103 protein-coding genes, 1 pseudogene, 2 riboswitches and 1 other annotated feature are annotated in these 115,343 nt (G+C 42.1%); of the genes and pseudogenes, 91 read left to right on the top strand and 13 right to left on the bottom strand.

The window, feature by feature from the left end; translation table 11 throughout:
* Positions 1-188 precede the first annotated feature (188 nt).
* The 16 genes and pseudogenes from DW159_RS06690 to DW159_RS13860 all read left to right on the top strand — a co-directional run bounded on the left by DW159_RS06690 (position 189) and on the right by DW159_RS13860 (position 19,433).
* On the top strand, positions 189-1,088 hold the full coding sequence (locus tag DW159_RS06690; protein ID WP_117549598.1) for a hypothetical protein: 900 nt from the start codon (positions 189-191) through the stop codon (positions 1,086-1,088).
* Positions 1,078-1,722, top strand: a complete 645-nt coding sequence (locus tag DW159_RS06685; RefSeq protein ID WP_117549596.1) for a hypothetical protein — start codon at positions 1,078-1,080, stop codon at positions 1,720-1,722. The genes DW159_RS06690 and DW159_RS06685 overlap by 11 nt, the downstream gene beginning before the upstream one ends.
* Before the next feature lie 38 nt (positions 1,723-1,760).
* On the top strand, positions 1,761-1,961 hold the full coding sequence (locus DW159_RS06680; RefSeq protein ID WP_117549594.1) for a helix-turn-helix domain-containing protein: 201 nt from the start codon (positions 1,761-1,763) through the stop codon (positions 1,959-1,961).
* 15 nt (positions 1,962-1,976) lie between these two features.
* On the top strand, positions 1,977-4,265 hold the full coding sequence (locus tag DW159_RS06675) for an AAA family ATPase (protein WP_117549592.1): 2,289 nt from the start codon (positions 1,977-1,979) through the stop codon (positions 4,263-4,265).
* The gene (locus DW159_RS06670) at positions 4,258-4,866 is read left to right on the top strand and encodes a hypothetical protein (RefSeq protein ID WP_117549590.1); all 609 of its coding nucleotides are present in this window, start codon (positions 4,258-4,260) and stop codon (positions 4,864-4,866) included. Before DW159_RS06675 ends, DW159_RS06670 begins: the two co-directional genes overlap by 8 nt.
* A gap of 80 nt (positions 4,867-4,946) precedes the next feature.
* Positions 4,947-7,049, top strand: a complete 2,103-nt coding sequence (locus tag DW159_RS06665) for a type I restriction-modification system subunit M (RefSeq protein ID WP_117549588.1) — start codon at positions 4,947-4,949, stop codon at positions 7,047-7,049.
* Positions 7,050-7,061: 12 nt separating this feature from the next.
* The gene (locus DW159_RS06660; RefSeq protein ID WP_117549586.1) at positions 7,062-8,357 is read left to right on the top strand and encodes a restriction endonuclease subunit S; all 1,296 of its coding nucleotides are present in this window, start codon (positions 7,062-7,064) and stop codon (positions 8,355-8,357) included.
* Positions 8,350-11,418, top strand: coding sequence for a type I restriction endonuclease subunit R (locus tag DW159_RS06655; protein ID WP_199412494.1), 3,069 nt, complete (start codon positions 8,350-8,352; stop codon positions 11,416-11,418). The genes DW159_RS06660 and DW159_RS06655 overlap by 8 nt, the downstream gene beginning before the upstream one ends.
* A gap of 14 nt (positions 11,419-11,432) precedes the next feature.
* Positions 11,433-14,267, top strand: a complete 2,835-nt coding sequence (locus DW159_RS06650) for an AAA family ATPase (RefSeq protein ID WP_117549583.1) — start codon at positions 11,433-11,435, stop codon at positions 14,265-14,267.
* Positions 14,264-15,328 carry a 5-methylcytosine-specific restriction endonuclease system specificity protein McrC gene (gene mcrC / locus DW159_RS06645; RefSeq protein ID WP_117549581.1) on the top strand — a complete coding sequence of 355 codons (1,065 nt, stop codon included), beginning with the start codon at positions 14,264-14,266 and terminating at the stop codon, positions 15,326-15,328. The genes DW159_RS06650 and mcrC overlap by 4 nt, the downstream gene beginning before the upstream one ends.
* A gap of 4 nt (positions 15,329-15,332) precedes the next feature.
* Positions 15,333-15,551 carry a methionyl-tRNA formyltransferase gene (locus tag DW159_RS06640; RefSeq protein WP_117549579.1) on the top strand — a complete coding sequence of 73 codons (219 nt, stop codon included), beginning with the start codon at positions 15,333-15,335 and terminating at the stop codon, positions 15,549-15,551.
* 348 nt (positions 15,552-15,899) lie between these two features.
* Positions 15,900-16,211, top strand: a pseudogene (locus tag DW159_RS06635) (23S rRNA (uracil(1939)-C(5))-methyltransferase RlmD); the annotation flags it as partial.
* Positions 16,212-16,242: 31 nt separating this feature from the next.
* Positions 16,243-16,614, top strand: a complete 372-nt coding sequence (locus DW159_RS06630) for a TnpV protein (RefSeq protein WP_117549577.1) — start codon at positions 16,243-16,245, stop codon at positions 16,612-16,614.
* Between the two features lie 297 nt (positions 16,615-16,911).
* A complete protein-coding gene (locus DW159_RS14195; protein WP_334294121.1) occupies positions 16,912-17,046 on the top strand; it encodes a response regulator in 135 nt (44 codons plus the stop codon).
* Positions 17,047-17,142: 96 nt separating this feature from the next.
* Complete coding sequence (locus tag DW159_RS06620; RefSeq protein ID WP_117549575.1) at positions 17,143-18,243, top strand: YaaC family protein; 1,101 nt, start codon at positions 17,143-17,145, stop codon at positions 18,241-18,243.
* Positions 18,244-18,248: 5 nt separating this feature from the next.
* Entirely contained in the window at positions 18,249-19,433 is a 1,185-nt protein-coding gene (locus DW159_RS13860; protein ID WP_242992634.1) for an SEC-C metal-binding domain-containing protein, read from the top strand.
* A gap of 110 nt (positions 19,434-19,543) precedes the next feature.
* Here the strand turns inward: DW159_RS13860 and mobQ are convergent, their stop codons facing one another.
* The 5 genes from mobQ to DW159_RS06590 all read right to left on the bottom strand — a co-directional run bounded on the left by mobQ (position 19,544) and on the right by DW159_RS06590 (position 23,761).
* Positions 19,544-21,253 carry a MobQ family relaxase gene (gene mobQ, locus DW159_RS06610; protein ID WP_117549573.1) on the bottom strand — a complete coding sequence of 570 codons (1,710 nt, stop codon included), beginning with the start codon at positions 21,251-21,253 and terminating at the stop codon, positions 19,544-19,546.
* A gap of 137 nt (positions 21,254-21,390) precedes the next feature.
* Positions 21,391-21,612, bottom strand: a complete 222-nt coding sequence (locus tag DW159_RS06605) for a DUF3847 domain-containing protein (RefSeq protein WP_005362330.1) — start codon at positions 21,610-21,612, stop codon at positions 21,391-21,393.
* Positions 21,613-21,782: 170 nt separating this feature from the next.
* Entirely contained in the window at positions 21,783-22,640 is an 858-nt protein-coding gene (locus tag DW159_RS06600; RefSeq protein WP_117549571.1) for an ATP-binding protein, read from the bottom strand.
* A complete protein-coding gene (locus DW159_RS06595) occupies positions 22,637-23,353 on the bottom strand; it encodes a replication initiator protein A (RefSeq protein WP_117549569.1) in 717 nt (238 codons plus the stop codon). Before DW159_RS06595 ends, DW159_RS06600 begins: the two co-directional genes overlap by 4 nt.
* 24 nt (positions 23,354-23,377) lie before the next feature.
* Complete coding sequence (locus tag DW159_RS06590; RefSeq protein WP_117549567.1) at positions 23,378-23,761, bottom strand: adenylate cyclase; 384 nt, start codon at positions 23,759-23,761, stop codon at positions 23,378-23,380.
* Positions 23,762-24,004: 243 nt separating this feature from the next.
* Between DW159_RS06590 and DW159_RS06580 the strand changes: the two genes are divergently transcribed.
* From DW159_RS06580 to DW159_RS06560, 5 genes are all read left to right on the top strand, one after another.
* The gene (locus DW159_RS06580; protein ID WP_226911820.1) at positions 24,005-24,730 is read left to right on the top strand and encodes a M15 family metallopeptidase; all 726 of its coding nucleotides are present in this window, start codon (positions 24,005-24,007) and stop codon (positions 24,728-24,730) included.
* Positions 24,731-24,807: 77 nt separating this feature from the next.
* On the top strand, positions 24,808-25,347 hold the full coding sequence (locus DW159_RS06575; protein WP_005348545.1) for an RNA polymerase sigma factor: 540 nt from the start codon (positions 24,808-24,810) through the stop codon (positions 25,345-25,347).
* On the top strand, positions 25,334-26,113 hold the full coding sequence (locus tag DW159_RS06570; protein WP_117549565.1) for a hypothetical protein: 780 nt from the start codon (positions 25,334-25,336) through the stop codon (positions 26,111-26,113). The genes DW159_RS06575 and DW159_RS06570 overlap by 14 nt, the downstream gene beginning before the upstream one ends.
* Positions 26,097-26,981 carry an ABC transporter ATP-binding protein gene (locus tag DW159_RS06565; protein ID WP_117549563.1) on the top strand — a complete coding sequence of 295 codons (885 nt, stop codon included), beginning with the start codon at positions 26,097-26,099 and terminating at the stop codon, positions 26,979-26,981. The genes DW159_RS06570 and DW159_RS06565 overlap by 17 nt, the downstream gene beginning before the upstream one ends.
* A complete protein-coding gene (locus DW159_RS06560; RefSeq protein WP_117549561.1) occupies positions 26,974-28,164 on the top strand; it encodes an ABC transporter permease in 1,191 nt (396 codons plus the stop codon). Before DW159_RS06565 ends, DW159_RS06560 begins: the two co-directional genes overlap by 8 nt.
* Positions 28,165-28,264: 100 nt before the next feature.
* Here the strand turns inward: DW159_RS06560 and DW159_RS06555 are convergent, their stop codons facing one another.
* Entirely contained in the window at positions 28,265-30,511 is a 2,247-nt protein-coding gene (locus DW159_RS06555; protein ID WP_117550532.1) for a tetratricopeptide repeat protein, read from the bottom strand.
* 249 nt (positions 30,512-30,760) lie between these two features.
* Here DW159_RS06555 and DW159_RS14025 point away from each other — a divergent pair, with 249 nt between their 5' ends.
* Complete coding sequence (locus DW159_RS14025; RefSeq protein WP_278320892.1) at positions 30,761-30,895, top strand: hypothetical protein; 135 nt, start codon at positions 30,761-30,763, stop codon at positions 30,893-30,895.
* Positions 30,896-30,942: 47 nt separating this feature from the next.
* Here the strand turns inward: DW159_RS14025 and DW159_RS06550 are convergent, their stop codons facing one another.
* On the bottom strand, positions 30,943-31,551 hold the full coding sequence (locus DW159_RS06550; RefSeq protein WP_005348504.1) for a hypothetical protein: 609 nt from the start codon (positions 31,549-31,551) through the stop codon (positions 30,943-30,945).
* Positions 31,544-31,729, bottom strand: coding sequence for a hypothetical protein (locus DW159_RS13855; RefSeq protein ID WP_014080774.1), 186 nt, complete (start codon positions 31,727-31,729; stop codon positions 31,544-31,546). Before DW159_RS13855 ends, DW159_RS06550 begins: the two co-directional genes overlap by 8 nt.
* Before the next feature lie 337 nt (positions 31,730-32,066).
* Between DW159_RS13855 and DW159_RS06540 the strand changes: the two genes are divergently transcribed.
* The 16 genes from DW159_RS06540 to DW159_RS06465 all read left to right on the top strand — a co-directional run bounded on the left by DW159_RS06540 (position 32,067) and on the right by DW159_RS06465 (position 50,856).
* A complete protein-coding gene (locus DW159_RS06540; RefSeq protein ID WP_117549558.1) occupies positions 32,067-33,752 on the top strand; it encodes a recombinase family protein in 1,686 nt (561 codons plus the stop codon).
* A gap of 190 nt (positions 33,753-33,942) precedes the next feature.
* A complete protein-coding gene (locus tag DW159_RS06535; RefSeq protein WP_242992633.1) occupies positions 33,943-34,536 on the top strand; it encodes a DUF6037 family protein in 594 nt (197 codons plus the stop codon).
* 158 nt (positions 34,537-34,694) lie between these two features.
* Entirely contained in the window at positions 34,695-35,288 is a 594-nt protein-coding gene (locus DW159_RS06530; RefSeq protein ID WP_117549556.1) for a hypothetical protein, read from the top strand.
* 109 nt (positions 35,289-35,397) lie between these two features.
* Entirely contained in the window at positions 35,398-35,832 is a 435-nt protein-coding gene (locus DW159_RS06520) for a DUF6572 domain-containing protein (RefSeq protein ID WP_117549554.1), read from the top strand.
* Positions 35,833-35,893: 61 nt separating this feature from the next.
* A complete protein-coding gene (locus DW159_RS06515; protein ID WP_242992632.1) occupies positions 35,894-36,412 on the top strand; it encodes a type IV toxin-antitoxin system AbiEi family antitoxin domain-containing protein in 519 nt (172 codons plus the stop codon).
* Positions 36,409-36,558, top strand: coding sequence for a hypothetical protein (locus DW159_RS13610; protein ID WP_158547590.1), 150 nt, complete (start codon positions 36,409-36,411; stop codon positions 36,556-36,558). The genes DW159_RS06515 and DW159_RS13610 overlap by 4 nt, the downstream gene beginning before the upstream one ends.
* Before the next feature lie 62 nt (positions 36,559-36,620).
* Complete coding sequence (locus tag DW159_RS06510; protein WP_055271922.1) at positions 36,621-37,298, top strand: GDSL-type esterase/lipase family protein; 678 nt, start codon at positions 36,621-36,623, stop codon at positions 37,296-37,298.
* Between the two features lie 25 nt (positions 37,299-37,323).
* Positions 37,324-38,052, top strand: coding sequence for an XRE family transcriptional regulator (locus DW159_RS06505; protein WP_117549549.1), 729 nt, complete (start codon positions 37,324-37,326; stop codon positions 38,050-38,052).
* Positions 38,039-39,160 carry a hypothetical protein gene (locus DW159_RS06500; RefSeq protein ID WP_117549546.1) on the top strand — a complete coding sequence of 374 codons (1,122 nt, stop codon included), beginning with the start codon at positions 38,039-38,041 and terminating at the stop codon, positions 39,158-39,160. The genes DW159_RS06505 and DW159_RS06500 overlap by 14 nt, the downstream gene beginning before the upstream one ends.
* 145 nt (positions 39,161-39,305) lie before the next feature.
* Positions 39,306-40,130, top strand: a complete 825-nt coding sequence (locus tag DW159_RS06495; protein ID WP_117549543.1) for a hypothetical protein — start codon at positions 39,306-39,308, stop codon at positions 40,128-40,130.
* A gap of 273 nt (positions 40,131-40,403) precedes the next feature.
* Positions 40,404-40,547, top strand: a riboswitch (cobalamin riboswitch).
* Between the two features lie 162 nt (positions 40,548-40,709).
* A complete protein-coding gene (locus DW159_RS06490) occupies positions 40,710-46,952 on the top strand; it encodes a DUF4430 domain-containing protein (protein ID WP_242992631.1) in 6,243 nt (2,080 codons plus the stop codon).
* Positions 46,953-46,996: 44 nt separating this feature from the next.
* Positions 46,997-47,278: a homing endonuclease associated repeat-containing protein gene (locus DW159_RS06485; protein WP_055271920.1), complete on the top strand. Its 282-nt coding sequence runs from the start codon at positions 46,997-46,999 to the stop codon at positions 47,276-47,278.
* Between the two features lie 174 nt (positions 47,279-47,452).
* Complete coding sequence (locus DW159_RS06480) at positions 47,453-47,845, top strand: helix-turn-helix domain-containing protein (RefSeq protein ID WP_242992630.1); 393 nt, start codon at positions 47,453-47,455, stop codon at positions 47,843-47,845.
* 41 nt (positions 47,846-47,886) lie between these two features.
* Positions 47,887-49,788, top strand: a complete 1,902-nt coding sequence (locus DW159_RS06475; RefSeq protein WP_117549540.1) for an HD domain-containing phosphohydrolase — start codon at positions 47,887-47,889, stop codon at positions 49,786-49,788.
* Positions 49,789-49,809: 21 nt separating this feature from the next.
* Positions 49,810-50,217, top strand: coding sequence for an Hpt domain-containing protein (locus DW159_RS06470; protein ID WP_158547589.1), 408 nt, complete (start codon positions 49,810-49,812; stop codon positions 50,215-50,217).
* Positions 50,218-50,430: 213 nt separating this feature from the next.
* Positions 50,431-50,856, top strand: coding sequence for a hypothetical protein (locus tag DW159_RS06465; RefSeq protein WP_117549536.1), 426 nt, complete (start codon positions 50,431-50,433; stop codon positions 50,854-50,856).
* Between the two features lie 138 nt (positions 50,857-50,994).
* Here DW159_RS06465 and DW159_RS06460 read toward each other — a convergent pair whose 3' ends face one another.
* Positions 50,995-52,290, bottom strand: coding sequence for a serpin family protein (locus DW159_RS06460; protein WP_117549534.1), 1,296 nt, complete (start codon positions 52,288-52,290; stop codon positions 50,995-50,997).
* Between the two features lie 269 nt (positions 52,291-52,559).
* Here DW159_RS06460 and DW159_RS06455 point away from each other — a divergent pair, with 269 nt between their 5' ends.
* The 18 genes from DW159_RS06455 to DW159_RS06365 all read left to right on the top strand — a co-directional run bounded on the left by DW159_RS06455 (position 52,560) and on the right by DW159_RS06365 (position 71,388).
* The gene (locus DW159_RS06455; RefSeq protein ID WP_117550526.1) at positions 52,560-52,985 is read left to right on the top strand and encodes a DUF4186 domain-containing protein; all 426 of its coding nucleotides are present in this window, start codon (positions 52,560-52,562) and stop codon (positions 52,983-52,985) included.
* A gap of 517 nt (positions 52,986-53,502) precedes the next feature.
* Complete coding sequence (locus DW159_RS06450) at positions 53,503-53,757, top strand: helix-turn-helix domain-containing protein (protein ID WP_117549532.1); 255 nt, start codon at positions 53,503-53,505, stop codon at positions 53,755-53,757.
* A gap of 266 nt (positions 53,758-54,023) precedes the next feature.
* A complete protein-coding gene (locus DW159_RS06445) occupies positions 54,024-54,428 on the top strand; it encodes a MerR family transcriptional regulator (protein ID WP_117549530.1) in 405 nt (134 codons plus the stop codon).
* A gap of 21 nt (positions 54,429-54,449) precedes the next feature.
* Positions 54,450-56,201 (top strand): 1-deoxy-D-xylulose-5-phosphate synthase, encoded by a 1,752-nt coding sequence (locus DW159_RS06440; RefSeq protein WP_117549528.1) that lies wholly within the window; start codon positions 54,450-54,452, stop codon positions 56,199-56,201.
* Positions 56,202-56,526: 325 nt separating this feature from the next.
* The gene (locus DW159_RS06435) at positions 56,527-57,864 is read left to right on the top strand and encodes a TrkH family potassium uptake protein (RefSeq protein ID WP_117549526.1); all 1,338 of its coding nucleotides are present in this window, start codon (positions 56,527-56,529) and stop codon (positions 57,862-57,864) included.
* A gap of 15 nt (positions 57,865-57,879) precedes the next feature.
* Positions 57,880-58,527 (top strand): potassium channel family protein, encoded by a 648-nt coding sequence (locus DW159_RS06430; RefSeq protein WP_015534220.1) that lies wholly within the window; start codon positions 57,880-57,882, stop codon positions 58,525-58,527.
* 15 nt (positions 58,528-58,542) lie between these two features.
* Positions 58,543-58,797 (top strand): hypothetical protein, encoded by a 255-nt coding sequence (locus DW159_RS06425; RefSeq protein WP_015534219.1) that lies wholly within the window; start codon positions 58,543-58,545, stop codon positions 58,795-58,797.
* A 63-nt stretch (positions 58,798-58,860) separates the two neighbouring features.
* Positions 58,861-60,837: a DUF4118 domain-containing protein gene (locus tag DW159_RS06420; protein ID WP_022216740.1), complete on the top strand. Its 1,977-nt coding sequence runs from the start codon at positions 58,861-58,863 to the stop codon at positions 60,835-60,837.
* Positions 60,830-61,531, top strand: coding sequence for a response regulator (locus DW159_RS06415; protein ID WP_022216741.1), 702 nt, complete (start codon positions 60,830-60,832; stop codon positions 61,529-61,531). Before DW159_RS06420 ends, DW159_RS06415 begins: the two co-directional genes overlap by 8 nt.
* Positions 61,532-61,970: 439 nt before the next feature.
* Positions 61,971-62,912 (top strand): EamA family transporter, encoded by a 942-nt coding sequence (locus tag DW159_RS06405; RefSeq protein WP_117549524.1) that lies wholly within the window; start codon positions 61,971-61,973, stop codon positions 62,910-62,912.
* A 162-nt stretch (positions 62,913-63,074) separates the two neighbouring features.
* Positions 63,075-63,272: a zinc dependent phospholipase C family protein gene (locus tag DW159_RS13850; RefSeq protein WP_242992629.1), complete on the top strand. Its 198-nt coding sequence runs from the start codon at positions 63,075-63,077 to the stop codon at positions 63,270-63,272.
* Between the two features lie 262 nt (positions 63,273-63,534).
* On the top strand, positions 63,535-64,779 hold the full coding sequence (locus DW159_RS06395) for an ammonium transporter (RefSeq protein WP_117549522.1): 1,245 nt from the start codon (positions 63,535-63,537) through the stop codon (positions 64,777-64,779).
* Positions 64,780-64,837: 58 nt separating this feature from the next.
* Positions 64,838-65,185, top strand: coding sequence for a P-II family nitrogen regulator (locus tag DW159_RS06390; RefSeq protein WP_004850656.1), 348 nt, complete (start codon positions 64,838-64,840; stop codon positions 65,183-65,185).
* A 327-nt stretch (positions 65,186-65,512) separates the two neighbouring features.
* Positions 65,513-68,179 carry a cation-translocating P-type ATPase gene (locus DW159_RS06385; protein WP_117550524.1) on the top strand — a complete coding sequence of 889 codons (2,667 nt, stop codon included), beginning with the start codon at positions 65,513-65,515 and terminating at the stop codon, positions 68,177-68,179.
* Positions 68,180-68,181: 2 nt separating this feature from the next.
* The gene (locus DW159_RS06380) at positions 68,182-69,243 is read left to right on the top strand and encodes an inorganic phosphate transporter (protein ID WP_117549520.1); all 1,062 of its coding nucleotides are present in this window, start codon (positions 68,182-68,184) and stop codon (positions 69,241-69,243) included.
* 152 nt (positions 69,244-69,395) lie between these two features.
* Positions 69,396-70,016, top strand: a complete 621-nt coding sequence (locus DW159_RS06375; RefSeq protein ID WP_158547588.1) for a DUF47 domain-containing protein — start codon at positions 69,396-69,398, stop codon at positions 70,014-70,016.
* A gap of 318 nt (positions 70,017-70,334) precedes the next feature.
* A complete protein-coding gene (locus DW159_RS06370) occupies positions 70,335-70,703 on the top strand; it encodes a CidA/LrgA family protein (RefSeq protein WP_117549516.1) in 369 nt (122 codons plus the stop codon).
* Positions 70,696-71,388 carry an LrgB family protein gene (locus DW159_RS06365; RefSeq protein WP_015534210.1) on the top strand — a complete coding sequence of 231 codons (693 nt, stop codon included), beginning with the start codon at positions 70,696-70,698 and terminating at the stop codon, positions 71,386-71,388. The genes DW159_RS06370 and DW159_RS06365 overlap by 8 nt, the downstream gene beginning before the upstream one ends.
* Before the next feature lie 19 nt (positions 71,389-71,407).
* Here DW159_RS06365 and DW159_RS06360 read toward each other — a convergent pair whose 3' ends face one another.
* Positions 71,408-72,547 (bottom strand): PucR family transcriptional regulator, encoded by a 1,140-nt coding sequence (locus DW159_RS06360; RefSeq protein WP_158547587.1) that lies wholly within the window; start codon positions 72,545-72,547, stop codon positions 71,408-71,410.
* 271 nt (positions 72,548-72,818) lie between these two features.
* On the opposite strand from DW159_RS06360, the gene DW159_RS06355 reads away from it, so the two are divergent.
* The 5 genes from DW159_RS06355 to DW159_RS06335 all read left to right on the top strand — a co-directional run bounded on the left by DW159_RS06355 (position 72,819) and on the right by DW159_RS06335 (position 79,858).
* Entirely contained in the window at positions 72,819-74,174 is a 1,356-nt protein-coding gene (locus tag DW159_RS06355; protein WP_117549513.1) for an aspartate aminotransferase family protein, read from the top strand.
* A gap of 98 nt (positions 74,175-74,272) precedes the next feature.
* Complete coding sequence (locus tag DW159_RS06350; protein ID WP_022058947.1) at positions 74,273-74,827, top strand: XRE family transcriptional regulator; 555 nt, start codon at positions 74,273-74,275, stop codon at positions 74,825-74,827.
* Positions 74,828-75,186: 359 nt separating this feature from the next.
* Positions 75,187-76,404 carry an aspartate aminotransferase family protein gene (locus DW159_RS06345; protein ID WP_022058946.1) on the top strand — a complete coding sequence of 406 codons (1,218 nt, stop codon included), beginning with the start codon at positions 75,187-75,189 and terminating at the stop codon, positions 76,402-76,404.
* Between the two features lie 34 nt (positions 76,405-76,438).
* Positions 76,439-77,032: a cytidylate kinase-like family protein gene (locus DW159_RS06340; protein WP_022058945.1), complete on the top strand. Its 594-nt coding sequence runs from the start codon at positions 76,439-76,441 to the stop codon at positions 77,030-77,032.
* Between the two features lie 171 nt (positions 77,033-77,203).
* Positions 77,204-79,858: a bifunctional amino acid transporter/iron-containing alcohol dehydrogenase gene (locus DW159_RS06335; protein ID WP_117549511.1), complete on the top strand. Its 2,655-nt coding sequence runs from the start codon at positions 77,204-77,206 to the stop codon at positions 79,856-79,858.
* A 60-nt stretch (positions 79,859-79,918) separates the two neighbouring features.
* Here DW159_RS06335 and DW159_RS06330 read toward each other — a convergent pair whose 3' ends face one another.
* Complete coding sequence (locus tag DW159_RS06330; protein WP_117549509.1) at positions 79,919-80,437, bottom strand: type III toxin-antitoxin system ToxN/AbiQ family toxin; 519 nt, start codon at positions 80,435-80,437, stop codon at positions 79,919-79,921.
* Between the two features lie 356 nt (positions 80,438-80,793).
* On the opposite strand from DW159_RS06330, the gene DW159_RS06325 reads away from it, so the two are divergent.
* Entirely contained in the window at positions 80,794-81,465 is a 672-nt protein-coding gene (locus tag DW159_RS06325; RefSeq protein WP_055224431.1) for a YoaK family protein, read from the top strand.
* Between the two features lie 147 nt (positions 81,466-81,612).
* Here the strand turns inward: DW159_RS06325 and DW159_RS06320 are convergent, their stop codons facing one another.
* A complete protein-coding gene (locus DW159_RS06320; protein ID WP_015534206.1) occupies positions 81,613-83,085 on the bottom strand; it encodes a DUF1846 domain-containing protein in 1,473 nt (490 codons plus the stop codon).
* Between the two features lie 287 nt (positions 83,086-83,372).
* On the opposite strand from DW159_RS06320, the gene DW159_RS06315 reads away from it, so the two are divergent.
* The 7 genes from DW159_RS06315 (at position 83,373) to DW159_RS06290 (ending at position 87,403) form a co-directional block, all read left to right on the top strand.
* The gene (locus tag DW159_RS06315; protein WP_055147786.1) at positions 83,373-83,849 is read left to right on the top strand and encodes a methylglyoxal synthase; all 477 of its coding nucleotides are present in this window, start codon (positions 83,373-83,375) and stop codon (positions 83,847-83,849) included.
* A gap of 190 nt (positions 83,850-84,039) precedes the next feature.
* On the top strand, positions 84,040-84,177 hold the full coding sequence (locus tag DW159_RS13605; RefSeq protein WP_158547586.1) for a hypothetical protein: 138 nt from the start codon (positions 84,040-84,042) through the stop codon (positions 84,175-84,177).
* 132 nt (positions 84,178-84,309) lie between these two features.
* Positions 84,310-85,245 carry a DUF4097 family beta strand repeat-containing protein gene (locus DW159_RS06310; protein ID WP_158547585.1) on the top strand — a complete coding sequence of 312 codons (936 nt, stop codon included), beginning with the start codon at positions 84,310-84,312 and terminating at the stop codon, positions 85,243-85,245.
* Positions 85,246-85,271: 26 nt separating this feature from the next.
* Positions 85,272-85,802, top strand: coding sequence for a GNAT family N-acetyltransferase (locus tag DW159_RS06305; RefSeq protein ID WP_117549505.1), 531 nt, complete (start codon positions 85,272-85,274; stop codon positions 85,800-85,802).
* Positions 85,803-86,091: 289 nt separating this feature from the next.
* A complete protein-coding gene (locus DW159_RS06300) occupies positions 86,092-86,628 on the top strand; it encodes a TIGR01440 family protein (protein ID WP_117550523.1) in 537 nt (178 codons plus the stop codon).
* A 28-nt stretch (positions 86,629-86,656) separates the two neighbouring features.
* On the top strand, positions 86,657-87,178 hold the full coding sequence (locus DW159_RS06295) for an HAD family hydrolase (RefSeq protein ID WP_158547584.1): 522 nt from the start codon (positions 86,657-86,659) through the stop codon (positions 87,176-87,178).
* 3 nt (positions 87,179-87,181) lie between these two features.
* Positions 87,182-87,403, top strand: coding sequence for an HAD hydrolase-like protein (locus tag DW159_RS06290; RefSeq protein ID WP_330410622.1), 222 nt, complete (start codon positions 87,182-87,184; stop codon positions 87,401-87,403).
* Positions 87,404-87,481: 78 nt separating this feature from the next.
* Here the strand turns inward: DW159_RS06290 and panD are convergent, their stop codons facing one another.
* Positions 87,482-87,868, bottom strand: a complete 387-nt coding sequence (gene panD, locus DW159_RS06285; RefSeq protein WP_015534201.1) for an aspartate 1-decarboxylase — start codon at positions 87,866-87,868, stop codon at positions 87,482-87,484.
* 163 nt (positions 87,869-88,031) lie between these two features.
* Between panD and DW159_RS06280 the strand changes: the two genes are divergently transcribed.
* The 22 genes from DW159_RS06280 to DW159_RS06180 all read left to right on the top strand — a co-directional run bounded on the left by DW159_RS06280 (position 88,032) and on the right by DW159_RS06180 (position 114,931).
* Positions 88,032-89,780 carry an alpha/beta hydrolase fold domain-containing protein gene (locus tag DW159_RS06280; RefSeq protein ID WP_022216758.1) on the top strand — a complete coding sequence of 583 codons (1,749 nt, stop codon included), beginning with the start codon at positions 88,032-88,034 and terminating at the stop codon, positions 89,778-89,780.
* Between the two features lie 55 nt (positions 89,781-89,835).
* Positions 89,836-90,801 (top strand): glycoside hydrolase family 25 protein, encoded by a 966-nt coding sequence (locus DW159_RS06275; protein ID WP_022216759.1) that lies wholly within the window; start codon positions 89,836-89,838, stop codon positions 90,799-90,801.
* A gap of 82 nt (positions 90,802-90,883) precedes the next feature.
* Positions 90,884-91,417, top strand: a complete 534-nt coding sequence (locus DW159_RS06270) for an N-acetylmuramoyl-L-alanine amidase family protein (RefSeq protein ID WP_117549498.1) — start codon at positions 90,884-90,886, stop codon at positions 91,415-91,417.
* Between the two features lie 80 nt (positions 91,418-91,497).
* Positions 91,498-91,635 (top strand) — a sequence feature (ribosomal protein L10 leader region).
* 36 nt (positions 91,636-91,671) lie between these two features.
* A complete protein-coding gene (rplJ, locus tag DW159_RS06265) occupies positions 91,672-92,160 on the top strand; it encodes a 50S ribosomal protein L10 (protein ID WP_015534197.1) in 489 nt (162 codons plus the stop codon).
* 166 nt (positions 92,161-92,326) lie between these two features.
* Positions 92,327-92,695 carry a 50S ribosomal protein L7/L12 gene (rplL, locus tag DW159_RS06260; protein ID WP_015534196.1) on the top strand — a complete coding sequence of 123 codons (369 nt, stop codon included), beginning with the start codon at positions 92,327-92,329 and terminating at the stop codon, positions 92,693-92,695.
* Between the two features lie 287 nt (positions 92,696-92,982).
* Positions 92,983-96,885, top strand: a complete 3,903-nt coding sequence (gene rpoB, locus DW159_RS06255; protein WP_117549496.1) for a DNA-directed RNA polymerase subunit beta — start codon at positions 92,983-92,985, stop codon at positions 96,883-96,885.
* Between the two features lie 17 nt (positions 96,886-96,902).
* On the top strand, positions 96,903-100,625 hold the full coding sequence (gene rpoC, locus DW159_RS06250; RefSeq protein WP_015534192.1) for a DNA-directed RNA polymerase subunit beta': 3,723 nt from the start codon (positions 96,903-96,905) through the stop codon (positions 100,623-100,625).
* A gap of 179 nt (positions 100,626-100,804) precedes the next feature.
* The gene (locus DW159_RS06245; RefSeq protein WP_015534191.1) at positions 100,805-101,347 is read left to right on the top strand and encodes a hypothetical protein; all 543 of its coding nucleotides are present in this window, start codon (positions 100,805-100,807) and stop codon (positions 101,345-101,347) included.
* Positions 101,348-101,440: 93 nt separating this feature from the next.
* Positions 101,441-101,860: a 30S ribosomal protein S12 gene (rpsL, locus tag DW159_RS06240; protein ID WP_004850608.1), complete on the top strand. Its 420-nt coding sequence runs from the start codon at positions 101,441-101,443 to the stop codon at positions 101,858-101,860.
* Positions 101,861-102,026: 166 nt separating this feature from the next.
* Positions 102,027-102,497, top strand: a complete 471-nt coding sequence (gene rpsG, locus DW159_RS06235) for a 30S ribosomal protein S7 (protein WP_004850607.1) — start codon at positions 102,027-102,029, stop codon at positions 102,495-102,497.
* Between the two features lie 92 nt (positions 102,498-102,589).
* Positions 102,590-104,707, top strand: a complete 2,118-nt coding sequence (gene fusA / locus DW159_RS06230) for an elongation factor G (protein ID WP_071849530.1) — start codon at positions 102,590-102,592, stop codon at positions 104,705-104,707.
* Positions 104,708-104,909: 202 nt separating this feature from the next.
* The gene (gene tuf / locus DW159_RS06225; protein ID WP_004850603.1) at positions 104,910-106,097 is read left to right on the top strand and encodes an elongation factor Tu; all 1,188 of its coding nucleotides are present in this window, start codon (positions 104,910-104,912) and stop codon (positions 106,095-106,097) included.
* A gap of 224 nt (positions 106,098-106,321) precedes the next feature.
* On the top strand, positions 106,322-106,654 hold the full coding sequence (locus DW159_RS06220; protein ID WP_117549494.1) for a TnpV protein: 333 nt from the start codon (positions 106,322-106,324) through the stop codon (positions 106,652-106,654).
* A gap of 51 nt (positions 106,655-106,705) precedes the next feature.
* Positions 106,706-106,843, top strand: coding sequence for a transposon-transfer assisting family protein (locus DW159_RS06215; protein ID WP_117549492.1), 138 nt, complete (start codon positions 106,706-106,708; stop codon positions 106,841-106,843).
* Between the two features lie 156 nt (positions 106,844-106,999).
* Positions 107,000-108,319, top strand: a complete 1,320-nt coding sequence (locus DW159_RS06210) for an AAA family ATPase (RefSeq protein WP_117549490.1) — start codon at positions 107,000-107,002, stop codon at positions 108,317-108,319.
* Complete coding sequence (locus DW159_RS06205) at positions 108,312-108,908, top strand: hypothetical protein (RefSeq protein ID WP_117549487.1); 597 nt, start codon at positions 108,312-108,314, stop codon at positions 108,906-108,908. Before DW159_RS06210 ends, DW159_RS06205 begins: the two co-directional genes overlap by 8 nt.
* A gap of 160 nt (positions 108,909-109,068) precedes the next feature.
* Positions 109,069-109,194: a hypothetical protein gene (locus DW159_RS14020; protein ID WP_278320891.1), complete on the top strand. Its 126-nt coding sequence runs from the start codon at positions 109,069-109,071 to the stop codon at positions 109,192-109,194.
* A gap of 95 nt (positions 109,195-109,289) precedes the next feature.
* Complete coding sequence (locus tag DW159_RS06200; RefSeq protein ID WP_117549485.1) at positions 109,290-110,192, top strand: hypothetical protein; 903 nt, start codon at positions 109,290-109,292, stop codon at positions 110,190-110,192.
* Between the two features lie 457 nt (positions 110,193-110,649).
* Entirely contained in the window at positions 110,650-111,219 is a 570-nt protein-coding gene (locus DW159_RS06195) for a helix-turn-helix domain-containing protein (protein WP_117549484.1), read from the top strand.
* Between the two features lie 157 nt (positions 111,220-111,376).
* Positions 111,377-111,475: riboswitch (purine riboswitch) on the top strand.
* A 91-nt stretch (positions 111,476-111,566) separates the two neighbouring features.
* Positions 111,567-112,940 (top strand): NAD(P)/FAD-dependent oxidoreductase, encoded by a 1,374-nt coding sequence (locus tag DW159_RS06190; RefSeq protein ID WP_117549482.1) that lies wholly within the window; start codon positions 111,567-111,569, stop codon positions 112,938-112,940.
* A 338-nt stretch (positions 112,941-113,278) separates the two neighbouring features.
* Positions 113,279-113,896 (top strand): MurR/RpiR family transcriptional regulator, encoded by a 618-nt coding sequence (locus tag DW159_RS06185; RefSeq protein ID WP_242992627.1) that lies wholly within the window; start codon positions 113,279-113,281, stop codon positions 113,894-113,896.
* Positions 113,897-113,959: 63 nt separating this feature from the next.
* Positions 113,960-114,931, top strand: coding sequence for a Gfo/Idh/MocA family protein (locus tag DW159_RS06180; RefSeq protein WP_117549480.1), 972 nt, complete (start codon positions 113,960-113,962; stop codon positions 114,929-114,931).
* The last annotated feature ends 412 nt before the right edge of the window (positions 114,932-115,343 follow it).

Here is a 115,343-nt window from a genome sequence, read left to right as displayed (position 1 = left end):
CTGTGTGTTATAATGGTTTAGTGGGGTTTGTTAGGAGTTAATCTGATTTATAAAATCGATTTTTCTAACAAACAAAACTAAAAAAGTCCCTATGAGTAGCTCATAGAGACATCCAATAGTTAGCTAAGTTGGCCTGCCATAGTTGGTACAGTTAGTAGAGTTGGTATTTTATAAACGAGGGACAATCAATGACAAATAATGAGAATATAAGGCTCTGCGGCGGTACTTTTTTTACACTGCTGTTGGAGGCCAGAAAACCAAGATACGGTGTGCGAGAACACTATATGGGAGATACTGATGGTTTATCCGAGCCAGAATCGTTGATAGGATTATCAAAGGTAATTGTTCCGGATTTTCAGGAACCGTTAGAATCTATGATGAAAACAATTAAGGGAAATACATTTGATTACAAAAGTTGCAAAAACAAAGGTGGTACATATTTCCCTTTCAGTGATAGAACAGCATTAAAGGCGTTCAATCAGAGAATTAGTGATAATTACAGTGAAGCTTTAAATGCTATGATTGCTTTCTGTGCAGAGTATCTTCATATGAAAGACACCACAAAAAAAGACGAGACACTTGTTAAAGCGCTCGTCGAATTAATTGATAAAGATGAAACTATTCTTCCTGAACAGCCTTTTTATGTTTGTGAGAACGGAGATACACTTAGTAAGGAACAGATAATAAGGAAAACAGATTTTTGCTTTCAGGCATTTCTTCTTGGTGTATTTCATTTCACTGTGATGCGTAAGGAGGCAGCTACAATCGGAAGAGATACATATGATACTTGGTGCCCTCCTAAAGGCGGTGCGCCGAGGGTGTATGAAGGTGATATGGGTGAAGGAATAAATCATCAGATACTATTGTCTTATGCGTTTGTTGCAGAGAGCATAGAACCAGAGGAAGTAGATGACGAGACTGTAGTTATTGAACCTGTTGAGTCGGAACAAAAAGATGGTGATGAGCCATCAAAGAAGAATGCACCACAGATGACTTTCAACTTTAATGTCACTGGTAACAATAATAGCTTTTATAACCATGTCGACACAGTGAATAATTTCTACGGAGGAAAGAAGAATGGAGAATAAACTTCAGTCTGTTGGACCTACTGTGTTACAGCAAAATGACACTCCCACAGAAATCAATCTTCCGGGAGATGGCAATACACTTATTGCTCATGCAGATAACGTCAAGAACGAATACAAAACCATGATATTGGTTAGCTCTTTGCCAAATGGAATGTATCAGAACACGCCGATGCAGGTGACATTGAATTTGGACTATTACAATTTGATTGTTGTTGCAGGTGATGAACTTGATGGGACAGGCCATGTAATGGTGGATAAAGACAGAGCTATTACAGAAAGTACATCAGATGATTTGAAAAAGAAGTATGCGGCATTAACACCGGAGGCTATAGCTGAAATAAAAATGTTTCCTACAATCATAGCTACAGAAAACCATAGTTATGGCAAAACCGATGATAATCACTACGCACATTATGGGATTATTACCGATGTGAAGGTGCAGGATAATGGAATCAAAGTGTATTATCAGCTACTTAATGCGATTCCACAGCAAAAACTGAATGAACTCATATATGAATTGGGGCTTCAAGGTAATACGAATTTTAACGAACTCAATCGTATGCATTGGGCTATAAAGAGAATAAATATGGTGGAGGTCTTAGGTGAAAACGGTATTCCACTATTTAGAATGTAACATTAACACTCATTGAAAATATTCATGGAGGTAAGAAGATGAGCGAAGAATATGAAAGCATGCAGGTAGAAAAATGGGTCAATCTTGAGGATGTCGCAGAGCATTTGAGTTTGAGTCAGGATACTGTAAGAACATGGATTAAGGAAGGAAAACTTCCTGTTTATAAGGCAGGTAAAAGATATAAGTTCAAAATCTCTGAAGTAGATGAATGGGTTAGAGAAGGAAAAATTAAAGAATAAGGAGGAGGTTTTATTATGAAGCCAAAGATGCAATCAGCTATTGAAAAAATAACACTAAATGACGCCACATTTACAGGTGAAGTAATAGAGCCGACATTCGTTAATTTTTTCTATGGTAAAAATGGTGCTGGTAAGTCTACCATAGCGAGAACAATAAAGTCAAATTCAGAGGTTGAATGGCAGAACGGAAAGTCTGTGTCAGATTATGATGTCTTGGTTTATGATACTGATTTTGTAAATGCTAACTTTGCAAACTATGATAATTTAGCAGGTGTATTTACAGTATGCGAAACCAATATTGAAGTACAAAAGAAATTAGAAGAATTAGCTGAGCAGAAAAAACAAAAGGGCGAAGAATACAAACAAGCCAAGGAAACCGCTGACAAGAAGCAAGGCGAAAAAGATACTGCGCTGATAGAATATCAAGAAGAGTGTTGGAAACAGACAGAAAGGATGCGAGTAGTATTTGATGCTGTTATCACCGGTAAAAAGAAGAAGGCATTATTCGCTGAAGAGATATTGGCCATAACCCCAGTTGACCATGATTTTTCTGAACTGGAATCAACGGTAAATACAATATTTCACGGTGATGATAAAAAATATGCAGTTTATGCGAAGGCTGGTAAGGCGACCTACGCGTCTCTTCCGGGATATGAGCTTATGGGTAAGGCAATTGCAAGCAGTAGTGAAACCCCATTTGCAAGTTTCATTAAAGCGTTAAATGCAACTGACTGGGTAAGACAAGGTCATTCACATTACGCTGGACAGACGAATGGCAAGTGTCCATACTGCCAGCAGAAGTTGCCAGAGGATTTTGACCAAGATATAGCAGCTTGTTTTGATGCACAGTATCAGTCGGACATAACGGAAATAACAAAATTCCAGTCTGTATATAAATCCGAGATGGATTCAATATTGAAAACCCTTCAGGGTAATCTCGGCGAGATTATGCCGGGATTAAACATTGAGCCGTATCAAACCAAATTAAAGATGTTGCAAGATGCAATCACTATTAACAATCAGCGCATTGCTGCCAAGGTTAAGGAGCCTACGACGATTGCATCGCTTGAGGATATAGATACACTTCTTCTGGATATAGGTGCAATTATCGATAAGCTGAATGCTCAAATTAGTGCCAGAAATAATATTGTTAGCGATATTAAGAACCAAAAAATCAAGTGTAAGAAAGAAGTGTGGGAGTACCTTGCTTATGTGCTAAAGGATGTTGTTAAGACATATCGAGACACCATCACGAAGATTTCTGTTGATGTTTCAGCTCTGAATACACAGATGAAAACATTGATTGCTGAGGGTAAGCAGCTTAACAATGATATTGCAGAACTAAACAAGCAGGTCGTAAACACAGAAGCAGCAATAGAAGGTATCAATAGAATAATTCACACATCCGGTTTTCAGGGATTCAGCTTAAAAGCCAAGGAAGGCGTTCAGAACACATATGAAGTAATTCGTCCGGACGGAAGCATTGCTGAAAAGCTGTCTGAAGGCGAAAGAAACTTTATTGCATTCCTGTATTTTTATCATTTGGTAAAGGGTAGCTATAGTAGTGATGAGGTGAAAGAAAAAATCGTTGTTATTGATGACCCTGTATCAAGTATGGATAGCGGAGCATTGTTCATAGTCAGTGCTCTTGTAAGAGAAATGATTGAAGTTTGCTATAACAATACTGACTATAGAAGTCAGAAGGTCGATGGTGATTACATTAAGCAGATTTTTATTCTGACGCATAATGTTTATTTCCACAAGGAAATTACGCATCATCAAGTGAAACGTTATCGTAGTGTTTCGTTCTATTTGATTCGTAAAACAGATAATGTTTCAGGAATTATTTTGTGCGTGAGAAAGAGTCAAACGGTGCCGACAGAAATAGAAAATTATAATCCAATTCAAAACTCATATGCAGCTCTATGGGATGAGTATAGAGAACTTAAGACAGTTAACACTCTGACAAATGTCATTCGCCGTATATTAGAGTATTACTTTATTCAACTTTGCGGTTATGATGGAAATGACTTAGTAAAGATTGTTCTTGAAGATAACAAAGAAAAGTTCATAGATTACGAAGAAGGTAAAAAACCTAACTATGACAGATACCATTTAGCGTCTGCATTGCTTTCTTATATCAACGAAAGTCCTGCAATTATTAGTGATGGATTAAACTTTGTTGAGGATGGAACTGATGTTGAACAGTATAAGACTGTATTCAAATTAATATTCGAAGCAATGCAGCAGGAACAGCATTATAAGATGATGATGAATATTGAAGAAGAGGTGGAACATGAGTGATGATAAGTCTCAATCAAAGGAAATAAATATTCCGGGAGATGGACATACATTCATAGGCAATGCTAATGAGGTGAACATTAGTGGACCGGCCAATGTTTATCTCGCTGGAGAGGCAGTAAAAAGTGAAGTGGTTCCTTTTGGAAAAATCACAATTAGCTTAGAGGATTCAAAGCTGCTGGAAGAATTCAAAAAAGACTACGACGAGCTTGTGATTAAATGCATCAAAACGGATTTTACAGTTCCCGGAGTTGATATCAATCTTTACGACGAGATTGATATAAGCTATCGCGAAAAATGGGACGTGAAAATGTTGAAGTTCAAGAATAAGGAGCTTCGCAGAATTATTTTTGATACGATTGGTGCACTTAATGATTTGACACAGTATCTCACAGATGAATATATGCGTGCTTTAGAAACGCCACGTGGATATGTGCTAATTGCAAGAAATGAGTCTTGGGAGCAAGGCTGTAAACTAAGAGAGGTATTAAGACCTCAAACTACAAAATTAAGATATAAGCTGAGAGATTTATATAGGGAGCTTCATCCGGAGGAATACGAAGGAATGCCACCTTTTGATGATTATCCAGAGGATGAAGACTAAGTCCGTATTTTGGGACACCTAAGAATTAAGAATAGAACTATGCTGGGAATGGTATATTCCCGTGATTGGAGGATAAAGCAATGGCTAACAAACAAGTAATTGATGCAATGTGGGATGATTCCCCAGTCGATGTATCTACAGAAGTGAATTTTATCTGGTCTATCGCAAACAAGCTGCGTGGTACCTACCAGAGTGATAAGTACAAAGATGTTATTATTCCGATGGTTATTATACGTCGTTTTGAGTGTGCGCTGGCACCTACAAAGCAGAAGGTAGTTGAGCAGTTCAAGGCAAATCCGAACTATCCTGTTAAAGCTATGTATCGTATTTCTGGATTCCAGTTCTACAATACCAGTGAATTTGACCTCGCAGAGCTTGTTAATGACGCAGACCATCTTGCTGCAAATTTCAAAGCATATCTGCAGAGCTTTTCACCTAATGTTCAGGAGATTATCGTATCTGCTGAAAAGGGTCTGGATTTCTATAAGCAGATTGACAAGATGGATAAGAACAACCGTCTTCTTAGTGTTGTTAAGGCTTTCTCTGAGTTAGACCTTAATCCGCGTACAATTGATAATGTAAAGATGGGATACATTTTCGAGGATTTAATTCGTAGATTTTCTGAAAATGCTGAAGCTGGTGACCACTACACAGGCCGTGACATCATCAAGCTTATGGTAAATATCCTTCTTGCTGAAGGCTGCGATGATATTTTTGATGACGGAAAAGTTATAACTGTATTAGACCAAGCTTGTGGTACTGGTGGTATGCTTTCTACAAGCTATAACTTCATCAAAAGATATAATCCTACAGCTGATGTGCGCCTTTTTGGTCAGGAAATCAATCCGGAGTCTTATGCAATCTGTCTTGCAGAGATGATGATTAAAGGACAGAATGCAGAAAATATCTGCTATCAGGATACTATGAAGGCAGACTGCTTCAAAGATACCAAGATGCGTTTTGTAATTGAAAATCCTCCATTTGGTACTCCTTGGGGAGGTAAGGACGCTGCAGAAGGTGTTGAAGATGCAGTAAACGACGAGTATAAAAAAGGATTTGATGGTCGCTGGGGCGCAGGTCTTCCGGGTTCTGGTGATATGCAGATGCTTTTCCTTCAGTCAGCTATTGATAAGATGGATGATAATGTTGGACGAGCTGCAATTATTGAGAATGGTAGTCCGTTATTTAATGGAGGGACAGCTTCAGGTGAGAGCCAAATTAGAAGATGGGTTCTTGAAAATGATTTAGTAGAGGCGATAATAGCACTCCCAACTGAATTATTTTATAATACAGAAATTGCAACATATATATGGGTTCTGTCTAAAAATAAAAGAGCTGAAAGAAAAGGAAAAATTCAACTTATTGATGCATCAAATATATATCACAAGCTTCGTAAAGCTCTCGGTAAAAAGAAAAATGAAATTTCTCCTGATGATAGGTCTAAAATTACGAAGTTGTATTTTGATTTTATTGAAAGTGAAGAAAGTAGAATATTTAAGAATGAGGACTTTATTTACAGAGAATATGCAATTATGCAACCTTTGCAAAGAAGTTATGCAATTACAGAAGAACGGGTTCAGTATATGCTTCAATCCGGTGCTTTAAGTACATTATATGATGAAGCAAAAGTCAATGAGTTGGAGAATGCAGAGGAACTTACTGGAAAAGAACAGAAAAAACTTGAAGGCTATTTAGAAAATAAACCTGTCTACGATGCAATAATCGAAGCTTTAGAAAACTCTTTATCAGACAAAAAATATATGTCTGAAAAAGAATTTTTACCAGTATTAACTGATGTTTTAAAGAATGCAACAGCTGACAAGAAGATTATTTCAAAGATAGCATATGGTTTATCTGAAATGGATAAAAGTGCAGAAATCCAGAAAGATAAAAAAGGAAATATTATTTACGATAAGGATTCAAAGGATATAGAACTTGTTGCTTATGAAGAGGATATTCAGGATTATATGGATAGAGAGGTCATTCCGTATGTACCTGATGCAAAAGCCTTTTTTGAGGAGAATTTAGGAGCAAAAAAACCGGTTATAAAAACTGGAGCAGAGATTCCGTTTACAAGAACTTTTTATAAGTATCAGGCTCCACAGTCAAGTGTAGAACTGGCTGATAAATTTGTTGAACTTGAAAGAATGGTATCAGAAAGTATAGAAAAGTTATTTGGTTAAGGGGGGATAGGAATGAGTGAAATGAAAGACACAGGCATTCAATGGCTTGGCGAGATTCCATCCTCGTGGGAGTTAAAAAAGATAAAATATGTTTTACGAGAACGAATAGAAAAGAATAATCCTATAAGAACTTCCTTTATTTTGTCACTGACAGCTAAACAAGGCGTTATTCCATATAGCGAAAAGGAAGGTGGAGGAAATAAACCGAAGGAAGATGTGTCTGCTTATAGATTAGCGTATCCGGGAGATATTGTTATGAATAGCATGAATATCCTTTCAGGTTCAGTGGGGCTCTCTAATTATTTTGGCTGTGTTAGTCCAGTGTATTATATGCTTAGGCCCAAAGAAACCGAAGACGATGTGCGATTTTATAATTATATTTTTCAAACTACATTATTTCAGAGAAGTCTATTTGGGCTTGGCAATGGTATTCTTATAAAGGAGTCTGGTAACGGAAAACTGAATACTATTAGAATGAGAATACCTATGGATAAATTTGGTGGACTATACATCCCGGTAGCTCCTGTGAATATACAGCAACAAATTGCAGATTTTCTTGATGAAAAGTGTAAAGAAATTGATACATTGCTTGCAAATATACAATGCGAAATTGATGTATTAGAAAGTTATAAGTGTTCTGTAATTTCAGAAGCTGTAACTAAGGGATTAGATTTTAATTCTAATACTAAAGAAAGTGGCGTATTCTACGTTGGACCAATTAATGAAAGTTGGAGTATGTCAAAAATTGGGTATATTTGTACGAAACTTTCAAGAACATTTGAGGCTGAGGATACGGCATTGGTTTGTTCTAATAAGGGGAAGGTGTTAGTACGAGATGAAAACGCTGTTGGAAAAATGGTAAGTGAAGATAATGCTATGCAAGGAATCCGAAAAGGAGATATTGCAATTCATGGTATGGATACGTGGCATGGCGCGATTGCATTATCAGATTTCGATGGGAAAATTACAAGAGTTGTTCACGTATGTGATAGTACTGAGGATAAGAGATTTGTTGTTTATTATATGCAATATCTTGCTTATCAAGGTGTATACAAATTGATTTCAAATGGTGTACGTGGTAATACAAGTGATTTCCGTAGTTGGGATAAAGTGAAAGATATCTATATTCCATTGCCAAAATCAAAAGAAGAGCAACATAAGATTTGCGATTATTTAGATAAAGTATGTGCAGAAGTAGAGAATGCAATAGAGAAGAAAAAAGAACAATTAGGTATACTTGAAGAGTATAAAAAAACTTTTATTTATGAATATGTAACCGGAAAGAAGGAGGTGCCAATCAATGGATGAGAAGATGACTCAGACAATTGATTTTGAAGAAACTCAAAATGCAGCGAATACTGCAAAAAGAGTAGCAGCCTACGCTGATAGGATTATTCATCATGCATCCATTGTATCTGAAAAAGAGTATCAGAAGTTCCTTCTTGAAAGACTGGAAAAGGATAATGGATACATCATACGTAAGGCCAGTAACTTTGACCGTTATTTCGCTGTTGACCGCGAGATGCTATTTAAGTTCTTGAGTGATACACAGCCAGAAGCAATGGAATATCTCAGAAAGATTTATAAGGCTGATTTGGAAGAGACCATAGTTAGCTTTATTAACGCTGAGACGACTAAAGCTCGTGGTAGCCTGATTGAAGTATTGAAGCATGGTATTGAGCTTTCAAATCAGAAGCTTGAACTGATGTATACCAAGCCAGCTACGACTTTTAATCTGGAATTAACAAGAAAGTATGGACAGAACATCTTCTCTGTTATGGAGGAGGTGTGGGCCAGTGATAAAGAACGAGTTGATGTTGTTATTTTCCTGAATGGCCTTGCTATTATGTCATTTGAGTTAAAGTGCAATGCTGCAGGTCAGTCATATCAGGATGCAATTTATCAGTTCCGTACAGACAGAAATCCAAAAACAAGATTATTCATGTTTAAGGCGGGAACACTTGTAAACTTTGCGATGGACTTAGAGGAAGTATACATGACCACCAAACTCGATGGAGATGCTACATTCTTCCTTCCATTTAATATGGGTAACGGTGAAGGTGTGACTGCTGGCGCCGGTAATCCTATATTTGAGGACAAATATAGTGTGTCATACATGTGGGAAGATATTCTTACCAAGGACACGGTACTCGACTTGATTAGCAAGTTTATCTTTATTGAAGTAAAAGAGAAAGTTGATGAGCAGACCGGAAAAGTTAAGCGTTCAGAAAACCTTATTTTCCCTCGATATCATCAGCTGGATGTAATCAGAAAAACATTAGCAGATGTAAGAGAGAATGGAACAGCACAGAATTATTTAATTCAGCATAGTGCCGGTTCCGGAAAAACAAATTCTATAGCTTGGCTTGCTCATAGACTCACTTCTCTTCATGATGCAAATAACAAAATAATTTTTAATAACGTTATCATCGTGACCGATAGAGTAGTTGTTGACCGCCAGCTCCAGAAGGCCATCATGGGTATGGAACATAAAGCTGGTCTCATCAGAGTAATGGATGATAAATGCAACTCTGCTGATTTAGCGATTGCATTGAACGGAAATACTAAAATCATAGCTACAACAATTCAGAAGTTCCCATATATCGTGGATAGTGTGGCCGGATTAAAAGAAAAGCGATTTGCTGTTATTATCGATGAGGCTCATTCCTCTACAGCAGGTAAAGATATGGCTGCGGTTACTATGGCTTTGGGGTCTGGTGAAGAAGTGGATGCTGATGTTGAAGATATGATTTCAAGTGAAATTAAGCGAAATGGTAAGCAGGCAAATGTATCAATGTTTGCATTTACAGCAACACCAAAGCCTACAACAATTCAGCTTTTTGGAAGACTGAATACAAAGGGACAGAGAGAGGCATTTCATGTTTACTCAATGAAGCAGGCTATCGAAGAAGGATTTATTCTTGATGTGCTTCAGAATTATACAGAGTATTCTACTTTCTATCAGATTAACAAAGAAATCGAGGATGACCCACGATGCAAGACCAATGAAGCAAAGAGACAAATTGCTCGATTTATAGAACTTCATGATACCAATATTGCGCAGAGAGTAGAGGTTATTGTTGAGCATTTCAGAACTTCTGTTATGCAGGAACTTGGTGGTCAGGCGAAAGCAATGGTTATCACTGCTTCTCGTCAGGGAGCAGTCAAATATCGTCAGGCTTTCGAAGACTATATTGCTAAGAAGGGCTATGATGGAATTCATGCTCTTGTTGCATTCTCGGGGAAGGTAAAACTTCCAGATGATGAATGTGAATATACAGAAGCTTCAATGAATGGATTTCCTGAAGACCGCTTAACAAAAGAATTTGATACAGATGCCTATCAAGTGCTTTTGGTTGCAAATAAATATCAGACTGGATTTGACCAGCCGAAGCTTTGTGCTATGTATGTGCTTAAGAAGCTGAAAGGCGTAAATGCAGTTCAGACTTTATCACGTTTGAACCGTATCTGTGCACCATATGACAAGAAAACATTTGTATTGGACTTTGTGAATACATATGAAGATATAAAGGCTGCGTTTGCACCTTACTACACAACGACATTGCTTTCTAATTCAGTTACGCCAAGTGCGGTATATGATTTGGAAGCTAAGATTGATGCATATGCAATTCTTGACCCAGTTGATATCGAAGCAGCAAATGATATTCTGTATTCGCAGAAAGTTACTGGTAAGCAGAAGCAGAGATTGACATTCTTCCTTCAAAAGAGCAAGAAGTTATTGGAACGTTTTGAATATGAAGAACAGCGTAATTGTATCGCGATTATGAGAAGCTTTGTACGATTCTATGAGTTTCTTCTTCAGGTTTCAAGCTTTGAGGATACTGACCTTCATAAGAAGTACAACTATATCGCCTATTTGCTTGCGTATATTAATATCAAACATCCCGGTGGTGGATTTAACCTTGACGGAAAGATTAAAGCTACAAACTTTGTGCAGAAGAAGGGTGAAGAGCACACAAAGCCTAACCTTGTTGCAAGTCCGGTTATGAAACTCCCTACAGCAGAACATTTCGGTTTGACTGAGGATAAAGAAAAACGACTGTCCGAAATCATTGATGAAATCAACAGTCGCACTGGCAAGAACTATGATAACGATGTCGTTGTAAAGGCTATGCTTCAGATTAGAGATATTCTGATGAAGTCAGATAAGCTTAAGACTAGTGCAAAGAATAATACACAGAAAGATTTTGAATTCTCTTATTTTGACGATATTGATGATGCCTTGATTGAAGGATTATCCCAGAATCAGGACTTCTTCTCACTCTTATTGTCAAATGATGAAATGAAGCATCAGGTGCTTGGTATTTTCTCTGATGAAATATACAAGAGCCTGCGTGATGCGAAGTAAGGCGGTGAATTATTATGTTTGATAAATTTCGATTAAAGGCTGCACTTGTTGAATATAAGAAGCGATTTGTTCAGACGCAGTGGCCAGATGAAAAATATAAATGGGAAGCAGTAAAGTGTTTTCAGGTCAATTGGGATGTGAATTCCGATGATTTTGCTGGAATGCTGACAAAGGCTTTATCGCAGACTGGAAACCTTCTGGCATCAGTAAATAACTTCCCGGCAAAAATGATAACTAAGTTTGCAGAGATTGCTCAGGAAGAAGTTAGAGCTATGTTCATCGAGCTTTTTGATGAGAGCAAGGATGTGTATGAGCGTATCGATAGCTTCAAGCAGAAGTCTAACAGCCTTCTTGAAAGATACGGTAATGGAGCGGGTCAGCACTATCAGTATGAAAATGCTATTTGCACATATCTCTGGTTACGCTATCCGGACAAGTATTATATTTACAAATTAAGTGAAATCAAGGCAGTATCCAGTGAGTTGGAGAGTGACTATATTTTCAAGAAAGGCGCCTACGCAGATAATATTCGCAATTTTTTTGCTTTTTACAATGAAATCTGTGCTGAGTTAAAGCAGGACGAAGAACTGAAGAATATGCTCGCTTCTCAGATAACAGGAACCTGCTACCCTGACCCAGAGCTTAGAACTCTTACAATTGATGTAGGCTTCTTTATTAGCAGATACTTGAATAAGGATGCATCTGCACCATCAACCGATGAGTGGTGGCCAGTAGATTATACACCTGCATTAACAGTCGATGACTGGGAGGCATTGCTTAACGATAGTGAAGTGTTCACAGACAGTAGCTTGGAAATCATGAAGCGTATGATTGATTATGGTGGAAAAGCTACATGTACCCAGTTAGCAATTAAATACGGTGAAAGTAAAAACTTCTACAATTCAGGTTCGTCTGCACTGGCAAGAAGGGTTGTTCAGAAAACAGGATGCCCAGTAATGTCTCGTGATGACGAGAACAGTAAGTGGTGGCCTGTTTTGTATGTTGGTAAAACTGCTAAAAAAGATGAAGAAGGCTCTTATGTTTGGAAGCTCAGAGGTGAACTTGCAGAAGCATTGGAGAGAATTGATTTGTCAAAAGTAAATCTTTACGCAAATCTGGCACCTCATTTCTGGAAAATTAGTCATGGAAATGATTGTATTTCAGAAATGGAAGCTGCATCTTTTGAGAAAAGAAGAGTTGTAGTTGTTCATAAAGATACAGCGGCAAAAGGTAAATCAAAAGTACCTCAGGGCGAAGACTTCATGGCTACAATGAAAAAGGGTGACTTTTTCTATTTGTGCCGTGGAAATAGTATCAGATTGTTGGGACGAATTGATTCCGATGAAGTTGATGAGAATCCTGAGAAGCAGGATGGCTGGTGTGAGAGAAGTTATACCATTATAGCTGAGTCACGTGATACAAGCGCATATACTGGCGATAAGAAATGGTGGACACCAAACGATAACTCTACCTGTATTTCTGTTCCAGAAAGTGAAATGCAGTTGTTTGAGGATTATATCCTGAGACCTTATTTCGATGTTACGAAAGAGGAACTCTTGAAAAATGATGCGTCAGGTCTTCGTTATTGGTTCTTAAACGCTAATCCCAAAATGTGGAGTATGGCGAGCATGCCTGTTGGCGAGGTTCAGGACTATACTCTGTATAACGACAATGGAAACAAGAGACGTATATTCCAGAATTTCTTAGATGCTAAAGCCGGTGATATGGTTATAGGTTACGAATCTACACCAGTAAAGCAGGTTGTTGCATTAATGCGAATTAGCGCTGAGCAGGATGGAGAGAAGATTTATTTTGAAAAGCTGGAAGGCTTATCTTCCCCGATTGATTTTGCAACCCTGAAGGAATGCTCTGAGCTTGAAAAAATGGAGTATTTCATAAATCCACAGGGTAGCTTGTTCAAACTTACTAAGGGCGAATATGAATTTATTCTGGATATGATTCGTGATGAGAATCCGGCACCTTCAACTAAGGGTAAGGATGAGTATAAAAAAGCTGACTTCTTAAAAGATGTGTACATGACTGAAGCTAAATACGACAGACTGGCAGCAGTATTGAAAAAGAAAAAGAACATCATCCTTCAGGGTGCACCGGGTGTTGGTAAAACATTTGCTGCAAAGAGACTGGCTTACTCTATTATGGAAGAAGTAGATGACGACCGTATCGAGTTTGTTCAGTTCCATCAGAATTATTCGTATGAAGATTTCATGATGGGGTATAAACCGGTTGATGAAGGCTTTGAACTTAAGTATGGAATTTTCTATAGGTTCTGTCAGAAAGCAGCTAACCATCCGGATAAAGATTACTTCTTCATAATTGATGAAATCAACCGTGGTAATATGAGTAAAATTTTCGGAGAACTGCTAATGTTGATAGAAGCAGACTACCGTGATAAGAAAGCAACACTTGCCTATAACGGACTGAGTTTTTCTGTTCCGAAGAGACTTCACATCATTGGTATGATGAATACTGCGGATAGAAGTTTGGCTATGATTGACTATGCGCTAAGACGCCGTTTTAGCTTTTTTGACATGGAACCCGGATTTGATTCAGAAGGTTTTATCAATTACCAGAAAGGATTTGCAAACGATACATTCAACACTCTGATTGAGCGCATCAAAGAACTTAACAAAGAAATAATGCAGGACAAATCGCTTGGTAAAGGTTTCTGTATTGGTCACAGCTATTTCTGTAACGCGGATGATTGCTCAGAAGAATGGATGAAGGATGTTGTCGACTTTGATATTTTACCTATGCTCAGTGAGTACTGGTTCGATGAGAGTGCGAAGCTACAGCGCTGGGAGAATATTCTGCACGGTGTATTTCAATGACAAAGGATAAAAGCATATTAATAAAAAACATATACCATATGCTGTCTTATGCATTTCAGACATTGAATCAGGAGAACTATGAGGATGTGGCGGTCGAATCATTTGATGAGATGTACGACCTTTTGGCTGCTATACTTGCAAAAGGAATCGGCATTCAGCTAAAGCAGGGTTTATATAGAGAGTATATAAATCGACAGGAAGTACTTCCTGTAATGCGTGGAAAAATAAATATGCCCGGCACCATAAAAAACCGTTTGGCTCATGAACGAGTTCTGACCTGTGATTTTGATGAGCTGTCTGAGAATAATCTCTTTAACCAGATTATTAAAACAACGGTTACATTGCTGTTGAGAAATGCGAAGGTAAAATCTAAATACAAAGATGACCTAAAAAAGAAGATGCTGTTTTTTTCCAACGTTGATACTTTGGAGCCGACATCAATCAGATGGTCATCTATAAGATTTCAACGTAATAATCAGACCTACAGGATGCTGATTAGTATTTGCCAGTTAATTATTGAAGGAATGCTTATTACGACGGACGCTGGTGATTATAGGTTGGCCTCGTTTGTTGATGAGCAACGTATGTGTAGATTGTATGAAAAGTTTATTCTGGAATATTACAGTCGACATTACCCGGAATTGACGGTAAGTGCATCCCAGATTCCTTGGTCTGTAGATGATGGCATCAGGACAATGTTGCCGGTTATGCAGAGTGACATTCATCTTCAAATGGGAAATATTGTGCTTATCATAGATGCAAAATATTACAGTCGCACAACGCAAACGCAGTATGATAAACACACTCTTCACTCTAACAACATGTATCAAATTTTTACCTATGTTAAGAATCGTGATTATGATTTTGGTGATGAAGAGCACAAGGTTTCGGGCATGTTATTGTATGCTAAAACGGAAGAAGAAATACAGCCAGACAATGTATATCAGATGCATGGAAATCAGATAACAGTAAGAACATTGGATTTAAACTTGCCCTTTGTCGAGATAGCAGAGCAGTTGAATACAATTGTGGAATCACACTTTAATATAGAACGGGGATGAATTAATGTTTGTAGATAAATGGGAAAAGGAAAACAGAAACTTCAGAAAACAAGATGTCAGAGAAACGACATATTCATCAACGGTAGTTGGTGGTGAGAAGTTATTTCAGATTCAGACTTATGGAGCTGAAGGAAGCACGGGAAGTGCAAAGCAGACAATACAGTTTGATAAGCAGCGAGCTTTAGAACTGATAGACATTCTGAAAAAAGAGTTCAATTTGTAAGGTCGAGACGGTGAAATCCAGCAACTCAACACTGTGGAGTGTATTGGCCCATCAGCAGTCAGTGCAGCTTCTCTATGAGGAAATAAGTCAGCTTTTACTGTCTTAACTGTCGAGACAGTGACAAAAACACAGAAATGCCAAAATGCCTGCATTATTATAGTATCCAAGGGAATTACTCGACTGTTTCCCATAAACGCAGACAGTAAAGACCTTGATATAGATGTTGAAATTTACACAATTTTCAGATGTGAATCGGGATTTTTGGCAAGCGTGGACTTGTTTCCTTTTTGACATGATATGTTTCCGCGAACAGGCGGTTACTCTGACATCAATCAGGAGGTATCGTTCCATGTAGAGACGGTTGTTCTTTTGTCCCAACAAAAACCAGATGACACGATAGAGATCGACTTAGACCTGGACGAGCTGGATGCCACCAGTGCCGAGTTGAAAGCGACCTATCAGGAAATCAAAGATTATGTGTTGAAAGAATCTGGCTTGAAGGTTTCAAGTTTATATATTTCTCAGGTAAAACGCAAATGTGGAATTGAAGTGGGAGAAAACTATAATCTTCCAAAATCAGAAAATGCAAGAGTTCCACAATGTCCGAAAGAGAAAGAAGATGCTATCAAGGCTGCCCTGAAATATTATGCGATGATCTAAGGACATCGCTGATTTCAAGGAGGAATAACACATGAAAAGCACATTTGAAAAAATGGGTGGAACCAACACACTTGGCGCAGACGGAATTTACTATCCGAATCTTGTCAGTACAGATGAAGAACCGCATTATGGGAAATATGGAATGATGCGGAAAACATATCTGAAAGAGCATCGTCCGGTAATGTATTCACTGTATATGTTGGAAGACAGATTGACAGAACATCTGAATTCTGTGGACGATGAAGCACAGGAGAGAATGAATATTCTGGTGCGTCAGATGATGGAGAGGCAAGGCATTACGGAAGAAATGAAAGCTCGTGACCAGATGGAATGGGTCAGGGCGGTAAATAATATCCGAAATGCTGCAGAAGAGATTGTGTTGAAAGAATTAGTGTATATTTAAAGCGTGGAAAGCTCCTTCGGGAGCTTTTTGCTGCTTATAAGATAATTTCCGTTGGAGATTGTGATTTAACGGTTTGATTTATAAAACTGGCAATGATACAATTAATATAATTTGAAAGAAAGCAGAGTGAATTGATTGTTGAAGATGACAAAAATTAAATGATGGAATATGTCTGGTTTTAAAGAAAGATGCTTATTTCTTTTATCAGTGCAGAATTTTGCATGAGGCTAGAGAAATCTTGAAAAGGGAAGATATCATATTCATTTTATTGGATGTGGACTTGCTGGATGGAAATGAATTGATTTTGTAAGAGAAATCAGGAAAAATAGTCAGGTAGCGATTATTCTGCTTACTGTAAATAACATGGAAGTAGGCATTGTGACAGGATTAGAAGCTGGGGTGAATGACTATATTACGAAGCCATTTAGTTAATGGTTCTTCGTGCAAGAGTGTCTGTGCAGTTTAGAGATAAAAAACATACTATCAAATTATCCTAAAAACATCTAATAGGGAGGGTAAAGGCTAACCATGATAAATAGAGAAATATTTACAGAAAGTCCAGAAGATGATTTGTGGCGAGAACTACTACAATACTCATATCGAGCGAACGTTTCAAGATATTTAAAGGAACATTCCTTGGATGGGGATGAAGATACAATAAACACAATTATTGGGTCTTTCCTGCAGGCAAATGAATATTTTAAAGCAAGTAAGAGTGCAAATCTTCAGATATCGCCGCTACTTTTGTATTATGGAGCAACTAATCTGCTATTAGGATTGACTTCATTGATGACAGGTAAGAGACCTGAAATAAAAAATCATGGCATGACAGCAATAGATTCTACAATAAGTACATATATTGCAGAGGCTAATGTTGTTTTTGGAGATCCTAATACTGGAGGTATACATCAATTTGCGAGAATATTAGGGCTCGAAAAGGATTTGACAAAGTGTGGTGAATGGAAGATGATGGATTTCTTATCATCTATTGTTGAAATCGATCAGGATTATAGAAAATGTTATGCACAAGAAAATGGCAATACGCTTCTTCTTGATCTTTTTAATACACCAACAGGAACAATCGAACGATTATATTTAAACAAAGATAAGGTTGAAGCTATTGGTGCAGTTCTAAATAATGTTGAGGGGTTTGAGAAAAATTATCTTCCACCGCAAGTAGGACATGAACGTGAATCAGACAGGGATTATCTTATCTTAAGGAAAAAGATGTCAGGAAAAGATATTAAAATGATTTCCTTTTCCGGACAGCCTTACTTACAAGCTGGTATTATAAAGAATGGACAGTTGATTACATTGCCGCCTTTGTTTAATATGTATGCAGCACTTTTTATTATGGGATCGCTTTGCCGTTATCATCCAGAAAAATGGGGACCATTTGTACTAAATGACGAAACTGGCGAACGACTTCTGTTTGAGAAATTCTTGTATCTATCAAGGAGAATTATACCGAATATCGTTCTTAATCTATTAAATAACGATAATGTGGTTTATGTTACTCAAAAATACTCAATTAATGAAACTGTTAAGCATGTGGGTGAACATGAGATAAAAGAACTTATACAGAAAGAATTATATGCGGCAGAAGAAAAACGTAGATTAAAGAGATAATTAAGGTGGTGATAGCAGTGGATTTTAGATCTGAAGTATTCAAATTATGCAAGATAATACAGAAAAGAGCAGAAACAAATATTGTCAACGATACATATCTAAGGCTTTTTACTAGCAAATCTGAAGAATGTGTGATACCCCAATATTCAATGTTTCATGAGGCGGCAAAACACGGAAATAACCAGTTTTATGGGTATCTTTATGCTAATGAACATACGGATGATTATAAGACGGTATTACAAGGGATTACACCATTACCTGATAAGGACATACAGATATTTGCAAGAGCACATGCCACTATTTACGCTCTTATAAAAGAATGTGTTAAGGAGTTAGAGATTTCAAATCCTAAGATTGCGAAGGCATTGGACCCATATAGTAAATATAGACCTATAACTGCACCTGCAGGAGTCCCTTTCTTAGCTGAAAAGGAATATGAAAAAGCTGCGGAAGCGTTTCGAGAATCCAAACTATACAAAAAACTGATTAATTCATCGATTAATGCTTTGGTTGAAGAACTTAAACCTGATGACATACATACTATGTTTATGGTTTTGGAGAAGGAGATAGTAGCGTGTCCTTTAGATGTAGTGCCAGAAAGTATTAAACCACTAGAAAAATGTTTGGTAAAAAAATTTGAAAAAATAGAAGAAATATTACTGGCTGAAACTTTGATGATTTTCGCTCTTCAAAAATCATTGGAAAATGCTTGTAGTCTGTTGTATACAGCTTTAATTGGAGATGATTTACACGTATTTAACAATGACAACATATTTAACATTGATAAAAATTATAGTAATTCTCTGAGAAAGATTATACAATTATCTGCCATTGGAATTTTTTTGACTGGAAAATCAAATACGGTGGGAGATATTATGTTGGTTGACTGTGATCCTTCTCCTGAATATCATATGCATGAATTTGGGGTGATACAGTCGTATTCAGCAAGTTTTAATGGTGAAATAGGAAATACAAGCAAAGTTACAATGATGGTTGTTGATGATTTACTTAATCCATATCATCTTCTAACAAATAGAATTATTGATATGGCTTTTCCACCGTTGGTTAGAGAAGAGCTAAAAGATAGTAAAGATAAAAATATATCTGTAAAAAAGAAAATATCTCGAAACGAGAAATGCCCATGTGGAAGTGGATTAAAGTATAAATTTTGTTGTGGAAAGAATAAATAATAGAAATTGGGCTATAGGTATGAGACTGTAACAGCCGTTGCAGACAAGTTTCTCATTGGAATATAGAAAGGCGTATGGGTTTGAAGCAAATTCATACGCCTTTAAAGATACTACAATTCCATATCATGTGACTTTTTCTTAGATTGAACAGGCTGATTTCGTCGCATCTCCTGTTTCCTCTGATATTCAAGTTCCCAGGCACGATGGGAAAAAACATCAGGATCTTCCACATTGAGATAATCTACCTCATTGGCGGCAATATCACGGCGGTGATAGTCATAATACTTACCAAAAGTACCTTTGAGCTGCTCAATCAGCTTATCCCGGAAATCAGGACGTATCTGGATTCTGGTGTCCAGCAATTCTGTATACTGTTCAGGTTCAGGACGAAATTTTTCTTCCCGGAAAGCGGCGGCATCTTTTTCAAGCTGTTTTTTGAGCGAGATGTCCTGAGAATCCAGGATATCAAGATTGTTATTCATCTGGCCGTATTTCTTGGATAGATTCGTCATATCTTTATCGGTAGAGCATTCTGCCTGGAAGATTAGCTGCTCTTTCCTTGATTTCAGTTCTTCGATTTCTTCGGTAATAGTGGTAAGCTGCTGATTTAATTTTATATGCTGGATGGGATTCAAAATACTGGTTTTATCCTTTTGCACATTCAGTTCTTTCCGTTCCGTAACTTTAGCTTTGAGTTTCTTTTTAACTGTGTTGTATTTATTCAGTATTGGATTAAAATGATTCATCCAGTCATGGATCACTTCTTTTTGCATCTCATTGTGGAGCAAATGATATTGTGTAAAAATCATGTGATTGCGGATTGCTTCCAATGTTTCTGCTATTATTGGAATAGATTTTTCTACAGCCTGTGCCAGTTTTGCTACCTGGGCTTTTAATTCCCGGAGCATTTTGTTATCCGCACGAATCTGACGGTTGATTTCACAGCGGTCTGCTATCATGCCTTTCTTTTCCATATTCTGGGCAATGTAGCCTTCATGGATGGTTGGCTGTTCGGTGATTCCCTGATCTGCAAAGCTGCGGTGATCAATGGTAGCATTTATCTGATTACGTGCAAGCATTTCATTTACGGCATCTGCCCAGTTTGCCCGCCAGATACAAAGTTGTTCATCACTGTTCCATTGTTCGGAAATAGGATTCTGTCTGCCATATCGGCTGCTCTTGGGGTGTTTATCAATCCGTTCATATCCTTTTTCCTGTGCAACAGAGGAAGTCAGATATTCTTTCTTTTTCCCAACTTTATAGCGATATTGCTTTTCCCATCCCTGTTTCTGAGCAGTTTTAAATTCAGAAGCAGTAAATCCTCTTTCTTCCCCATTTTTTATACAGAGATATTCTTTTTCTGTTTTATACTGCCATGTTCCGTTTTCATTCAGTGGACGGACGGTAAGCAGAATGTGTGCATGAGGATTGTGTCCATCTGTATTGTGAATAGCAAAGTCAGCACACATGCCCATATCCACAAAATTCTTTTGAATAAAATTTTGAAGAAGAGAAATATTGCTGTCTTTATCCAACTCAACGGGGAGTGCGACAACAAATTCTCTTGCAAGTCGGCTGTCTTTGGTCTTTTCGTTTTCTTCCACAGCATTCCAGAGTTGTTCCCGGTCATTCCATTCCAATGGAGCCATTGAAGGAAGCATCACCTCCTGATAGATCAGCCCCTGCTTTCTGGTATAGTCATGCTGGATGCCGTCATAATCATTGTACATGCGGCTACAGCTCATATAAGCAGAAGCAGCAACAGCAGACCGACCGGAACCACGGCTGACGACTTTGGCTTGCATATGATAAATTGCCATATCTGGCACCTCCTTTCGATGTTGCCTGCAACAGCGGATAAAGCCCTCGGCAGAGCGCACGAGCCCCGAAGGGGATACCACTGCCTGATTTATCAGGTGGTGAGTAAGTGCGCCCTTCGGGAGTAGAACTTGTGCGTTTACATTCCCCGTAGCCGGATCATCAGCTCCCGTTTCAGGGAATCTAAATCCATTTCTTTAATATGGGGAACAATACTTTCCAGAATGGCTCCTTCCTGGACTAATCGGTGTGTTCTGGCATCACGTTCTTTTTTGCGATTTCTTGCTTCGGCTTCTTCCTGGCGGTGTCTGGCCTGTAAAAGTGCTTTTTCTTCCGGTGTCATGATTCTTTTATCTGCCATATCTGGCACCTCCTTTTTATGCCCGTATCCGGGCAGTTTTGGTTTTAAAATCTTTTGGTTTGGTACTATGGTTTTAGATAACTGACAGTGGCATATTTCTGGTAATAAATGAGGAAAGAAAGTAGTACCACTGTCAGTGAAAAGTAATCATTGTGTTATACTTCTTCGAGTCAATTCTGGTTCGGAGCATGATTGTTCAACAGGATTTTTTTCGCCTGTTTTAAATTAGCTGTTGCATTGTCCTGACGAATATTCCGGTTATTGATACGGACAGGAATACATCTCTCCAGAATACGGTCATAAATTCGTTTGTGTGCGATATCAGCGGCGTTATTCAGCTCGGATAAAGTGAGATTGGTCGTTATGATCAGAGGCTTTTTACTGCGGTAACGACTGTCGATCACATTGAATACCTGTTCCAGTGCAAAGTCAGAGTTCCGCTCAATTCCGAGATCATCAATAATCAGAAGACTGTAGCGGTTTAAGCTGTTGATGAACTGGTTTCTGTCTTCAAAATGCATTCCGGTAAGGGTATTCAGAATCCGGGAAAAGTTGGTCATCAATACAGGAACGCCTTTTTCCAGAAGGGCATTGGCAATGCAGCCTGCAAAAAAAGATTTTCCAGTACCGACATCACCCCAGATGAGAAGTCCGGAAGCGTTTGCTTTCATCTCTTCCCAGTTGCTTACATAATTGTGTGCCAGTTTTATTTCCGGATTGATGCCGTTATCCCTGGCAAAAGTGTAGTCATAGAGTGCTTTGTCCTGTAAGCCGCTGGTTTTAAGATGCTCTATTTCCATTTGTTTTTCATGAAGTTTTCTCTGGGCCTCTTCCTGCTCAAAGATTTCCTGCTGGCATTTACAGCGGATGGAAGGAATAAGAACCTTTCCCTGTAATTCATGCCGGCATTGTCTTGGCGTATTGCATTTGGAACAGTAGATCAGGTGGTCTGTTTCGTTAAAATATTCATCAGGCTGAAGTTCTCTGTTTGGTGTTATAGCATTTTCTTTTTCTGTAAATCTTGTCATAGTGTTTCGTATTCCTCACTTTCGTAATTCCTTTGCCGGGAAGCAGGATGATCCTGTCTTGCCCAACTGATGATGGTAGCTGCATGGTTCTGATATTGCTTTCCGGTAGAAGCCATATAACCGGATAAGCGTTCAATATAATCCTGCCAGTCAGGGATTGTATGCCGGATATTTTCCAGCTCTTTTTCTGACAGAAAAACATTTTGAAATTTTCCATAGGGTGAGAGAGGATCCTTACTCCCTCTTTTTTCTAAATTGTTCTTTTTTATCTCTTTCTTATTACCAGACAGTTTTCTGTCTGTATCAGGGAAAGAATCCTGTCTGTCAATAGGACAGTTTTCTGTCTGTCTTAGGGAAAGAAATCTGTCTGTATAGTGGATGGTTTCTTTTGGGAGTTTTACATAAATCCGATTAGGCTGTCCGGGTCCCTGCCGTTTTCGGAAGATAAGCTCCTGTTTTTCCAGTACTGCCAGAGCAGTTTTAACAGTCATCTGGCTTTTGTGGAGAACTTCTGCCAGTGCTTCAATCGTAAAGTAAATGAACACATGACCATCTGTATCTGACCAGCCCTCATTTTTCTGGGAAAGCCTTGCCCGGTCGAGCAGGATAATATAAAGCATTTTGGCAGTTTCGTTTATTTCCATGTCCAGAAGGAAACGGGGAAACATCATATAAGATGGCAGGTTGGTGTCTGCTGTCAGAAAGTCAGTCATGTGTTCACCTCCAATCAAAAGGGTTTATTCTCCAAGAAAATCCCAGTCTACATCACTATCTGGCTGTGAATTTTCAGGTGCTGGAAAGGACGCCCTGATTTGGGGCTCCCTTTGCACCATGCCTGCAGTCAGTCCAGAAAGAAAAAGTGGCAATGCCTGTTTCAGACTGTTTTCCACTGCATCTACAATCTGTTTCACAAAAAGTTCTTCCCGTTCTCTTGTTTCCAGATAAGGATCAGCCTGTGTGCGATAGTAGCGGTCAAAATAATCTACCAGTGCAAGAGAGATTACCTGACTGTAAGATTTAAAATCCTGCCTGTCCATCGTCTGTAAATATTCCCAGGCTCTCCGCTGCTGTTCTTTGTCCAGATTAAAGCGCAGGTTTGTGTTGCGGATATTGTTCTGCATGGTTTATCCCCTTCTTTTTTCGTATTGATTGATTCAGCAGGTCGTACCGGTGTGGTACTGCTCTGCTGTGGGATAAGCATACGAAAATCGGAGGAAAAAGGCATTGAGGGGAAATTGAGCTGGAATTGAGAAAAAATAAACTTTTTATTGATAAATAAGTTTAGATACTAACTCTTTTGTCGTTTTGGTTGTTAATTATATTAAAAGTAGAAATATTTTGATAATGAAAGTGTGGGAGAGAAAATGAACAAAAGAAGATACAGCAATCGTAGAAGAAAGAATATTTTACGAGTATTCATTCTTTTAATGACTATCATAATAACCGTTGTAATGTGGAGAACAATAAAAATCGATGTGCAGGTTGGAGAATTAACATTACCGAAAATTTTGCAGTCAGAAAAGTCCTTTGCAGACACTTCGGGTGAATGGAATCTTATTTTGGTCGATCGAAATCATTATATTCCAAATAATTATCAAGTAGAATTGACAGAATTATCGAATGGTAAAAAAGTAGATTCACGGATTTATCCAGAATTACAACAAATGTTTAATGATGCAAGAGCTGAGGGGCTGGCACTGTTTGTTAGAGAAGGATATCGAACAACAGAAGAACAACAAAAAATTATGGACGAGAAAATCAATGAATATGAAAAACAAGGATATTCTGCGAAAGAAGCAAAAAAAAGAGCCGAGAAATATGTTGCAATTCCCGATACAAGCGAACACCAATTAGGACTGAGTGTTGATATTAATGCGGATACCGACAAATGTTCTTCTGAAAAAGTATATCAATGGTTAGACGAAAATGCATATAAATATGGGTTTGTAAAACGTTACCCGGAAGATAAAACGGATATAACAGGAATTAGTAATGAACCATGGCATTACCGTTATGTTGGAACGACTGTCGCTAAAATAATGAAAGAAGAAAATTTATGTTTGGAAGAATATTTAGAAAAATATAAATAAAAACAAAAGAAAATCCTAACTTTTTTTATAGTAGGATTGTTATATTATTTAGAAAACAGAGGGAGGCAAATTTGCGAATGGAATACAAAACTGATTCTTTGTTAGTACATCTAGCAAGAGCAGGAGATGAAGATGCGTGTGAAAAACTGGTCAAAAAATATTACTCAAGTATATATCAATATTGTTTGCTACATATCAATGATCCCTATGAGGCAGAGGATTTGACACAAGAAGTGTTTACACGTTTCTTTTCCAATTTATATAGATATAAAGAATATGGAAAAGTTAAGAATTATCTTTATACAATTGCCGGAAATACCGTTAAAAATTATTACAAAAAGAAAAAAGATATTCCATCAGAGGAACTGCTAAAATCAGAGGACTGTAGTAAAAATCATGTAGAAGAGCTAGGAGTCCGATTAACTATTGAACAGGCAGTGAGAAAGTTACCGGAAGAAATTAGAGAAACGGCAGTTTTATATTTTTTTCAGGAATTGAAGCAAAGAGAAATTGCAGAATTACTTCATATCAAACTTTCTCTTGTAAAATATCGAATCGGAAGAGCAAAAGAACTTTTAATGAAAGAGTTGGAGGTGAAAAAAGATGAAGAATTATAAGCAACAAATAAAGGAATATAAAGAGGAGATTGAAGAAAAGTATGTAAGGGCTGAAGCAGAGAACAAAACAGTAAAAGCATGTCAGAATATTTTGTCAGAGTCGGTTTTATCGAAACAATCGCATAGAACATCTTATTTTGAATTTTTGTATGAGCAGACAAAATTCATAAAAAAAAGATGGTGGATTTTACAAGGTTGTGTTCTTATGTGTCTATGGATATGGTTGAGTAATTATACGTCAGACATAAAAGATATGATGAGGATTATGGGAATATCTGCCACAATATTTGTGGTTCTGATTATCCCGGAAATTTGGAAAAACAGAAGAAATGGTGCGATTGAGATTGAGCAGGCGTCTTATTACACACTGCGTCAGATTTGTACAGCAAGAATGTTAATGTTTGGAGTAGTGGATCTGGTGATCGTTATGGTGTTTTTGGCGATTACATATCAAACAACAATACTCTCGTTAAGTGATTTGGTGGTTAATTTTTTGCTTCCGGTAAATGTTTCATGTTGTATATGTTTTCGTGTATTGTACAGCAGATGGGAAAAATCAGAATATATGGCAGTGCTTTCTTGTCTGGTATGGGTTGGTTTATGGATGATGATTGTTGCAAATGATGTTATTTATCAGAAAATTGTAACTCCGGTATGGGTGGTTATGCTGATATTGACTTTTGTATATTTTATTTTTTGTGTTCAGAAGTCATTGCTATTTGATGAAAAAATTTTGGAGGATTACACGTATGAAATTAGAATTTAAAAATGTAACAAAACAATACGGAGAAGTAAATGCTGTTAATAAAGTGAATTGTGTTATGGAAAAAGGAATTTATGGACTGCTTGGAGTAAATGGAGCAGGAAAGACCACATTAATGCGTATGCTTTGTACGATTGTTCAACCATCAGAAGGACAAATATTATGGAATGGTAAAGATATATGGAAACTAGGAGGTGAATACCGAGAAGTTCTGGGATATTTACCACAGGATTTTGGATATTATCCAGATTTGACCGTATATGATTACATGATGTACATTTCTTCTATAAAAGGGTTAAAAATACCGTTTGCCAGAAAAAAAGTGAAGCAATTATTAAATCAAGTAGGAATGGAAAAATTCAGTAAAAGAAAAATGAAGAATTTGTCTGGAGGAATGGTTAGACGTGTAGGAATAGCACAGGCGATGTTAAACGATCCGCAAATTCTTGTCCTGGACGAACCTACCGCTGGATTAGACCCGAATGAAAGAATACGTTTTCGTAATTTAATTAGTGAATTGTCGGAAGAACGTTTGGTGCTCTTGTCTACACATATTGTATCGGATATTGAGTACATTGCGAATAATATTATGTTAATGAAAGATGGAGAACTTTTTTATGCAGGTACCGCGGAAGAATTAGTATCTTCTATGAAAGAAAAGGTATGGCAATGTAATGTTTCGAGAAGTATGATAGACAAATATATGAGTGAATATTTGGTTGGAAATATAAAAACAACAAAAACCGGAGCAGAGCTTAGAATTATTTCAATAGAAAAGCCAACAGAAGATGCTGTGGCTGTAGAAAAAAATCTGGAAGATGCATTTCTATTTTATTTTGGAGAAAAATCGGAGGAAAAACAAGATGCTTAAATTAGAATTAAAACGAATTTTTTCAAAGAAAATTAATGTATTTGCAATCGGATTGGCATTGATACTTGCTGTCATTTTTAGCGGATTTGCAGTTACAAGTAATCGCTATGTGGATGAGAATGGAAATGCTAGTACTGGAATTATGGCAACAAGAAAACTTACAGATAACAGACGAGCATGGAAAGGTACATTGACAGAAGATGAACTTGGAAAAGTTATAGAACAAAATAAAAATGCGATGACACAATCCTCAGAAGAAAATGCGATTTACGGAACGACATTACAACCGATAGATGATATTAGGGGTTTTATAATATCGGTATTAACACCGGATGCAGAATATGATGAAAGTGTTCTGAATCAAATTACAGAAGAAAATGTGCAAGAGTTCTATGACACTTATCATAAAAATATGGAAAAGATGGCAGAAGAATATGGAAAGACTTCTGTACAGAAAAAATACTTGGAAAAGAAATATAATGAAATAAAATTACCAGTAGAATACGAATCTTATAGTTCATGGGATACTATGATTATGTATGTAGAAACGTATTCTATTATTCTGGCAATCATAGTTGGTTTTATTTGTGCTGGAATATTTGCAGATGATTTTCAGACAAAAGCAGATGCAGTATTTTTCTCTACAAAGTATGGACGTACAAAAGCTGTTAAAACAAAAATACTGGCAGGAATAGCTACGACAGTTATGATTTATTGTATGGGAATTATATTACTTAGTGTGATTTGTTTTGGAATTATGGGAACCAGTGGTATGAATACACCTTATCAAATGTATCAGGCGTATAGTATTTACATTATGTCATATGGACAATACTATTTGTTGACAGTTGTATGTGGATTTATAGCCAGTATGCTGGCGGCTGTAGTGTCTATGTTAGTAGCAGCTAAAATGCATACAATTAGTGTCGCTGTTTGCATTCCGTTCTTTTTATATTGCTTATTGCCATTTATAGGACGGGCACTTTCTGGGTATACAACGCTTTTCAATTTGATACCAACAATTTTGACAAATGTACAGGCAAGTGTAAAAGTCCCACTTATTTATCAGATTGGGAATTGTGTATTTCGACAAATTTCGCTTGTAATGGTAATGTATACAGTGATGGCAATAGCCTTACTGCCTTTTATTTATAAGAGTTTTCGCAGATACGGAAATAAGTAAAAATTGTATTCATACTCATAAAAAACAAAGTAAGTAAAATATTTTCTGGAAAAATCAAAGCATAATTTACGGCGGGCAAGTTGCCCGCCGTAAATTATGCTTATTTTGTTAAAAGACCGGATAGATTTTTTCCAATGCAAAATCCAATCTGTGGATATAACTCCTGAATTTCCTGATATTTTGCTTCAATCATTTCTGGTTCATCAGCCCAGATCTTTTCATATATTTTGAAAGCTCTTTTAAAATGTGTTTTGGCTTGCGGAAGATTGGCAGTCATCAGATAAATGGTTCCAAGGGTTTCCTGTACTTTGGCATAATCCAGACAGTCATCGGAATGGTATTCCTTGATGATGCCGGATAATTTTTGCAATTCAGAGATGCCTCTTTCGGGTTCCCGCTGTTCTGTCAGGAACATTGCATAATTGGCAATCTGAGGTATGCTGTCATTTATATGAAGCAGGTTAAATTGGTCAAGCAGTGAGATACTTTTTTCAATGTGTTCTCTTGCAAGATCGGGATGACCGTTCATGCGGTAAAGTCCACCGAGATTGGCATGAAGGTTGGAAACAAGGCGAGCATTGTCAGCAGTGATATTTTCTATCTGGGCAAGTGCATCCTTTTCTAGTTTTATTGCTTTTTCAGGTTTGGTTTCAAGAGTTGCCTGAAAATCTAGTAATAATGCCCGGTCAGAGTCGGTTCCAATGTTTTTTGTCTTTAACAGCACCTTCAGTTCCTGAATGATTCCCTTCATACCTTTGTGATAGTTATAGTTATCCATGTATGGAAATGCATTTTCCAGAAAAAGCAGATACTTTGGCATATCATCTTTTTCAATCAATTCTATGATATTTCCGATTGTTTGAAATAGCTTTTTATAATAATCTACTTCCATTCCATGCATTAAACATATGTGCTGTAAAGAATCCAGCAACGTGTGACAACTACTTACAGATGGTTTTGTCTCTGAAATGGTGATTTCCTGAATCATCGGATGCAGAGAGATAGTGCGACGTTTTGTTGTTTGGACAAAACCAGTCTCAATTAAATCGTTGATCTCATCTAGTGTGGGCAATTCCAGCCATTTGGCAAATATACGGGCAGAAATACCGGTGGAAGGAAGAAAGCACATATTACACATGATATCCTGCTGTTTAAGAGATAAAGTGTATAACGAAAACAGCGTATGGATATGACTGTAATAGGTGGCTTTGCTGCTTTGTCCATCTTTGATTATTTTAATTTTATCTTCGTTATGGAAAGATGCTTTTTCCACCTGAAGTCTTGTTAATAACTGGTCTGGAGTTGAGATTCCATTTTCCAGAAGTTTTGCTGCCAGTTCCACGGCAAAAGTATGAGAGTGAACAGTTTCGATGATCTTTTCAACTGTTGGCCGGTACGTGTCTGCCTCTGAATAAAATACTGATGCCAGCTGGAAGAGAGCGTTCATATCCTCTATTTCTTTTAATGGCAGAGTACAGTATTCATCCAGTTTGCTTCTGGTTGTAAACAAAATCTGACAGCGATATTTTAATACTACTGACAGAAAGCTGTCCTGTGTGGCAGTGACATTAAAATTATCTATGATAAGCAGAGTATCAGATTTCAGGGAACGCAGAAAACGGTTATGTCTTTGAAACTGTTCCTGGTCAGTGCTTTCCGGCGGATCGTCAATAAAATCCATGTCAGTAATATCCTGATGAAGATTGCCGGTATATTCTACATAAAGGATATTGGTGTATTGCTTTATGTACCGCTTTGCGTAGGCTTTGGCAAGTTCACTTTTTCCGATTCCAGCAATTCCGCAAAGAAAAACATGACGGTTTTCCTCAAGCATGGTATATAATTCTTCCAGTTCTTTATCTCTTCCGATAAAATGACGGCATGGTTTCGGAACCTCACTGTCCATAATATAATCCAGCACAATGGGGGATAAAGCTCCTCCGGCGAGTAGCTTCTGATTTTTGGTATTACGTTTGATGAATTGGCGTTCCATGCCAAAAGAAATCAGTTTTGCAAGAAACAGCAGTCTTGAACTGGCTGGTTTATATAAGGGAGTCAGATTTTTCTTTTTCGCATCTGAGATGCTGTCATCCTGAATGAATAAAGTGTAAATATCTTGTATAGCCATATTACAGTCAGACATCAGTGGAAGAAGATTCTGGTGGATGGTATGGGCTAACTTTTCCTGATTGGATGGCTTGGAATAGTAAGCGGATATTTTAGGACTGATTTTAGCCTGACCAGTCATCCAGCGGCAAACCAGACCGTTATCCATTGAAAAATCCTGATTTGCCGGATCATCCATAAAATCTTCAAATAATTCGTATAAAAAATCAGGCTGACTCATTTGATTACTTTCGCTGATATGATTTTTTAAGCAAGTGCTAATAGAAGAAAAATCGCATCGATTCAATAGAAATTCCCCTTTCGTAGTTAAGATTGAGTATATCTATCATAGCACGAACATACATTCGATTCAAGAAAATGCGGATATTTTTAAAGTGATTGTGTCAATTTACAATCAATTTCTATTCAATGTGGTTTTCAGGCAGGTTCTGTAAAATAAGCTCAGAACAAACAATAACGGGAGGAGCTTATGCAACAGAATATTGAATTTGAGCGGTGCATTGATTTTCTGGTACGGATGATTGATAAGTACGGCGAAGAAGTCCTCCGGGAGTTGGAGGAAGAAAAACAGAATAAGGAAGAAAAAGAAGCGGCAGTTTTCTGAAATACAAAATGTAAATCAGACTGTCGCTTTTTTCATGCATTTTTAAATCAAATAAATTTTAAAAGCTGATGCAGAGTGTGTGGCTCATTATTCTGAGAAGCGGTAATACGCGTATCAAATGGCTTGAAATGATTTTGCGTATAAAAGCTCAGAAGAAATTCATTATCTTCGCATTCAAGAAATTCCATAACGCCACCTACGGAATATTTGAGACTGGATATGGTTTCCAGTGCAAATCCCAGTAGAATATTTCCAGGAATTCGTTTTTCCTTTGGAAGAGAATAGTTCTTTCCCAACTGGGCAATCAGGTAAGCTGCGGTAGTATAGGATTGTGTTTCTTCATCCAAAATACTGACACGGGACAGTTTTTTTGCCATTGTCTTGCTGATATTTGAAGCACGGACAGAGATTGGTTTTATTGTAAGTGAAAAATAACCAACCAGTGAAGCATCTTCAGCATCAAATACCAGATAAGTGATAGATTGATCTTTTTTGGTAAACTCAATCGCATTATGTAATAAAAAGTATTCCACATCGGGATTTTTGGGACAAGAAAAATCGGAGAGTAAGTCGTAAAGACTTTCCTCTCCGATATATGTCGGTTCGTCTTTATCCAAATATGCCCGAATATTAACGGTAAAATATTTATCAGACATGTTTTTTCTTCCTTTTTGACATTAAAGCTAAGATTTCCTGTGGGTTCGTTAACTGACGTCCGGGAAGTGTCTGCTTTGGTGTGCGGTCACGGTCGGCTTCGTCAATTGCTGCGACAAAACGCTTTACGCTATTTGGATTGGATACGACAAAATTATGAGTAATACTTGAAGTAGCCATACTAACACCTCCTCTTTTTTGGCTTTTTTGTGTATTTATAGTATATGCAATGTGTGATAAAAACACAATATCAAAAACAGAAATTATTTCTAAATAATTTTCAAGCCGGACATTTATTAGACGCTTCCGGTAAGCGAACAATATTTTCGAGCCAATCATTTATAAGTCGCCAATGGTGGGCGGGCAATATTTTGATAACAGAAATGCTCTGTATCTAACTTAATTATACGATTGGCGAAGAAATGCGTCAATACGGAAAATAAGTATTGAAAATAGTTGGAACAAGTACTAAAATAAGGTTGGGACAATAAGACAGAGTTATACTGCGAGGAAGATTATGAAGAATAAAAAGATTAAATGCGATATATATACCAGAGTATCCACAACCATGCAGGTAGATGGCTACAGTCTGGATGCTCAGAAAGAAAAACTCAAGAGATATGCGGAATTTCAGAACATGGAAATCGTAAATGAGTATTCCGATGAAGGTAAATCTGGAAAGAGCGTAGAGGGCAGACCGGAATTTCAGAGAATGTTGGATAATATTGAGAATGGCACAGATGAGGTGCAGTTTGTACTGGTGTTCAAGCTTTCCAGATTTGGTCGTAATGCGGCAGATGTTTTAAATTCTTTGCAGCGGATGCAGGATTTTGGAGTGAATCTGATCTGTGTTGAAGATGGAATTGACAGCTCAAAAGATAGTGGAAAGCTGATGATTTCTGTTCTGTCTGCGGTGGCAGAGATTGAACGAGAGAATATCCTTGTTCAGACAATGGAGGGACGTAAGCAGAAAGCCAGGGAAGGAAAATGGAACGGTGGATTTGCTCCATATGGCTATGAATTGGTAAATGGAGAATTGCAGATCGCAGAGGACGAAGCAGAGATTATTCGTCTGATCTATGATAAATTTATTCATACCAATATGGGAATCTCTGCGATTGCTGCATGGCTGAACCAGCATGGATATAAAAAGAAAAAACGACAGAATAATACACTGGACGCATTTGCCGCATCATTTATAAAAGGCGTTCTGGATAATCCGGTATACTGTGGAAAGCTGGCTTATGGACGAAGGAAAAACGAGAAAGTTTCTGGTACAAGAAATGAATATCGCATTGTAAAGCAGGAAAATTATATGCTGCACGATGGTATCCATGAAGGGATTATTTCGGAAACAGACTGGGAGCTGGCTCATCAAAAACGGAAAAAAACAGGTGTGAAATATGAAAAGACACATAGTCTCGATCATGAGCATATCTTATCTGGAATATTGAGATGCCCGTTATGTGGAAGCGGTATGTATGGGAACGTGAATCGAAAGAAAAAGAAAGACGGAACCTTATATAAGGATTATTTCTATTATGCGTGCAAACACCGTCGCCTGGTAGATGGTCATAAATGTGGATATCGTAAACAATGGAGTGAGGAGAAGATTAACAATGCAGTGGAAGAAGTTATTCGGAAGCTGGTGAAGAATCCGAAATTTGAAGAAGCAATTCTGAATAAAATCGGTTCAAGAATAGATACAGAAGAAATAGAAAAAGAGATTGAAGGACTGGAAAAACAGCACAGACAACTGACCGGAGCAAAAGCAAGGCTTGGACAGCAGATGGATAGCCTGGACATCATGGATAAATTTTATGAAAAGAAATATCAGGATATGGAGACACGCTTATATCGTCTGTATGATGAAATTGAAGGCGTGGAGAACAGTATAGAAGAAGTCAAGAATCGCCTGCTGAATATCCAGCAACAGAAAATATCAGAAGAAAACGTCTATCAATTTCTTTTATATTTTGATAAACTATATGATAAGTTCACCGACCTGGAGAAGAAAGAATTTCTTAACAGCTTTGTGGAACAGGTGGACATTTACGAGCAGGAGCAGCCAGATGGCAGATTCCTGAAGCACATAAAGTTCCGTTTTCCGGTGTATTTTGGAGACAGAGAGACACAGGAACTTTGTTGGGACAATGAAAGTACCGTTGAAACAGTCTGCCTTCTGTCGAGAAAAGCTCAATAAATCAAAGGATTTTGCCATTTGGGGAATAAAATAGATGTGCGTTTCTGTTTCCGTAGAGTGATGATATAAGTGGAGGTTTACCCCAGGGGATAGGCTTGGGGGAACAGGAGATATACATTTTGGCGAAAGGATACTTTTCGCCAAAGTGATATAATGAAATTGATATTGGTATAAGAACGAAGGTGATTGGATGAAAATGTTTGAATTTACTGGATTAAGAACCCTGCATAAAGACATGATGAAAAAGGGAGAAGAGAGAGCAACATTTCCATTTGGGTTTAATGGAAAAATTTTTAGTTGTATTTTCTTGACGGATATAATTCCATACCGCTTGTATTTGACAACTTTAGGATTATATCCGGTGGTATTTGAATTGGAAATAGAGAAAGGGTATAAGGCCAAATGTTTTATTGATGATTATAAAAAATTGGTAGATTATCTTGAAATAAAATATGATCCAACGCATAAATTTGTTCCGCTAGACTTTTTTGAAGCGTTAAATAAAAGAATTCCTAAAGAATTTATGATGCGCCCAGATTATAAAGAGACATTAAAAATTGCTTCTAAAAAAAGAAAAATTGAAGAAGAAGCTAAGGTATATTTTTGTGGTTGGAGAAGGAACGCAGCGGGGCAGAATGTACGAGAGAAAAATCTTGAAAAAACGAGAAGCGCATTTGGAGATGCAAAGGCAGAAATGTGTAAAAGAAAAAATATTAGTTCCTGTTGGACAGATTGTGCCTATGAAGAAGAATTGAAAAAATTGAATGATATAATTACAATGTGATTTAGAAAAGATATACTTTTTTGTGGTTTTGGAGGCAATAAGATGACTACAGAGTTAGAGCACAAGCCGCTACTTGACGGGAATGAACCAAATGGGCCCCATTGAAAGATACGAGGAAGCAGTTAGGCAGAGATATTAGTTTAAGCGGAGGATGGATCATGAGCTTTTTAAAGTTATTACATGGTACGAAAAAAAAGAAAGATTTATTTGATATTGCCTGTGATTATGATGGCTATGACATTGTTTATGAAGAAGAGACAACTGACATAAATTTGTATAAGTTTTTTAATGAGATTATCACTAATTCAAGATATGACATCACAGTTCTGCCTGAGTATCGATTATTAATGGAAAATAATACAGAAGATGCATTTAATGAGTTCTATGATGCATGGGTTGATGCATTAATTGATCGGGGGTTCCTGTTTCATTTGGATGGTGAGGTGTCTATGGAGCAGTTTACGAAGGGGATTAATCGTATATTATCCAATATTGGATGTGAGAAACAGTTAGATTTGACTTTATTGGATCGGATGTATCAGGAAGAATTACAAAACTACTGTTTAAATGGGAAGGAGATTCATGAAGAAATCAATTATGATATTTTACAAAGCAATGTGATTGCTCGTGAATTGAGGTTGATAGGTTACGAACTAATAAGTTTGTTCAATGGATTTGATAATTACGATAAAGCTGTTATTCCTATTATAAAAATAGATGATTTAAAAGGAATTGAATCTATATTTAAGTAAAAATGATGAAAGCTATTTTGATATAGTTCTGAATTCGGAAAGGAGAATGGTACTATAGCAAAGAGAAAGACGCTGCCGAAGGATTTTGAGCAATTGGTAGAGGCTGGAAATGAGCAGGAAATCAAAAGTGTATTCGAAAAATGCGACATCAATGCATACGGAGGATACAATAAAGGAAATAGGTGATGATATGGAGTTAGAGAATAACGATGATAAGTTTAATATTGAAAAAACAGATACCATTGATGGCTTGGCATATGAACAAGACACCTCCAGCTTGTTACTTCTTCTTACAGACGGAATGGACTGGTCAGATATGAATCGACATTTATTGCTGTTGCAAGATAAACTCAATACCTATATCTGGTACATAGATTCAGGACAATATAAAGAAAAGTACCCAAATGTTAAAAGCGTAGAACTGCGTGTTAGTTTTTTGTTTGAGGAACCAGAGATATGCCGTAAGCTTTTAGAAAGAGCAAAGCAGGTGTTTGTCGATGTATTTGAGAATGTTGAGATGATTGTGGAGCATGGAACAAAATAGATAAACGGTGCTAAATCAGAAAAACATATGAAGGAAAATGTTGCTGTCATATCAGGAGTGTTTGGAAAAATATGGAACGGATTATAAAATTAAAAAATGTGTTCAAGAAGGGGAACTGTATGTAAAAGAAAAAGGCATCTATTCTGATAAGAGATGTGTGCCGGAGCTGGAGATTATTTCTAAGAAATATCCCAATGCAATTATAACTCTGAATAGTGCCTTTTATTACTATGGATTGACGGATACCATACCAAATTTTTATTATGTTGCGACACCGAAAAATACAAGAAAAATCAGCGATGAAAGAGTGAAGCATTTTTATGAAAACAGCGAAGCATTTGATATGGGCAAAACTACAATGAATTATGATGGTGTGGATATTGTAATTTATGATAAAGAGCGTCTTCTTGTGGAACTGATACGGAATAAAAGAAAATTTTCTTTTGATTTGTACAAAGAATTAATTGCAAGTTATAGAAAGATTGTTCATGAACTGGATATGACTTTAGTTGCAGAATATGCGTATGAATTACCAAAGTCAAACATGGTAATGGAGACACTTAGATTGGAGGTTTTATGATGATAAATATACAGAAGCTTATTGAAGAAGCAAATGAAAATGGTTATCAGGGAGATAAGGCGTCAGCGAAAGTGTGTCAGGATATTGTGTTAAAAGCGTTATCGATTGGCCCATTGAGTAGAAATGTTACGATTAGGGCCGATTAGGTTAAGAATAGACTAGAACGTCGAGAAACTTTGAAGAAGAGAGGAAAGTAGAGGGGACTTCAATGAAAAATAAAGTAAAATTTGTATCTATTTTGGGTGATTCTATAAGTACATATTCAGGATATAATCCGATTGGATATAAGGTGTTTTATGATGAGTACAACTCTTTAAGAAATGACATGACATCGGTATATGATACATGGTGGGCAAAGGTAAACCAGTTCATTAACGCCTACATTTGTGTTAATAATTCTTATTCTGGAAGTAAGGTTACAGGTGAAAAATTCCCTAGTGGAAATTGTGATCAGCGTACATCAAATTTGCATACAGAGCAGTACACACCTGATATGATTCTAATATATTTAGGGTTTAATGATTTTGGAAACGGTGTTCATATTACAAATGATAAGTTGGGAAGCCCCTCATTTTTCTCGTCCTATTATAATATGTTGCAAAAGATAAAGATGAATTATCCGAAAAGCAGAATTATATGTGGGACATTGATGGAAAGTTATATGAAAGGCGATAATAGTTGGAAATTTCCACATAAATGGGCTGGTGTATCGATATATGAATACAATGCGGCAATAAAAATTGCTGCAGAAATTGCGGGAATTGAAGTTGCAGATCTGGCATCACAGAATTTACGTTATGAAACATTAGACGGATCACACCCTACAAAAGAGGGGCATATAACTTTGGCAAAAGCATGGATTAATTGTTTGAAAAAAACAGTATAACAGATGGAGATAAGGAGGAAAACAAATGCTGCTTATAGGATCCAGGATTCAGGAGTACCGGAAGAAAGCCGGGCTGAATCAGGAGGAATTTGCGGAAAAGATGGGAGTCAGCAGACAGGCTGTGTCCAAGTGGGAGAGGGATAAGGCGTATCCTGATTTGGACAGGCTTGTGTGTATATGTGAGATTCTGGATGTACAGGTTGGAGAACTTATATATGGAAAGGGTGATGAGCCGGAGGCGCCGGAAGAGGTGTCCGGGGATGGGACTTCAGCGAATAATGCTGTCCATCTGAAGAATCTCAGGGGAAAAGGCAGGCTTGCCAGATTGAAAATATTATTTTGCGTGATGGCAGCCATATGCGTTTTCTGTGTAATTGTGGTGGCGGTGCTGTTTGTGAGGAACGAGTGGATCAGCCATTCAGATAAGAACGGAAATGTGCGCGTGGAGAAGGTGTATCAGCAGTATACAAAAGCTGATCTGGCATATTTGGATGACAATGGCCGAAAGATCATGGATACTGTGTGGCTTGATGTACCGGGGGTACGGGATGGAGATTACATACAGTTGTACACAGGGGTGGACGGTGATGGTCTGTTTCTGAATTACAAGACATCAACCATAATTGCCGCAGCATTTGTCATGCTGGTGTTTATTATTCTTCTGATCCTCATTGGGCTTGAGATAAGAAGGATGAAGAAAGAAGATACACTTCAGATCATACTTGAGGATAAGACAGCCGATGAAAAAATGTAAAAAAATTGTCTGCGCGATCGTTATAGCATGCATACTGGCGGGAGCTGCATTTGTCGCTCTTGAGTTTATGGGCGTTATTGATCTGAACAGTGCGCGGAAGACGGAAGAAAAAAGTGAAACTGAACAGGATGGAAATAAAATAGCTGACGATGAGACAGAGCCTTGGCATATAGTGTTCAAGGGATATGCCTTCTCTGTGAATCCGGTAGGACAGGCAATCATACATGAGAGTGGCTGCCTTAATATAAGAAGCTGTGATGATTATCTGATACAGATCGATGTGGAGGATAAGACGATGGCGGATTTCTGGGACAACAGAGAGCAGCGCAAGAAAAATATTGAGGACGCAGGTTATGTGATGGAGCTGGAGCCTGAGAAGTTCGAGATACAGGGGAAGGAATATATCAGATACATAGCGAGTCTTGCAAATGAACGAGGTGCGAAGTTCGACAGATCATATTTTTATCAGCTTATATGTGATGCCGGGGAAGGGCAGCGTTTCTTTACTTCGATAAGATTTGATGAGATAGATATAGATGCGCTGAGCGGGTCGGAGAGAGCTGAGGTATATGAGAAGGCTGCCGATGAAGCTGTGGCCATTGTTGCGGGGGCCGTTCCCACAGATGAGACAAATGATATGACAGGCTCATACTGGCAGGAGGACGAAGCTATGGAGACGGGAGTAGTGGACAGTGTCGTGAATGGAGATACTACCGTGTCATATGAAATCCCTGAAAATTACAGCCTTCAGAATGAGGATTTGTCAGGTAAGACATACTATTCAGACGGTGATAAGATCACGGTTGTGACTTCGATCGTACCGTATAGTTGGATGACAGCATCTGATATGGCAGACAGAAAGACCGGGGCCGGAATATCAAAGGTAACAGAGGAAGGTCAGTGTGAGGTAAATGGTGTGACATTTTATTACTACACATATTCGACCTTATATATAAAGGACGGCAAGAGAAATATCACATACTATTTTAATGCATATGCTGATCTGAAGGATGGGAACATATATACAGTCAGCGGATTTGCCGATGATAATTCGGATGCCATGGACAGAGACACTTATTATAGTTTCATGAACATTACGGAGAAATAAGCACTATAGATTGCAAAAAAGTGACGAGAACACCTATGGTTTCGGTTTGCTACCCATAGTTGCCCCGTTGCAACCGATTACGGCTTGATAAAATATAGTGACATTCTTAATAATAAAGCCACTAGGTTTTAAGGAGGATTATTATATGAGGAACAAGAAAATGCTGATTGCAGGACTTATCACGGTGGTGATGGGAATTTCTATAGTTGGATGTGGAAATGATGGCAAATCCACCAGAGAGACGGAGTCAACAGAGCAGGTAACCGAAACGGAAATGGCAACGGAGGAGGAATCTGAGGCTGAGGATACAGGTGATACTGAATCTGATGATTCATATGCAGATGAAACCGATTACAGTGAGGAATCCACAGAATTTAAGATGCCTGTATATGAGGATTTCACATTGGCATCGGGACTCAGCGAGAATTACGCAGATCTTGACAATAGGTCATTTGTATATAATGGAAAGAAATTCACTTTAGGTGAGTCCACCTTGAAGGATCTTATAGACGGTGGAATACCATTTGAGCAGAATTCACTCAATAACAGTGGTAACAATGTAAATAAGAATTACGAAACTGACAGATATACAGCTGAAATCAATGACTATGTAACGATGCAGTTTATGTTTGGCAACTTTACTGACAGTGAGCAGAAGGCAGAGGATTGCGTTCTCTCATATGTAAGGTATTCACACCTTTTTGTGCCAAACCCGGATTATGATGCCAGCATGAATGCGGAGATCAGTGAGATGATGATTGACGGTGCAAGGCAGGTGAACTTCTCATTCCCTACAACTATCACTAAAGACCAGTTGCTTGAAAAGTGCAGCGAGAATGCAGAAGTAGATGGCAAGATAGTCAAGTACAGTGTAGATTCTGAGGTTTATATGGGAAGCAGCGGCTATACATTTGAGTTTGACGATACAACAGGACAGCTCAAAGAGGTCAGAATAAGCTGGCTTCCGTAACTAAAAAGTAATCAGAATAAGAGCCAGAAGAAAAGCCGGATATCTCTATAAAATAGGGATACCCGGCTTTTGTAAACCAAATGTATGCTGTGGACAGCAGAATGAAATCCAAAGGTATTCTCAGTAATTTCTCTCTACTTACATATTATGCAGAAATGTGTGATATGGATAAAACACATATCTCACCTTATTAATAAAATATGACAAAAAAGTACATTAAGTGGTACTTGGAGTTGACAATTCCCCGATTCACAATTACTATAAACCCTGTGATTTCATAGTGAAAATCTGCTCGGATGCCGTCCTGAAAAAGCATCCGATCAGGGGGAAATTCGGTGAGAATCCGGTGCAACCGCCATTACTGTGTTAAGACTTGTGTCTTTCAGTCAGAATGCCCGCAGATTTTATGAGATTTCCGGCCGCGTGACGGCGTCTGACAGACACAGACAGCCGGGATATGCGGAGTACCCGGATGCGGATGACACGACAGTTCATCTGTTAGCTTTTGGGCGTGGGAAAAGCAGAATACATATTCCCTGCTTTATAACCTACAATTAAATAAAGAAAGGAAAATAGGAGATGAAACGAATCAGGACATTGATGCTTTCATTCTTATTGGCATGCGCAGTTTTAGTGGCACCATTTGCTTCAAATGCAAGCTGGGGCTATGTTCAGGCTGCCGCCGCAGAGAGTGATGGCGAAGTTGATTACAGCACTGAGTACGTTGTGCTGTCTCTTGAGGGATTTACTCTTGGCCAGGGATTCTATATCGAGCCAGAGAGAATGTCCTACAAAGAGATCGGTGAAGTCTGGAAAGAGGAAGGCATAGACATCGACCTGTCTAAGCTTACCGTATCACAGGCAACTTACGCGTTTTTCAAGAAAGAGGGACTTGAAACAGAACCTTCAGGAACAGACAAATACAACAGTTCCAGTTATTATCTTGCCAATGTAAAGGGCATTGATAAGGGAGCTGCAAATGTTCCACAGGAGCTTAAGGATGCTTATCAGAAGAAGAATGGAAAGGCACTTGAGCTTAAGGACAAGACTGGAAAAGATCTTGGCCAGTTTGACTATTTCAGCATGTCTGGCTGGATGAACACAGTTGACAATATACTGGGAAATGTCGGCGCAGGAGAATATCAGGTAGATTCTGCAGCCGGAGTAGACAATACACACGTTATCCGTTGGCAGTTCACGCTCGCAGATTATGGCGCAGATCTGGGATATGGCTACAATCCGGATAAGAATACATTTGACTCTGAGTATGCATACTATGAGACTCAGGACAAGACAGAGCTCTATGTGCTCTATGCAGAGCATGCAGATGAGATAGCTAAGGACGAGGCTCTACGTGAAGAGGTTCAGGCGGTCATGACAGATCTCACTGCAACTGCAGATGAGGTTCAGGCAGTTGAGAAGAAGATCAGGGGCGACAAGAGAAATACAGTATCTGTAACCATGAATTATTCTGCTCCTTACATGACTCTGGCTGATTCAGAGGGCAATGAGATTGAAGTTGGAGAGCCTGATGGCAGCAAGTATACCCTTGAGCTTGAGCCGGGTACATACCGTCTGTCAGCATATCAGAAGAGCGGTGACGAGAAGACAGATATGGGATCTATAGATCTCGTAGTCACAGACGATCCACAGCAGTCATACAGCATATACAGCATCACAGATATAGCATGTACAGGTTATGACACTGTAGATGGCAACAAAAAATATTGGAAGGAAGACGTTGACTATACCGTCACAGGTAAGGTTATGTCTCCTGACAATGTGGACAGACATGCAGAGTTTGTAAAGACCAGGGAGGGGTCAGATGACGCCTGGGCAAAGTATGCAGGACTGTTCTACTATGCTGATATGGTGTCAGTGACATATGATCCGGTTGGAGATAGAGCAGATGACTATATCTCTAAGACTGTGTCAAACACACTTACATCCAACAGAAGCTACGGTTATTCAGTAGCTCTTGCAGCGGCAAAGACAGTAGAGTTCACAGTTCCAGAGGGGACTGAGCTCAGAGTTGGTACACTTTCAACATATTATATATATAAGGATGAGGCTGGCATCAAGATGGACAGCACAGATGCCGGATATGACACATACAAGTATAAGCTTGGAAGTGGTATCACATATTACTACCGTGTAACTGGCGGAGAGGGAGTGACATACTGGAACTGGTTCTCTACCACCACGGACAAAGAATACAAAGTAACAGCCGAGGATATGTATATAGGCAATGATACATATGACCCGGGAACGATCATACATGACATGTCAGCCAGCAGATCAGATGTCGCAGATATCTACATGACATCCAATGAGAAGGGCTATGTGTCAATGCAGAAGGGTGAGACATACAGCCTTGAGTGCTTCCGTAACTGGCAGGCTATAGAGGGAATCATGAATGCCAAGTCAGCAGAGCCTGATTACCACTATACAGTCATTGATGAGAATGGAAACGTATCTGATGATGTCATCAGCGTAGTTCCGGGAGAGCACTCAGAGGTTGCTGAGATCCAGGCGAAATCAGAGGGTACAGCGATCCTGCTTGTAACCTATGACGCCGAGATCAACAAGCCTGGTATGGGCGGTTCATTCTTCAGTGCGATCTGGCCTGAGAACACAGGTGTAGTCGTATTCACTGTAGGAAATGACGGCTCAGACATTCAGACAAATATGACATTAAATGCAGGACGCAACACAGAGACTGCTAAGACTGCTGTAGACAATCTGGATGCACAGATCGATGTTCTGTATTATCTTGAGGGAGCAGCCGGTGCAGAGTACACATTTACACCGGAGGATGGAGTGGCAGTATCAGTTCTTCATCCACAGATCACGGGAAACAAGCTTACATACAGTGGATTTACAACAGCAGATGTCAAGAAGAATGATGATGGAAGCTACACTGTAAGCGGGCTCACAGAGGGATCAAACATAATAAAGGTGACAAAGGACGGAGTTAGCACATATCAGGTAGTACGTGCAAAGGAAGTCCCGGTATCATACACATATAAGAACGCTGATGGTGACGAGATCTCAGCAGATGAACTCAGAGCCGGTGATACCATAGAGGTTTCATATGGTAAGCGTACAGAGGATGGCAAGAAGGCATACGACGGTCTGTATATTCCGGCCAACAAGCTTGCAGGAATTTACAACATGGCCGGAACTATAAAACTGTCAGATGGTGAAGGAAATGAATTCTCAGGAGCAAGCAACCAGTATGCATTTGCATCGACTCCTGCTGCCCAGACAGTTACAGTCAAGATACCTCAGTATTTTGCAGGTGACGAGTACACGCTGAGCGGAGTTCTGTATGAGGGCGGATTTGGTTCGCCATACGGTTCACACAGAGAGGTCCGCCATGCAACAGGAAAGCCTGTACAGATGGCAGCAAGCGTACGTGTGGCATACCTTGGAAGTCTCCCGGATATGTCATTTAAGCTGGCAAAGACAGACTTTGTCCAGGTAAAGCTTGATGTAGTGGATGGTGCTACAAACGAAGCAGTAGAAGGATATAAGGTAAGCATAAAGGATACTGAAGGAAATGCCGTAACAGTAAAGGACGGCAGCTTCAATGGTCTTGCAGGCAGACAGTACAATTACACTATGAAGTGTGCCGGATACATGTATGCCGAGGGAACATTTGAGATCCCGGAGGATACTTCCGGCGAGATGTCACAGACCATCAGCCTCACAGCGTCAAGTGCAACTGCTTGGGATGGCGAGAGCAAGACCGAGCCCGAACAGGTTGACGGAGTATACCAGATCAGCACAGGTGCAGAGCTGTACTGGTTTGAAAATGAGGTAAATGTCAATAAGAAGGTCGACATAAATGCAGTGCTCACAGCGGATATCAACCTTGCAGGATATAGCTGGACACCAATAGGTACATCGGGTGCCATATACATGGGTTCATTTGACGGCCAGGGACATACTATCAGCAATCTGTATCAGAATGATATAGGCTACTCAGGAATATTTGGACAGGCGGGTGCAAGGATCAGCAGCCTCACAGTAGAGGGAACTATCATCATGAGCACCAAGACTGCAGCAGGAGCGGTTGTGGGATACCTGTATCAGGGAACCACAGATGCACCGGCAAGAGTAGCAGGTTGTACATCTAAAGTAAATATCACTTACACAGGCACAAATACATCAGCTTCGATAGGTGGTCTGGTAGGATACTGTAACACGAACAAAATAAGCAACACAGTGATTGAGAACTGTGTAAATCATGGAACTATTAAGGCAGAAAACGGTGGTACCGTCGGCGGAATCATAGGATCTATGAGCAGCCGAAATATCTGCGTACAGAATTCGACAAACTATGGTGACATCACTGCCAAGACAAATGTTGGTGGAATACTCGGAAGCCACAATGAATACTATCCACAGGATCCTGGATGCAAGATCATTTCATGCTACAATGCAGGAACGATCACAGGCCAGACAAATGCAGGCGGTATTGCAGGTGTTTTCAAGGGTAATACGTCAAATGACGCAGGCGTGGAGATCACAGACTGCTACAGCGCAGGAACTGTAAATGGCAGCGACACAGCCACAACAGGCGTATTTGCAGGCTATTCAGAGGATCTGACAATATCAGGATCTGCATATTCATGCACAGCCGCAGCAGATGAGAGCATCACAGAGGATCAGGCTTCATATGTATCGGCTGCTAATATAGAGGCAGTCAAGAAGCTCACAGTTGACACAGTTACCAAGATCAATGACGGAGAGGCCATCTTGAACGTGGCACCTGCAGCAGAGATCATGGCAAATGTTCCTCTGACAGCAGAAGATGGAGAATTTGTAGAGACATACAAGAAGGTAAGAACTGTAATTGACGGAGTTACTATCTTCAACATAGGTGTATATGACTACACAGCAAGTGCAGCCGGAATAAATGGTGCATCAAAGGATGGAGTTATCCTTAAGAACACAAAGGTTGAGGCAGCTTCCGCGGTTGACGCTGTAAAGCGTGCACTGGATAATGCCGGAATAGCCTACGATATTCAGGAGTCAGCTTATGGCCCATATATCGTATCTGTAAACGGACTTGCATCAGTTGCTGACTACTCAATGTCAGGATGGATGCTGTCATACAACGGAGACGACTTTGACAACGGTGGGCTTGGTTCACTGGCTGCAAAGGATAACGACACTATCGAGCTTCACTATGAGCTCACAGGAGCAGATGTAGCAGCATCATTCTCAGGACTTCCTACATTTGAGTCCATGACAATAGATGGAACAGAGATAACATTTACCACAGAGACAGAATACGATGAGAATTGGAATTCTATCTACACATACAAGGCAAATGGAGAGGTTCTGAATGGAACAGGAACAAAGGCTGATCCATTTGAGGTCGGTGTTGTATTGCCGGAGAGCGCAGATCTTGTAAAGCTTGACATGACATACAAGACAACTGCGGATGGCCATTATGTTGTGGTTGACGGACTTTCAGCCAAGATCAACCTGACAAATGATGTTGTGTGCAGGATCACATCAAGAGGTGGAAGGACTGCATGGTACAAGATCATGGCAGTGACAGCACTCACTGAGGACAATACAAAGCTTGAGATAGCAGACGCAGAGTACACTGGAGAGGAGCTCACACCGGAAGTTACCGTATATGTAAATGACAAGAAGCTTGATCCAAGCAGCTATGAGGCTACATACAGTGATAACGTAAATGCCGGAAAGGGTACTTGTACAGTAAAGGGAACTGGTAAGTTCTCTGGTACAATTCAGGGCGAGTTCGAGATAAAGAAGTCTACAAAGACGATAACTACAGAAAAGACTGAGATCGAGGTTCTTGAAAATGCAGAGCCATTTGATCTCAAGGTTACAGGACAGGGTACACTTACATTTGCATCATCTGCACCAGAGGTGGCAGAGGTAGATCCTGAGACAGGACGTGTGACAGTCAAGGCTGTCGGTGAGACTGAGATCACAGTTTCATCTGAGGGAACAGAGAACTACAAGGCTGGACAGATCGTTATCAAGATAACAGTCAAGGAGGTTCCTGTAGAGCCAGAGGAGCCGGATACAAAGGTTACACTCACAAAGGACAACACAGTTATAGAAGTTGCAGATGTGACATATACAGGCAAGGCACAGAAGCCTGAGGTTACAGTAACAGTTGACGGTAAGAAACTTGAGGCGGCTGATTATACAGCATCGTATGCAAATAACGTGAACGCCGGAACAGCCAAGGTAACTATAACAGGTAAGAACGATTATACAGGCAGTGTTGAGCAGACCTTCAAGATCAATAAGGCAGACCAGACAGTGACAGGCAACACATTATATGTATACAACAGATATATAACCGTTAAGGCTGCCGGTAAGGGAACTGTAACTTACTCATCAACAAACAAGAATATTGCGATAGTGAACAGCAAGTCAGGTCTTGTGAGAACCAAGAAGCCGGGCAGAGTACAGATAAAGATCACTGTCTCAGGCAACAGCAATTACAACAAGGCAAGCGGAATCGTAACTCTGATAGTTACCCCTGCAAAGTCATCAATAACAAAGCTTGCATCAAACAGCAGCAGAAGTCTTAAGGTGACCTACAAGAAGGTAAGCGGTGCTACCGGATATCAGATAACATATGCTACAAACAAGAACTTTAAGTCTGCAAAGACAAAGTATGTGAGCGCAAAGTATGGCAGTGCAACTATCAAGAATCTAGCAAAGAACAAGAGATACTATGTGAGAGTAAGAGCTTACAAGACAATAAATGGCAAGAGATACATGGGACTTGGCAGCTCAGTGAAGTCTGTCAAAGTAAAATAATTCTCAGGCCATAGAAACGCAGAGATGATCCGGAGGAAAGAGGTATGGAGAACAAGAGAGCTGGCTATACACGTGAAGAATGTTGTCAGATGCTTCTGGACGCATATATTTCACTTGGAAGATATCCGAAAAAGTCAGACTTTACACCGGAGCAGGTTGGCTGGATAAAATCCTACCTTGGGCCATGGCCGAGAGCCCTTGAGGCCTGTGGCATTCTTCCTGACCGGTCTGCGGAGCGGGCTGAGGCAAAGAAGCATAAGCGCATAGCTTCCAAGAGGAAGATGACCCAGTACAAGCTTGCGAAGCAGAACGGGAAAACTGAATAAAAAATTTTAAACCACAGGTTTACTTTTAACCTGTGGTTTATTTGTGTTATAGTATCTGTAGATTCCTTCTGACATATTTTATTATTAGTGTTCGGGATATTGACCCAGTTATAAGACTATTGGAGATATTGGTAGTCAGATAGTTTATAGCATTTACAATGGGAGGTATCATTTATGACACAGAACAATTTTCCAATGATCGACCTTTGCGCAACAGGCAAGAGGATCAAAGAAGTGAGAGAGCAGAAAGGAATCACCGTAAAAGCATTGCAGGCATTTCTCGGGTTCAATGAACCTGTATCGATCTACAAGTGGCAGAGGGGCGAATGCCTTCCTACATTTGACAACATGTATGCAATGGCCTGCCTATTCGGGGTAGGAATTGACGACCTTCTGGTGGGAAACCGCCAGGAGGTCGTTTTTGTTTGCGCGCCATGGGCGCGCTCTAACGGGTGTCATTTATCTCTGGGGATGGAGATGGCGGGCACCTCCGTCCCCATTAAATATTTGATTAATGTTGGTAGTATGTTACAATTATATTTATATGTAAGTATAAACTTTAGCTGATCTGGGACCGGAATAATGTGCGTGAAATGGGGGGATTCGGTATGAAGAATGCAGGCAAGAGGCAGTATATACTGACGCTGATAGTGAGTTTTATGGCGATTGTGGTATTGTCGTTATGTACGATCATGACATTTTATAGGAAGTCAGTGAATGATACTCTGGCTTTGGCGGCAGAGACTGTTAAGCAGGAGCAGGAATATATGAATTCGTATCTGAATCGAGCCGTGGATGCGGTGGAAGTTACGAAGATCACTGTGGAGCATATGATGAGAGAAGGCAGGCCGGGGCAGGATATACTGAACTTTCTCACGAATGAATCGGATTATTATCTCCAGGATATAGATGCGGCGTTCACAGGTGTATATGGCGTTATAAACGGCGAATACCTGGATGGCATAGGCTGGGTTCCCGGCGATGATTATGTGCCTCAGGAGCGCGCATGGTATAAGGCAGCAGTGGCGGCAGACGGCCAGCCAACCCTGGGCCAGCCGTACATCGATGCGCAGACAGGAGATATTCTGATGTCAGTCAGCCAGTTACTCTACGATGGCGAGAGTGTAATATCTCTGGATGTAACACTGGATCCAATACAGTCAGAGACGGAAAATATCAAATTAAATGGTCAGGGATATGCATTCGTCTGCGACAAGTCAGGATTGGTGATAACCCACTCGGACAAGAAAGAGGTAGGCCAGAACTACACTCAGGGAGAAATGTCTGTACTCATGAAGGGGATAGCGGACAATGACGGCGAACCGTTTCAAACAGTTGTTAATGATAAGAAGGTGACAGTTTTCAGCTATTCCATAGTAGATGAATGGTATGTGGTCATGGTCATCACGAATGAGAAGCTGTACCACGGAATAAGAAAACTGATAGGCCACGATATAGGCGTTGGAATAGTTCTATACATAATTATAGTGTTCTTCTGTACCAGATCCAAGAATAGTACGGATGCGATCATGAGCCGGCTCGATGAGACAAATAACGAACTCACAGACCTGAATAATATGGTCATGCAGGCATTTGCCAAGACGATAGATGCAAAGGACAAATACACAAAAGGTCATTCTGTGCGAGTCGCCAGATACAGCCGTGAGCTGGTGAAACGGATGGGCGGCACGATCAAGGAGCAGGACGAGATGTATCAGATAGCACTGCTCCATGATATGGGCAAGATACGTATTCCTGACAACATAATCAACAAGCCGGGAAGACTTACGGATGAAGAATTCTCCATGATAAAGCTTCACTGTGTAAATGGATACCATATTCTCAAGAATATAAATGCATTTCCGGACCTGGCGGTGGGCGCAAAGTATCACCATGAGAGGTACGATGGAACAGGATATCCAAGTGGGCTCAAGGGAGAAAATATACCAAGGTGTGCAAGGATCATAGCGGTGGCAGACAGCTACGATGCCATGACATCCAACCGAAGTTACAGATACGCCCTGCCGCAGAAGATAGTGCGCGATGAGATGGAGAAGGGCAAGGGCAGTCAGTTCGATCCGGACATTGCAGAAGTCATGCTCAGGATGATAGACGAGGATGAAGACTACCACATGAGACAAGCCGAGAAGATGGTAAGCAATATCCTTGTTGTAGATGACGAGAAGATAAATATCAGACTTATAGAGAATATCTGCAAAAATGAGCCTCTCTACAAGGTTATTGCGGCAGAGAGTGGAAAGCAGGCCATAGACATAGTGGGAAATCAGCAGATAGACCTGATATTGCTGGATATTGAGATGCCAGACATGGATGGCTTCCAGACGCTGGAAGAGATACGCAGGATTACAGATGTACCGGTTATATTCGTAACAGCTTATAAGGATTATAAGCTGATAGAGAGAGCGAGACAGATGGGGGTTGAGGATTACATTACGAAGCCGTTCCTTCCAATAGTTTTCCTTGAGACCTTGTACGGAGTTATCGGTTAAATACAGATGGGGGGGACGACTTTGGAAAAGAAGCTGGTGAGGGATGTGTTGGATTTAGACGTTATGGGAAAACAGGATTCAGACACATCCTGTAAAGAAGTTAACATTGACCATGAGAAGGGTCTTACATACTGCGGGGGCAGTGAAAGCTTTTTGAAGGAAATAATTTCAATGTACGCAGCTGACGACAAGCGCACAGAGATACAGAAGGCTTTTGATGAAAAAGATTGGGACGGCTACAGGATATTGATACATACGGTAAAAAGTACATCCAGAACGATCGGAGCCATGGAGCTGGGCGATGAGGCGCAGGAGCTGGAGAATGCGGTTAAAGAATTTGATGTGGATATGATCTGCAAGATGCATGAGAGTGTGATGGCTTCTTACTCGGCTGTACTTGACTGGTGCCGTGTGACAACCGCTCAGTAGGTCCGATATTTTCACAAGACGATAGAATGTAGAACATAGTGCACATATGCAATATTGCAATATGCACAAAAACAGATTACTAATACATGAATACTTGTCATTTTCCCATATAATAATACGTCATTATGATATACAATATTGTATTATTTGAAAAATGGGGGAGACCAGGCATTTGTTAAGCAGACAGATCCATCAGCCATAAAGTAGAATGATGTGATATCATTTTATTCATCGGATCCGGCTCTTTCTGGTGCGGTAAATACACATAGAGTTGTCTCGATAGAGACGGATGGTAATAATTATAGGTATATTACAAAGGGCGACGCCAATAATGTGGTGGATCGTTATGATGTGGACTCAAGAGATCTGCTTGGCAAGGTGGTGTGGTCATCACTCATACTTGGCAAGATAGTGAGACTTGTGTCCAACCCTCTTATATTTGTACCCATAATTCTTGTTCCGCTTGCCATTATACTCATAGCCAACCTAGTAAAGACTGTATCCTATGCAAGAAAGATAGCAAAGGATGAGGAGGAAGCAGCTATAAAAGAGGCGATCCAGTATATAAGAGAGAAGAATCTCAGAGAAACAGGTGACACGACAGAATCCAATGAGAATTCAGAGAGAAAGTCGGAATAGTGGGTCTATAGAAAAAAGCACACAAGATTTTGAGATCTTGTGTGCTTTTTGATATTCGCAAAGAAAAGTGAAAATGTTCCATTCCTTTGCGAGTAAAAGCTGCTGAAGCAAGTCCTGGTATGTGTCGATAATCAAAAATTACAGCGAATTCACCCTGCCCATGAACAGGATCATTCCTGTGCTCTGATCTTCAATCACATACACAAATGGCTTGTCCACAATAAAGTTATATGTTTCCTCACTTGGCATCATTGCTGTTTCCTTGATCATGATGTCTGTCTCTGCTGCAGCCTTGGTTCCGTTCTCGTCCACGATCACCTTTGCTTTGTGGTTGACTGATGAAACGGCTATGCCATCGGCGATCTTGGAGAAGTCAGCACTCTCCGAATATGCCGACTGGATTCCCATGTTTTTCAGAATGTCGTCCAGACCGTCGATACTCTGCTCATCTGTGAATTTTGGGAGCTGGAGGGTATCGATCTCTACGTTGCTGGCATCATCCAGAGAGTCGATGAGTTTCTGTTTTTCTTCGTTGCTTAGTTTGTCAAAGAGTTCATTTATGTCTCCGTCATCGGCGGTTGGCATGAACACCTTCATGACAACATTGTCGCCGTCGTATGGAAGTGTGATTCCCTTGATCTCGCCGTTGTCCATGTATGCGAAGTGCTCACCGTAGAGATGCATCATATCAACAACGCTTTCTTTGTCGGTTCCGTAGAAGCTGCTCTGAAAAGTTTTATCCTCGGTAAAAGGAGTGTACCATTTTCCTTCGAAATAAACTGCGTTTATGAGCATCATCACTGTTCCGCCAGGAATCTCCTTTAAGATTTCAGGGATCATCTTGTTGGTGTTGTCACTCACCCAGTTGTTGACATTTTGAACAACCTTGTCTGCCTGACCATCGAAGTCGGCCTCGTAGATTTCACCGGAGTAATAATCCTTGGCAGGTGTAAGAAAGTCGGAATTTATATTGGCCGCCCAAGTCGTTCCCTTGTTCATCCATACTGAATTTGCTGTGTTGACAAATGTATTCTGAGACCAGTCTTTTGACAGATATGCCTTCATCTCATCGTTCCACTCATCAAGGTCTGTTATGCCGAGAGCGTTTTCTAGCTCATTTTTTGTTGTACCGCCGGCACCTACATCCAGCATGGACAGTGCACTTGCAATGCTGTAAGGTGAGTAAAATATGTTCTTGTCAGCTGGAAGTGCAGAATACATATTCATAGAGAATTCATTGATTCCGTTCTTTAGCTGGTCAAATGATGTTATATCCGTTTTGACCGAAGTCACAGTGATGTTGTCAGTGAGGGAAGTGACCGACGAATCAGTTTTGGTGTGACCGGGATTATTCCCCGGTGTATTTGTGCCGCAGCCGGCAAGACCTGCACACATACAGGCGCTGAGTAGTAAAGCTGTCATTCGTTTTTTCATAGTTGAAACCTCCTTATTGTAAAGCCCATCGTATCGTCCCGATGATTTATTGTAACTGGTATATCATTAACTCTCAATATATATACGAGTATCAAGAGTTTTTTTATGGTCTTTAAAAAATTTTTTTTATAAGATTCGTGAGGCAGTGAACAATGAACTTGGAAAATGTACGGATTAGATATATATTAGACACAGAGGCTTAATCAGCTTCTATAATCAGTTTTCATACGGAGGAAATACGATGGCACTTATAAATGGAGATGATAGGGTTGACAAAGGAAGAATGGTACGCCCGGCTTTTTGAGCGCCTGGGAAGGTCGAAATTTCGCAGTGGATTTCATTTGACACAGAAAGATATCGACTATATAAATGAAAAGGGGCTGGATACCATAAGACAGCATGCGCGGGATTTCATAGCACAGAGGGAAGCTCCGGCGTTCATACCAAATGACGGAAAGCAGACTCCCATGCGGGGACATCCTGTGTTTGTGGCACAGCATGCCACGGCTGCATGCTGCCGGGAATGCATACGTAAGTGGCATACATTTGCTCCGGGAGTGGAGCTTGGCCCAAGACAGCAGGAGTATCTGGTGGATGTTATCATGACCTGGATAGTGAGGGAGCTTGAAGCAGCCGGGGATAAAGGTCGGTCCGGGGATAAAATAATTTTATACCAGCGGTGTAATGACAAATAATTATATTTGTGGTAGAGTACAGTTTAGGTGGTCAAATAAAAGAAGAAAATCAGGACACACCAATAAAAAATGACTTAGGAAAAGGAACCCGGAAGGGTAGTCAGGAAAGGAAAGAATCATGTTAAGTATAGTTTTCGCTAAATACACAACACGAGAGTTTAATAGTGATGTGGCAGGGAATATTTTGCATACAGATGATAAGCTGCGTGAACATATATACTCATATGGTACAGGGCGAGAGCGTACGGAACATGATCATACAAATATGCTGACCTGAATGATCTTGGCAAATACATAACAGATCAGATAGGTTTCGATAGACTGAGATCAGCCAGATCTATCAGCATTTATAGATTGGAATCATGATGTACGAAAAAGCGTCCATCCATGTGAGTATTATAGAAGTATTCATGTGGATGGGCGTTTTTTGCGTGTTTTTGAACTCGTCTTTGTGAAGAAGAAATCTGTCACAATTGTAGCAATGCAGATGAGATGAGAATTTTGGGAGGGAAGTATTATGTGTAATGTACCAACAATTGACATGACAGGAACAGGCAGAAATATTGTGAAACTTAGACAGAATGCAGGTCTTTCTGTAAAGGATCTGCAGGATATATTTGGATTTGCCACTCCAAATGCGATATACAAGTGGCAGAAGGGTATGGCTATGCCAACCGTAGACAACCTGATCATTCTGGCCGCCATCTTTGGTGTAACAGTGGATGATATCATTGCAGTAAACATCTGCTCGACAGTTGGAATCAGTGCGTAGCATAAAAATTTACATATTCATGTATATAAAGGCGGACAGCGGTAACTACGTTGCCCGCCTCTTTTATATCCTGTATGGGGTTAGGCACCTCCGTCCCCAGGGGGACACTGTATGGGGCAGGTACCTCCGTCCCCAGGGGGGAGAAAATTGGGGGTTGACTTGGAGTGAGCTCCAAGTGATATATTCAATGTAACATATAGGTATTGTGTGAGTGCATATAGCTATAAATAGAAAGGTTTTCTTGAAATTAGGAAAGAGGTGGCAATATGACTATCAAAGAAGTAAGTGAAAAGTTTGATATCACCGCTGATACGCTCAGGTATTACGAGAGGGTGGGACTTATCCCTCCTGTCGCTAGAAATGCTAGTGGCAACAGGGATTATCAGGAAAAAGATGTCGATTGGGTTGAACACACTGTATGCATGAGAAATGCTGGTGTTCCGATAGAGGCGCTTATTGAATATGTAAAACTCTTCCAGATGGGAGATGCTACATTTGGCGCGAGGCTGGATCTCCTTAAGGAGCAGTATGAGAAGCTTGAGGAGCAGAGAAAACAGATCGAAGCCACCATGGATAGATTACATTACAAGATATCCAAATATGAGGAGGCCGTGAAGACCGGCAAGCTTGTATGGGACAGGAAAATTACCGATGGCGAATGCACTATGTAAAAACAGGAGGATAAAGAAAAAATGTATATTGAAAATATCAACGGACCACAGGATGTAAAGAAACTGACAGTAGACGAGATGGGAACACTTGCAGACGAGATGAGACATGCACTTCTCATCAGAGCTAGCAAACACGGCGGACATTTTGGACCAAACTTTGGTATGGTTGAGGCAGCCATAGCACTTCACTATGTATTTGAATCACCAAAGGATAAGATTGTGTATGACGTGTCACACCAGAGCTATCCGCACAAGATGCTTACTGGAAGAAAGGATGCATACCTCTATGAGGAGAACTATGATGATGTGACTGGTTACAGCAACCCGCATGAGAGCGAGCACGACTTCTTCACGGTTGGACATACTTCAACATCCATCAGTCTGGCTGCAGGCCTTGCAAAGGCAAGGGATCTCCAGGGGGCAGAGGGCAATGTGATAGCGGTGATAGGCGATGGCTCCCTGTCAGGAGGAGAGGCCCTTGAAGGCTTGGACTACGCTAAAGAACTGGATGGCAACCTTATCATAGTTGTAAATGACAACGATATGTCCATAGCCGAGAACCACGGAGGACTCTATACAAATCTCAAATTACTCAGAGACACTAATGGAACAGCAGAGTGCAATCTGTTCCGCGCCATGGGACTTGATTATTATTACGTGCATGAAGGCAATGATGTGGCAGCCCTCATAGACACATTCCAGAAGGTAAAAGATTCAAAGAAGCCTGTTGTGGTCCACATCAGAACCCTCAAGGGAAAGGGTTATGCCCCAGCTGAGGAGCACAAGGAGCAGTGGCACTACAGCGGACCATTTGACATAGAGACAGGAAGATCATTATTTGAAGGTGACGAGGAGGACTACTCAAGCGTGTCCTGTGATTACCTGCTTGACAAGATGAAGAAGGATCCAAAGGTCGTTGCCATCACAGCGGGAACACCGACGGTTATAGGATTTACAGAGGATAAGAGACGTGAGGCCGGAAAGCAGTTTGTCGACGTGGGAATCGCAGAGGAGACAGCGGTGGCACTTGCGTCGGGAATTGCAGCAGGCGGCGGAAAACCAGTGTTCGGTGTGTACAGCTCATTTGTGCAGAGAACATTTGACCAGATATCCCAGGATCTCTGTATCAACAACAATGCAGCCACTATAGTGACATTTGCAGGATCTGTATATGGAATGAATGATGTGACACATCTGGGATTTCAGGATATCCCTATGCTTTCAAATATCCCGAATCTTGTATATCTTGCTCCGACAACAAAGGAAGAGTATATTGCTATGCTTGACTGGAGCATAGAGCAGAATGAGCATCCGGTGGCCATCAAGCTTCCAGGTGGTGCGATGGTAAGTGGAAGACCTGTGACGAAGGACTTCGGAGATCTGAATAAGTATGAGGTGACACAGAAGGGAAGCAAGGTTGCCATACTCGGCCTTGGAACCTTCTACAGTCTGGCAAACGCTGCAGCAGACGAGATGAAGAGTGAGTTTGGAATAGATGCCACTGTCATCAATCCTTACTATATCACAGGTCTCGATGAGGAACTTCTTGAAAACCTCAAGGCAGAACACTCAGTTGTCATCACTATTGAAGATGGTATACTGGACGGCGGATTCGGTGAGAAGATTGCAAGATTCTACGGTGATTCAGATATGAAGGTGCTGAATTATGGTCTCAAGAAGGAATTCCTTGACAGGTACGATGTCGAAGAGGTTCTTAAGGATAATCGTCTTGATGCAGAGATGATCGTAGAGGACGTTAAGGGCCTTTTGTAAAGAGTATGATTATCTATGATAGATATGTTTATGTGAATAATTTATTAGTAGAAATATAGAACAGACATAAAATGCCCCATATAATTCTGAAATTATTTATTTCTGAATTTATATGGGGATATTTTATTTGAATGTCTGATCATGATATGATGCCAAGTTCTGTCAGAATGGATATAGCACCTTCGGCGTTTGCTATACTCTGCACTGTTTTTTCAAAGAATGAGCATCTTAATGCAATCTTAATACAGCACACCGGATCATTACACCGTTTTTTTATATTTCATAATATACTCTTTATAAACAAACAAAAACAGGAGAAGTATATATGTCTGAAATTACACATAGAAAAAAGCGACTGTCATCCTTTAAGCTGATCGTTTTGGGCTTTGCCGGGGTTATTCTGATCGGAGCACTGATATTGATGCTGCCGTTTTCATCGACTGCCGGAGTTGTTACGCCGTTTCACGAGGCGCTGTTCACATCGACCTCGGCCGTTTGCGTTACGGGGCTGGTCGTGCAGGATACGGGCAGTTATTGGTCCGCTTTCGGGCAGACGGTAATACTGCTGATGATCCAGATAGGCGGGCTCGGTGTTGTGACAGTTGCGGCATTTTTCGCCATGCTGTCTGGCAGAAAAATATCGCTGATGCAGCGCAGTACCATGCAGGACGCCATCTCTGCCCCGAAGGTCGGCGGGATCGTCCGCCTGACCCGCTTTATTGTACGGGGAACTTTTTTGATCGAGCTTATCGGAATGATCGTCATGCTGCCGACATTTTGCGGAAACTTCGGTATCAAGGGAATTTGGATGGCGGCATTTCATTCGATTTCCGCCTTTTGCAACGCCGGCTTTGACATACTCGGCACCGCAGAAAACAAATACCCGTCTCTTACGGGATACATCGGAGAGCCTACAATAAACATTGCAATTATGCTTTTAATTATTGTGGGCGGTATTGGATTTTTGACCTGGGACGATATTTGCACAAACAAGTGGCATTTCAAAAAATACCGGATGCAGAGCAAGGTCATATTGGTAACAACGGCAATCCTCATTATCGCTCCCGCAGTATTCTTTTTCTTCTGCGATTTTACGGGACTGCCGCTCGCCGAAAGGATTCTTGCGTCGCTTTTTCAGTCTGTCACACCGAGAACCGCCGGTTTCAATACCGCCGATCTTCCCGCTATGACCGGTTCCTCCAAGGCAATTATGATTCTGCTGATGCTCGTCGGCGGATCGCCCGGCTCCACGGCAGGCGGTATGAAAACGACCACGCTTGCCGTTCTGATTCTGAGTGCATTCTCCGTCTGTTGCAAAAAGGACGATGTCGAAGTCTGCGGCAGGCGCATTGACGGTTCGGCAGTGAAAAACGCCGCAGCCGTTGCCGTAATGTATTTCCTGCTGTTTTTTGTCGGCGGCATTGTTATCAGCACGGCAGAAGGTCTGCCGCTTAGCACCTGCCTTTACGAAACGGCGTCCGCTGTCGGAACGGTCGGGCTTACCCTTGGGATCACACCGCAGCTCGGTGTTCTTTCTCAGCTTATTTTGATCGTCTTGATGTATCTCGGCAGAGTCGGCGGACTTACCCTGATTTATGCGGCGATCTCCAATAAAAATCAGAGCGGTGCAAAGCTGCCGCTCGAAAATATCACAGTCGGATAAAGGAGTTACTATATTATGAAAAACATATTGTTGATAGGTCTCGGCAGATTCGGTAGGCATATCGCTTTGCAGCTGAATAAGCTCGGGCATGAGGTGATGGCGGTAGACAGCAACGAAGAAAGGGTCAATAAAATTCTGCCGATCGTTACTAACGCACAGATAGGTGACAGCACAAACACGGAATTTTTAAAGTCGCTCGGAATCGGAAACTTTGATGTGTGCATAGTCACCATAGGAGGAAATTTTCAAAATTCGCTGGAAACCACTTCTTTGCTGAAAGAACTCGGCGCAAAATTAGTTGTATCCCGTGCCGAGCGTGATGTGCAGGAGAAATTTCTTCTGCGTAACGGAGCGGACGAGGTCGTTTACCCAGAAAAACAGGTAGCAAATTGGGCTGCTATTCGGTACACCGCCGATCACATACGGGATTACATCGAGGTCGATGAGGCTCATGCCATTTTTGAGGTAGAGGTTCCGGAGGGGTGGATCGGAAAAACCGTCGGAGAGCTGGATATCCGCAGAAAATACAGCATCAATATCATGGCGACCAAGGAGAACGGAAAAATCAATATGGCAGTTTCACCGGAAACCGTTCTTACGAACAAGACCACTCTTTTGGTTCTCGGTGCTTACAAAGAACTGCAAAAGTGTTTTCGCATTTAACAGAGGTGAGTGAGGATGGCTGAACTATTGCTGATCGTCAGCCTGCTTGGCATATTTGCTTTCGGATTTTATCTTATGAGCAGGCTGGATCGATTTCTTGAAGAAAACAGAAAAGCATTGTTAAAGGAAAACGAATCCCGTGAGCCTTCCGAAATTCTGCTGCCGCAGGGGCTGTCCGAAAGTGAAATATTATGTGAGATCCGCCGTTTTCGTGAAACGCACGGAAATGTCGATATTATTCTTTCCGATGGGCAGAAGAATGATTTTTAGACTGCGGTAGATTTTTTTACAGTTTTACTGTATAATAATAAAATAAAAATGGCGGTGAAACCGATGAAAGTACAAAACGAACAGTCAAAATTCGATACAGACGAGCATATTCTTGTCTGCCTATCCTCTTCGCCATCCAATGCAAGGATCATACACACCGCCGCAAAGATGGCTAAGACCCTTCATGCAAGATTTACCGCCATCTATGTGCAGACGGATACGGTCATAAATGATGAGGATCAGTCCCGACTTTCGCAGAACATACAGCTCGCGCAAAGGCTCGGCGCCGAGATCGTTATGACGCACGGCGAGGATGTACCGCTGCAGATCTCGGAATATGTCAGGCTTTCCGATGTCACAAAAATTGTGATCGGGCAAAGCAGTGCCAGACGCAGATGGCTGTTCGGAAGACCGACTCTCACTGAAAAGCTGATCTCCTCCGCCCCCGATGTTGACATTCATATTATTCCCGATGCACTGAACTACACAAAGCCGCACAGACGCCGTCTGTTCTTAGGTGCAGAGATACCGTCGCTGCGGGATATTGCCGTGACCGTCCTGGCGCTTGCCGTATGTACGGCGATCGGGTTTCTGTTCGACCATCTCGACTTTCCCGATACCAATATCGTTACGGTATACATCCTAGGTGTGCTGATGATCTCCGTTTTGACCAAAGGATACCTTTGCAGTATGGCAGGCTCACTTCTAAGTGTTGTATTGTTCGGATTTTTCCTTACCGAACCCAGGTTGTCCTTTCAGACATATGCCGTAGGCTATCCCGTTACCTTTGCAGTCATGCTGGCGTCTTCCGTTCTCACCGGCACGCTTGCCTCGAAGCTGAAAGATCATGCAAGGCTCTCGGCTCGCTCCGCGTTCCGTGTGCAGGTGCTGTTCGACACTGATCGTCTGCTGCAAAAAGCAAAAAGCAACGATGATGTTTTAAGCGTGACCTGTATGCAGCTCTCGCGGCTGCTTGACCGAAGCATTGTTGCCTATACGAAAGGCGAAAACGGAATGTTGTCCGGGCGGCTGTATGCCGAAAAAAAGGATACACACGCTGAAAAGCTGCTAAGCGATGCAGAGCGGCAGACCGCAGAATGGGTGCTTCAAAACGGTTGCCGTGCAGGAGCAGCGACAGCACAGTTTGGAAAATCCGAATGTCTTTATCTTGCGATCCGTGCAGGCGGCAGAGTATACGGTGTAATCGGGATACCGATGAAACCCGAAAAGCCCGATTCATTTGAGAGCAGCATCGTACTTTCGGTTGTGAACGAATGTGCGCTGGCAATGGATAATGCTCACAACGCCGCCGAAAAGGAACGGGCGGCAGATCTTGCAAAAAGCGAGCAGCTGCGCGCCGACCTTTTGCGGTCGATCTCACACGATCTGCGCACGCCGCTTTGCTCCGTTTCGGGTAATGCGGACACGCTTTTGCATAACGGAAACTGCCTGGACGAAGCAACCAAGCAGCAGATCTATAAAGATATTTATGACGATTCCGAATGGCTGATCGGCGTGGTGGAAAATCTGCTGTATGTTACACGGCTGAATGACGGACGCCTGAAGCTGGAGCTTACCGACCAGCTTGTAGACGAAGTGGTCAACGAAGCCGTTTCGCACTTGAAGAAAAAATCCGTCGGACACAAGGTGACGGTAAGGTGCGACGATTTGATCCTTGCCCGTATGGACGCACATCTTATCGTGCAGGTCATTGTCAACCTTATTGATAATGCTTTGAAATATACCGAACAAGGCTCCGAGATCTGCGTAAGTGCCGAAAAACAGGGCGGGGATGCCGTGATCCGAGTCGCCGATAACGGAAACGGAATTGCAGACGATATGAAACCGCATATTTTTGAGATGTTTTACACCGGAAAAAATACCGTCGCAGACAGCCGCAGAAGCTTCGGGATCGGGCTTACCCTGTGTAAATCTATCGTAGAGCTGCACGGCGGAACGCTGACGCTTACGGATAACGTACCGCACGGCTGCATATTTACCTTTACTTTACCGCTCAGCGAGGTGACTCTGAATGAATAAACCCCTTGTTCTCGTTGTGGAGGACGACCGTCCCGTCCGCAATCTGATCGTAACAACATTAAAGGCGCACGATTACCGCTACCTGACCGCGGAGAACGGACACAGCGCTATTATAGAAGCGACCTCCCATAACCCGGATATCGTTCTGCTGGATCTGGGGCTGCCGGATATCGACGGCACACAGGTGATCGAAAGCATCCGCTCATGGTCAAATATGCCAATTATTGTGATCAGTGCGCGCAGCGAGGATAAAGACAAAATCACGGCGCTGGATGCCGGGGCGGACGACTATCTGACAAAGCCCTTTTCCGTAGAGGAGCTTTTGGCACGCCTTCGGGTCACGCAAAGACGGCTGCTGCTGCTTCAGGCAAGCGGCGACGCCGACTCACCCGTTTTCCAAAACGGCAAGCTTAAAATTGATTATGCTGCCGGCTGCGCTTATCTAAATGGGGAGGAATTGCACCTGACCCCGATTGAATACAAGCTTTTGTGTCTGCTCTCTCATAATGTCGGAAAGGTGCTGACGCACACCTATATCACGCAGCAGATTTGGGGCAGCAGCTGGGAAAAAGATATTGCTTCTCTGCGGGTGTTTATGGCGACTCTGCGCAAAAAGCTGGAGTCGCAAAAGGACAGTCCGCAATACATTCAGACGCATATCGGCGTCGGTTACCGTATGCTGCGGGTAGACTGAGAAAAGCGAGGGAACAAGGATTTGAACCGATATGCAATGGAAAATATTTTCGGAATTGAAGGGCTGAATATCGCTTGGTACGGACTCATTATCGCCTGCGGTATGGTGCTTGGCTTTGCTTTGGGGAGTATAAAACACAGCCTGTGCCAATTTGCCGTCCGAAACCTTAATCAAAGATCAAAATTTTTTCTAATCATTTTCCTGTTAGCTATAAAAAAGCACAACGCCACAGAGTTTTAAATCTCTGTGGCGTTGTGCTGCTCTCAATCGGTCACTTTTTGAAAGTGTCCTTATGTGAGCCTGCCTTTTATGCGGCTTTGAGCGGGGTTGCCGCAAGGATGGATTTGGAGCCAAAATAGTGTTACCCTATAGTAAAGATGATACAAAATGATAAATGTAAGTATGGCTTACGGTCACATATAAATGGGAGGCGCGTAAAATGTGGATATTATTTGCAGTGGGTTCTTCGTCATTTGCGGGGATCACGGCGATACTTGCAAAATGCGGTATAAGAAAGACGGATTCTGATGTGGCGACGGCTATAAGGACAGTTGTGGTTCTGCTGTTTGCTTGGCTGATGGTTCTTGTCACAGGAGCCTGGACTGCAGACACACATATCAGCGGTAAGACACTTCTCTTTCTGATCCTCTCCGGCCTTGCAACTGGAGCATCCTGGCTGTGTTATTTCAGGGCGCTGCAGAAAGGGGATATCAACAAGGTCGTTCCCATAGACAAATCAAGCACCGTGCTCACGATTCTGCTTGCCCTCATATTCCTACATGAGGGGATCACCTGGGTTAAGGGTATCTCAATAGTTATGATAGGTGTGGGCACCATGCTTATGATCACCAAAAAGAAAACTGCAGATGATCAGGAGATGTCAGGGAAAGATGTCGAATATATGTCAACAGACGGTGGCAGTGTGGCACAGAAACAGCGGGGAATGGGACTTTTGCATGGCAGCTGGCTGCTGTACGCCATGCTCTCAGCTGTTTTTGCCAGTCTGACAGCGATACTCGGCAAGGTAGGGATATCGGATATCAACTCAAATCTGGGCACGGCGATCAGGACAACGGTGGTTCTTGTCATGGCTTGGCTTATGGTGTTTGTGTCAGGAAAACAGCATGAGATAAAGGGCATAGAGAAGAAGGAGCTGTTGTTTATTGCGCTCTCCGGAATAGCCACGGGAGCATCCTGGCTGTGTTATTACAGGGCACTTCAGGACGGACCGGCAAGCGTGGTCGTCCCGATAGACAAGCTGAGCATGCTCATCACCATTGCATTTTCAGGAATCGTGTTCCACGAAAAGCTGACCAAGAAAGCGGCTGTTGGCGTGGTATGCATCACTGCTGGAACTCTCTTAATTGCCATGAATTTCTGAATATTTTACGGTCTATTTAGAAAGTATTTATAGTTTCTTCCTGTGGATTTTATATCTATCGTTTACACTATATACAACGAAAAAGATATAGAGGATACATATTTGTACATGAGAAGCTTATCAAGCTGTGCTTGATGGCAGAACAGGCAGGAGGCGTTAAATATGAGAACAGCAGACCACATGAATCTGAGCAGATATATTATGGATCACATGAATGCCGGCACATCTAAGCTGCAGAAGGCGGCGTTCATATTTGGCAGCATAGAGCCGGATATCAATATGGATGCCGGTTACGGCAAATGCAAGTATGGTAGCAGCTGGCAAGACTGGAATGGAGTCTACAGGGGTGGCGTAGGATAGCACGCCGTAAAAAAGTCCAGTATATCGAAATTGAGCCGACAACAAAGACTTGGTTAAGAAACTTCATAAAAACAACAAAACAGCTTGAGAAAAACAATTTAAAATTACCTCTTGCATTATTTTCTGAAGTCTGCTATTATAAATCACGACAAAGGCGTCAAATGAATCGAAAAGATTCGTTTGGCGCCTTTTCGCGTATGTAGTACCGGGAGAATGAGATATCGCATCCTTCGGGTGAATAAAGGTTAAGGAGGAAGAAACTATGAATACGGGAGATACTGGTTTTATTATGATCTGTGCGGCTCTGGTGTTCTTCATGACACCCGGACTTGCATTTTTCTACGGAGGCCTCGTCAGGAGGAAAAATGTTGTAAATACTATCATGGCATGTACGGCCATCATGGGACTTTCAGTTGTCATGTGGGTGCTGTTCGGTTACTCACTCTCATTTGGCACGAACCACGGAGGTGTTATAGGAGATCTCAAGTGGTTTGCACTTAACGGGATAAAGATGGATGAGGCTGGTCCTTATGCGGACAATATACCTCACCTTGTATACGTTGCATTTCAGATGATGTTCGCCATGATCACACCGGCGCTTATCACCGGCTCACTGGTCGGACGTGTGAAGTTCAAGGCGTTGTTCTTCTTCATCATGCTCTGGTCGATCATCGTTTATTACCCAATGGCTCACATGGTATGGGGCCAGGGTGGTTTCCTCGGAGAGATCGGATCAGTTGATTTCGCGGGAGGAAATGTAGTGCATATAAGCTCAGGTGTGAGCGCCCTTGTATTCTCTATCATCCTTGGAAGAAGAAAGGGATACGAGAACACAGCATACAGAGTTCACAACATTCCATTTGTCGCACTCGGTGCATTCATTCTTTGGTTTGGATGGTTCGGTTTCAATGCCGGAAGTGCCCTCGGCGCAAATGGCCTTGCAGCACATGCATTTATGACAACAGCGATTGCCAGTGCCAGCGCAATGCTCTCATGGATGATAATAGATGTTATAAAGGACGGAAAGCCTACTCTGGTCGGTGCATCAACAGGTCTTGTAGTTGGTCTTGTAGCTATAACACCTGGTGCAGGATTCGTACCGATCTGGTCATCATTCATCATCGGTGCACTTGTCAGCCCGATCTGCTGCTTTACAATCTCATTCCTGAAGGGTAAGCTGAAGATAGACGATGCACTTGATGCATTTGGATGTCATGGTATCGGAGGTATCTGGGGAGGTATCGCAACAGGTTTATTTGCAAAGAGTTCGATCAACAGTGTAGCCCGTTGGGATGGTCTGGTATTTGGCGATGTACATCTGTTCCTGATGCAGCTTGTAGGTATCGTTGTAACGATCGTGGTAGCCATAGTCGGAACACTTATCTGTCTTGGAATCGTGAGACTCTTCACACCACTCCGTGTAACAGACAGAGAAGAGAAGGTAGGTCTGGATATCTCAGAGCACGGTGAGAGTGCATATCCAACATTCAATGGACTTGATTCGTAGGAGGATGCAATTGCCTGCATATTCTGGAAATTTGGCAAAGTGAAAGGAGAATGTCATTATGATGATAAAGGTTGAGGCTATCGTGCGCGAGGAGGTCTTTGAGGACGTCAAGGAAGCACTGAACGCTATAGATGTAAATGGAATTACAGTGTCTCAGGTTATGGGATGCGGAGCACAGAGAGGATATAAGAAGCTTGTCCGTGGTACTGAGGTAGATGTGGTGATGCAGCCGAAGATCAAGTTTGAGATAGTTGTGTCATCTGAGGAATGGGAGAAGAAGACCATCGAGGCTATCCAGAAGGCGGCATATACAGGCGAGGTTGGAGACGGCAAGATATTCAGCTACGAGATCCGTACTGCAACTAAGATCCGTACAAAGGAGAGCGGATATGATGCGCTGAATTAAAAGTTTATAAATTCTTTACCAAATACTAGCCGGGAATCCTTTGACAATCAAAGGGCTCCCGTGTTATTATGTCGGAAATATCAGGGAGTAGTTCACATCGGTTATAAGATGTTGTGCGATCTCGTCATCACGTTTTCTGGCTGGGACATACCTGTGCAGGGAACCGGGGCGCACGCTTTCGGAGTATATATAGTAGTGTATATAGAACTTGAAAGGAACGAGACTTTTATTGTGTGTTTATCATGCAATGAAGGTCTCGTTCCTTTTTCTTTGCATGACACACACAACCTGTTTACAGAGATTAAGAAGAAAAGGAGTCTGGTGTGTATGACAGAGAAAAATTTTTGGAACTGTTCCGGTGATGAATTACTAAAAGAATTCAAGACAGACAGCCGCGGACTGTCGACGGAGCGGGCAGAGGAGATCCGCAGTGAAAAGGGAGAAAATGTTCTCCAGGAAGGCAAGAGAAAGAGCACATTACAGGTGTTCCTCAGCCAGTTTTGTGACCTGCTGGTGATCATACTGATCATAGCAGCGGTCATTTCTATGTTTTCTGACAATATCGAGAGTACCATAGTAATCTTGGCGGTACTCGTCATGAATGCTGTGCTTGGAACGGTGCAGCATGTGAAAGCCGAGCGTTCGCTTGACAGTTTGAAACAGCTTTCATCCCCAAATGCAAAAGTTATGAGAGATGGTGTGAAGCAGGAGCTTCCGTCCCGCGAGATAGTTCCGGGTGATATCGTGCTGCTCGAGGCGGGCGATATGATAGTTGCCGATGGAAGGATACTCAGGAACTTCTCACTCCAGGTAAATGAGAGTTCACTCACCGGAGAATCTACAAATGTGGAAAAGAATGATGCAATAATAGAAGGTTCCGTGCCTCTTGCAGACAGGACAAATATGGTGTATTCAGGAAGTCTTGTTACATACGGACGAGCAGAGGTGCTTGTGACCGGAACAGGAATGGATACGGAGCTCGGTAAGATCGCAGGACTTATGAATGCGGCAAAGGAGAGAAAGACTCCGCTTCAGGAGAGCCTTGACAAGTTCAGTGCAAGGCTTGCGGCATTCATCATGATCGTGTGCGCGCTGGTATTTGTCCTCTGTATATACAGGAAGATGGCGGTGCTTGATTCCATGATGTTCGCAGTCGCCCTTGCAGTTGCAGCTATACCTGAGGCTCTTGGTTCGATAGTTACCATCGTGCAGGCATTTGGCACCCAGAAGATGGCGAAGGAGAATGCGATCATCAAGAACCTCAAGGCGGTTGAAAGCCTTGGATGCGTGTCAGTCATCTGCTCAGACAAGACCGGAACACTTACACAGAACAAGATGACCGTGCAGGAGATATATCTGGATGGAAAACTTTACAAGCCGGAGGAGCTTGATTCCCATAACCAGCTCCACAGATATCTGCTATATGATGCGGTTCTCACCAATGATTCCAGCATAGTGGATGGAAAAGGAATAGGAGATCCGACGGAATATGCATTGCTTGAGATGTTCCGTCAGGTCCACATGATGCCAGGCATGGAGACGGATGGTACAGGTATCTCTGTTCCTGCGGAGACTGTAAAATGGAGTCTGAAGGAGGATGTACTCAGGGACTGCATGGACAGAATGGAGGAGGTTCCGTTCGACTCGGACAGAAAGCTTATGAGTACAAAGTATCTGCTTCATGGGGTTCCGACCATACTCACCAAGGGTGCTGTGGATGTGCTGCTTGACAGATGCGTGAGCGTGAGATACAGCGATGGCGTAAAGCCTATGACAGATGAAGAAAAAGCGAAGATCAAGGCTCAGAACAAGGCATTCTCAGAGAATGGCCTCCGTGTACTGTCATTTGCATATAAGGAAAGTGATGAGGTACTGGGAGTTGATACTGAGTATGGATTTACATTCCTTGGACTTGTGTCCATGGTGGATCCGCCACGCCCGGAGTCTATGGCAGCGGTTGCCGATGCAAGGCGTGCGGGCATAAAGCCGGTCATGATAACCGGAGACCACAAGATCACAGCGGTTGCCATAGCGAAGCAGATCGGAATATACGAAGATGGGGACATGGCACTCACGGGAGAGGAGCTTGACGCTCTGTCTGATGAGGAGCTTGCACGTGACATAACAAAGATATCTGTATATGCCAGGGTGTCACCGGAGAATAAGATAAGGATAGTCGATGCATGGCAGAAGAACGGCAATATAGTAGCCATGACAGGCGATGGTGTCAATGATGCCCCTGCACTCAAGAAGGCAGACATAGGTGTTGCCATGGGAATAACCGGCACGGAGGTGTCCAAGGATGCGGCGGCTATGATCCTCTCAGATGACAACTTTGCAACCATCATCAAGGCGGTGTCAAATGGACGAAATGTATACAGGAACATAAAGAATGCGATACTGTTCCTGCTGTCGGGAAACACAGCTGGAATACTGGCGGTGCTTTATACCTCGATAGCGGCCCTGCCTGTTCCGTTTGCACCTGTACATCTGTTGTTCATCAACCTGCTCACAGATTCTCTTCCTGCGCTCGCGATAGGAATGGAGCCGGCTGATCCATCGCTGCTCTCAGAAAAACCGAGGGATCCTAAGAAGGGAATACTGACATCTGACTTTATGGCAAAGATGCTCTCGGAGGGCCTTCTCATCGCTATAGCGACCATGACAGCATTCCATCTTGGCCTGCCGGTGAGTTCGGCAAAAGCCACTACCATGGCATTTGCAACACTGACACTCGCCAGACTGTTCCACGGTTTTAACTGCAGAAGTGAGGAGTCGATGTTTAAGCTTGGATTTAGATCAAATAAATACAGCGTATATGCATTTTTAGCCGGAGTGGCATTTCTGGCTGCGGTCCTGTTCATACCGGGACTTCACAGTCTGTTCAGCGTGGTAAGTCTTGGAGCGGCGGATGTGCTGAAGATAGCGGGACTTGCATTTGCACCAACTGCGATAATACAGATCATTAAGGCCATACAAGACAAGAGGAGATAGACATGCTGGAGAATATTACATTTTCATATTTTGCAGAGCAGGTTGTGAGCCATCCGGCGCTTTTGATCGCCGTTCTGCTGACACTTGGAGTAATTCTGGTAAATGGATGGACGGATGCACCAAATGCCATAGCGACGAGTGTGTCTACCAGATGCATAGATGTGGATAAGGCGATAATTATGGCGGCTGCCTGCAATTTCCTTGGGGTGCTTATCATGTCGCTTGTCAATTCAAAGGTAGCCATGACTATTAAGAACATGGTGAATTTTGGAGGTGACACAGACTCGGCGATGATCGCTCTGTGTGCGGCAATGACGGCGATCGTAATATGGGCAATCGGTGCATGGGCATTCGGCATACCGACAAGTGAGAGCCATGCCCTGATAGCCGGACTTACGGGCGCAGCCATAGCACTTCAGGGAGGACTGGACGGTGTAAATCCTTCAGAGTGGATAAAAGTCATATATGGTCTTGTACTGTCGACTGTTCTCGGATTCGCAGTCGGATTCGTGGTGTGCAAGCTGCTCACGGTGATCTGTTACCGACTTGACAGAAGAAAGACAAATGCTTTCTTCTCAAAAGCACAGGTGGCCGGCTCGGCGGCGGTGGCGTTCATGCACGGAGCCCAGGATGGCCAGAAGTTTCTGGGAGTTCTCCTGCTTGGGCTGTTTCTCGTAAATGGACAGAGCAGTGCAGAAAATGTAACGATACCAATATGGATGATGATACTTTGCTCAGTTGTCATGGGGCTTGGAACATCAATTGGAGGAAAGAAGATCATCAAGTCTGTTGGAATGGATATGGTAAAGCTTGAGAAATACCAGGGATTTGCGGCTGATTTGTCGGCAGCACTCTGTATCCTGCTCTCGACGGTATGTGGAATCCCGGTCAGCACCACCCATGTGAAGACGACAGCCATCATGGGCGTGGGTGCTGAGAAGAGGGCATCTGCGATCAACCTCAAGGTGGTGCGCGATATGGTGCTTGCCTGGGTGCTCACATTCCCGGGCTGTGGTGTCATAGGATATGGCATGGCAAAGCTGCTGATCGTGTGGCTGGGGTAGTTTGTAGGTGGTTGAAAATGCAGGCGCCACCTAAGGACCGGCGGCTGCGTATTCCCCTGATTTGGTAATGCAAAAATCACTTACACTATTACAGCTTATGAGTTTTTCAATCACCTACGAATATAGAGTTTTGATTATAAGGAGAGAATATTGTGAAGAAGAAAAAGGACGAGTTTTATTTTAAGAATCTGAATACATGTGTGGAGATCTCGTATCAGGCTGCGGAGTTTCTGAAGAACGTAGTCGTGGATTTTTCGGTGGACACCATCAAGGAAGACCTTGATCGTATGCATGAGCTTGAGCAGAAGGCCGATGGCAAGAAACATAAGATGATGACTGTGCTCAGTCAGGCATTCATAACACCTATAGAACGGGAGGATCTGGTTGCCCTGTCTAACTATCTGGATGATATTACCGATGCTGTTGAGGATGTGTTCCTGCAGATTTATATGTGCAATGTGGATACTATCAGAGAGGATGTACCCCAGATGGTAGAGCTGCTCCTCGAGTGCATCAAGGCGCTGCAGGATGTGATCGGAGAATTGAAGAGATTCAAGAACTCAAAGACCATCGAGCAGAGCATAATCAGGGTAAATGATCTTGAGGAGCAGGGAGACAGATTGTATGTGGAGAATATGCACAGGCTGTACGGTGAGAGCGATATTCGAACAGTGGTCGTGTGGAAAAACATATATGCCTGCATAGAGAACTGTATGGATGTGTGCGAGCACGCGGCGGATATTGTGAACACAGTGATCATGAAAAATTCGTAGGATGAGATTATTGCAAGTATAATAGCGGATAGAAACATTTACGAAAAATTCTAGGATTGTACTAAAAAATTTGTTATATTTATCAAAAATTAGAAAAAGCAGAATATTCTATTGAATAAAATCAGAGTGAGAATATAATAATCAAAGGGTTAAAGGGTGGTTTGAATATACAGAGTAATTATATCTGTGTATCGAACCTCCTTTTTTATGAAAAAGGCCCGATATGTGGAGACTGTATACAGGCATGTATACCAAAGTTGTGAATCGTTGCTCCATATGTGTATGATAAATATATTATATAGAAGGAAGACAAAAAAGATGAAATATTTGAAGCAGTTTCTTATAATCCTCGCCATATCCTTTATCGGTGAGATACTTAAGTACATAGTTCCACTACCGATTCCGGCGAGTATATATGGTATGGTTATCATGTTTATCTGCCTACAGACCAAGATTCTCAAGCTGGAAGATGTGAAGAGAGTGGGCAAGTTTCTTATAGAGATCATGCCGGTCATGTTCATACCAGCTGGTGTGGGCCTTATGTCGTCGTGGGGAACGCTTAAGCCTGTGCTTGTGCCAGTCAGCGTCATAACGGTGGTTGTCGTCATAACGGTCATGCTTGCTTCAGGCTGGGTATCACAGCTTATAATAAGGAGAGACAGGAAGAAGGAGACTGAAAATGAGTGATATGTTTGAATCGTCCATATTTGCAGGGGTGACTATAAGCCTTCTGGCATATATGTTTGGAAGTGTACTTAAAAAGAAACTTAAGATAGCTATACTTAACCCACTGCTGGTGTCCATCATAGTGACTATAGTGGTGCTGGTTGTGGCTGATGTGGATTACGATGTGTACAATGAAGGCGCAAAGTATCTGAGTTGGTTCCTCACACCGGCTACAGTGTGTCTTGCAATCCCACTCTATGAGCAGTGGGAGCTTTTAAAGCACAATTATAAGGCTGTGCTCGGCGGTATAGTTGCCGGAGTTATAACGAGTCTGACTACAGTCCTTGTGTTGTGCAAGGTCATGGGACTTTCCCATAAAGATTATGTGACACTTCTTCCGAAGTCCATAACCACAGCTATCGGAATGGGTGTCTCGGAAGAGCTTGGCGGATATGTGACCATCACGGTTGCAGTCATAGTTGTGACTGGAGTGATCGGCAATATAATCGGAGAGATCGTGTTCAAGATATTCCGTATCAAAGAACCTATATCAAAGGGACTTGCCCTGGGATCATCAGCCCATGCCATCGGAACTGCCAAGGCTATGGAGATCGGCGAGGTTGAGGGAGCCATGAGTAGTCTGTCGATTGCAGTTACAGGAATACTTACGGTCATACTCGCATCGGTGTATGCACATTTTATGTAATGGATATAATTGGAGAGAGTTATACTTTTCGTATCTCTCTGAGCTTATATGCAGCCATGAGCTGGAATCTGACCTCCGCATTGGAGAGATCATATTCCAGCTCTTCTTTTATTATCCGGAGCCTGTAATTTATCGTATTCCTGTGGCAGAACATTTTCTCAGAGATGTGCTGAACACTGCCGCTGCACTTAAGATATTCGTACAGAGTGTCCGTCAGAGCTGAGTGATGGTTTTTGTCGTACTCTATGACACCACCGAGCTGCTCTGCGATAAATGAGTTTATGAGCTGGGCATCATTAACTTCCAGAAGAATACGCAGGAATCCGAGACTGTTGTAATCACAATATATGTTGTCTGCGGTAAATTCCCTTGCAGAAACTGCACGGCGGTAACTCAAGGGGAGTTCTGTCAGGGACAGAACCGGGCTTCCGGAACCCATATGTATGTTGTAGTCTGGGAATCTTGCCGCCAGAGCCTCTGCGATGTCACTGCATTTGTCTGCGATGGATCCGGAGAAAGGGAATCTCAGGATAACTGTCGGATTGCCATCATATACAAATGCATGGAAGACAAGATCTGTATTGTTGCAGACCTTCTGCAGGATATACATGAACTCATCTGTTGCTTCTGTATCGATGGACAGAACGTTGTAGCAGCCATTGTTGAATCCGGAGCCTTTTATTGTGTCAGTCTGCTCGTCGGTCAGGGAATTCCCCATGAGGATATTCTGGAATGCTGCGGTCATGTTGCCATCATCCCTGGAGTCTTCAAATATCCTGTTGTAGTAGTCGTGGGTGATATCGAATATCCTTGTATCCCATGGCATGGTAAAAAGAGGAAATGAATAGCGGTAGCACAGTCTGACGATCTCATCGGTTATGTCCTCCTCAAATATATATCTGCCGGTATTCAGAATGAGTCCGCAGGTTCCCCTCTTTATGAGCTCTTTGATAAATGCCCTGAGCCAGTCCTCGCGTTCACCGGAGGTCACGCCGGTTGTGATGATGAGTTCCCCTCCGTTCAAGAATGTCGATGTGGATATATCCTCTGATATGTATACCCAGCTTACGATGTTCTCCATTCCCTTTCCACCGGATATCAGGTTAAGGTTGTATTTTCGTTTGGTATCATAGTACAAATCTCTCAGAAAAATGGCCATGTCAGTGTTCCCTCCTGTATTACGCGCACATATATAGTCTTGCGAAAAGCACATTATATATTATTATTACTGCATATCAGACCTGTGTCAATGGTGGAAAATGTGCTATGAGCACAAATGCGTTCTAATATTTTGTGCCTGGGGAATATGGCATAACACCTACGGTTGTGCGATTCTATATGCAGAGTAAAAAAGACAGCCGGTGTTTCAGAAAGGAAGCCTGACCCTGGTGCACAGGCTGCTGGTTGAAAAAATAAAGGAGGACAAAATTATGCTTAGAACAGATTTACCAGAGATAATCACAGAGACACTGCCGGGACCAAAGGCAGCGGAGGTAATAAAGAGAAGAGAGAAGGCAGTGCCATCTGCCATTAGGTGTGCGTATCCGGTTGTTATAGACAAGGGTGAGGGTGCCATGATACAGGATGTGGATGGCAACAAGTTCCTAGACTGGATAGGTGGTGTCGGAGTCCTGAATATCGGATTCTCACAGCCGGAGGTCGTTGAGGCTGTCAAGACACAGGCTGACAAATATTTCCACGGCATGTTCAATGTGGTAACCCATGAGGGATATGTGGCACTCGCTGAGAAGCTTGCGTCCATTGCACCAGTAAAGGGCGACGAGAAGAAGGTGTTCTTCGCAAACAGTGGTGCTGAAGCTGATGAGAATGCTGTAAAGGTTGCAAAGAGCTTTACAAAGAGACCAAATATCATCGTATTTTCGGGAGCTTTCCACGGCAGAACACATTACACAATGGCCATGACATCCAAGAAGGCTTATGCAAAGGGGATGGGTGAGCTTGCAAATGGAGTGTTCAGGGCACAGTTCCCATATTACTACAGGAATCCTGAGGGAATGCCACAGGAGGCAGCTCTTGATTACTATATGAATTCGCTCACAGATGTATTTGAACAGTGCGCAGCGGCAGATACCATTGCGGCAGTTGTTGTTGAACCTCTTCAGGGCGAGGGTGGTTTCATACCTGCACCTATCGAGTGGGTAAAGGCTGTCAGAAAGCTCTGTGATGACCATGGAATCCTTCTTATTGCGGATGAGGTACAGAGCGGTTTCTGCAGAACAGGAAGAATATTTGCCAGTGTATATTGGCAGGAGGCAGGCGTACAGCCTGATATCATAGCAACAGCCAAGTCTATAGCAGCAGGTGTTCCGCTGTCAGCCATCATCGCAAGATCAGAGATCATGGAGGCTGTCGCTCCTGGAACAATAGGCGGTACATACTGTGGAAATCCGCTTGCCTGTGCAGCAGCCCTCAAGACTATCGAGATCATGGAGAGAGATGATCTTGCAGGACGTTCATGTGAGATTGGTGAGAAGGTTGTGGCAAGATACAATGAGCTCAAGGAGAAGTATGAGTGCGTTGGCGATGTCAGAGGACTCGGTGGAATGGTAGGAATAGAGTTTGTCAAGGATAAGAAGACCAAGGAGCCTGCTCCTGAGCTTACCTCTGCGGTCATCACCGAGTGCTGGAAACGTGGCTTGCTGGTTGAGGGCGCAGGAACTTACAATAATGTCATAAGATTCCTTGCACCGCTTGTCATCACAGATGAGCAGCTTGCCGCCGGCCTGGATATCTTCGAGGCAGCAGTGGAGGCGGCGTCTAAGTAGACGCTTGAAAAATTAGAAGATACACGACATAATATATCACAAGGAGGACCCGCGAAAGCGGGAAATGCCTTGTGATAATGTTGAGCGGGAGGGGTACGATGGATTATTTATCACATAATGTTGCTGTGAATCTGAATAGAATGAGGACCTCCAAAGGTATGAGCCTGGATGTGCTGTCTGAGCAGACGGGTGTCAGCAAGAGCATGCTGGCGCAGATTGAGAAGGGCACTGCTAATCCGTCTCTGGGTGTAATGGGCAAGATAGCCAGCGGCCTCAGAGTTGAGTTTCATGAACTTATTGATCCGCCGCCCATGGAGGCCTGTCTTGTGAATCCAGAGGAGCTTGTTCCAATCAAGGAGGCAAAGGGACAGTATAAAGTGTGGACGTGTTTTCCGTATGAGGACAGCCATGAGGTGGAGATATATCGTATAGACATTGAGCCGGGAGGCACATATGTCAGCGGCTCCCATGGTGAGAAGACAAGAGAATACCTGTCGGTTACAGAGGGTGTTCTGACTGTTGAGGCAGGTGATACAAAACAGAAGGTCGGCAAGAACCAGATATACAGGTTTGAGACTGATAAGGTTCATGTGTACAGCAACGATGGGAATGAAAAGGTGAGCTGTATATGTGTATTCCTGGACTATCACTAACATGGAAATATGAGCGGTATTAAGTGTAAAATAATGTACATACAATGTGGTTGTAAAAGATTATCATCTGTCCAATATAATGCACAAAATGTTCAATAAAATAATGTTCTGAAGTGCATGGTAATACAAATAAAGTCAGATAATAAGCCAATCTTAAGAAAATTAAGAAAAGGTGTTGACATGTATTATATTGAGTGGTATCTTAAGTGTGTCAAATATAAAGAACAAGAATTTAAGGCAAAGGAGCCTGGACGAACATTCGTCCGCAGTCTCCTTTGCCTTTTTTTGATGCTTGGGGACAAAAACGATCCGGCACCATGATTCTTCTGATTTTACAAAATGTAGTGGAGGTAAGGATTATGAAATTAAAAGACACAGGATTAACATTTCAGGACATTAAGGACAAGGTAGACAAGTACATGATCGAGACATATGAGCGTTTCGATTTCCTCGCTGAGACAGCAAAGGACATGTACATATATGATGAGAACGGCAACGGATATCTTGATTTCTACGCCGGAATCGCAGTAAACAGCGCAGGTAACTGCAATGAGAAGGTTGTTGAGGCTGTCAAGGATCAGGTCGGTGACATCATGCACACATTCAACTATCCTTACACAATTCCACAGGCACTGCTTGCTGAGAAGGTTTGTACGACTATTGGAATGGACAAGATATTCTTCCAGAACTCAGGAACAGAGGCCAATGAGGCTATGATCAAGATGGCCCGTAAGTATGGTATTGAGAAGTATGGTCCAAACCGTTACCATATCGTGACTGCAAAGCAGGGCTTCCATGGAAGAACATTCGGCGCCATGTCAGCAACAGGTCAGCCGGGAAATGGCTGCCAGGTGGGATTTGGTCCTATGACATACGGCTTCTCATATGCACCTTACAACGACCTTCAGGCATTCAAGGATGCATGTACAGAGAACACTATAGCGATCATGGTTGAGCCTGTACAGGGCGAGGGCGGTGTACATCCTGCAACAATGGAATTCATGAAGGGACTCAGAGAGTTCTGTGATGAGAATGACATGCTTCTCCTTATAGATGAGGTTCAGACAGGTTGGTGCAGAACAGGAAATATCATGTCATACATGAATTACGGAATCAAGCCGGATATCGTGTCCATGGCAAAGGCTCTCGGCGGCGGAATGCCGATTGGAGCTATATGTGCAACCGCTGAGGTTGCAAAGGCATTTACACCTGGTTCACATGGAACAACATTTGGTGGACATCCTGTATCATGTGCAGCAGCACTTGCAGAGGTAAATGAGCTGCTTGACAGAGATCTTGCAGGAAATGCAAAGAAGATGGGAGATTACTTCGCAGCAAAGCTTGAGAAGATCCCACATGTAAAGGAAGTAAGACATCAGGGGCTCCTGGTTGGTGTTGAGTTTGATGATACGATCGGCGGTGTGGATGTAAAACATGGATGTCTTGACAGAAAGCTTCTGATCACAGCCATCGGAGCTCATATAATCCGTATGATCCCACCACTTATCGTGAACGAAGAGCAGTGTGATAAGGCTGTTGAGATCATCACAGATGCAGTGGCAGAATTAAGTAAATAGGGGAAACGCGAAGCCCCTGGAAGGAGCGATGTAGATGAAACATTTTGTTGTGACCGTTGGATGTGAATATGGCAGCGGTGGAATAGAGATTGGCAAGATGGTAGCGAAATCTCTGGGAGTTGAGTATTACGACAGAGATCTGATAGATAAGGTCGTTGAGGAGATTGGCGTTGACAGAGATCTTGTCAAGAAGGCGGATCAGGGCGAGACAGTCAAGTATGAATTTGATACAAGCTTTGGACCGCGATATGCAAACCTTACAAACAGGGTTATTTATAAGCAGTTTGAGGTTATCAATAAATTTGCAGAGAAATCTTCCTGTATCATCATAGGACGGTGCAGCAATTATATACTCAAGGACAGAGATGACTGTCTGAATGTATTCATATATGCACCTACAGAAAAGAGGATACAGTATGTCATGGAGAAGAAGGGGCTTGATCATGACAAGGCGGCTGAGCTTGTCAAGTACAACGATGGGATGCTCAGTTCCAGATATAACTACATGACAGGTGGAGATATGAGAGACTGCAGCATGCGAGACATGATGATAGACTCCAGTGTACTTGGCCTTGAGAAAACTGCAAAGTACATACTTCAGATGATAGATCTGAGATTTGAGGATTAAGCATAAAAGAAATTGTGAATTAACATATATATGCAATTCCAACTACATCGCGAATATAGAAAATGACAATGGCGTCAGATGAACACGGAAAGTGTGATTCCTGACGCCATTTTTTTAACATTTTAACAAACTGTGGATGGTGTGCTTGGATGTATTAGAAAGGATGATATTATGGCAGGAAAAAAATCAGAATTTGATAAAGTATTTTCTGCCTGGGACATACTGGTGATAGCCTTTGGAGCCATGATCGGCTGGGGCTGGGTAGTATCCTCAGGCGACTGGATCACGAGAGGTGGAGTAATAGGAGCGGCCATCGGATTTGCACTTGGCGGTGTGATGGTATTCTTCGTTGGACTCACATATGCAGAGCTTACAGCTGCCATGCCTCAGTGCGGCGGCGAGCATGTGTTCAGCTATAAGGCTATGGGACCTATAGGTTCTTACATATGTACATGGGGTATCGTACTTGGATATGTCAGTGTTGTATGTTTCGAGGCGTGTGCACTTCCAACCATCATCACATATATATATCCAAAGTTCCTTCAGGGATATCTGTACACGGTGGCAGGTTTTGATATCTATGCATCGTGGCTTGCGGTTGCAATAATAGTTGCGATATTTATAACATATATCAATATAAAGGGCGCGAAGACAGCAGCACTTCTGCAGACCATACTTACAGTTGTGATCGGCGGTGTTGGTATTCTTCTCATAGTTGCATCAGTTGTGACAGGAGATGCTTCAAACCTTGACGGACAGATGTTCAACGGAGACTCCACAGGGGAGATATTTAAGACTATCCTCAGAGTTGCTGTTACCACACCATTCTTCTTCATTGGATTCGACGTAATCCCACAGGCTGCAGAGGAGATCAATGTACCTCTCAAGAAAATCGGTAAGATCATGATACTCTCAATTGTTCTTGCGGTTCTTTTCTATGCGCTTATCATCATAGGTGTAGGTTATGTCATGAATTCATCTGAGGTAGCTGCATCCATGGATGGATCAGGTCTTGTTACAGCGGATGCCATGGCAAAGGCGTTCAACAGCAGTATTATGTCGAAAGTTCTTATTGTAGGAGGTATGTGCGGTATCGTTACTAGCTGGAACTCATTCCTCATCGGAGGAAGCCGTGCAATGTACTCCATGGCAGAGTCATACATGATCCCGAAGACATTTGCAAAGCTTCACAAGAAGCACAAGACACCTGTAAATGCACTTTACCTTATCGGTTTCCTCTCAGTTCTCGCACCTCTTGCAGGCCGTAAGATGCTGGTATGGATAGTTGACGCAGGTAACTTTGGATGCTGTCTTGCATATTGCATGGTATCCCTTTCGTTCCTGATACTCAGGAAGAAGGCACCGGATATGAAGAGACCATATAAGGTTAAGCATTATAAGATCGTTGGTGCGCTGGCAGTTCTCATGTCTGGTTTTATGGTTGTGATGTACATAGTTCCAAATTCAGGAAGTGCACTCGTATGGCAGGAATGGGCTATGGCGGGTGGCTGGTCACTTCTTGGTGTGGTATTCTTCATAATATGTAAGCTTAAATATAAAGAAAAATTCGCTTCACATGTCGATGTCCTCATTGATGATGAGATCGTAGATGAGAAAGAGAACAGAGAGGAAGAGGTCAAGGCTGCTATCGAGCTTGTTATGGCTGAGGAGGATGAGACAAAATTTGTTCAGCCTATTGCCTTCAACTACAATCTTCCTGTAAATATTGCATTTGGTACCGGAAAGGTTGCCCAGACCGGTGAACTCACTAAGCCGTATGGTAAGAAAGCGCTCATCGTCACAGGCCGTAGCAGTGCAAAGAAGTCAGGCTTGTATGACAAGGTAAATGACAGTCTGAAAGCAGCAGGTCTTGAGACTGCACTGTTTGATAAGGTTGCACAGAATCCGCTCACTACAACAGCTATGGAAGGTGCAGAATTTGCCAAAGCAAATGGCTGTGATGTGGTCGTTGCCATAGGTGGTGGAAGCATCATGGATTGTGCAAAGGCTATAGCGTTCCTGGCACTCAATGATGGAGATATCAACGATTACATATTTGGCAGAAAGGTCAGCGATACGGCACTTCCACTTGTACTTATTCCTACAACCTGTGGAACAGGTTCAGAGGGAAATGGATTTGCGGTTCTCACCAATCCGGAAAATGGCGACAAGAAGTCACTCAGATGCAATGCCATCGTGGCAAAGGTATCCATCGTGGATCCGGACTGCATGAAGACCATGCCAAAGCATGTGCTTGCGGCAGTTGGATTTGATGCACTGTGCCACTGCATGGAGGCATACACATCAAAGATCTCGCAGCCATTTACAGATGCGCTTGCACTGTATGCGATTGATCTTATAGTCCACAATCTTGTGGATGTATATAAGGGCAGAGGAACCCAGGAGAGCTGGGAGAAGATAACACTGGCCAGCACCATAGGCGGTATGGTCATCAACACAGCCGGAGTCACATTGGCTCACGGAATGGAGCATCCGGCCAGCGGCCTTAAGGACATAGTTCACGGCAAGGGACTTGCAGCTCTGACACCAGTTATCATCGAGGCATCCTACAAGGGAGATCACTTCAAGTTCGCGAAGATCGCCAGAATATTTGGAGGTATCACGGCGGATGATTTGGCACCGAAGATCAGAACTCTTCTGAAGAATCTTGATCTTGACGTCAAGCTTTCAGACCTCGGCATAGAGGAGAAGGATATTCCTTGGATGGCTGAGAACTGTATGAAGGTTTCGGCAGCCAGCATAGCTAACAACCCTGTGGTATTCACACAGGAGGAGATCGCTGAGATATATAAGAAGGCAATGTAAATTGTAATATAAAGGATAGCAAACCGCTGCAGCCGGATGGGTTTCCGACTGTGGCGGTTTTTATTGTGAATTATAGTGCTTGCATATCTTTTCTAATTCTGCGAAGTTTAAGCAATCATGCCTTCGTTTAAAATATTCGCCGGACATGTATTTGTTGTAAAGAACGTTGGCTTTGTTGACTATTTTGTCGTAATTTTCATTACACCATTGGAGCTCCTGCCTGTAGAGTTGCTTTCTTTTGGCAATTTCAGAGGTATCGTGCTTTCTTATTTTGGTATCTATTCTTGATAATTGGGATGTTTCAACTGGAATCATTCTGCTGAAATTGAGAGCGGCGATGATTTTGATATTTATAATAATTCGAGAAAAATCAATCCTATCAGACATGTTTTCGTGTTTTGGTTTGAAGGATGTTAATGGTATACAATATTTTTGACCATTACAAGTGACTATAATTCCGATATATGGTCGAGTATGTTTAGCTAGTTGTGGACTTGAGTTGTATATTCTGTCATCTTTGGCGTGTAGATTGCGGATATATTTCATATCTATCCAATATAATTTTAATTCGTGTTTCAATATGCCTCCTTATAAAATGTAAAAGGACTATGCGTACATAGTCCTTTTTATAGTTCACCTGAAAGGTGACGCTATTCTGCTGAATGTCCACTTATATAATTGGCAGGACTCTCCATATGACTATAGAATAGCATAGAACCTGCATTTGTCAAGTTGTGTAAGTATAATAATTTGTTATGGTAAAAAATGCAATAACAGCCAAGGATATTTAACAGAATGTTTATAAAAGAATACATATTGTAAAATAAAGAATTTGTGTTATCTTGTTTAATTGGATTGCAGTTTGTATCAGGGAACTACCTACTGCATGAGACAGACTGCAAATATTAAATATAGATAGAAAAGAGACGATGCGTATGCTAAGAAAGAACAGAGAACTCAGACAGACATCCGAGACATTTCTGTTAAGTGCCATACTTGCACTGTCAGGAGGTTTTCAGGATGCATATACATACAATGCCAGAGATGAGGTGTTCTCCAACGCCCAGACAGGAAATGTGGTTCTCATGAGCCAGCATCTTATGATGGGAGATTTTAAGATTGCATTGAGATACCTTTTTCCGTTGATCGCATTTGCACTTGGCGTGCTGGTGGCGGAGAGGATAAGCCATAGATACAAGAATGCATCCCGCATACATTGGAGACAGATAGTTGTGCTGGTGGAGATCGTGATATTGTTTGCGGTTGGATTCATACCGGTGAGGTTCAATCTGCTCGCCACGATGCTTGTGTCATTTGCCTGCTCCATGCAGGTTCAGACTTTCAGAAAAGTAAATGGCTACGGCTATGCCAGCACGATGTGTATAGGAAATCTCCGAAGCGGAACGGAGAGTCTGTCGGTATACCTCAGGGACAAAGAGCCTGGGGCACTCAGAAAGGCCATGCACTATTATGGAATCATCATCATATTCGCACTTGGCGCCGGAGCTGGCGGCGTGTGCACGCTGCATCTGGGGTTCAAGTCGATCTGGATATCCAGTGCACTTCTTATGGTGGCACATCTCATGATGTATAAGGAGAAGAGATAACACACTGTTTTTATCTGAAGAGTAGCTGGATGTTCAAAATATCACAAAATTATCGCTAAACAGCAAAAAAGCGGCAGAAAGATACAATTTTAAATTATTTTGTATCTTTCTGCCGTTTTTTCATAAAAATGCGAAAATATTATGCGCTTACATCCTACCCTCATACACCGCTTCGTTCGTGAACTCGATTCCAAGCTTCTTGAATGTGTTCATATCAACCGCCGACAGTATGGCAGATGTGTGAAGCTGGCATCCGGCAAGCTTTGGAAGCTGCTGCAGAGCAAGCTTGGCATTTGGATCTGATACTGCACACATGGACAGGGCGATGAGAACCTCGTCTGTGTGGAGTCTTGGATTCTTGCTGCCAAGGTACTGAGTCTTGAGCTTCTGTATAGGTTCGATAAATGTTCTTGAGATCAGGTGTGTCTTCTTGTCGATGCCGCCAAGTATCTTGATGGCATTCAGGAGGACTGCTGATGAAGGTCCGAGAAGGTCTGAGGTAGAACCTGTGACGATGGTTCCGTCTGGCAGCTCAAGTGCAGCGGCAGCAGAACCGGTCTCCTCGGCAAGCTTGTTAGCAACAGGGACAACGGCGCGGTCATCCACGGTGATCTTTGCCTGCTTCATGATGAGTTCTTGCTTGTAGACCTCATCCTTTGTAGCCTCGTCTCTGACAAATCTGTTCACGGACTGATAATATCTTCTGATGATCTCCTGCTTTGAAGCCTCCTGACAAGCCTCGTCGTCAACGATGCAGTTTCCTGCCATGTTGACACCCATGTCTGTAGGTGACTTGTATGGGCAGTGTCCGTAGATTCCCTCGAACATAGCCGCAAGGACAGGGTAGATCTCTATATCACGGTTGTAGTTGACTGTAGTCTCACCGTATGCTTCCAGATGGAACGGATCGATCATATTCACATCGTTGAGGTCGGCAGTTGCAGCCTCGTATGCCAGGTTTACAGGGTGCTTGAGAGGAATATTCCAGATAGGGAATGTCTCAAACTTTGCATAGCCAGCCTTCACACCGCGCTTATTCTCATGGTAGAGCTGGGAGAGGCATGTAGCCATCTTGCCGCTTCCAGGGCCAGGTGCTGTGACGATGACGAGAGGTCTGGTAGTCTCAACATACTCGTTCTTGCCGTATCCCTCATCGCTGACGATCTTTTCTACGTTGTTTGGATATCCGTCGATTGAATAGTGGTGGTAAACCTTGATCCCTATTGCTTCAAGCTTCTTCTGGAAAACATCCGCAGAAGACTGTCCAGCGTATCTGGTGATTACCACACTGCTCACATACAGTCCCTTTTCTTTGTATACGCCTATAAGTCTGATGACATCCTGATCGTAAGTGATGCCGAGGTCGTGTCTGATCTTGTTGCGCTCTATGTCGGCAGCATTTATAGATATGATCATCTCAGCCTGGTCTGCAAGCTGGAGAAGCATCTGAAGCTTACTGTCCGGAGCGAATCCTGGAAGGACTCTGGATGCGTGATAGTCATCGAATAACTTTCCACCAAATTCCAGATACAGCTTGTCTCCGAACTGTCCGATCCTCTCTCTGATATGCTCAGACTGCATGGACAGATATTTGTCATTGTCAAAGCCAATTTTTCTCATCTTGTGAATCTCCTTAAACTATAATTGAACAGACATATGGTTTTGTCTGTGTATCTCTTTATGAAATAATGTAATAAGTAAGAATACTTAAATTTATAAAGCGTCCTATAAGAGAATACCACACAGATGGGAGAAAAAACAGAGGAAAGTTCGGCAAAATTGCAAATGTAATAATGCAGTAAATTTTTTCTGTATTATAGTGTTTTATATTGAAAATGATGGATGGATTGGGTAGAGTAAGGGTATGGGAGTAATGCTCGCAAATAGCAGGAACAGGAGGTACAGACATGAGTGCAGATTACATCACAATGACCATACCAAAGCAGAAAAGGATAGCTCTTATCGCCCATGATGCGAAGAAGGAAGAGCTCATCAGATGGTGCGAGGACAACAGGAACATACTGAGCCAGCATGAGCTGTGTGGAACGGGAACTACAGCCCGCATGATAACAGACAGGACAAATCTTCAGGTGAAGGGCTACAACAGCGGTCCGCTTGGAGGAGACCAGCAGATAGGTGCGAAGATTGTTGAGGGTAGGATAGATTTTGTAGTATTCTTCTCTGATCCGCTCACGGCAGCACCACACGATCCGGATGTGAAGGCTCTGCTCCGTATCGCTCAGGTGTACGACATACCGATGGCGAACAACAAAGCCACAGCGGACTTTATGATCCAGTCCAAGCTGATGGATGAGCCATATGACCATAAGGTCATCAACTTCCAGAAGAATATCGACAACAGGGCGAACACGCTGGGGAAATAATTGTATAGTGATAATGAAGTCTAAGGATCCACAGGATATCTGGCAAATGTCAGCCGACCTGTGGATTTTTTCTATTTTAGGCAGAGATAGTGGAGGGGCCTGGTTCCATCGGCGGTATAATTTTTCCGGAATGTTGTCAAAAAAATTATGTGAATAAAATGAGCGGCTTATGAGAAGGATGAAACGATTTATGGCATTTGCACTGTCGGCGGCTATGATGCTGGCCACGGTGAATATGCCGGAAGTGACCGCCTGGGCACAGGATACCGGCAAGGTGACATATTATTCAACATGGAGTGCTGCAAAAAATACTGTGGTTAAGAAATAATGAACCACATGGCACTGGATATATAGAATTATAGAGTTACAACACGCGGATGTATTGCAGGATTTGCAATACATCCGTTTTGTATATATAATGGGGTGGATGTAAAACATATTTGTATTGAGGTAAATGCATTTGAAAGTTGCAAAATGGATCATGCGGGCCATAGTTGTTCTGGTGGTCGGAGTCATGCTGACTGCGGTGATCATATCCGCCGGGCTTGGAAGACAGGCGCGTATGACGATGAAAGAAGAAAAAAAGGCAAAAGCGAAAAACTCTTACACAGAAAAAGAGATGACCATAACTGAGAAGTTCCGGAACATTAACATACAGGTGGCAGACGACATGGATGTGAAACTGGTGGAATCCGACGATGACAAATGTCACATCACATATTTTGATTCGCCCGACGTCATACATTCCGTGACGGTGCAGGATGATGCGCTGGTCATGACCTGTGCCGACAACAGGATATTTGGCTCAGACATAGGCTTTGGAGACGATCCTTATGTCGTGGTGAGTATACCGGAGGGAGAGTATGGAGATATATCCATGACCTCGAAGACGGGAACTCTTGTGTCCAGTGTGCAGATATCCTGTGGGACATTTGAAGTAACTGAGGTGAATGGCGGAGCGTATCTGTCCAATATAACCGCAGAAAATGTAAATGTCGTCACAGATTCCGGTGAGGTCACCATGGCTTCTGTGGATGCGGATAGTGTGAAGGTGAATGGCAGCAGCGGCGACTTTTCGATAATGAACGTCCACGGCGACAATGTCATAATATCTGCGGGCAAGGGTTTGCTTGAGGGGTATAATATAAAGGCGGCAAAGGTTGGACAGTTCATGACATCTTCAGGAGATATAAATGTAGATGCGTGCGATGGACATATGCTCTGGTTTGCGACGGAGAGTGGTAACGTGGATATATCATTCTTGTCGGAGAAACGTTTCCTTGTGAACAGCAAGAGCGGAGAGGTGGACATACCTGAGTCCCATATGGAAAATGAAAACAAGTGCATTGTCGATACCACATCGGGAGATGTCCAGATAAAATATGTTGACAGATAGAACGACTGAGTTTAGAAGGTTATAATATGGAATTAAAATTTGTTGATATTGATAATTATAGAAAACAGGTAAAGCACCTGTTCGTGACTGCGTTCCCAAGGGAAGAAAGACCTCCTATGTGGATGCTCACCAGAAGATGCAGACAGGGAAAGGCGAGGTTTCGTGCGGTTGTGGACTCGGGCAGATTTGTCGGACTGACATATGTGATAGGCGATGAGAGGGTGAAAACGCTCATGTTCCTTGCGATAGATGAATCGGCAAGAGATGGTGGATACGGCTCTGCAATATTAAAAAGGGTGAGAACAGAGTATCCGGATCAGAAGCTGTTTCTGAATATCGAGCCCCTTGATGAGAATGCGCCGAATTACGACCAGAGGTGCCGGAGAAAGGCGTTCTACGAGCGCAATGGCCTGTCCTGCCTGGATTACCAGGTCAGAGAAGCCGGTGTTACATATGAGATGATGACCTACGGAGAGTACGTGACACGGGACGAATACGAAGAGGTTATGAGAGTTATGTATGGCTCTCTTCTATATAAGATAATAAAGCGCATGTAAATGCAAATGTACAGGAAAGGAGATCTGTGACATGGCAAAGATGGTGAAGATAATAAAAAAGAAAGATGAATACTCAATGGAATATGAAGTGGGCGATGTGCTCAAGGTGGACAGCACATGGTACGGCGGCGTGACTGTGCTCGGCAAGACCGGTGTGCCGGTGTCCATAGATAAGGATGAATATGAGGAGGTTCAGGATATTTCTGAGCCGGAGAAAGCTGAACCTACGAGCATTGAGGAAGGACTCAGACCTGCGGGACAGGGCGTTTCAACAGAAGCCTTTGACCATTTGAAGGAGATCGAAGATGAGGTCCGCGGCGCTGTGAAGGATCTTCTTGCAGTTGCGGGACTTGAACCCGGCGATGCACTGGTGGTCGGCTGCTCATCCAGCGAAGTTGCAAATATGAGGATAGGCTCATTCTCCAGTGAGGAGATCGGCAAATGTATAGCGGGAGCAATACTCGATGAACTCAAAGACACAGGTGTCTACATGGCGGCGCAGTGCTGTGAACATCTGAACAGGGCAATAATAGTTGAGAAGGAATATGCAAAGGCGAACAGGATACCGATAGTCAATGTTGTGCCACAGCTCAAGGCGGGCGGTTCATTTGCCACAGCGGCATACGCAGATATGAAGGAGCCAGTGGCTATCGAGGCTATACAGGCACAGGCAGGCATTGATATAGGAGATACTCTCATAGGCATGCATCTTGCGCCGGTGGCCGTTCCGGTCAGATCTGAGCACAGCATGGTTGGAAGCGCACATGTGGTTATGGCGAGAACCCGTGCAAAATACATTGGCGGTGCGAGAGCCTGCTATCGCTAAAAAATAAAGAATTACCCGGAGGTATGACGTGTACGACAATATTATATTTGACTTATATGGAACATTGATAGACATTCACACTGATGAGGAGGACATCGCTGTATGGAAACATATGTGTGAGTTCTATGCGCAGCACGGAGTGAAATACAATCCGGCAGGACTCAGATCAAGGTACAAGAGACAGATCAGACGCGCAGAACAGGCCATGGCAAAGAAGAGGTTCAAATTCCCTGAGATACAGATACTTGAGGTATTTGAGCAGCTCACGTTGAAAAAAGATCAGACACCGTCCGATTGTGCAGAGCTGACAGTGGCTGCGGCTCAGGAGTTCCGCAAGGCGTCTACAGGATATATAAGACTGTATGACGGCGTGACGGATATGCTCGAACAGCTCAAGCAGGCCGGAAAGAAATTATACGTTCTGTCAAATGCACAGAGAGTTTTCACCTTCCCTGAGGTTCAGTCACTTGGCATAGAGGGATATTTTACAGATATATCGCTCTCTTCGGATTTCGGTGCAATGAAGCCGGATGCAGCGTTCTATCAGTAGCTCCTGGACAGAAATCATATCAATCCGAACAGATCCATAATGGTGGGAAATGACGCGGTATGTGATGTGCTGGCGGCGAAGCAGGTCGGACTCCACACCTGTTATGTACACTCCAATATATCCCCGGTGGATGATGCCGACAGAGACATAAAAGCAGACATAATTATGGATGAGGTAAATGTGCCGGAGATGTGCAGACTTATCCTTGAAGATGCCGACAGATAAGACCGGTCATATCCGAATATAAAAAAGAACTATTCGTCTTTAGTTAAAACGAATAGTTCTTTTTATTCTATATAGGATCTAGCTGAAAAGCTCTCCGTGCTTCTCGTAATCGGTAATACGTGAGATGGAGTTGTCATCATTTACAAATACGACCTTAGGCGTGTGCTCCTTTGCCTCCTCAGGTGTCATTGATGCGTAGCACATGAGAATGATGTGATCTCCGACCTGGACCTGACGGGCAGCAGCACCGTTGAGGCACATAACTCCTGATCCCGGCTCTCCGGCTATGGTGTATGTCTCGAAACGATTACCATTTTCTATGTCAACAATCTGTACTAATTCATACTCGAGGATTCCGGCGGCCTTTAAAAGCTCAGAATCTACAGTTATACTGCCGACGTAATTGAGCTCAGCCTGAGTTACAACTGCGCGGTGTATCTTACTCTTTAACATCGTAATATTCATAAGATTTGCCTTTCTATGCTGTATGCATCCTGTTTACCGCAATTATAATATCATAAATTGACAATATTGCAACAGTAAATAAAATCATTTCTTGATTATATTATTGACATGTGCAAAAATAACTGAAAGAGAGTTGTAGACCGGACATTTGGAAAGGTGGACAATGGAGAGCCAGAATTACTTAACTATTGCAATAGAAAAGATGGGGCACGTCATGCTTGATGACAGGCATATGAAAGCCTCTGACATATATAAAACAGCGGTTAAGCTTCACAAAAAAGAGGATTATAATCCGCCTTCTTATAATGAAGATAAGTTTAAGGTCAGATCGGTGTTTGAGAAGGGCGGACTGTGCTTTTATGTGATGCCTAAAGACGGCAGGGCGACGGAGTTCTTCATGTATATACACGGCGGAGGATTTGTGTCGAGGATAACACACAATGAATGGAAGTTTGTGTTCGACACGGTGGAGAGAACCGGCTATGGGGCGGTGGTTCCGATATACCCGCTTGCGCCGGAGCATTCGGTGACAGAGGCACTGGATATGCTTACGGGTGCGTATGACAAGCTGTGTGACTCGGAGGATGTCCAGCGTCTGGTGCTTCTCGGACATTCATCCGGAGGCTGTCTGGCGTTATCGCTTGCCATACAGTTGTGGAAGAAGGGCAGGAGAAGACCGGACAAGCTCATACTGTGCTCCCCGGTTCTTGACACGGAATTTGAGGACACGGAGCTTGAACAGAAGATGAGTGACAAGAGCCGTTTTATGTACAGATATTACTACACGCCGGGGATAAAGCATTTCCTCTCTGCTTACTGGGTGAAGGATGCGGCAGGCAGGACGGATATGACAAGTCCCGTGTATTACGACATAACGGATATATGCGATGAGATGGATATATTCACGACAAATGACGACATGCTCAACTGCTATGCCAGAAGGCTGTATGATAACGCAAGCAGGACGAATATGAAGGTGCATTACTATCAGTATTATGCGGTGACACACGATTATCTCGAGCATCCCCTCATACCGGAGTGCAAGACCATCATGAAGAAGATCGCCGGCTGCATCAAGGGAGATTCGGATTTTGTACCTGCTGACATAGAGAATGACATCTGGTGCAGGGCGATGATGGCGGAGCGTTATCCAAAGTTATATGAGGACAACGAGGCCATAAAGCTCACGGACAAATTAGGCATCGAGCATAAGAAGAGGAATGCCAGATACACATTTTACGACAGGACAGTCATGATGGAGAGGCTGGTCGCTGTGGACGAGAGGGTCCGAAACTTCATAAACAGATATGCGGACGGAATTATCGTCAATGTCGGATGCGAACTGGATACCATGTTTTCCCGTGTGGATAACGGCCGTATAAAGTGGTACAATGTTGATCTCCCGGAGCGCATAGATATAAGAAGAAAATACATGGAGATCCGGGACAGAGAGGTCAACATAGGAAGTTCAATATTTGATTACGAATGGCTTGATGAAGTGCAGAAGCCTCAGAATGTGGCGATCCTGTTTGTTGTATACGATATGATGAGATATTTTGACAAGGACAAGCTGAAGTTGTTCCTGGATGCGATATGGAAGAAGTATCCGGGGGCTGAGGTTGTATTTGATGCCAAGAATTCGGTTGCAAAACACAGATGGAACAGAAGCGTGTTCATGGGTAAAAACAAAGGAACGATGCTGCGGGTGAGCATAGATAACTGCACAAGTCTTATGTATGACTGGAACATCAAGTACAAGATACTCTGTGATGAACCGATACTCAGAGAAGCGGATCTTGAGAGAATGTTCTCACACAGTGAGGCGAGAAGGTTCAGACATGCCATAAAGAAGAAGTATGACAAGGTCATACATTTGCGGCTTGGCACGGAACATTTCCTTGATAATATGTAATCAGTGTATGCGGACTAAGGCGGACTAAGCTAAGAAGGAAGAGACAGGTAGAGATATGGACACACAACAGATAAAGAAATTTACCAGAAACTGGTGCATACTGGTTGGATCGGTATGTCTTATTGCTGGAATTGTTATAGGAATATTTATAGGAAGAGCGGGAGGATTTACCAACTCCAAGGCATCTCCGGGGCTTTCCTATGAATCGGGATATACGCTCGAGGATACGGAGATAACCAGTCTTATATATGACAATTACTGGAACTATATACCGACAGCGTACATCAATGTCGGAGAACTCGGCCCTGATGCGCTGCTGTACAAGATCAGCGACAAGGTGGAGAGAAACAATCTCGATGTTGAGAAGTTCTACACGGGCGACGATGGATATATGCATTACAGCGATGACAATATAAAGGACACACTGGTGGGTGTGGATCTGTCAACATTCCAGTCAGACATAGACTGGGAGACTCTGGCGAAGAACAAAGACATAGATTTTGTTATGCTCAGAGTGGGTTACAGAGGCTACACGCAGGGCGGACTGATGCTGGATTCAAGCTTTGAGGACAGCAAGGCGGCCGTCATCAAATACAAAATACCGACAGGGCTTTACTTCTTCACCCAGGCGATAACATATGACGAGGGTGTAGAGGAAGCGAATTTTGTCCTCAAACAGATAGGCAAGATGAACGTCAAGTATCCTATAGTTATCGACTCGGAGCTTATCGGCGACAGTGAGGCGAGAGGCGACAACGCATCGAATGATGAGAGAACGGATGGCATAGTCGGCTTCTGTGAGACGATAAAGGCGGCAGGCTACACGCCGATGATATATGCCAGCAGGAATATGTTCGCACAGTGCCTTGACATGGACAGACTCGGGGATTACGAGCTGTGGCTTGCACACTATGCAAATGTTCCTAATTTCCCATACAAATATACAGGATGGCAGTACACCGAGTCCGGAACCGTTGACGGTATATCCGGAGACGTGGATCTGGATCTCTGGTTCAAATAATAAACCTTGAATAAACGTGTTATCACAGCCCCGGTTGTTACATATTATAAATGGAATAAACAACCGGGGCTGGATGTTTTATATGGCAACAAAAATTATGATAGATGCCGGGCACGGCGGATATGACAACGGTGCATCGTATGAGGGCAGGCTTGAGAAAAACGATAACCTGAACCTGGCGCTGGCACTTGGGGATGAACTCACCCGCAGGGGATATGATGTGGTATACACCAGAACGGAGGATGTATACGATTCTCCGGTCCGCAAAGCACAGAAGGGAAATGAGAGCGGAGCAGATTATTTTATATCGCTTCACCGCAACTCTGCACCGGAGGCCAACAAGTACAGCGGAGTGCAGACCCTTGTCTACGATAAAAGCGGAGTGAAATACAATCTTGCACAGGAGATCAACAGCGAGCTTGAAAAGCTGGGCTTTCGAAATATAAATGTTGAGGAGAGGCCGGGGCTGGCGGTGCTGCGCCGGACTGAAATGCCCGCAGTGCTCATAGAAACAGGCTTTATCAACAACGATTACGACAATTACCTGTATGATTACAATTTTGAAGCCATAGCAGACGCAATAGCAAATGCTGTGGACGAGGCGATCGGCGCGTGAGTCTGGCAATAAACGGATCTGCAGCAGGCTGTGCAAAAAAATAAAAATAATTATTGACATTGTATTTGCGGTGTGTTACATTAAGCAACGATGAACTGCCGAAGACAGTAGGTGCCCCAGGGCGTAAGATGTTATATCACCTACCGAGGAAAGATATCGTTATTGAATTAACAATCTACTCTCAGGTCTTAGGACTTTGAGAGTTTTTTTATATCTTGGAATGTGCAGTCATTAGTAAAATAAGGAGGCGCATTATGGCAAAGGTAGAGTTAAAGAAGCCAATAGTAGAAGAGATCAAGGCAAATCTTGAAGGCGCTGCTACTGCAGTAGTTGTAGACTATCGTGGTCTTACAGTTGAGCAGGATACACAGCTCCGTAAGAATTTAAGAGAAGCTGGTGTTGTATACAAGGTATACAAGAACACAATGGTTAACTTCGCTATCGAGGGAACAGAGTTCGAAGGCCTTAAGGGTTGTTTAGAGGGACCAACTGGTCTTGCAATCTGCAAGGATGACGCTACAGCGGCTGCAAGAGTTCTTGCAGACTTCGCAAAGAATGCCCCAGCTCTTGAGCTTAAGGGCGGCGTTGTAGAAGGTACATTCTACGATGCAGAAGGAATCCAGGTTATTGCAAAGATCCCTTCAAGAGACGCGCTTATTTCCAAGTTCCTTGGAAGTATCCAGTCACCTATCGCAAACTTCGCTCGTGTTATCAAGCAGATCGCAGAGCAGAAGGAGGCTTAATATTAAGCCTGATAGAACATCTGATGTATATATCGGCACTGCCGGGATCATATGCTGTCAGATATTCAACTGTCTATATCATGGACAAAGGGTATCCGCATGATACGAGAATGATGTGTGGATGCATTACAAAATAACAAATTATATTATATGGAGGAAAAACATAATGACAACTCAGGAAATTATTGAAGTAATCAAAGGTTTATCAGTATTAGAGTTAAACGACTTAGTTAAGGCTTGTGAAGAGGAGTTCGGCGTATCAGCAGCAGCAGGTGTTGTAGTTGCAGCAGCAGGTGCAGACGGTGCAGCAGCAGCCGAGGAGAAGGATTCATTCAACGTAGAGCTTACAGAGGTTGGTCCTAACAAGGTTAAGGTTATCAAGGTTGTTCGTGAGCTTACAGGCTTAGGCCTTAAGGAAGCTAAGGACGCTGTAGATGGTGCTCCAAAGGTAATCAAGGAGGACGCTACTAAGGAAGAGGCTGAGGAAGCTAAGACAAAGCTCGAGGCTGAGGGCGCTAAGGTTACATTAAAGTAATTTGATCCTTATTTTATTATCAGACTTTATTCGGCCTGGCGGAGATGGATCTCATCCCGCCGGGCCGGTTTTTCTATACATCTTTTCTCAATTAATAAAAAAATCTAAAAAAATTCCAAAATATAGTTGACAAATATTGCATTTGCTGTTAGGATAGTAAACTGTCACTATTATGGCTTCGTGTGCATACACATCATAATAGGGTGATAAATGGCTTTAAAACACTTATTTAAACTAAGGTTTGTCTTAAAAAGCATAAAAATAAATTCCAAGGGGTGAATGTGTCGATGGAAAAGAACAGAATTAGTCCTGTCAAGTCTGGAAAAGGCTACAGAATGAGCTACGCTAAGCAGAAGGACGTCCTGGAGATGCCTAACTTCATAGAGGTTCAGAAGAATTCATACAACTGGTTCTTAACTGACGGTCTGAAGGAAGCATTCAGGGATATTTCTCCTATCACTGATTACTCTGGACAGTATAGTCTTGAATTCGTAGATTTTCAGTTCTGTAAAGATGACTTGAAGTACAGTATCGAGGAATGCAAGGAGAGAGATGCAACATATGCGGCGCCTCTCAGAGTCAAGGTCAGACTCAGAGTCGGAGATGCTAAGGAGATGTCAGATCATGAAATATTCATGGGTGATCTTCCTCTTATGACAGAGACAGGAACATTCGTTATCAATGGTGCAGAGCGAGTTATAGTAAGCCAGTTAGTGCGTTCACCTGGTATTTACTATGATATAACACATGATAAGGTTGGTAAGAAGCTGTATGCATGTACAGTAATTCCTAACAGAGGTGCATGGCTGGAGTATGAGACAGATTCCAACGATGTATTCTATGTTCGTGTGGACAGAACCAGAAAGGTACCTGTGACTGTTCTTATCCGTGCACTTGGTCTTGGAACAGATCAGGAGATCATAGATTTATTTGGCGAGGAGCCAAAGATCATGGAGAGTCTTAACAAGGATCCTGCAAAGTCGTATGCAGAGGGTGTGGTAGAGCTTTACAAGAAGATCAGACCGGACGAGCCTTCAGTAGTTGAGAATGCAGAGAGCCTTATTAATGCTATGTTCTTTGATGCGAGAAGATACGATCTTGCAAAGGTTGGACGTTACAAGTTCAACAAGAAGCTCGCTCTCAAGGCTCGTATAGCAGGACATGTCCTTGCTGAGGATGCTATCGATCCTAGCACAGGAGAGGTTATCGCTGAAGCTGGAACAACAGTATCAGAGGAGCTTGCAGACACAATTCAGGATGCAGCAGTTCCTTATGTTATGATCCAGACAGAGGAGAGAAACGTTAAGGTTCTTTCTAATATGATGGTCAACATTGCCAACTATGTGGATTTTGATCCTGCTGAGCTTGGCATTGTGGAGAGAGTATATTATCCGGTTCTCGAGGGACTCCTCGAGGAGTATGGCGATGATACAGAGAAGCTCAAGGCTGCCATAGAGAGAGACATGTCAGACCTCGTACCAAAGCATATTACAAAGGAAGACATATTTGCTTCCATAAATTACAACATTCACCTCGAGTATGGCATTGGTAATGACGATGACATCGACCATCTGGGCAACAGACGTATCAGAGCGGTTGGAGAGCTTCTTCAGAACCAGTATAGAATCGGTCTTTCAAGACTTGAGAGAGTTGTAAGAGAGAGAATGACAACACAGGATGCTGAGTCTATCACACCTCAGTCCCTTATCAATATCAAGCCTGTAACGGCTGCTGTTAAGGAGTTCTTCGGAAGTTCACAGTTGTCACAGTTTATGGATCAGAATAACCCTCTGTCAGAGCTGACTCATAAGAGAAGACTTTCAGCCCTTGGCCCTGGTGGACTTTCACGAGACAGAGCCGGATTCGAGGTCCGAGATGTACACTATACACACTACGGTAGAATGTGTCCTATCGAGACCCCTGAGGGTCCTAACATCGGACTTATCAACTCACTGGCTACATATGCGCGTATCAACGAGTATGGTTTCGTTGAGGCTCCATATAGAAAGCTTGATAAGACAGATCCTTCTAACCCTGTTGTTACAGATGAGGTTGTTTACCTTACAGCAGACGAGGAGGATAGATACAGAGTAGTACAGGCTAATGAGCCTATAGATGAGAATGGACACTTTGTCAAGAACAATGTATCAGGAAGATTCAGAGCTGATACAACCGAGTTCCCTAAGTCAAAGGTTGATCTCATGGATGTATCACCTAAGATGGTATTCTCAGTTGCTACATCGATGATCCCATTCCTTCAGAACGATGATGCTAACCGTGCCCTCATGGGATCAAACATGCAGCGTCAGGCGGTTCCTCTTATGATGACAGAGTCAGCAGTGGTTGGAACAGGTATGGAGGCAAAGGCTGCTGTAGATTCAGGTGTCTGCGTCGTTGCCAAGAGAGACGGTGTTGTAGAATATTCAAACAGCACAGAGATCTGTGTAAGAGCAGATGAGGATGGAACAAAGGATGTATATCACATCATCAAGTTTGCACGAAGCAACCAGGGTAACTGTATGAACCAGAGACCTATCGTGTTCAAGGGTGACCACGTAAAGGCTGGAGAGGTTATCGCAGATGGCCCTTCAACATCTGGCGGAGAGATCGCACTTGGTAAGAACCCACTGATCGGTTTCATGACATGGGAAGGTTACAACTACGAGGATGCGGTTCTTCTCAGCGAGAGACTTGTACAGGATGATGTATACACATCAATTCATATAGAGAAATACGAGTGTGAGGCTCGTGATACCAAGCTTGGTAAGGAGGAGATCACAAGAGATCTTGCAGGTCTGTCAAATGATGTCCTCAAGGATCTTGATGAGAATGGTATCATCAGAATCGGCGCAGAGGTTCGTGCCGGTGATATCCTCGTTGGAAAGGTTACTCCAAAGGGAGAGACTGAGCTGACAGCAGAGGAGAGACTTCTTCGTGCCATCTTCGGTGAGAAGGCAAGAGAGGTAAGAGATACATCACTGAAGGTTCCACACGGAGCATTCGGTATTGTTATAGATGCAAAGGTATTTACACGTGCTGATGGAGACGATCTTCCGGCAGGCGTAGACAAGAAGGTCAGAGTATATATAGCACAGAAGAGAAAGATCCAGGTCGGAGATAAGATGGCTGGTCGTCATGGTAACAAGGGTGTAGTTTCACGAGTGCTCCCTGTTGAGGATATGCCATTCCTTCCAAACGGACGTCCTCTTGATATCGTGCTTAACCCACTGGGCGTTCCTTCACGAATGAACATCGGACAGGTCCTCGAGATCCATCTAGGACTTGCTTCACAGGTTCTTGGATTCAAGGTATCCACTCCTGTATTCAATGGTGCTACAGAGTTTGACATCATGGATACACTGGAGATGGCCAATGACTATGCAAATGGTACATGGGAAGACTTCGAGGCTAAGTACAAGGATACAGTAAAGCCTGAGGTTATGGATTACCTCTACACGAACAGAGACCACAGAGCAGAGTGGAAGGGCGTGCCTATCAACAGAACAGGTAAGGTTCAGCTCCGTGATGGTAGAACAGGTGAGAACTTTGATGCCCCTGTAACTATCGGTTACATGCATTACCTCAAGCTGCACCATCTGGTTGATGATAAGATCCATGCTCGTTCAACCGGTCCATACTCACTGGTAACACAGCAGCCACTGGGTGGTAAAGCTCAGTTTGGTGGACAGCGTTTTGGAGAGATGGAGGTTTGGGCTCTTGAGGCTTATGGTGCTTCATACACACTGCAGGAGATTCTGACAGTTAAGTCTGATGATGTTGTAGGACGTGTTAAGACATATGAGGCTATTATCAAGGGCGACAATATACCAGCACCTGGTGTGCCTGAGTCATTCAAGGTACTTCTCAAGGAGTTCCAGGCTCTCGGACTTGATGTAAGAGTCGTAAGAGAGGAAGAGGACGAGGAAGGCAACAAGAAGATGGTTGAAGTTGATCTCAGCGAGACCATGGAAGCTTATGATTACAACACAAGTATCAAGAGACTTCTCAGCGACAGATCATCAGACAGAGACGATGATATGGATGAGAGCGATGCACCTGAGGTGTTCAGAGGCGATGACGCAGATGAGCTTCAGGCAAGCGGATTCTCAGAGGTTGATGAGAACGGCGATATAAGTGATATGGAAGACCTCGGCGATTCAGATTATATGGATAATAATGAGGAAGAATAAGAAAGGAGCTTTGTAAGATGCCAGAATACAATGTAGACAATGCAGAACAGGAAAAGTCATTGAACTTTGACGCAATAAAAATCGGACTTGCATCTCCTGAAAAGATAAGAGAATGGTCACATGGTGAGGTAAAGCGCCCTGAGACTATCAACTATAGAACACTTAAGCCTGAGAAGGACGGTCTGTTCTGTGAGAGAATATTTGGACCACAGAAGGACTGGGAGTGTAATTGTGGTAAGTACAAGAAGATCAGATTCAAGGGAATCGTGTGTGATAAGTGTGGAGTTGAGGTAACAAAGTCCAACGTTCGTAGAGAGCGTATGGGACATATTGAGCTCGCTGCTCCTGTATCACATATATGGTACTTCAAGGGAATCCCTAGCCGTATGGGACTGATCCTTGATATATCACCAAGAGTGCTTGAGAAGGTACTGTACTTCTCATCATATATAGTAACAGATCCAAAGGATACTCCGCTTGCTTACAAGCAGATCCTCAACGAGCAGGAGTTCAGAGAGGCAGAGAAGGAGTATGGTTACGGTTCATTCGTTGCAGAGATGGGCGCAGAGGCTATACAGAAGCTTCTCAAGGCAATAGACCTTGATGCCGAGAGTGCAGAGCTTAAGAAAGAGCTTGAGACATGCAGCGGCCAGAAGCGTACAAGGATCATCAAGAGACTTGAGGTAATGGAGGCATTCAGAACATCAGAGAACAGACCTGAGTGGATGATCATGAATGTAATACCTGTTATCCCACCAGATATCAGACCTATGGTACAGCTTGAAGGTGGAAGATTTGCAACATCAGACCTCAACGATCTGTACAGAAGAATCATCAACAGAAATAATCGTCTCCGCAGACTCCTTGATCTCGGTGCTCCTGAGATCATCGTGAGAAATGAGAAGAGAATGCTTCAGGAGGCAGTTGATGCACTTATAGATAACGGTAGACGTGGACGTGCGGTAACAGGCCCTGGTAACAGAGCACTGAAGTCACTTTCAGAGATGCTGAAAGGTAAGCAGGGACGTTTCCGTCAGAACCTTCTTGGTAAGCGAGTTGACTACTCAGGACGTTCAGTTATCGTAGTTGGACCAGAGCTTAAGATTTACCAGTGCGGTCTCCCTAAGGAGATGGCTATCGAGCTGTTCAAGCCATTTGTTATGAAGGAGCTTACAGCTACAGGTAAGGCAAACAATATCAAGCAGGCAAAGAAGATGGTAGAGAAGCTTGAGCCACAGGTTTGGGACATTCTTGAGGATGTCATCAAGGAGCATCCGGTTATGCTTAACCGTGCCCCTACACTTCACAGACTTGGAATCCAGGCATTTGAGCCAGTGCTTGTAGGCGGTAAGGCTATAAAGCTTCACCCGCTCGTATGTACAGCCTTCAATGCCGATTTCGATGGAGATCAGATGGCTGTCCATCTTCCACTTACAGTAGAGGCACAGGCTGAGTGTAGATTCCTTCTGCTTTCACCTAACAACCTGCTGAAGCCATCAGATGGTGCGCCTGTTGCCGTTCCTTCACAGGATATGGTACTTGGTATCTACTATCTGACAATGGAAAAGGAAGGCGAGATCGGAGAGGGAAGATATTTTAAGTCCAAGAATGAGGCAATACTTGCATATGAGAATGGTGGAATTACACTTCACACCAAGATCCATGTAAGAAGAACCGGTGAGTTCGAGGGCGAGGAAGTTACAGGTGTTATCGATACAACACTTGGAAAGCTTCTCTTCAATGAGATCATTCCACAGGATCTCGGATATGTAGACAGAACTGTTCGTGAGAACGCTCTGAAGCTTGAGATAGATTTCCATGTAGGAAAGAAGCAGCTCAAGCCAATCCTTGACAAGTGTATCAATACACATGGTGCAACAAAGACTGCGGAGGTTCTTGATGATGTCAAGGCAATAGGATATAAGTATTCAACAAGAAGTGCTATATCAGTATCTATTTCAGATATGAAGGTGCCTGATGAGAAGAAGGATATCCTTGAGGATGCACAGAAGCTCGTTGACCAAATCACCAAGAAGTTCAGACGTGGTCTTGTATCAGACGAGGAGAGATATCAGGCAGTAGTTAAGATATGGGAGAAGGCAGATAAACATCTGCAGGATCTCCTGTTCGCAGGTCTTGATAAATATAACAATATATTCATGATGGCTGATTCTGGAGCCCGTGGTTCTAATCAGCAGATCAAGCAGCTTGCAGGTATGCGAGGACTGATGGCAGATACAACAGGTAAGACCATTGAGCTCCCAATCAAGTCTAACTTCCGAGAGGGACTTGACGTTCTGGAGTATTTCATTTCGGCGCATGGTGCTCGTAAGGGTCTGTCAGATACAGCTCTTCGTACAGCCGATTCAGGATACCTGACAAGACGACTTGTAGATGTATCACAGGATCTTATAATCAGAGAGCCTGATTGTAGTATAGGAAGAGATTCAATTCCGGGTATGGTCATTGAGGCCTTCAGAGAGGGCAAGGAAATGATCGAGGAGTTTCAGGAGAGAATCACAGGACGTTACCTTGCAGAGTCTGTATATGATGCAGAGGGCAACATGCTTGTCAAGATAAATCATATGGTAACTCCTAAGAGAGCTGAGCTCATTGTTAAGAAGGGTGTCGATGCCAACGGAGTTCCATTCACCGTTAAGGATGACGATGGAAACGAAGTTGTAAGATCAGATGCAAAGCTTAAGATCAGAACAGTCCTCACATGTAAGTCACACCTCGGTGTGTGTGCAAAGTGCTACGGTGCGAACATGGCAACAGGAATGCCTGTACAGGTTGGTGAGTCAGTTGGAATTATCGCTGCACAGTCAATCGGTGAGCCTGGTACACAGCTTACAATGAGAACATTCCATACAGGTGGTGTTGCCGGTGGCGATATCACACAGGGTCTTCCAAGAGTTGAGGAGCTTTTCGAGGCCAGAAAGCCAAAGGGACTTGCGATCATTGCAGAGTTTGGCGGAAAGGTACAGCTCCGTGACAACAAGAAGAAGAGAGAGGTTGTCATAACAAACGATGAGACAGGTGAGTCAAAGGCATATCTTATTCCTTATGGTTCACGTATCAGAGTTCTTGATGACCAGGTACTCGAGGCTGGTGATGAGCTTACAGAGGGATCAGTTAATCCACATGATATCCTTAAGATAAAGGGTGTTCGTGCAGTTCAGGATTACATGCTCCGTGAGGTTCAGAAGGTTTACAGACTTCAGGGTGTTGATATCAATGATAAGCACATTGAGATCATCGTAAGACAGATGCTTAAGAAGATCATAATTGATGAGCCGGGAGATTCAGATTATCTTCCAGGAACACAGGCAGATCTGCTTGAGTTTGAAGATACAAATGAGAAGCTTATCGCAGAGGGCAAGGAGCCTGCAACTGGAACACAGATAATGCTTGGTATAACAAAGGCATCACTTGCAACTGATTCATTTATGTCGGCTGCATCATTCCAGGAGACAACAAAGGTTCTTACAGATGCTGCGATCAAGAGTAAGGTTGATCCACTTATCGGACTTAAGGAAAACGTTATCATCGGAAAGCTTATACCTGCTGGTACAGGAATGAAGAGATATCGTTCAGTAAAGCTTGACACTGATATGGAAGAGCTTAACTTCTTTGATGAAGATGAGGATACAGATGATTACGAAGAGTTAGAGAATGTAAATTCAGAGGAGATCGTATTTGAGACCCTTGATACAGCCGGAGATGCTGACGAAGAGTAATCACTCATTTGCTTGGATGTATATAAAAAAGTAGTGGCTGCGAAGCTGCTCGACATGAAGGATATAAGGGGAATCCGGGATATGTCAATTTCTCATAAAGGTATTCAGATATACCTGTGAGAAATAGGATATGCCGGATTTCTTTTTGGAAATATTTAGTAAGAAAGAAATGGAATAATATGGCTGCTGTAAAGAAAATCAATAAAGAAGGTATATTAGAAGCGGCGTATAACCTTGCCAGAAGAGAAGGAATTGCCGCAATAACAGCAAGAAAACTGGCAAAAGAGATTTCCTGTTCAACACAACCAATATATGAGAATTTTGTTGATATGGGAGCTGTTATAGAGATTACAACAGAGCGTATAAATGAGGTTTACGGTTCCCTGAAGACAAGTCTGTGTAAGAAAGAGAATGCGGATTATGTCAGCCAGACCACTATTGTCTGTGAGTTTGCAGACAGTGAGAGGGTGTTGTTCAGACAGCTCGTTGCAGACAATGACTCGGGACATGGACTGTTTAAGGATACCAGGACAGAGAAGATGTTAGTTGAGACACTTCACTGTGATGAGATTGTTGCAGATCAGATAAATGAGGAAATGCACAAATATATAATGGGACAGGCGTTTCTTGTAAATGAAGGTTATACAGAATTTGATCAAGCCAGACTGGCAATGGAAACAGAGAGAGTCTTTGAGTTCGTTAAGAAAATATTTGTCAAATAAATGCTTGACAGAGAAAATACTCGACTATATAATGATAAAGCATGCGTAAAAACATGCTTTATCATTTTTAATTTATATACAGGAGGTGAAAACATGCCAACATTTAACCAGTTAGTTAGAAAAGGAAGACAGACAGTAGAGAAGAAGTCAACTGCACCAGCTCTTCAGAGAAGTTTCAACTCACTTAAGAAGAAGCCAGTAGAGACAAGCTCACCACAGAAGAGAGGAGTTTGTACAGCAGTTAAGACAGCTACTCCTAAGAAGCCTAACTCAGCTCTTAGAAAGATCGCCAGAGTACGTCTTTCAAACGGAATCGAAGTAACAAGTTATATCCCAGGTGAGGGTCATAACCTTCAGGAGCATAGCGTTGTACTTATCCGTGGTGGAAGAGTAAAGGACTTACCTGGTACAAGATACCATATCATCAGAGGTACTCTTGATACAGCAGGTGTAGCAAAGAGACGTCAGGCTCGTTCAAAGTATGGTGCAAAGCGTCCTAAGGATGCAAAATAAAACATGCTAGAACACAATTCTAATTTGTGCTGGTAAGGTCATGTTTTTATATAGATAATAATTCAGATAGAAACAGTTAAGACAGATAACAGCACGAACACATTCCATAATTATAGAGAGAATGTGAGTACCGAAGATTTAATAAATAATTAAGGAGGGAAGAACCGTGCCACGTAAAGGACATATCGCAAAGAGAGACGTATTAGCGGATCCAATTTACAACAATAAGGTCGTTACAAAGCTTATCAACAACATTATGTTAGATGGTAAGAAGGGTGTAGCACAGAAGATCGTCTACGGTGCATTTGATCGTATCGCAGAAGAGACTGGTAAGCCTGCATTAGAGGTATTCGAAGAGGCTATGAACAACATCATGCCACTCCTCGAGGTTAAGGCTAGACGTATCGGTGGTGCAACATACCAGGTACCTATCGATGTAAGACCTGACAGAAGACAGGCTCTCGGACTTCGTTGGTTAACAGCTTTCTCACGTGCAAGAAGTGAGAAGACTATGGAAGAAAGACTTGCGAAGGAGATCATGGATGCAGCTAACAACACAGGTGCATCTGTAAAGAGAAAAGAAGACATGCACAAGATGGCAGAGGCAAACAAGGCATTCGCTCACTACAGATTCTAATTGTCTGTGTGAGAATGCATTTGTATGCATGCTTATGTGTATATGGGACACAATAGATGTGTTACGAAAAATAGCAAAAGGAGGACAATCCGTTGGCTGGAAGAGAATATCCATTGGACAGAACAAGAAACATTGGTATTATGGCTCATATCGATGCCGGTAAGACAACTCTTACAGAGCGTATCTTATACTATACTGGTGTTAACTATAAGATTGGTGATACTCATGACGGTACAGCTACCATGGACTGGATGGAGCAGGAGCAGGAGAGAGGTATAACAATTACTTCAGCTGCTACAACATGCCATTGGACACTTGAGGATCATCACAAACCAAAGGCTGGCGCGTTAGAGCACAGAATCAACATCATCGATACTCCGGGACACGTTGACTTCACTGTTGAGGTTGAGCGTTCACTTCGTGTACTTGACGGAGCTGTAGGTGTATTCGATGCTAAGGCTGGTGTAGAGCCTCAGTCAGAGAACGTATGGCGTCAGGCTGACACATACAATGTACCTCGTATGGCATTCATCAACAAGATGGATAAAATGGGTGCAGACTTTTTCTACTCAGTTCAGACAATCATTGATCGTCTGGGCAAGAATGCAATTCCAGTACAGATCCCTATCGGAAAAGAGTCAGACTTCATCGGTCTGATCGATCTGTTCGAGATGGAAGCATACTACTACAAAGATGATAAGGGCGAGGACATCGAGATCACAACTATCCCTGATGACCTTAAGGAGCTTGCAGACAAGTGGCATGAGAACCTTGTCGAGAAGATCTGCGAGTTAGATGACGACTTAATGATGATGTACCTTGAGGGCGAGGAGCCATCAATCGATGAGATGAAGAAGGTTCTTCGTAGAGCAACTATCGCATGTGAGGCAGTTCCTGTATTCCTTGGTTCAGCTTACAAGAACAAGGGTGTTCAGAAGATGCTTGACGGTGTTATCGAGTACATGCCAGCACCAACAGATATCCCTGATATCACAGGTGTTGATCCAGACGGTAACGAGGTTGTTCGTCATTCATCAGATGATGAGCCATTCTCAGCTCTTGCATTCAAGATCATGACAGATCCATTCGTTGGAAAGCTTGCATTCTTCAGAGTTTACTCAGGTACACTGAACTCAGGTTCATATGTACTGAATGCAACAAAGGATAAGAAGGAGCGTGTAGGACGTATCGTACAGATGCATGCCAACGCTCGTAAAGAGATTGATAAGGTTTACTCAGGAGATATCGCAGCTGCTGTAGGTTTCAAGCTTACAACTACAGGTGACACAATCTGTGATGAGCAGCATCCAGTTATCCTTGAGTCAATGGAGTTCCCAGAGCCAGTTATCGAGCTTGCTATCGAGCCTAAGACCAAGAATGATCAGGGTAAGATGGGTGAGGCACTCGCAAAGCTTGCTGAGGAGGATCCTACATTCAAGGCTCATACAGACAAAGAGACAGGTCAGACAATTATCGCCGGAATGGGTGAGCTTCACCTTGAGGTTATCGTTGATCGTCTTCTCCGTGAGTTCAAGGTTGAGGCAAACGTTGGTGCACCTCAGGTTGCTTACAAGGAGACATTCACAAAGCCAGTTGATATCGACAGCAAGTATGCTAAGCAGTCAGGTGGTCGTGGACAGTACGGTCATTGTAAGGTTAAGTTCGAGCCTATGGATCCTAACGGTGAGGAGACATTCAAGTTCGAGTCAACAGTTGTCGGTGGTGCTATTCCTAAGGAGTACATCCCAGCAGTTGGAGAGGGTATCGAAGAGGCAGCTAAGGCTGGTATCCTTGGCGGCTACCCAGTACTTGGTGTTTATGCTAACGTATACGATGGATCATACCATGAGGTCGATTCATCAGAGATGGCATTCCACATCGCTGGTTCTATGGCATTCAAGGAGGCTATGGCTAAGGCTGACCCAGTTCTTCTTGAGCCTATCATGAAGGTTGAGGTTACAATGCCTGAGGAGTACCTCGGTGATGTAATCGGAAGCTTAAATGCTAAGAGAGGCCAGATCGAGGGTATGGATGATATCGGCGGTGGTAAGATCGTCAGAGCATTCGTTCCACTTGCAGAGATGTTCGGATACTCAACAGAGCTTCGTTCATCAACACAGGGTCGTGGTAACTACTCAATGTTCTTTGAGAAGTACGCTCAGTGTCCAAAGAGCATTCAGGAGAAGGTTATCGCAGAGCATTCTAAGTAAGATATTTGACGAAAGACATTTTCCTGGTCTTTCAGGTCATATAAATAAAAAATTATATATGCTGGCAGGTTAAAGATTACATATCGTTAGCCTGCTAGTATAAAGAGATAAAAAATGGTTGAAAATCTCTAGTATTTTCTATATAATGATTTTTAGCCGAGTAACCCGCGTGGGGTATAATTTTTAAGGAGGATTTTATATCATGGCAAAGGAAAAGTTTAATAGAAGTAAGCCACATTGTAACATCGGTACAATCGGACACGTAGATCACGGTAAGACTACTCTTACAGCTGCTATCACAAAGGTTCTTTCAGAGAGAGTTGCTGGTAACACAGCTACAGATTTCGAGAACATTGATAAGGCTCCAGAGGAGAGAGAAAGAGGTATCACTATCTCTACAGCTCACGTTGAGTACGAGACAGAGAAGAGACATTACGCACACGTTGACTGTCCAGGACATGCTGACTACGTTAAGAACATGATCACTGGTGCAGCTCAGATGGATGGTGCTATCCTTGTTGTTGCTGCTACTGATGGTGTTATGGCTCAGACAAAGGAGCATATCCTTCTTTCACGTCAGGTTGGTGTTCCTTACATCGTTGTATTCCTTAACAAGTGTGATATGGTAGACGATGAGGAGCTTATCGAGCTCGTTGAGATGGAAGTTACAGAGCAGCTTGAGGAGTACGGATTCAATGATTGTCCTATCGTTAAGGGTTCAGCTCTTAAGGCTCTTGAGGATCCAATGGGACCTTGGGGAGACAAGATCATGGAGCTTATGGATACAATTGATTCATATATTCCAGATCCACAGAGAGATACAGATAAGCCATTCATCATGCCTGTAGAGGACGTATTCACAATCACAGGTCGTGGTACAGTTGCTACTGGTAGAGTAGAGGCTGGTGTAATTCACCTCAATGATGAAGTTGAGATCGTTGGTATCAAGCCAGAGATCCAGAAGACAACAGTAACAGGTATCGAGATGTTCAGAAAGCTCCTTGACGAAGGTCAGGCTGGTGATAACATCGGTGCCCTTCTTCGTGGTATCAAGAGAGAGGATATCGTAAGAGGACAGGTTCTTTGTAAGCCAGGTTCAATTACATGTCATACAAAGTTCACAGCACAGGTTTACGTTCTGACAAAGGACGAGGGTGGTCGTCATACACCATTCTTCAACAACTATCGTCCACAGTTCTACTTCAGAACAACAGACGTTACAGGTGTATGTAACCTTCCAGCTGGTACAGAGATGTGCATGCCTGGTGATAACGTAGAGATGACAATCGAGCTCATCCACCCAATCGCTATGAGCCAGGGTCTTACATTCGCTATCCGTGAGGGTGGTAGAACTGTAGGTTCAGGAAGAGTTGCTACTATCATCGAGTAACTAACGCGTTAGCTTTGAGCTAAGTGCATTAAATACAAGAGAAAGCAGTCCGTCGTGCTTGCACGATAAGGGCTGCTTTTTCTTGTATTTACAGGCATTCAGCGAATGCCGTGATGAGCTCGTGCGAAGCGCGGGCGAAATGCACTTAGCGAAAAATCAAGGCTTCCAGAGGTTTTCCTCTGGGAGCCTTTTTGACGTTACGGTGAACGATTATGAAATAAATCTTGAAAACTGTATTAACAACGAATATATTTGCAAACGAGGAGCCGGAGCAGACACTAACCAAGTATGGTATGCTCCGGGAGAGCTTTCTGAAAAATAATCATAAAGGCATTTACACAGGAAAGCTGCTGGCGGGTACATTAAAAGAGCACTGCCTCGATATACAGGAGCAGGCAGAAAATATGGTAGAATGTCTCACAAAACAGCTAGTGGCGGTAGAAGGTATTAGTGAAGATTTGAAAAGCTATAATCAGATGAAATGGGTACGCAGGATGAATTCGATAAGAAATAGGGTGGATGAAGTAGTGCTGACAGAGGTTGTATATAAGATATAATCGATTACCTGTTCAAATCAGCAAGGCATGGATGAGTAGTACAGGACGGAAATGACCGGGCTGATCAGACAGGTAATGCAGCACATGAAGGACAGCGATATGGAGGAGCTTGGGGAGCAGGTGTTAGGTAAGCTCCAGAACATGACAGATGAGGAATTTGCAGAAATTTCTCTGGAAGTGGCAAAATGATAACTGAACCTCGTTGAGTAAAAGGTGAGTAAAACTAGAGTGAAATTAAAAAAGAAAATAAAAATTGCTTATATTTAGAAAAATATTGAATATAATAATATAAATATAAAAAATACGCAAAAAATACTTGCACTTTATTAAAAGAGGTGATATATTATGAGTACAATAAAAGAAAAAGGATGTGTCAGTATGAAGATTCAAGCTGTTTTGATTGATGGCTTCAAAAATTTATCAAATGTAAAAATTTCTTTTGATAATATTACTGCTCTTGTTGCACTTAATAATTTTGGTAAGTCAAATGTGCTTTCCGGCATTGATTTTGGATTAGCATTTATTAAAGCTACAATTGAAGATAAAAAGGAAATGATGGCAAATTCTAATTTAATTCCAATTAATTGTAATATGATTGGAAAAAATTATAAGTATGAGATGGAGGTGTCTACTGATATTCATGGTCAGGAGTACATCGTCCAGTATGGCTTTGAGTTTGTATGGAAAAACAGTGAGGATATGGAGCCGGGAATTGTTTCTGAGTTTCTAAAAGTTAAGCTTAACGAGAAAGGACAGAAGTATACTCAGTTAATCAATAGAACACTGGACACAGCGTTATATAAGAGTTCTGAGACAGGACGATGTTCGTCAAAGATAAAAGTTGATTCTGCAGAGCTTGTTGCAAATAAACTAAGAGCTTACGATGAGTTATATTATGCAGAGATTATTACAAAGCTAAATGGAATGAAGATATATATGGAAAATAATCTGGATGCAAAGAGTTTTTATCAGCCAGATCCAATTATTCGTAAGGGATTTGAAAATGAGATGATTAACGCTGATAATCTTCCACGTATTATCTTCAATTTGAAGAAACAGAATTCAGACAAATTTGAATTGTTGAAAGATGTGTATTTTCAGTTATTTCCAGACATTGAGGATGTTATTGTAAAGAATTTCAAAATCAATGCAGATGAAAGTGACCAGTTTCCTGACGATGCGCCATTTGTATTTACGAATTCTATCTATGTATTATTTGTTAAAGATAAAAACTTAGCCAACCCAGTTAATTTTTCGATGATGTCAGATGGAGCAAAGAGAGTATTTATGATATTGACCAAGATAATTGTATCTAGTGTAAGCAATATATCATTGATAGCGATCGAAGAGCCTGAGAACTCTGTTCATCCCGGACTATTTCAAGCATATATACAAATTATAAGTCAGCTGTTAGATGATTGTAAGGTAATTATTACTAGTCATTCGCCATATATTATCAGCTATTTAAACCCTTCTTGGATTCATGTTGGTATGAATAGAAAGCCCGGCGTGGCAGAATTCTTTACTTTAAAAAAATCAGGTCAGAAACAGTTGGAGAATGATGCAGCTGGATTTAATATGAGCATGGGAGACTATCTGTTCTCAATGCTTGCCGATGCAGAGAGTAACATAAGCGATTATTTGGAGTGTGATGTTGATGAGTAAATGTCTTGTACTTTTTGTGGAGGGAGATACTGAGGTCGAATTTTACAAACAAGTAGTCGCAAATGCCAGAAAGCTACATCCTGCGGGAAGATTCGATACTAATATTGAATACAGAAATGTTAGAGGTGTAGGTGGTTTTAAAAATATCGCTCTAAGAAAATTCACAAAAGAAATCAAGCCTAAATATGGGGATGACTGTGAGTTCACAATTGTTTTATGTAGTGATACGGATGTATTTGATTTTGCGCCAAAACCGCCGATAAAGTGGGATGAAGTAAAGAAAGAACTTGCGAATAATGGAGCTACTAAAGTTATTCACGTACAGGCAAAGAGGTCAATTGAAGACTGGTTTTTGTATGATATAGAAGGAATTTTGGGGTTCTTGAGGCTGAGTAAAAATACAAAAGTATCAGGAAGGAGTGGATACGATAAGCTCCAGCGTTTGTACAAGCAAGCCAATAAAGTTTATTACAAAGGAATAAAGAGTAATGGTATGATAGAACGCTTGAATATTGAAAAAATTGCAAATGCAGTGAAAGAACAGCTGAATCCATTATATAAGGCTCTTGGAGTAGAAAAAATTAAATAATAGTATGTAAGAGCATTGTTCTTTACATAGAAAAAGCCAGAGATTAACTCTGACTAATTCCCTTGCCAAAGAAGGTCTTTGGACTTATTTTTCTCGCAAACTAATAATACCAAAGAAAGCCTTCTTCTGCAAGGAGATTTTGCAAAGGAGGTATAGCGATATGGCAGTACATCACGGTGGAAAAGTAGGAAAAGCGGGTAAGACTCTTGCTAGTAAATCGTCTAGTAAACAGTCGAAAAGCAAAGCTGGAGCTATATTAGCTAATCATAAAGCCAAATGTCATTAATGACTAATACGGACCTAAGCATGTCTTTAAAAGGCTTTATTTTTATTTGAAACTTATATCAAATTGATTATGTAAAATGAATAGGAGAAATTGAAATGGCACAACATTGCATTAAAGGCAAAAGAATTAGAAGAGTATGTATACCAAAAGAATATGATATAGATAAGATACAAATAGGAATTCCTGTAATCTGCGATGAAGCAAAGAAGATCGGCTTAATTAAAAATGGCGATGTAGTATTACCTTCTGGAATATTTGGAGCACAGTGTAGAAGAAATGCATATGGATATTCTTATGCAGATAAGTCAAAACCTAAAGAACGCCGATATGTGTCAACAAATTGGGTGCATCCTTTTGGGAATATCAACGCCTCTGAGGTAGCAGTTGATATCTATAGACCGTGTTGGCCGCAGGTAGAAGTGCCACCTTACGGAATAGAATTACAGCTGTTTAAAAACAAAAATGGACAACTATATGTTATAGTTGATCTAACTGATGAAATAAGATCTAATTACTTGAAAGAAGCTGTTAACATCTTGCTGGAAATATATGGTGTGTGTTATATTTTTGATGGAGAAATTCAGTTAGATTATTCATCAAAAAGACAGAGATGTAACTGGGAAATGCTCCCTCCTGGTGAAATGCCAAGTAGACATATAAAAAAGCTATTAGGAGAACGTGGAGAAAAAACAGATACGTATGATATTTTTAGATTAGAATATATGGAAAAATATAATTCAGAAAAAATAGTAGAAGGTATTAACGGTTTTAAAGGTTATTATGCGTTCATATTCTCAAAGTGTTGTGTATTAGAATCTGCAATTTACGGAAATGCAACCTACATAATTCCTAAAGAAAATTGGGAGATTTTAAGTCAAAAAACAAAGAAAGAGCTTTTTGATGAAAATAAAGTAATAGTAAAAATTGATCACTCAGCTAAATGGAAACAAAATATAAGTGATAAATTTAGAATGTTGGAAGTGGTATTAAGTAAATAATTAGTAAATATGTGTGATGTAATGAATAAGAAATTTGGAATTAAAGGTTAAGTGTGCTACCTGATCAGAATCTAGAGTATTGCTTCTTGGCAACATTTTGGCAACAAAAACTCCGCCAACCACAAAAATGACATACCATATTATGCAAAATAAGCCATATATTACACACAAAACACTGTAATAAACCAAGAAAACGCTATAACCAAATCCGTGAGGGTGGTAGAACAGTAGGTTCAGGAAGAGTTGCAACTATCATCGAGTAATCGCTGATAAACCGCATAAATAAAGGATTTTCAGACCTTCGAGGGTTCGCCCTCGGAGGTCTTTTTTTCTGTCCGAAAATGGGTGGTGACCTTATTTTGACCTTGTATTAGCTGAAAATGGCCAATTCCCGCACTGTGTCCTGTAAAAAACATCCGAAAAACACTACTATATTAGCTGAAAGGAGGCAACAGATATGGATCAGAAAAAGTCCGGTTCATTCCTAAGAGAACTGAGAAAGGAAAAACAGCTTACCCAGGAACAGCTTGCTGAGCGGTTTGGAGTAACAAGCCGCAGTGTGTCAAGGTGGGAGACAGGCAGCAATATGCCGGATCTCAGTATCCTGGTGGAGCTGGCAGATTTCTATGATGTTGATATCAGGGATATCATTGATGGAGAAAGGAAGGGTGAGGACATGAATAAGGAAGAGAAAGAGAGATTGCAGCTTGTAGCGGATTATGCAGAAACTGAGAAGAATACATTGTTGATGAGGTTGCGTATATTCAGCATAGTGGGGTTGGTTTCGCTCATTGCAGGACTGACGATGATGGTGATCAGCAGAGACAACAATCTTCCAGTCTATGATTATTTGATGGGGACGCTTATGGGAGTTGCTATAGGTGCGTTGCTGGTTGCGGTGTTCTATTCAACCGGAGTTTTAGAAAACATGAGGAAACGGAAAAGAACGCTTATGAAAGTCCTTTTGGTAATAAGCATATTATTCCTGCTTGGAACATTCATCGCGGCAATCGTAGCATCGTTATGATATAATGAGCATTGCGACGGTTGAGCTTGCGCAAACTAAATGTAATATGCTATAATTTTTAAGGATGCAATGTGGACGATCAGTTTGTGGCATCCACATGAGCACAGATATTTTGCGTGAGATATAGTAAATATGAATAGTGCAATCATTTTTTATGACGAAAGAATTACAATTATATATGTATAAGCCCATAATATGGTTGGGCGTATCTACCAGCTACCGATAATAGTTGACTACGACATGGATTGCCGTGGTCAACTATATTTTTGTGTAAAAATATGTGTGTGGATACAGAGTATGGATGGGGTTTTAACAAAAAATATAAAATGATTTTGGAGGGTGCGCGTATGAGGTATGATGTGATAATTATTGGAGCGGGACCAGGAGGAATATTTTCTGCATATGAGCTGACAAAGCAGGCTCCGAATCTCAAGGTTGCAGTGTTTGAGGCTGGACATGAGCTTAAGAGAAGAAAATGTCCGATAGACGGCACAAAGATCAAGAGCTGCGTGGGATGTGATAGCTGTTCGATCATGAGCGGATTTGGTGGTGCAGGTGCATTTTCCGATGGAAAGTACAATATCACAAATGACTTTGGCGGAAGTCTGTATGAGTACATCGGCAAGAACGAGGCCATAGACATCATGAAGTATGTGGATGATATCAATATGGAGTACGGCGGAGAGGGTACGAAGCTTTATTCCACTGCCGGCACAAGATTCAAGACAGTGTGTCTGCAGAACAGGCTTCATCTGCTGGATGCCTCGGTCAGACATCTTGGCACGGACATCAACTATATAGTTCTAGAGAATCTGTATGAATATCTTCAGGACAAGGTAGAGTTTTATTTTGACACACCTATACAGACTGTGGAAAAGCTAGACGATGGAACATATAGTGTATGCTGCAAGAAGGGTACATTTGCTTGTAACAAATGTATCATATCCGTTGGAAGAAGCGGAAGTAAATGGATGGAGACAGTGTGCAGGGAGCTTAATGTGCCTACGAAATCCAACAGAGTAGATATAGGAGTCAGAGTAGAGCTTCCTGCAGCCATATTTGCACATTTGACGGATGAGCTCTATGAGAGCAAGATAGTATACAGAACGGAGAAGTATGGAGATAAGGTGCGAACCTTCTGCATGAACCCAAGGGGCGCCGTGGTTACTGAGAATACAAATGGAATCATAACGGTAAATGGCCACAGTTATGAGGATCCTGCAAAGCAGACGGATAATACAAACTTTGCGCTCCTTGTGGCAAAGCATTTTTCAGAGCCGTTCAAGGACTCCAACGGATACGGCGAGAGCATAGCGAGACTCAGCAACATGCTGGGCGGCGGAGTAATAGTGCAGAGATTTGGCGACCTCATAAGGGGACAGCGCTCCACCCAGAGCAGGATAGAGGAAGCGTTTATCACACCTACGCTCAATGCCACACCGGGAGATCTGAGCCTTGTCCTTCCAAAGAGAATCCTGGATGGAATAATCGAGATGATCTACGCTCTTGATAAGATAGCCCCAGGAACGGCAAATGAAGATACACTGTTGTATGGAGTTGAGGTCAAATTCTACAACATGGAGGTAGAGGTAGATGACAAGCTGGAGACAATATATAAGGGACTGTATATCATAGGCGATGGAAGTGGTATAACCCACTCGCTGTCCCATGCATCTGCAAGCGGTGTATATGTAGCAAGAAATATTGCACATGGCGAATAAAATGAATAGATATTTATATAGAAGAAAGTCATTCAAAACAGAGTATCATGATAGGGGTTCCAGATACTCTGTTTTTATTTGATAAATGAGTTTCAAGCAAAAATACATTTGTTTGACTGGATGGGAGAAGAATGGTAGAGTTGTGAATGGCATGAAAATAGATTTAAAGTCTGCAACAAATATGAAAACAAATTTAACTGAGAAAATTATTAGTGGCATTGTATAGAAGACACTATATGATGGATTATTTTCGAAAGAAGAAAGAAAATAGGAAAATATGGAAGGATCAGTTATAAATCAGATATGCGCATCTCAAGATATCGCTGGCGAGAGAACTCGTGGATGCCAAGGATGACGGTGAGATATCTGGACATATATCTGTGGATGATATGGAAGGTTCTCTGAGAGGGATACTGTCGAATAAAATGGAAGAACTGAGACAAACTGTGGCCATGATCGACAGAGAGGAACTGAAAAAGATATTGGATGTGATAAACAATGCCGATACGGTACTCATGGCGGCTGTGGGCAATACGATACCGGTTGCCATGGATGGCGCATACAAGCTTAACCAGATAGGTATACGTGCCGTGTCAACACCGATATGGGAGACTGAACTTGGATACAGTTATAATCTGAACGACAAGGATGTTGTGGTAGCGATATCCAACTCCGGAGAGTCGACAGGCGTGATCCAGATATTGGAAGCGGCAAAGAGCCGCGGCGCAGTCGCCATATCAATAGCCAATAATGCCAGATCAAGTGTTGCGGAGCTTAGCACATATCACATAACGACAGCTACCCGTGAAAAATTATTTCTTGATGGGTACTGCTTTTCAAGGGTGTCTGCAACCATGGTGATAGAGATAATATATCTGCTGCTTGCATCTATGAGAAAGGAATCCTACGAGTCTATAGTGCGACACGAACAGGCGATGGCCTATACAAAGGAGTGACATGATGCTTATGTATAGTGTATATACAATCCAAATACATAATTATATATGGAGGAAACAGACATGAAAGATATCAAGTGGGCAGTTCTTGGAACAGGAGTTATCGCAAATGAGATGGCAGTGGCACTCAAAAAGAATGGCAGGAACATTTATGCGGTTGGTAACAGGACGTATGACAAAGCGGTGGCATTTGCTGGGAAGTATGGCATAGATAAGGTTTATTCAGACTACAATGAGATGTTCACGGATCCGGAGGTGGACGTGATATACATAACGACACCACACAATACACACATACAGTTTATGAGAAAAGCAATAGAGAATGGTAAGCATATATTGGTGGAGAAGTCTATAACATTGAACAGCGATGAACTCGAAGAGATGGTAAAACTTGCAGAGCAGCATAATGTGATCATAGGTGAAGCGATGACTATTTATCATATGCCTATTTACAGAAAACTTAAGGAGTTAGTGGACTCGGGTGCACTTGGCAAAGTCAATCTCATAACCATGAATTTTGGAAGCTTCAAAGACTATGATATGAACAATCGATTCTTCAACAGAAACCTTGCGGGAGGGGCAATGCTGGATATAGGTGTGTATGCCCTGTCATTTATAAGGTGGTTCATGGACTCAAAGCCAGATAAGCTCCTTTCACAGGTTAAGCCTGCGCCTACTGGAGTGGATGAGCAGGCAGGACTTTTGCTTATGAATAAGGAAGGCCAGATGGCAACCGTTATGCTGTCCCTTCACTCGAAGCAGCCGAAACGTGGAATGGTATCATGTGAAAATGGATATATAGAGGTGATGGAGTATCCAAGAGCGTGGGAGGCAAAGGTCACATACACAGATACAGGCAAAACTGAGACTGTTGCAGCCGGAGAAAATGCGGATGCCCTTGCGTATGAGCTTCAGGACATGGAGAGTGCGATATCCGGTGATGGAGATATGTATTTGGAATATACAAAGGATGTCATGGATATGATGACAGAGTTCAGAAGATCATGGCGATTTACATATCCAGAGGAAGAATAGGTAGAAGGTAGATTGCCATATGTAGGGGAGGCTGTTTAGAACAATTGCACACAATTGTCAGATAAATAAAGAAAGTCCTTGACATAAGATTGCCGTAGTGGTATCTTATAAAAGCTGTCGCATGAACAGGCAGCAGACGACAGCTTTTATAGGTATACAACATGATATGTCACTGAGACATGATTATAAATTACCTGAAAAAAGTTGTTGACATACACACTTCGGTGTGGTAGTATTTAGAAGTTGTCGCCGAAGAGGTCGGACATCAGCAATCGAAAAGGTCTTGAAAAAAGATAAAAAAGTTGTTGACAAAGAACTTCAGATGTGATAACATATAGAAGTTGTCGCTGAGAGGCGAAAACATAAAGAACCTTGAAAAATTAACAACATGACAACCCTGAAATTCCAAACA

The organism is Coprococcus sp. AM14-16, from assembly GCF_003434675.1.
GTDB classification, from domain to species: Bacteria; Bacillota; Clostridia; order Lachnospirales; family Lachnospiraceae; genus Coprococcus; species Coprococcus aceti.
The sequence above is the reverse complement of the archived record's forward strand: the minus strand, read 5'-3'. Positions and strand labels throughout refer to the sequence as shown.

Excerpts from the sequence above, each read along its gene's own strand:
- DW159_RS06485 (WP_055271920.1), top strand. The coding sequence starts at position 46,997 with ATGGAGAACAAGAGAGCTGGCTATACACGTGAAGAATGTTGTCAGATG.
- DW159_RS06600 (WP_117549571.1), bottom strand. The coding sequence starts at position 22,640 with ATGACAAGATTTACAGAAAAAGAAAATGCTATAACACCAAACAGAGAA.
- DW159_RS13610 (WP_158547590.1), top strand. The coding sequence starts at position 36,409 with ATGATGATAAATATACAGAAGCTTATTGAAGAAGCAAATGAAAATGGT.
- DW159_RS06475 (WP_117549540.1), top strand. The coding sequence starts at position 47,887 with ATGAAGAATGCAGGCAAGAGGCAGTATATACTGACGCTGATAGTGAGT.
- DW159_RS06445 (WP_117549530.1), top strand. The coding sequence starts at position 54,024 with ATGACTATCAAAGAAGTAAGTGAAAAGTTTGATATCACCGCTGATACG.
- panD (WP_015534201.1), bottom strand. The coding sequence starts at position 87,868 with ATGAATATTACGATGTTAAAGAGTAAGATACACCGCGCAGTTGTAACT.
- DW159_RS06315 (WP_055147786.1), top strand. The coding sequence starts at position 83,373 with ATGAGTGCAGATTACATCACAATGACCATACCAAAGCAGAAAAGGATA.
- DW159_RS06540 (WP_117549558.1), top strand. The coding sequence starts at position 32,067 with ATGAAGAATAAAAAGATTAAATGCGATATATATACCAGAGTATCCACA.
- DW159_RS06640 (WP_117549579.1), top strand. The coding sequence starts at position 15,333 with ATGTTTGTAGATAAATGGGAAAAGGAAAACAGAAACTTCAGAAAACAA.
- DW159_RS06275 (WP_022216759.1), top strand. The coding sequence starts at position 89,836 with ATGGACACACAACAGATAAAGAAATTTACCAGAAACTGGTGCATACTG.
- DW159_RS06195 (WP_117549484.1), top strand. The coding sequence starts at position 110,650 with ATGGATCAGAAAAAGTCCGGTTCATTCCTAAGAGAACTGAGAAAGGAA.
- DW159_RS13855 (WP_014080774.1), bottom strand. The coding sequence starts at position 31,729 with ATGGCTACTTCAAGTATTACTCATAATTTTGTCGTATCCAATCCAAAT.
- DW159_RS06555 (WP_117550532.1), bottom strand. The coding sequence starts at position 30,511 with ATGAGTCAGCCTGATTTTTTATACGAATTATTTGAAGATTTTATGGAT.
- DW159_RS06650 (WP_117549583.1), top strand. The coding sequence starts at position 11,433 with ATGTTTGATAAATTTCGATTAAAGGCTGCACTTGTTGAATATAAGAAG.
- DW159_RS06350 (WP_022058947.1), top strand. The coding sequence starts at position 74,273 with ATGGATTATTTATCACATAATGTTGCTGTGAATCTGAATAGAATGAGG.
- DW159_RS06500 (WP_117549546.1), top strand. The coding sequence starts at position 38,039 with ATGAAAAAATGTAAAAAAATTGTCTGCGCGATCGTTATAGCATGCATA.
- DW159_RS06685 (WP_117549596.1), top strand. The coding sequence starts at position 1,078 with ATGGAGAATAAACTTCAGTCTGTTGGACCTACTGTGTTACAGCAAAAT.
- mobQ (WP_117549573.1), bottom strand. The coding sequence starts at position 21,253 with ATGGCAATTTATCATATGCAAGCCAAAGTCGTCAGCCGTGGTTCCGGT.
- rplJ (WP_015534197.1), top strand. The coding sequence starts at position 91,672 with ATGGCAAAGGTAGAGTTAAAGAAGCCAATAGTAGAAGAGATCAAGGCA.
- DW159_RS06460 (WP_117549534.1), bottom strand. The coding sequence starts at position 52,290 with ATGAAAAAACGAATGACAGCTTTACTACTCAGCGCCTGTATGTGTGCA.
- DW159_RS06550 (WP_005348504.1), bottom strand. The coding sequence starts at position 31,551 with ATGTCTGATAAATATTTTACCGTTAATATTCGGGCATATTTGGATAAA.
- DW159_RS06200 (WP_117549485.1), top strand. The coding sequence starts at position 109,290 with ATGGCACAACATTGCATTAAAGGCAAAAGAATTAGAAGAGTATGTATA.
- DW159_RS06390 (WP_004850656.1), top strand. The coding sequence starts at position 64,838 with ATGATGATAAAGGTTGAGGCTATCGTGCGCGAGGAGGTCTTTGAGGAC.
- DW159_RS06370 (WP_117549516.1), top strand. The coding sequence starts at position 70,335 with ATGAAATATTTGAAGCAGTTTCTTATAATCCTCGCCATATCCTTTATC.
- DW159_RS06320 (WP_015534206.1), bottom strand. The coding sequence starts at position 83,085 with ATGAGAAAAATTGGCTTTGACAATGACAAATATCTGTCCATGCAGTCT.
- DW159_RS06520 (WP_117549554.1), top strand. The coding sequence starts at position 35,398 with ATGAGCAGGAAATCAAAAGTGTATTCGAAAAATGCGACATCAATGCAT.
- DW159_RS06425 (WP_015534219.1), top strand. The coding sequence starts at position 58,543 with ATGGCTGAACTATTGCTGATCGTCAGCCTGCTTGGCATATTTGCTTTC.
- DW159_RS06680 (WP_117549594.1), top strand. The coding sequence starts at position 1,761 with ATGAGCGAAGAATATGAAAGCATGCAGGTAGAAAAATGGGTCAATCTT.
- DW159_RS06340 (WP_022058945.1), top strand. The coding sequence starts at position 76,439 with ATGAAACATTTTGTTGTGACCGTTGGATGTGAATATGGCAGCGGTGGA.
- DW159_RS06570 (WP_117549565.1), top strand. The coding sequence starts at position 25,334 with ATGAAGAATTATAAGCAACAAATAAAGGAATATAAAGAGGAGATTGAA.
- DW159_RS06360 (WP_158547587.1), bottom strand. The coding sequence starts at position 72,547 with ATGGCCATTTTTCTGAGAGATTTGTACTATGATACCAAACGAAAATAC.
- DW159_RS06325 (WP_055224431.1), top strand. The coding sequence starts at position 80,794 with ATGCTAAGAAAGAACAGAGAACTCAGACAGACATCCGAGACATTTCTG.
- DW159_RS06480 (WP_242992630.1), top strand. The coding sequence starts at position 47,453 with ATGACACAGAACAATTTTCCAATGATCGACCTTTGCGCAACAGGCAAG.
- DW159_RS06435 (WP_117549526.1), top strand. The coding sequence starts at position 56,527 with ATGTCTGAAATTACACATAGAAAAAAGCGACTGTCATCCTTTAAGCTG.
- DW159_RS06490 (WP_242992631.1), top strand. The coding sequence starts at position 40,710 with ATGAAACGAATCAGGACATTGATGCTTTCATTCTTATTGGCATGCGCA.
- DW159_RS06620 (WP_117549575.1), top strand. The coding sequence starts at position 17,143 with ATGATAAATAGAGAAATATTTACAGAAAGTCCAGAAGATGATTTGTGG.
- DW159_RS06405 (WP_117549524.1), top strand. The coding sequence starts at position 61,971 with ATGTGGATATTATTTGCAGTGGGTTCTTCGTCATTTGCGGGGATCACG.
- DW159_RS06380 (WP_117549520.1), top strand. The coding sequence starts at position 68,182 with ATGCTGGAGAATATTACATTTTCATATTTTGCAGAGCAGGTTGTGAGC.
- DW159_RS06190 (WP_117549482.1), top strand. The coding sequence starts at position 111,567 with ATGAGGTATGATGTGATAATTATTGGAGCGGGACCAGGAGGAATATTT.
- DW159_RS06385 (WP_117550524.1), top strand. The coding sequence starts at position 65,513 with ATGACAGAGAAAAATTTTTGGAACTGTTCCGGTGATGAATTACTAAAA.
- DW159_RS06530 (WP_117549556.1), top strand. The coding sequence starts at position 34,695 with ATGAGCTTTTTAAAGTTATTACATGGTACGAAAAAAAAGAAAGATTTA.
- DW159_RS06665 (WP_117549588.1), top strand. The coding sequence starts at position 4,947 with ATGGCTAACAAACAAGTAATTGATGCAATGTGGGATGATTCCCCAGTC.
- DW159_RS06505 (WP_117549549.1), top strand. The coding sequence starts at position 37,324 with ATGCTGCTTATAGGATCCAGGATTCAGGAGTACCGGAAGAAAGCCGGG.
- DW159_RS06560 (WP_117549561.1), top strand. The coding sequence starts at position 26,974 with ATGCTTAAATTAGAATTAAAACGAATTTTTTCAAAGAAAATTAATGTA.
- DW159_RS06395 (WP_117549522.1), top strand. The coding sequence starts at position 63,535 with ATGAATACGGGAGATACTGGTTTTATTATGATCTGTGCGGCTCTGGTG.
- DW159_RS06660 (WP_117549586.1), top strand. The coding sequence starts at position 7,062 with ATGAGTGAAATGAAAGACACAGGCATTCAATGGCTTGGCGAGATTCCA.
- DW159_RS06670 (WP_117549590.1), top strand. The coding sequence starts at position 4,258 with ATGAGTGATGATAAGTCTCAATCAAAGGAAATAAATATTCCGGGAGAT.
- DW159_RS06355 (WP_117549513.1), top strand. The coding sequence starts at position 72,819 with ATGCTTAGAACAGATTTACCAGAGATAATCACAGAGACACTGCCGGGA.
- DW159_RS13605 (WP_158547586.1), top strand. The coding sequence starts at position 84,040 with ATGGCATTTGCACTGTCGGCGGCTATGATGCTGGCCACGGTGAATATG.
- DW159_RS06245 (WP_015534191.1), top strand. The coding sequence starts at position 100,805 with ATGGCTGCTGTAAAGAAAATCAATAAAGAAGGTATATTAGAAGCGGCG.
- rpoB (WP_117549496.1), top strand. The coding sequence starts at position 92,983 with ATGGAAAAGAACAGAATTAGTCCTGTCAAGTCTGGAAAAGGCTACAGA.
- DW159_RS06280 (WP_022216758.1), top strand. The coding sequence starts at position 88,032 with ATGGAGAGCCAGAATTACTTAACTATTGCAATAGAAAAGATGGGGCAC.
- DW159_RS06365 (WP_015534210.1), top strand. The coding sequence starts at position 70,696 with ATGAGTGATATGTTTGAATCGTCCATATTTGCAGGGGTGACTATAAGC.
- DW159_RS06180 (WP_117549480.1), top strand. The coding sequence starts at position 113,960 with ATGAAAGATATCAAGTGGGCAGTTCTTGGAACAGGAGTTATCGCAAAT.
- DW159_RS06535 (WP_242992633.1), top strand. The coding sequence starts at position 33,943 with ATGAAAATGTTTGAATTTACTGGATTAAGAACCCTGCATAAAGACATG.
- DW159_RS06590 (WP_117549567.1), bottom strand. The coding sequence starts at position 23,761 with ATGCAGAACAATATCCGCAACACAAACCTGCGCTTTAATCTGGACAAA.
- DW159_RS06690 (WP_117549598.1), top strand. The coding sequence starts at position 189 with ATGACAAATAATGAGAATATAAGGCTCTGCGGCGGTACTTTTTTTACA.
- DW159_RS06495 (WP_117549543.1), top strand. The coding sequence starts at position 39,306 with ATGAGGAACAAGAAAATGCTGATTGCAGGACTTATCACGGTGGTGATG.
- DW159_RS06655 (WP_199412494.1), top strand. The coding sequence starts at position 8,350 with ATGGATGAGAAGATGACTCAGACAATTGATTTTGAAGAAACTCAAAAT.
- DW159_RS06440 (WP_117549528.1), top strand. The coding sequence starts at position 54,450 with ATGTATATTGAAAATATCAACGGACCACAGGATGTAAAGAAACTGACA.
- DW159_RS13850 (WP_242992629.1), top strand. The coding sequence starts at position 63,075 with ATGAGAACAGCAGACCACATGAATCTGAGCAGATATATTATGGATCAC.
- rplL (WP_015534196.1), top strand. The coding sequence starts at position 92,327 with ATGACAACTCAGGAAATTATTGAAGTAATCAAAGGTTTATCAGTATTA.
- DW159_RS06675 (WP_117549592.1), top strand. The coding sequence starts at position 1,977 with ATGAAGCCAAAGATGCAATCAGCTATTGAAAAAATAACACTAAATGAC.
- DW159_RS06450 (WP_117549532.1), top strand. The coding sequence starts at position 53,503 with ATGTGTAATGTACCAACAATTGACATGACAGGAACAGGCAGAAATATT.
- DW159_RS06510 (WP_055271922.1), top strand. The coding sequence starts at position 36,621 with ATGAAAAATAAAGTAAAATTTGTATCTATTTTGGGTGATTCTATAAGT.
- DW159_RS06210 (WP_117549490.1), top strand. The coding sequence starts at position 107,000 with ATGAGTACAATAAAAGAAAAAGGATGTGTCAGTATGAAGATTCAAGCT.
- DW159_RS06430 (WP_015534220.1), top strand. The coding sequence starts at position 57,880 with ATGAAAAACATATTGTTGATAGGTCTCGGCAGATTCGGTAGGCATATC.
- DW159_RS06415 (WP_022216741.1), top strand. The coding sequence starts at position 60,830 with ATGAATAAACCCCTTGTTCTCGTTGTGGAGGACGACCGTCCCGTCCGC.
- DW159_RS14020 (WP_278320891.1), top strand. The coding sequence starts at position 109,069 with ATGGCAGTACATCACGGTGGAAAAGTAGGAAAAGCGGGTAAGACTCTT.
- DW159_RS06205 (WP_117549487.1), top strand. The coding sequence starts at position 108,312 with ATGAGTAAATGTCTTGTACTTTTTGTGGAGGGAGATACTGAGGTCGAA.
- DW159_RS06420 (WP_022216740.1), top strand. The coding sequence starts at position 58,861 with ATGAAAGTACAAAACGAACAGTCAAAATTCGATACAGACGAGCATATT.
- DW159_RS06595 (WP_117549569.1), bottom strand. The coding sequence starts at position 23,353 with ATGACTGACTTTCTGACAGCAGACACCAACCTGCCATCTTATATGATG.
- DW159_RS06580 (WP_226911820.1), top strand. The coding sequence starts at position 24,005 with ATGAACAAAAGAAGATACAGCAATCGTAGAAGAAAGAATATTTTACGA.
- DW159_RS06305 (WP_117549505.1), top strand. The coding sequence starts at position 85,272 with ATGGAATTAAAATTTGTTGATATTGATAATTATAGAAAACAGGTAAAG.
- DW159_RS06345 (WP_022058946.1), top strand. The coding sequence starts at position 75,187 with ATGAAATTAAAAGACACAGGATTAACATTTCAGGACATTAAGGACAAG.
- DW159_RS06335 (WP_117549511.1), top strand. The coding sequence starts at position 77,204 with ATGGCAGGAAAAAAATCAGAATTTGATAAAGTATTTTCTGCCTGGGAC.
- DW159_RS06215 (WP_117549492.1), top strand. The coding sequence starts at position 106,706 with ATGACCGGGCTGATCAGACAGGTAATGCAGCACATGAAGGACAGCGAT.
- DW159_RS06565 (WP_117549563.1), top strand. The coding sequence starts at position 26,097 with ATGAAATTAGAATTTAAAAATGTAACAAAACAATACGGAGAAGTAAAT.
- tuf (WP_004850603.1), top strand. The coding sequence starts at position 104,910 with ATGGCAAAGGAAAAGTTTAATAGAAGTAAGCCACATTGTAACATCGGT.
- mcrC (WP_117549581.1), top strand. The coding sequence starts at position 14,264 with ATGACAAAGGATAAAAGCATATTAATAAAAAACATATACCATATGCTG.
- DW159_RS06270 (WP_117549498.1), top strand. The coding sequence starts at position 90,884 with ATGGCAACAAAAATTATGATAGATGCCGGGCACGGCGGATATGACAAC.
- DW159_RS06630 (WP_117549577.1), top strand. The coding sequence starts at position 16,243 with ATGAAAAGCACATTTGAAAAAATGGGTGGAACCAACACACTTGGCGCA.
- rpoC (WP_015534192.1), top strand. The coding sequence starts at position 96,903 with ATGCCAGAATACAATGTAGACAATGCAGAACAGGAAAAGTCATTGAAC.
- DW159_RS06605 (WP_005362330.1), bottom strand. The coding sequence starts at position 21,612 with ATGGCAGATAAAAGAATCATGACACCGGAAGAAAAAGCACTTTTACAG.
- rpsL (WP_004850608.1), top strand. The coding sequence starts at position 101,441 with ATGCCAACATTTAACCAGTTAGTTAGAAAAGGAAGACAGACAGTAGAG.
- DW159_RS14025 (WP_278320892.1), top strand. The coding sequence starts at position 30,761 with ATGCAACAGAATATTGAATTTGAGCGGTGCATTGATTTTCTGGTACGG.
- DW159_RS06575 (WP_005348545.1), top strand. The coding sequence starts at position 24,808 with ATGGAATACAAAACTGATTCTTTGTTAGTACATCTAGCAAGAGCAGGA.